Origin of the sequence: Saccharobesus litoralis (genome assembly GCF_003063625.1) — a bacterium.
In the GTDB taxonomy this organism is placed as follows: domain Bacteria; phylum Pseudomonadota; class Gammaproteobacteria; order Enterobacterales; family Alteromonadaceae; genus Saccharobesus; species Saccharobesus litoralis.
In genome coordinates, this window is record NZ_CP026604.1 from 2,249,186 (window position 1) to 2,364,528 (window position 115,343).

The 115,343-nt window shown below is 42.0% G+C and carries 84 protein-coding genes and 6 rRNA genes (2 of these 90 running past the window's edge); 43 read left to right on the forward strand and 47 right to left on the reverse strand.

All coding sequences use genetic code 11. The features are described 5' to 3' along the window. The 6 genes from C2869_RS07735 to C2869_RS07760 all read left to right on the forward strand — a co-directional run. Window positions 1-1,189, forward strand: the 3' portion of a protein-coding gene (locus C2869_RS07735) for a sulfatase family protein (RefSeq protein ID WP_159084095.1). Its footprint begins 230 nt before the window's first position; the window shows 1,189 of its 1,419 coding nt (coding positions 231-1,419); its start codon lies off the left edge, out of view; the stop codon is at window positions 1,187-1,189. Between the two features lie 15 nt (window positions 1,190-1,204). Next, a complete protein-coding gene (locus tag C2869_RS07740) occupies window positions 1,205-2,692 on the forward strand; it encodes a sulfatase family protein (protein ID WP_108601006.1) in 1,488 nt (495 codons plus the stop codon). A gap of 11 nt (window positions 2,693-2,703) precedes the next feature. After that, window positions 2,704-4,203 (forward strand): sulfatase, encoded by a 1,500-nt coding sequence (locus C2869_RS07745; protein ID WP_159083948.1) that lies wholly within the window; start codon window positions 2,704-2,706, stop codon window positions 4,201-4,203. Window positions 4,204-4,510: 307 nt separating this feature from the next. Then, complete coding sequence (locus tag C2869_RS07750; RefSeq protein ID WP_159083949.1) at window positions 4,511-5,656, forward strand: sugar ABC transporter substrate-binding protein; 1,146 nt, start codon at window positions 4,511-4,513, stop codon at window positions 5,654-5,656. Further along, a complete protein-coding gene (locus C2869_RS07755; protein WP_108601009.1) occupies window positions 5,649-7,568 on the forward strand; it encodes a sensor histidine kinase in 1,920 nt (639 codons plus the stop codon). The genes C2869_RS07750 and C2869_RS07755 overlap by 8 nt, the downstream gene beginning before the upstream one ends. Before the next feature lie 481 nt (window positions 7,569-8,049). After that, a complete protein-coding gene (locus C2869_RS07760) occupies window positions 8,050-8,268 on the forward strand; it encodes a DUF6500 family protein (protein ID WP_108604896.1) in 219 nt (72 codons plus the stop codon). Window positions 8,269-8,313: 45 nt separating this feature from the next. On the opposite strand, the gene C2869_RS07765 is transcribed toward C2869_RS07760, so the two are convergent. Together C2869_RS07765 and C2869_RS07770 are read right to left on the reverse strand one after the other, a co-directional pair. Continuing rightward, a complete protein-coding gene (locus C2869_RS07765) occupies window positions 8,314-8,580 on the reverse strand; it encodes a TfoX/Sxy family DNA transformation protein (RefSeq protein WP_108601010.1) in 267 nt (88 codons plus the stop codon). A gap of 59 nt (window positions 8,581-8,639) precedes the next feature. Beyond that, window positions 8,640-8,945, reverse strand: a complete 306-nt coding sequence (locus C2869_RS07770; protein ID WP_108602400.1) for a DUF1294 domain-containing protein — start codon at window positions 8,943-8,945, stop codon at window positions 8,640-8,642. 473 nt (window positions 8,946-9,418) lie between these two features. Here C2869_RS07770 and C2869_RS07775 point away from each other — a divergent pair, with 473 nt between their 5' ends. Further along, window positions 9,419-10,882, forward strand: a complete 1,464-nt coding sequence (locus C2869_RS07775) for a DEAD/DEAH box helicase (protein ID WP_108602401.1) — start codon at window positions 9,419-9,421, stop codon at window positions 10,880-10,882. 207 nt (window positions 10,883-11,089) lie between these two features. Here the strand turns inward: C2869_RS07775 and C2869_RS07780 are convergent, their stop codons facing one another. Then, complete coding sequence (locus C2869_RS07780; RefSeq protein ID WP_108602402.1) at window positions 11,090-12,145, reverse strand: hypothetical protein; 1,056 nt, start codon at window positions 12,143-12,145, stop codon at window positions 11,090-11,092. A gap of 501 nt (window positions 12,146-12,646) precedes the next feature. Between C2869_RS07780 and C2869_RS07785 the strand changes: the two genes are divergently transcribed. Continuing rightward, window positions 12,647-14,554, forward strand: a complete 1,908-nt coding sequence (locus C2869_RS07785) for an ATP-binding protein (protein ID WP_108602403.1) — start codon at window positions 12,647-12,649, stop codon at window positions 14,552-14,554. Window positions 14,555-14,730: 176 nt separating this feature from the next. Here the strand turns inward: C2869_RS07785 and C2869_RS07790 are convergent, their stop codons facing one another. The 7 genes from C2869_RS07790 to priA all read right to left on the reverse strand — a co-directional run bounded on the left by C2869_RS07790 (window position 14,731) and on the right by priA (window position 21,251). Next, window positions 14,731-15,240: a GNAT family N-acetyltransferase gene (locus C2869_RS07790; RefSeq protein WP_108602404.1), complete on the reverse strand. Its 510-nt coding sequence runs from the start codon at window positions 15,238-15,240 to the stop codon at window positions 14,731-14,733. A 112-nt stretch (window positions 15,241-15,352) separates the two neighbouring features. After that, complete coding sequence (hslU, locus tag C2869_RS07795; RefSeq protein WP_108602405.1) at window positions 15,353-16,681, reverse strand: HslU--HslV peptidase ATPase subunit; 1,329 nt, start codon at window positions 16,679-16,681, stop codon at window positions 15,353-15,355. 59 nt (window positions 16,682-16,740) lie between these two features. Beyond that, a complete protein-coding gene (hslV, locus tag C2869_RS07800) occupies window positions 16,741-17,259 on the reverse strand; it encodes an ATP-dependent protease subunit HslV (RefSeq protein WP_108602406.1) in 519 nt (172 codons plus the stop codon). Between the two features lie 133 nt (window positions 17,260-17,392). Further along, window positions 17,393-17,938 carry an SPOR domain-containing protein gene (locus C2869_RS07805; RefSeq protein WP_108602407.1) on the reverse strand — a complete coding sequence of 182 codons (546 nt, stop codon included), beginning with the start codon at window positions 17,936-17,938 and terminating at the stop codon, window positions 17,393-17,395. A 159-nt stretch (window positions 17,939-18,097) separates the two neighbouring features. Continuing rightward, on the reverse strand, window positions 18,098-18,739 hold the full coding sequence (locus C2869_RS07810; protein WP_108602408.1) for a DUF2959 domain-containing protein: 642 nt from the start codon (window positions 18,737-18,739) through the stop codon (window positions 18,098-18,100). Between the two features lie 12 nt (window positions 18,740-18,751). After that, window positions 18,752-18,952: a YqaE/Pmp3 family membrane protein gene (locus C2869_RS07815; RefSeq protein ID WP_108602409.1), complete on the reverse strand. Its 201-nt coding sequence runs from the start codon at window positions 18,950-18,952 to the stop codon at window positions 18,752-18,754. A 97-nt stretch (window positions 18,953-19,049) separates the two neighbouring features. Continuing rightward, the gene (priA, locus tag C2869_RS07820; RefSeq protein ID WP_108602410.1) at window positions 19,050-21,251 is read right to left on the reverse strand and encodes a primosomal protein N'; all 2,202 of its coding nucleotides are present in this window, start codon (window positions 21,249-21,251) and stop codon (window positions 19,050-19,052) included. Window positions 21,252-21,489: 238 nt separating this feature from the next. Here priA and C2869_RS07825 point away from each other — a divergent pair, with 238 nt between their 5' ends. From C2869_RS07825 to pepF, 5 genes are read left to right on the forward strand one after another with little or no spacing between them, the layout of a single operon-like run. Then, the gene (locus C2869_RS07825; RefSeq protein WP_108602411.1) at window positions 21,490-23,124 is read left to right on the forward strand and encodes an ABC transporter substrate-binding protein; all 1,635 of its coding nucleotides are present in this window, start codon (window positions 21,490-21,492) and stop codon (window positions 23,122-23,124) included. Between the two features lie 24 nt (window positions 23,125-23,148). Beyond that, window positions 23,149-24,072, forward strand: a complete 924-nt coding sequence (gene oppB / locus C2869_RS07830; RefSeq protein WP_108602412.1) for an oligopeptide ABC transporter permease OppB — start codon at window positions 23,149-23,151, stop codon at window positions 24,070-24,072. A gap of 10 nt (window positions 24,073-24,082) precedes the next feature. Then, the gene (gene oppC, locus C2869_RS07835) at window positions 24,083-24,994 is read left to right on the forward strand and encodes an oligopeptide ABC transporter permease OppC (protein ID WP_108602413.1); all 912 of its coding nucleotides are present in this window, start codon (window positions 24,083-24,085) and stop codon (window positions 24,992-24,994) included. A 15-nt stretch (window positions 24,995-25,009) separates the two neighbouring features. Continuing rightward, window positions 25,010-26,728: an ABC transporter ATP-binding protein gene (locus C2869_RS23035; RefSeq protein ID WP_108602414.1), complete on the forward strand. Its 1,719-nt coding sequence runs from the start codon at window positions 25,010-25,012 to the stop codon at window positions 26,726-26,728. A 16-nt stretch (window positions 26,729-26,744) separates the two neighbouring features. After that, the gene (gene pepF, locus C2869_RS07845; protein ID WP_108602415.1) at window positions 26,745-28,679 is read left to right on the forward strand and encodes an oligoendopeptidase F; all 1,935 of its coding nucleotides are present in this window, start codon (window positions 26,745-26,747) and stop codon (window positions 28,677-28,679) included. A gap of 97 nt (window positions 28,680-28,776) precedes the next feature. Here pepF and C2869_RS22985 read toward each other — a convergent pair whose 3' ends face one another. The 3 genes from C2869_RS22985 to C2869_RS07855 all read right to left on the reverse strand — a co-directional run bounded on the left by C2869_RS22985 (window position 28,777) and on the right by C2869_RS07855 (window position 31,731). Further along, a complete protein-coding gene (locus C2869_RS22985) occupies window positions 28,777-28,902 on the reverse strand; it encodes a hypothetical protein (protein ID WP_268958813.1) in 126 nt (41 codons plus the stop codon). A gap of 137 nt (window positions 28,903-29,039) precedes the next feature. After that, on the reverse strand, window positions 29,040-30,656 hold the full coding sequence (locus C2869_RS07850; RefSeq protein WP_159083991.1) for an IS1634 family transposase: 1,617 nt from the start codon (window positions 30,654-30,656) through the stop codon (window positions 29,040-29,042). Window positions 30,657-30,816: 160 nt separating this feature from the next. Then, window positions 30,817-31,731, reverse strand: a complete 915-nt coding sequence (locus C2869_RS07855) for a porin (protein WP_108602416.1) — start codon at window positions 31,729-31,731, stop codon at window positions 30,817-30,819. Between the two features lie 198 nt (window positions 31,732-31,929). Between C2869_RS07855 and C2869_RS07860 the strand changes: the two genes are divergently transcribed. Next, window positions 31,930-33,243, forward strand: a complete 1,314-nt coding sequence (locus tag C2869_RS07860; protein WP_108602417.1) for an HD domain-containing phosphohydrolase — start codon at window positions 31,930-31,932, stop codon at window positions 33,241-33,243. A gap of 112 nt (window positions 33,244-33,355) precedes the next feature. On the opposite strand, the gene rrf (C2869_RS07865) is transcribed toward C2869_RS07860, so the two are convergent. The 6 genes from rrf (C2869_RS07865) to C2869_RS07890 all read right to left on the reverse strand — a co-directional run bounded on the left by rrf (C2869_RS07865) (window position 33,356) and on the right by C2869_RS07890 (window position 43,718). Next, a 5S ribosomal RNA gene (gene rrf / locus C2869_RS07865) occupies window positions 33,356-33,470 on the reverse strand. Between the two features lie 187 nt (window positions 33,471-33,657). After that, window positions 33,658-36,530: ribosomal RNA gene (locus tag C2869_RS07870) — 23S ribosomal RNA — on the reverse strand. Window positions 36,531-36,826: 296 nt separating this feature from the next. Beyond that, window positions 36,827-38,356, reverse strand: a 16S ribosomal RNA gene (locus C2869_RS07875). 362 nt (window positions 38,357-38,718) lie between these two features. Then, a 5S ribosomal RNA gene (gene rrf, locus C2869_RS07880) occupies window positions 38,719-38,833 on the reverse strand. Window positions 38,834-39,020: 187 nt separating this feature from the next. Continuing rightward, window positions 39,021-41,893 (reverse strand): 23S ribosomal RNA (locus C2869_RS07885). Between the two features lie 296 nt (window positions 41,894-42,189). Continuing rightward, a 16S ribosomal RNA gene (locus C2869_RS07890) occupies window positions 42,190-43,718 on the reverse strand. Together the 16S, 23S and 5S rRNA genes form the textbook arrangement of a ribosomal RNA operon. A 528-nt stretch (window positions 43,719-44,246) precedes the next feature. Between C2869_RS07890 and C2869_RS07900 the strand changes: the two genes are divergently transcribed. Beyond that, complete coding sequence (locus C2869_RS07900; RefSeq protein ID WP_108602419.1) at window positions 44,247-44,792, forward strand: gamma carbonic anhydrase family protein; 546 nt, start codon at window positions 44,247-44,249, stop codon at window positions 44,790-44,792. A gap of 60 nt (window positions 44,793-44,852) precedes the next feature. Here C2869_RS07900 and C2869_RS07905 read toward each other — a convergent pair whose 3' ends face one another. After that, the gene (locus C2869_RS07905; RefSeq protein ID WP_108602420.1) at window positions 44,853-45,776 is read right to left on the reverse strand and encodes a LysR family transcriptional regulator; all 924 of its coding nucleotides are present in this window, start codon (window positions 45,774-45,776) and stop codon (window positions 44,853-44,855) included. Between the two features lie 495 nt (window positions 45,777-46,271). Between C2869_RS07905 and ppc the strand changes: the two genes are divergently transcribed. Continuing rightward, window positions 46,272-48,833 (forward strand): phosphoenolpyruvate carboxylase, encoded by a 2,562-nt coding sequence (gene ppc, locus C2869_RS07910; protein WP_108602421.1) that lies wholly within the window; start codon window positions 46,272-46,274, stop codon window positions 48,831-48,833. Between the two features lie 60 nt (window positions 48,834-48,893). Here ppc and C2869_RS07915 read toward each other — a convergent pair whose 3' ends face one another. Both C2869_RS07915 and aroE read right to left on the reverse strand, forming a co-directional pair. Then, entirely contained in the window at window positions 48,894-49,127 is a 234-nt protein-coding gene (locus C2869_RS07915; protein WP_108602422.1) for a hypothetical protein, read from the reverse strand. Window positions 49,128-49,139: 12 nt separating this feature from the next. Continuing rightward, window positions 49,140-49,961, reverse strand: coding sequence for a shikimate dehydrogenase (gene aroE / locus C2869_RS07920; RefSeq protein ID WP_108602423.1), 822 nt, complete (start codon window positions 49,959-49,961; stop codon window positions 49,140-49,142). A 174-nt stretch (window positions 49,962-50,135) separates the two neighbouring features. Here aroE and C2869_RS07925 point away from each other — a divergent pair, with 174 nt between their 5' ends. Further along, window positions 50,136-50,558: a group II truncated hemoglobin gene (locus tag C2869_RS07925; RefSeq protein ID WP_108602424.1), complete on the forward strand. Its 423-nt coding sequence runs from the start codon at window positions 50,136-50,138 to the stop codon at window positions 50,556-50,558. Between the two features lie 13 nt (window positions 50,559-50,571). On the opposite strand, the gene C2869_RS07930 is transcribed toward C2869_RS07925, so the two are convergent. The 4 genes from C2869_RS07930 to C2869_RS07950 form a co-directional block, all read right to left on the reverse strand. Next, a complete protein-coding gene (locus C2869_RS07930) occupies window positions 50,572-51,897 on the reverse strand; it encodes an ArsB/NhaD family transporter (RefSeq protein WP_199915639.1) in 1,326 nt (441 codons plus the stop codon). Between the two features lie 939 nt (window positions 51,898-52,836). Continuing rightward, window positions 52,837-53,586 carry a ParA family protein gene (locus C2869_RS07940; RefSeq protein ID WP_108602426.1) on the reverse strand — a complete coding sequence of 250 codons (750 nt, stop codon included), beginning with the start codon at window positions 53,584-53,586 and terminating at the stop codon, window positions 52,837-52,839. 55 nt (window positions 53,587-53,641) lie between these two features. Continuing rightward, window positions 53,642-53,824, reverse strand: coding sequence for a hypothetical protein (locus C2869_RS07945; RefSeq protein WP_108602427.1), 183 nt, complete (start codon window positions 53,822-53,824; stop codon window positions 53,642-53,644). A gap of 1,215 nt (window positions 53,825-55,039) precedes the next feature. Next, complete coding sequence (locus tag C2869_RS07950) at window positions 55,040-57,253, reverse strand: DUF6351 family protein (RefSeq protein WP_108602428.1); 2,214 nt, start codon at window positions 57,251-57,253, stop codon at window positions 55,040-55,042. Between the two features lie 365 nt (window positions 57,254-57,618). On the opposite strand from C2869_RS07950, the gene dapF reads away from it, so the two are divergent. The 8 genes from dapF (at window position 57,619) to C2869_RS07990 (ending at window position 67,160) form a co-directional block, all read left to right on the forward strand. Then, complete coding sequence (gene dapF / locus C2869_RS07955) at window positions 57,619-58,449, forward strand: diaminopimelate epimerase (protein ID WP_108602429.1); 831 nt, start codon at window positions 57,619-57,621, stop codon at window positions 58,447-58,449. Then, window positions 58,446-59,138: a DUF484 family protein gene (locus tag C2869_RS07960; protein ID WP_108602430.1), complete on the forward strand. Its 693-nt coding sequence runs from the start codon at window positions 58,446-58,448 to the stop codon at window positions 59,136-59,138. The genes dapF and C2869_RS07960 overlap by 4 nt, the downstream gene beginning before the upstream one ends. 27 nt (window positions 59,139-59,165) lie before the next feature. Then, on the forward strand, window positions 59,166-60,065 hold the full coding sequence (gene xerC / locus C2869_RS07965; protein WP_108602431.1) for a tyrosine recombinase XerC: 900 nt from the start codon (window positions 59,166-59,168) through the stop codon (window positions 60,063-60,065). A 33-nt stretch (window positions 60,066-60,098) separates the two neighbouring features. After that, window positions 60,099-60,797, forward strand: coding sequence for an HAD-IA family hydrolase (locus C2869_RS07970; RefSeq protein WP_108602432.1), 699 nt, complete (start codon window positions 60,099-60,101; stop codon window positions 60,795-60,797). Between the two features lie 133 nt (window positions 60,798-60,930). Continuing rightward, on the forward strand, window positions 60,931-63,105 hold the full coding sequence (uvrD, locus tag C2869_RS07975) for a DNA helicase II (RefSeq protein WP_108602433.1): 2,175 nt from the start codon (window positions 60,931-60,933) through the stop codon (window positions 63,103-63,105). Between the two features lie 492 nt (window positions 63,106-63,597). Continuing rightward, window positions 63,598-63,870 (forward strand): TMEM165/GDT1 family protein, encoded by a 273-nt coding sequence (locus C2869_RS07980; RefSeq protein ID WP_108605005.1) that lies wholly within the window; start codon window positions 63,598-63,600, stop codon window positions 63,868-63,870. Between the two features lie 752 nt (window positions 63,871-64,622). Continuing rightward, window positions 64,623-65,867, forward strand: coding sequence for a response regulator (locus C2869_RS07985; RefSeq protein ID WP_108602434.1), 1,245 nt, complete (start codon window positions 64,623-64,625; stop codon window positions 65,865-65,867). A 21-nt stretch (window positions 65,868-65,888) separates the two neighbouring features. After that, window positions 65,889-67,160 (forward strand): diguanylate cyclase, encoded by a 1,272-nt coding sequence (locus C2869_RS07990; RefSeq protein ID WP_108602435.1) that lies wholly within the window; start codon window positions 65,889-65,891, stop codon window positions 67,158-67,160. Here C2869_RS07990 and rarD read toward each other — a convergent pair. Further along, window positions 67,143-68,063 carry an EamA family transporter RarD gene (gene rarD / locus C2869_RS07995; RefSeq protein ID WP_108602436.1) on the reverse strand — a complete coding sequence of 307 codons (921 nt, stop codon included), beginning with the start codon at window positions 68,061-68,063 and terminating at the stop codon, window positions 67,143-67,145. The genes C2869_RS07990 and rarD overlap by 18 nt on opposite strands. 70 nt (window positions 68,064-68,133) lie before the next feature. Here rarD and recQ point away from each other — a divergent pair, with 70 nt between their 5' ends. Then, window positions 68,134-69,945, forward strand: coding sequence for a DNA helicase RecQ (recQ, locus tag C2869_RS08000; RefSeq protein WP_108602437.1), 1,812 nt, complete (start codon window positions 68,134-68,136; stop codon window positions 69,943-69,945). A gap of 46 nt (window positions 69,946-69,991) precedes the next feature. On the opposite strand, the gene C2869_RS08005 is transcribed toward recQ, so the two are convergent. The 6 genes from C2869_RS08005 to dnaA all read right to left on the reverse strand — a co-directional run bounded on the left by C2869_RS08005 (window position 69,992) and on the right by dnaA (window position 79,950). Continuing rightward, window positions 69,992-71,944 carry a sensor domain-containing protein gene (locus C2869_RS08005; protein WP_108602438.1) on the reverse strand — a complete coding sequence of 651 codons (1,953 nt, stop codon included), beginning with the start codon at window positions 71,942-71,944 and terminating at the stop codon, window positions 69,992-69,994. Continuing rightward, window positions 71,945-73,093: an FIST signal transduction protein gene (locus C2869_RS08010; protein ID WP_108602439.1), complete on the reverse strand. Its 1,149-nt coding sequence runs from the start codon at window positions 73,091-73,093 to the stop codon at window positions 71,945-71,947. Between the two features lie 727 nt (window positions 73,094-73,820). Further along, a complete protein-coding gene (gene gyrB, locus C2869_RS08015) occupies window positions 73,821-76,241 on the reverse strand; it encodes a DNA topoisomerase (ATP-hydrolyzing) subunit B (RefSeq protein ID WP_108602440.1) in 2,421 nt (806 codons plus the stop codon). A 4-nt stretch (window positions 76,242-76,245) separates the two neighbouring features. Continuing rightward, the gene (gene recF, locus C2869_RS08020) at window positions 76,246-77,352 is read right to left on the reverse strand and encodes a DNA replication/repair protein RecF (RefSeq protein ID WP_108602441.1); all 1,107 of its coding nucleotides are present in this window, start codon (window positions 77,350-77,352) and stop codon (window positions 76,246-76,248) included. Window positions 77,353-77,403: 51 nt separating this feature from the next. Further along, window positions 77,404-78,507 (reverse strand): DNA polymerase III subunit beta, encoded by a 1,104-nt coding sequence (gene dnaN, locus C2869_RS08025; protein WP_108602442.1) that lies wholly within the window; start codon window positions 78,505-78,507, stop codon window positions 77,404-77,406. Window positions 78,508-78,525: 18 nt separating this feature from the next. Beyond that, entirely contained in the window at window positions 78,526-79,950 is a 1,425-nt protein-coding gene (gene dnaA, locus C2869_RS08030; RefSeq protein WP_108605006.1) for a chromosomal replication initiator protein DnaA, read from the reverse strand. Window positions 79,951-80,469: 519 nt separating this feature from the next. On the opposite strand from dnaA, the gene rpmH reads away from it, so the two are divergent. From rpmH to mnmE, 5 genes are all read left to right on the forward strand, one after another. Continuing rightward, window positions 80,470-80,604 carry a 50S ribosomal protein L34 gene (gene rpmH / locus C2869_RS08035; RefSeq protein ID WP_067157157.1) on the forward strand — a complete coding sequence of 45 codons (135 nt, stop codon included), beginning with the start codon at window positions 80,470-80,472 and terminating at the stop codon, window positions 80,602-80,604. A gap of 6 nt (window positions 80,605-80,610) precedes the next feature. Further along, window positions 80,611-80,973, forward strand: coding sequence for a ribonuclease P protein component (rnpA, locus tag C2869_RS08040; RefSeq protein WP_108602443.1), 363 nt, complete (start codon window positions 80,611-80,613; stop codon window positions 80,971-80,973). Further along, window positions 80,937-81,203 (forward strand): membrane protein insertion efficiency factor YidD, encoded by a 267-nt coding sequence (gene yidD, locus C2869_RS08045; protein ID WP_108602444.1) that lies wholly within the window; start codon window positions 80,937-80,939, stop codon window positions 81,201-81,203. Before rnpA ends, yidD begins: the two co-directional genes overlap by 37 nt. A 5-nt stretch (window positions 81,204-81,208) precedes the next feature. Continuing rightward, window positions 81,209-82,849, forward strand: coding sequence for a membrane protein insertase YidC (gene yidC / locus C2869_RS08050; protein WP_108602445.1), 1,641 nt, complete (start codon window positions 81,209-81,211; stop codon window positions 82,847-82,849). A gap of 342 nt (window positions 82,850-83,191) precedes the next feature. Further along, the gene (gene mnmE, locus C2869_RS08055) at window positions 83,192-84,568 is read left to right on the forward strand and encodes a tRNA uridine-5-carboxymethylaminomethyl(34) synthesis GTPase MnmE (RefSeq protein WP_108602446.1); all 1,377 of its coding nucleotides are present in this window, start codon (window positions 83,192-83,194) and stop codon (window positions 84,566-84,568) included. A 239-nt stretch (window positions 84,569-84,807) separates the two neighbouring features. Here mnmE and C2869_RS08060 read toward each other — a convergent pair whose 3' ends face one another. The 4 genes from C2869_RS08060 to C2869_RS08075 all read right to left on the reverse strand — a co-directional run bounded on the left by C2869_RS08060 (window position 84,808) and on the right by C2869_RS08075 (window position 88,222). Continuing rightward, entirely contained in the window at window positions 84,808-86,124 is a 1,317-nt protein-coding gene (locus tag C2869_RS08060) for an ATP-binding protein (RefSeq protein WP_108602447.1), read from the reverse strand. 15 nt (window positions 86,125-86,139) lie between these two features. Further along, window positions 86,140-86,847 carry a response regulator gene (locus C2869_RS08065; protein ID WP_108602448.1) on the reverse strand — a complete coding sequence of 236 codons (708 nt, stop codon included), beginning with the start codon at window positions 86,845-86,847 and terminating at the stop codon, window positions 86,140-86,142. 104 nt (window positions 86,848-86,951) lie between these two features. Next, entirely contained in the window at window positions 86,952-87,371 is a 420-nt protein-coding gene (locus tag C2869_RS08070; RefSeq protein WP_108602449.1) for a DUF3019 domain-containing protein, read from the reverse strand. 2 nt (window positions 87,372-87,373) lie between these two features. After that, window positions 87,374-88,222: a MipA/OmpV family protein gene (locus C2869_RS08075; RefSeq protein ID WP_108602450.1), complete on the reverse strand. Its 849-nt coding sequence runs from the start codon at window positions 88,220-88,222 to the stop codon at window positions 87,374-87,376. 436 nt (window positions 88,223-88,658) lie between these two features. On the opposite strand from C2869_RS08075, the gene C2869_RS08080 reads away from it, so the two are divergent. Continuing rightward, window positions 88,659-90,716 carry a TonB-dependent receptor plug domain-containing protein gene (locus tag C2869_RS08080; RefSeq protein WP_199915640.1) on the forward strand — a complete coding sequence of 686 codons (2,058 nt, stop codon included), beginning with the start codon at window positions 88,659-88,661 and terminating at the stop codon, window positions 90,714-90,716. A gap of 136 nt (window positions 90,717-90,852) precedes the next feature. Further along, on the forward strand, window positions 90,853-91,188 hold the full coding sequence (locus C2869_RS08085) for a YceK/YidQ family lipoprotein (protein WP_108602451.1): 336 nt from the start codon (window positions 90,853-90,855) through the stop codon (window positions 91,186-91,188). 501 nt (window positions 91,189-91,689) lie between these two features. Here the strand turns inward: C2869_RS08085 and C2869_RS08090 are convergent. The 3 genes from C2869_RS08090 to C2869_RS08100 all read right to left on the reverse strand — a co-directional run bounded on the left by C2869_RS08090 (window position 91,690) and on the right by C2869_RS08100 (window position 95,173). Then, window positions 91,690-92,373, reverse strand: coding sequence for an ion transporter (locus C2869_RS08090; RefSeq protein WP_108602452.1), 684 nt, complete (start codon window positions 92,371-92,373; stop codon window positions 91,690-91,692). Between the two features lie 137 nt (window positions 92,374-92,510). Beyond that, window positions 92,511-94,022, reverse strand: coding sequence for an MFS transporter (locus C2869_RS08095; protein ID WP_108602453.1), 1,512 nt, complete (start codon window positions 94,020-94,022; stop codon window positions 92,511-92,513). 452 nt (window positions 94,023-94,474) lie between these two features. Then, a complete protein-coding gene (locus C2869_RS08100; protein ID WP_108602454.1) occupies window positions 94,475-95,173 on the reverse strand; it encodes a M48 family metallopeptidase in 699 nt (232 codons plus the stop codon). Window positions 95,174-95,605: 432 nt separating this feature from the next. Between C2869_RS08100 and C2869_RS08105 the strand changes: the two genes are divergently transcribed. Both C2869_RS08105 and C2869_RS08110 read left to right on the forward strand, forming a co-directional pair. After that, window positions 95,606-96,034 carry a hypothetical protein gene (locus C2869_RS08105; protein ID WP_108602455.1) on the forward strand — a complete coding sequence of 143 codons (429 nt, stop codon included), beginning with the start codon at window positions 95,606-95,608 and terminating at the stop codon, window positions 96,032-96,034. Window positions 96,035-96,103: 69 nt separating this feature from the next. Then, window positions 96,104-96,613, forward strand: a complete 510-nt coding sequence (locus C2869_RS08110; protein ID WP_108602456.1) for a hypothetical protein — start codon at window positions 96,104-96,106, stop codon at window positions 96,611-96,613. A 386-nt stretch (window positions 96,614-96,999) separates the two neighbouring features. On the opposite strand, the gene C2869_RS08120 is transcribed toward C2869_RS08110, so the two are convergent. From C2869_RS08120 to C2869_RS08140, 5 genes are all read right to left on the reverse strand, one after another. After that, complete coding sequence (locus C2869_RS08120; protein WP_108602458.1) at window positions 97,000-97,317, reverse strand: CcdB family protein; 318 nt, start codon at window positions 97,315-97,317, stop codon at window positions 97,000-97,002. Next, entirely contained in the window at window positions 97,317-97,562 is a 246-nt protein-coding gene (locus tag C2869_RS08125; protein ID WP_108602459.1) for a type II toxin-antitoxin system CcdA family antitoxin, read from the reverse strand. The genes C2869_RS08120 and C2869_RS08125 overlap by 1 nt, the downstream gene beginning before the upstream one ends. Before the next feature lie 181 nt (window positions 97,563-97,743). Continuing rightward, a complete protein-coding gene (locus C2869_RS08130) occupies window positions 97,744-99,651 on the reverse strand; it encodes a PhoX family protein (RefSeq protein WP_108602460.1) in 1,908 nt (635 codons plus the stop codon). A gap of 69 nt (window positions 99,652-99,720) precedes the next feature. Continuing rightward, window positions 99,721-101,670: a phytase gene (locus tag C2869_RS08135; RefSeq protein ID WP_159084096.1), complete on the reverse strand. Its 1,950-nt coding sequence runs from the start codon at window positions 101,668-101,670 to the stop codon at window positions 99,721-99,723. Between the two features lie 133 nt (window positions 101,671-101,803). Beyond that, window positions 101,804-104,554 (reverse strand): TonB-dependent receptor, encoded by a 2,751-nt coding sequence (locus C2869_RS08140; protein ID WP_108602462.1) that lies wholly within the window; start codon window positions 104,552-104,554, stop codon window positions 101,804-101,806. Between the two features lie 336 nt (window positions 104,555-104,890). Here C2869_RS08140 and C2869_RS08145 point away from each other — a divergent pair, with 336 nt between their 5' ends. The 7 genes from C2869_RS08145 (at window position 104,891) to C2869_RS08175 (ending at window position 114,239) form a co-directional block, all read left to right on the forward strand. Then, a complete protein-coding gene (locus tag C2869_RS08145; protein WP_108602463.1) occupies window positions 104,891-105,898 on the forward strand; it encodes a GGDEF domain-containing protein in 1,008 nt (335 codons plus the stop codon). Further along, the gene (locus C2869_RS08150) at window positions 105,895-106,905 is read left to right on the forward strand and encodes an AraC family transcriptional regulator (protein ID WP_108602464.1); all 1,011 of its coding nucleotides are present in this window, start codon (window positions 105,895-105,897) and stop codon (window positions 106,903-106,905) included. The genes C2869_RS08145 and C2869_RS08150 overlap by 4 nt, the downstream gene beginning before the upstream one ends. Before the next feature lie 222 nt (window positions 106,906-107,127). Further along, the gene (locus C2869_RS08155; RefSeq protein WP_108602465.1) at window positions 107,128-108,918 is read left to right on the forward strand and encodes an ABCB family ABC transporter ATP-binding protein/permease; all 1,791 of its coding nucleotides are present in this window, start codon (window positions 107,128-107,130) and stop codon (window positions 108,916-108,918) included. A 105-nt stretch (window positions 108,919-109,023) separates the two neighbouring features. Beyond that, window positions 109,024-110,253 carry a porin family protein gene (locus C2869_RS08160; protein ID WP_108602466.1) on the forward strand — a complete coding sequence of 410 codons (1,230 nt, stop codon included), beginning with the start codon at window positions 109,024-109,026 and terminating at the stop codon, window positions 110,251-110,253. Continuing rightward, on the forward strand, window positions 110,253-110,693 hold the full coding sequence (locus tag C2869_RS08165) for a type 2 periplasmic-binding domain-containing protein (RefSeq protein ID WP_108602467.1): 441 nt from the start codon (window positions 110,253-110,255) through the stop codon (window positions 110,691-110,693). The genes C2869_RS08160 and C2869_RS08165 overlap by 1 nt, the downstream gene beginning before the upstream one ends. Further along, a complete protein-coding gene (locus tag C2869_RS08170; protein ID WP_108602468.1) occupies window positions 110,686-112,272 on the forward strand; it encodes a sensor domain-containing diguanylate cyclase in 1,587 nt (528 codons plus the stop codon). Before C2869_RS08165 ends, C2869_RS08170 begins: the two co-directional genes overlap by 8 nt. An 8-nt stretch (window positions 112,273-112,280) precedes the next feature. Then, window positions 112,281-114,239 (forward strand): putative bifunctional diguanylate cyclase/phosphodiesterase, encoded by a 1,959-nt coding sequence (locus C2869_RS08175; RefSeq protein ID WP_108602469.1) that lies wholly within the window; start codon window positions 112,281-112,283, stop codon window positions 114,237-114,239. Here the strand turns inward: C2869_RS08175 and C2869_RS08180 are convergent. Next, complete coding sequence (locus tag C2869_RS08180) at window positions 114,211-114,672, reverse strand: hypothetical protein (RefSeq protein ID WP_159084097.1); 462 nt, start codon at window positions 114,670-114,672, stop codon at window positions 114,211-114,213. The two genes, C2869_RS08175 and C2869_RS08180, sit on opposite strands and share 29 nt — an antisense overlap. A gap of 121 nt (window positions 114,673-114,793) precedes the next feature. Here C2869_RS08180 and C2869_RS08185 point away from each other — a divergent pair, with 121 nt between their 5' ends. Next, window positions 114,794-115,153, forward strand: a complete 360-nt coding sequence (locus tag C2869_RS08185; RefSeq protein WP_108605008.1) for a RidA family protein — start codon at window positions 114,794-114,796, stop codon at window positions 115,151-115,153. On the opposite strand, the gene C2869_RS08190 is transcribed toward C2869_RS08185, so the two are convergent. Next, window positions 115,150-115,343: the 3' portion of a hypothetical protein gene (locus C2869_RS08190; protein WP_159084098.1), read on the reverse strand. It continues 130 nt past the right edge of the window; only the last 194 of its 324 coding nucleotides appear in the window; the start codon falls outside the window, past its right edge; it ends in the stop codon at window positions 115,150-115,152. The two genes, C2869_RS08185 and C2869_RS08190, sit on opposite strands and share 4 nt — an antisense overlap.

Sequence of the window (115,343 nt, forward strand, 5' to 3'; positions counted from 1 at the left end):
CGGTCAGCATGGTCATGTAAACGGTATGTATGGCCACGCGCATGGCAAGCATCATTTTTCTAGTTTTGATAATACCTTGTCGTTGCCGAATCGTTTGACGCAAGAAGGTTACCGCACTGCACGAGTGGGTAAATATCATCTCGCCCCAGCTGAGGTATATCAGTTTGATCAGGTACTATCGGGCAAAACTAAATCGGGTTTTGCCTCTGGGCGCAGCTTAGTTGAAATGGCTGATGAGGTCATGAGCTTTGTTAAAGCTGAAGGGGAAGCAGGTAAACAGCAGCCTTTCTTTTTATATATAGCGCCAAACGATCCGCATCGTGCAGCTCCACATCAATTTGATAAAGCCAATAGCTTTGGTAATCGTAAAGGCGGTTATCCCGGTGTAAAGCCATTTAGGCAAAAGCCAAGTGAAGTCGGTATTCCTAACTACTTGCCTGATTTACCGCAAATTCGTGACGAAATGGTTGAGTTTAATGAATCGATCTCGCGTATTGATCAAGGCTTTGGTCGTTTAATTCAAAATTTGAAACAGGCAGGCGTGTTTGAGAACACCATAATCTTGTTTTTATCTGACAATGGCACGCCGATGCCAAATGCCAAAACGACGCTTTACGACACCGGCATTCGTTTACCTTTATTAATGCACGTACCTGGCATTCAGCGCCAAGGCAAAATAGATGATGCCTTGGTGTCTTGGGTCGATTTAACGCCCACTTTATTGGATTTAGCGGGGGTAAAATATAAAGCCGACAGCTTTAATGGCCGCAGTTTTAAAACCGTTTTGAATGGTAAAAATACGGACGATTTTTCAGAAGTATACGCCTCACATAATTTTCATGAAATCACCATGTATTATCCAATGCGCGCAGTGCGTGATAAACGTTACAAGCTCATTTGGAATATTGCCCATCGCTTGGAATATCCAACGGGTTGGAATGTTTGGGATTCCAGTACTAATTATGCGATCCGTGAATCAGGTGTCACTCACCTAGGTCAGCGTTTAGTACAAGACTATAAATTCCGCGCCGAATACGAACTCTATGATCTGATTAATGACCCATTAGAGGTCAACAACCTAGCTTATCGAGCAAAGCATCAAACCACACTTAATAAATATAAAAATAAAATCAAACAATTTGTCACCCAAACGCAGGATCCGTGGGCGATCAAATTAATTCATGAATAACGTCTGAGGTTTTAAATGAAAGCAAGCACACGCTTTTCACGTTTTATTCAGAGTTACAATATACGACAAGGTTCTCGCTTAGGTGCTTTGGTTTCTTGTCTGTTAGTGAGTCTGAATAGTTGGGCCGATAATCGCCCCAATATCATATTAATGGTTGCCGATGATCATGGCCGTGAGGCTTTTGGTGCATATGGTAATGATAAAATACGTACACCGCATTTAGATCAATTAGCTAAAGAGGGGATTAAATTTGACCATGCCTACGCAACCAGCGCGAGCTGTAGTGCCAGTCGTTCGGTTATTTTAAGCGGTCAACATAATCATGCCAATGGTCAGTATGGCCACAACCATTCTTATCATCACTTTAATACCTTTAATACGGTAAAAAGCTTGCCGGTGCGTTTGAGTGAAGCTGGCTACCGTACTGCACAAGTCGGCAAATATCATATTGGCCCACGCGCGGTGTATAAGTTTGAGCAGTATTTAAAAGTTAAAGATCAATCTAAAGATGGTTCGCGAAATAGTGTCGGCATGGCGACAGCGGCTAAACCACTAATCAATGCCAAGTCGAAAAAGCCATTCTTTTTGTATTTAGCGACTAACGATCCCCATAGAGACCACAGTACCAATAGCACCGGCGACAATACCTTTGGTAATGCCCCCGACGACAAAGGCTTAGGTGTTAAACGCCTCGACTATGATCCAAAAGAAGTCATAGTGCCGCATTATTTGCCTGATACACCGGAAACGCGCCGCGAATTAGCCGAGTATTATCAGTCGGTATCACGGGTAGATGACACTATGGGCGAGTTAGTATCGCTGCTTAAACAAGCTGATATGTATGACAATACGGTAATTTTTTATTTGTCAGATAATGGCACGGCGATGCCGGGTGCCAAAACCACACTTTATGATCCGGGCGCAAGATTGCCATTAGTGATTAAACCCGCGGGGGCAAACGATAAACATGCCGGCACAACAACCCAAGCTATGGTGAGTTGGCCAGATCTAACGCCAACCATATTAAGTTTGGCTCAAGTTAACTATCAAGCTGAAGACTTTCACGGTAAGTCATTTACCGACGTGTTAGCAGATCCGCAAAAAACGCATGGTTTTGATCAAGTGTACGGCTCACACACCTTTCATGAGATCACTATGTACTATCCAATGCGTTCGATTCGAACCCGAGATTACAAGTTAATTTGGAATATTGCTTCTGGTTTGCAATACCCGTTTGCTTCCGATCTACAAGTGTCTAGCACTTGGCAAAGCACCATGGCCCGCAACTTAACTCACTTTGGTGCGCGTACTGTCGAAGCGTACTTACATCGACCAAAGTTCGAGCTTTACGATATGCGTCCTAAAGTCGAGCAGGGTGTTGAAGCAACCAACTTAGCCGACGATGCCGATTATCAAAAAATTAAATTTGAGCTTATTCAAAAGCTGCAAGCCTTTCAAAAATCAACCAAAGATCCTTGGGTCTACAAGTGGGATTACGAATGAGGTTAATACATATGTTGAATAAATTATTTACTAGGTCGTTAGCGTTAAGCGTAACGGCTTTGTCCTTGGTTGGTTGCCAACTAATTGCTAAAGACGAAACAGTAACGGCGAACAATACCAAGCCAGATAAACCGCTTAATGTATTAATGATCGCGATTGATGATCTTAATAATTGGGGCGGTGCTTGGGGAGGCCCGGCCATCACTCCAAACTTAGATCAACTTGCCGCGCAAAGCTCTTTTTTCCGTAATGCCTATTCAGCGGTTCCGGCATGTAACCCTTCGCGTGTTGCCGTGATGACAGGGCAACGCTCGGAAACGACAGGTGCTTATCTAAACGAAACCAATTTTAGAACCCTACCAGGTGGTCAAGATAAAGTGACCATGCCGCAGTATTTCCGTAAATTGGGTTATGAAGCGACCGCCGCCGGTAAAATCTTTCATCATCCGCGAGGTCAAAAAGCCAAACCGGCAGTGATGTCAGATGATATTTCTTGGGATTATCAAGAGGCTGGACCAACAGGAACTGGCGGTTATCAAGACTATGTCAACGAACAAGGTTGGGCCAAATGGCATGGCGGTATAGCAGAGTACGAAGGTTTGCCTATTATTCCTTATATCCGTAAGCATGGAATATGGGGGCCAATTCAACAAACCGATGAACAAACCGGTGATTATCATACTGCCAAATACTGTGCTGACTACTTGGAAAAAACACACGATAAGCCGTTCTTTTTGGCCTGTGGTATTTTTCGCCCGCATTCACCGCAATTAGCACCGCAAAAGTACTTTGATATGTATCCACTTGAGGATATTAAGCTACCAGACGTACCAGCCGATGATATGCAGGATATCCCAAATATCGCGCAACATAACTGGTCAAGCGGCTTTGCTAAATTAGTGATGAGCAGGCCAGAGGAGTGGAAGCGTGCAGTGCAAGGCTATTTAGCAAGTACAACATTCGCAGATGCCATGATAGGCCATATTCTTGAGGCGTTTAATAACAGCCAATATGCTGATAACACAGTATTGGTGTTATGGAGCGATCATGGTTTCCAGCTTGGTCATAAAAACCGTTGGGAAAAGTTTACCTTTTGGAAGCAAGGAGCAGGGGCGCCATTTATTATCAAGGCACCTGGTGTAAAGCCGGCTATTATCGATAATCCCGTGTCATTAATCGATATCTACCCAACACTAATCGAACTCATGCAAACACCGAGCAAAGATGATTTAGACGGGGTTAGCCTAGCACCATTGATGCAGCAACCCAAACAAGCTTGGCCTCATCCAGCCATCATCACTTATCAGCAAGGCAACAACGCCATATTGCTCGATAAATGGAATTACATTCAATACCGCGATGGTAGCCAAGAGCTATACAACCAACATCAAGATCCAGAGGAATATCATAATTTAGCTGCAGATCCGCAATATAAATCCGTGATCGACAAGCTAAAAACTTTTATTCCTGAAGTGGTCATTCCGCAAAAGGAATATCGACCGGGTGGGTAATAGTTAGCTTTTTAGCGGGTTTTACACCTGTTTTTGTAGGGCGGGTTTTACACCCGCTAACACAGCACCAACAAAATACTTTTCGCCAAGGTTAAGCAATAATCTTTGGTAATTCTAATATTCTTCTATACTCATTATTAACGTCAAATTGCTCATTGTCAGGCTAAATAATGAGCGGTTAGCGTGAAGGTACATTGCTGATTTGTGGATTGCTCTTCTTAGTGGAGAAGAATAGATGAATATCAAAACTTCGGTCCTACTTTCACTGTTTTCGCTGTGCATAGGGCTGTTGTGGTCTCCATGGGTAGTGAGCCAACCCAAAGTTGAACTAAATTTGTGGCACAGTCAGGGTTATACCCAAGCATTTTGGCAATCCTTGGTGGATGAATTTACTGAAAAGCAGCCAGATATTCAGATCCAAGTGTCTGTTATTCCGTGGAAAACGCTGAATCCGTCATTAACGCAAAGTGTGATGGCCGGTGATGCACCTGAAATGGTTATGTTTCAGTCAGACAACCTTGGCATAAAAGACATATTCAAGCTTTCAGCTGTGCCCAACAATTGGCTGGCTAACAGTTTATTGCCCGAGATGGAATTTTTTATTAAAAGACAGGGCAAGGCTTATGGAATTCCTCTTACGCATGGTAATCACCTTGTTTTGTATTACAACAAACAAATTATCAAACAGCCGGCTATGGATTGGCAGCAATTAACGCAACAAGCAAAAACGTTAGCTAAACAATATCAGTTTATGGCGTTTGACTACTATTCCGCCTATGGTTTTGTCAGTTTTTTAAACGCGTTTTATTCTGATTTTGCGGTAAACAATAACTTAAATCTAAATTCCCCCCACACAATTGCAGCCTTAGAATTTTTTAAAGAAAGTACACAAAATGGCGTGTTTGATCCTGAATGTGGTTTTATTTGCGCGCGTGAATCGTTTTTAACCGGTAAATATGCGTATGCCATCAATGGGGATTGGGAATATGCGCGCATGTCAGCCGAGCTGGGTGATGATTTAGGCGTTGCATTGTTACCAACCGTTGCAGGCAAGCGGATTGTCTCTATGAAATCTGCGCTATTACTTGTGTTTCCTAATCAATCCATTGCATCGTCTAAACAGCAAGCCCTGTTCAAATTTAGCCAGTTTTTGCAGTCAAAAACGGTGGCTGATCGTGTCTATCATAAAACGCAATCCATGCCGACCCATTCAGCTGCCATGCAAGATTTAATTAAGCAAGGGGGACAAAACTTTCAATGGTTTATTGAGCAATTAAGGCAAAGTAAAGCTATGCCTTCTTCTACTGAAATGGCTTCGGTTTGGGACAGCATAGAAAAAGGATTAGAGTTGTATATAACTGGAGAGTTGAGTGCTGAGCAGGCCGCTAAATACATGCAGCGTCGGGCGTTACGTGAAAAACAAAAAATAAAATCAAGGAACGACAGTGAATAATCCGAGCTTACCCAGTTTTCGCGGCGCATTAATTTTGGCAATGTTTTTATTGTCAGTGTTACCTGTGGTAATTATCAGCTTTTATTTAGTAGATGAATTTAGTCAAATTCAAGCGCAAGAACGCATGGCTAAGCTTAATGCGCAAACCACTAATATGACGCAATTGACTAGCTTTAAATTGTCGTCCTTGCACACTAAGTTTCAACAAGCTGCGCGAGACAATTTGACCAGTTTAGCTGCCCATACTGGCGCATTTGGCAATAAAGCGGGCGAAAAATTAGCATTGATTTTAGCTGAACAAGACATGATGAGCGCGATTTTGTTAGTTGATAAAGCCAATTGGACGGTCACCGCTACGCCTTTGTATGCTGAGTTATTGTCTACTGAAAAGCTTCATGGACATTACCAACAGATATACCAACAAGGATACCAAGCACAAGCGACTACTTTGATTATGCACGCGCCGTCTTTAGTGGCTGATTTAAGAAAAAAGAGCCGCAAGCCGAGTGTTTATCAAAGCGAATATTTGCTGGTATTTATGGCGCCATTATTTTTAAGTGATTTAGCTAAAGCCGACCAGTACGCTAAGCTGACAGGAATTTTGGTTGGAATGCTACCTATTGAAAACTTATTAAAAGACGTATTAACCGCGGACAACGACGCCAAGTTAGTCGCGTTAAATTTACAACAACAAAAGTTATTAAGCCAAGTGAGCAAACCAGCCAGTGATGCATTAACAGTCACGGCGCAGATCAGTATTCCCGATTATCCGCATCATTTGAATTTACACTTTGATTATGAGCGAACTCATGCGTTTAAACCTGTTCGCGAATTGACCGAGCGATTTTTGTGGTTGACCAGTCTATTTCTCATTTTACTTATGTTAGTAGCATGGTTTATTACTCAGGTATTTTTACGGCCACTCAAAGTGTTACACCATATAGTGCAAGCGTATTTTTCTGGTGATTATAAACCGCAATCGCCAGGTGTTTATTTTACCGAAGTCGAGCAAATTATTACCTTGCTAGCCACTATGGCGGAAAAAATAGAAATAGAGCATGAAAACCTTGAACGGCGAGTAAAAGAACGCACGCAAGAGCTGAGTGCCGCTAACGATGAATTGTCTGAAGCCATGAAACAACTAACCTTGGCGCAACAGCATTTAATTGAAACCGAAAAAGTGTCTTTGTTAGGAAAATTGGTCGCAGGGGTCGCTCATGAAATAAACACACCTTTAGGTATTTGTTTAACGGCGGGCACGTCATTGCACAGTGATTTAGTGGCATTAGAAAATGCCTACGCCAATGACAAAATGACGCGCAAGTTATTGGAAATATACTTTACTAAAGTGGATGAGGGCTTTGCCATTATCCTCAACAATATTAAACGAGCTTCATTATTGATCCAGCATTTCAAAGAGATTGCGGTTGATTCTACTAGTGAGCAATTACGCACTTTTAATCTTAGAGATTATATTGATGAAGTCCTGCATAGCTTGCATCCAGAAACTAAGCGTTATCAACTAAGCATAGAAATCAATGGTGCTCAGGATCTCACCTTAACTAGTTACCCAGGGGCTTACGCACAGATTATTTCAAATATGGTGATTAACTCATTGCGTCATGGCTTAACCATAGAAGAACCCGCAACCATTCGTTTTGACTACCATTGCAAAGGAGATGTGCTGCATTTTGTTTATCAAGATTCAGGTAAAGGAGTTAATAAAGATGATTTGCACAAGATTTTTGAGCCCTTTTATACCACTCTCAGAAATGAAGGCGGCTCTGGGTTAGGGTTGAATATTATTTTTAATTTAGTCACCCAAAAACTACAAGGAAAAGTCGAAGCGAAAAGCGATCTAGGGCAGGGGCTAACATTTGTGTTTGAATTACCGCTAACGCTTAAAGAGTGAAACGATTCTTTATCCAACTTGCAAAGGGTATTTATTATTTTTTCAGAAAGAAATAATCAGTTGAATCCCTTGTAGAAAGCTCGAAACTGCTGATTCGTTAAAGGCTTTAATTACACCGCACAGAATTTTGTTCCCGACAAGTCCTAAGTGCCTGCATCCATGCCGGCAGGAACCTAGTGGCTTTTGCTTAAACCAGACTATGTTTATCCAACAAAAGTCGCTGGTTCTTCGCATGCGCGAGAATGACGAGGGTATTTTCCTAAGCCTGGGTGATAAAATTTCAACCTTTTAACGTAAAAGAGCGCTTCTGAAACTTGTGATCAAGAGATATTCTCTACATCCATGTAGGTTGAAATTTACTTCAACAATAGCTGCGGAGCTGCTACAAACTTGGTTTCTTGCTACTATATTGCCTAATATTTGAAACTTTTACGCTTGAACGATGGATTTTGTACTCAAGCTGTCTATTTATCTTTCTTTTATGAACGCCGAACTTAGAACAAAAATAATTGAAGTCTGTAATTCTAAAATAGCCAAAAAGGGGGAGAATGTCGGGTTGTCATTTTATGCTTTTTTTGCCAATAAAAATGATAATCCTGAGTTGTTAATGGAAGCTGCGACTTGGTGGATCCAAATTCATCAGCTTGACCATTTTGTTAAAGCGAAACAAATTAAAGCTATGATAGAAGCTGGACTTTAATTCTCAAAACAGGGCGTACATTACAAACTATTTTCGTAAGCTAGCCTATTTAGGTGCGAGCCCCATATCATCTAATCGCATTAGAATGGCTGACTTTTGATGTTTCGCCACATCCTGCCAATGTTTGTTTTCACGCGCTCCAATAATGGCATAAATTGAGTTTAACCCTGTTCCCTTTACGGTTAGCTTTAATTGTCGATACAGCTCATAAGGGTCTATTGCCATAAAATCTTCGACAGTATGAATGTTAACTTGCGCGAGTATTTGCTCGCTTTTCGGGCCAAAGCCTTTTAGATCTCGAAGTCTTTTCATTGTTTACCGGCTATAAGTGCTGAATTGATACACCTTTTTTTCAAACATAGTTTAGCGAATTACCCGCCCCAAAATAAAGCCTTGATAACCGGTCGAAAAATATCGTTAATTTGATTTATAAAGTTGGTGATTAAACTCAGCGCACCTTGCCCTTGTTTGCTTAAAAGCCAAGCAAAGCTAGCGATATTGATAAAAACCGTTAACCAAAACACGACTTTGAACTGACGTTTAACCGATTTATGGCGTAACTGCCTTTGAGCAATATATGCGCCAGGCCATCCGCCGCATACAGCCAATATATGCAATCTTAGTTCAGGTATTCGCCAGCGCTGCTTTTTGGCGGCAGATTTATCTAATGCATACAAATAAAGGTAATTAAGCTGAGGCTAAAATAGATTGTTGGCATCATCAGGCTTGTTTTACCATTTAAGGTTAAACCCGCTAGGAGGCAGCAAAACAATAATGTAAAACCATAGCCAAACGGACTGGGCTTAGCGCGATAGGGTTTCAAATGCAATTCGTGGTGGATGAGTGATACCTGTTTTTACAATGGTTGCTGCTTATTGTCAAAAGCACGTTATAGTCTTCTCGTTCAGGCCTTATGGTTCATTGTCAGCGCTTACTCACCCCAATCACATAATAGAGCATATGCTCATGGGATTCGAAGCTTGACGGCTTCCCCTAAAACCTGATCGCTTTGACTATATTATTAAACCGCCATTTTATTTGGCAGTTTGCCAACTAATATTAGGTGTATAAGCGTCTTTCCTGTATGCTCTGCCGCCTTATTAAATCTGGCGCCATCTAGGGCAGATTGAGTTTAGTTAACGGTGTGATAATGGTTGAAGAAAACGGTAGTAATAAAACAGTGAATACAACTCCAGAGCAAACGGTGGAAACCGGTACGCCTGATACACAGTTAGCTGGATTTGAATCGTTAGGTTTGTCTACTGCTATAGTGCGCGCTGTTAGCCAAGCGGGTTATACCCAACCATCACCCATTCAAGCTGAAGCCATCCCTGTAGTATTAAAAAAACGCGATCTAATGGCTGCTGCGCAAACGGGTACAGGTAAAACAGCGGGTTTTACTCTACCTATGCTGGATTTATTGAATAAAGGAACCTTAGCTAGCCGTAACCAAGTTCGCGCATTAGTGTTAACGCCAACTCGAGAGTTAGCCGCTCAAGTAGCCGAGAGTGTTGATAAATACGGCAGTCAGTTGCCTTTAACCTCTCATGTTGTGTTTGGTGGCGTAAAAATTAACCCTCAAATGCAAAAGCTAAGAGGGGGAGCCGATGTCTTGGTGGCTACACCAGGTCGCCTTTTAGATTTATATCAACAAAATGCGATTAAATTCGACAAGTTAGAAATTTTGGTATTGGATGAAGCTGATCGCATGTTAGACATGGGATTCATTCGTGATATTCGTAAAATTTTAGATTTGTTACCGAAAAAGCGTCAAACTTTGATGTTTTCTGCGACTTTTTCACCGGATATTCGGGCGTTAGCTAAGGATATGACGCATAACCCTATTGAAGTGTCAGTAACCCCTGAAAACTCGACCAATCGTTCGGTTGATCAAAGTTTATACGTGGTTGAACGAAGCCATAAAACAGATATTTTAATTCGTTTAATTAAGCAAAACTCTTGGTTTCAAGTATTAGTTTTCACTCGCACTAAACATGGCGCTAACCGTTTGGTGCGTAAACTGGATAAAGCTAAAATTACTGCTGCGGCGATCCATGGCGACAAAAGTCAAGGTGCCAGAACCCGCGCTTTAGCCGAGTTTAAAGCGGGTGATATTGCGGTTTTAGTGGCGACTGATATTGCAGCACGCGGATTGGATATTGAGCAATTACCGCAAGTGGTTAACTTTGAACTGCCGCATGTCGCAGAAGACTATGTACATCGCATTGGCCGTACCGGACGAGCGGGCGCTACAGGTAAAGCCATCTCTTTGGTATGTAGTGAAGAAGCCAAGCAATTATCCGCGATAGAATGCGTAACCGGTGAGCTAATTGAGCGTAAATTATTAGATGGCTATGAAACTAAAGAAGTGGTACCACAAACGAAGATCAGGCCGTTAAAAGCCAAGAAACCGAAAAAGCCGAAAAGAGCCAAAGTAGAGCACAAAGACGGGCAAGGCTTTGCTAAACATAAGCCGGGTAGCTCAGCTAAAAAGTCACGCCATGCGGATTCGCCATCAAGAAAACCAGCACACAACAAAACGTCAATAGCCAAACCGCAAATAAAGAAAGAATACGGGTACATCGGGCGGGTAGGTAATGGCAAACCTAGCTAATAGTAACCGTCGCCGTAAAACGAATGTGCAATTTAAGTCGGCTAAATTCAGCAATTATTGGTGAAGCTGTATATGCAAGCACTGATGGCCTTTTTACTGTTATTTTGCCAAGTTAAGCCATCTTAGATTGGTGGGACCCATTTAATCTCTATGCTTCGCGCAGGGGTGAACCTATGCTTCAGCATCCTTTATTCACAATTTCTCTACTTAAGGTCGATAATAAGCTTCCTCTGTAATTTCATGGTCTGTGAGTAGATGAGTCATTAAATCTGCCCATGAATCAAACAAAACATACCGGATTGTGACTCTGAAGTTTTCCCATAAAAAACGCTTTGAACCGTACTCTTGCCGACACTGTTGGTACGCTCCATCTGTCAATTCAAAGATTTGATGGTAGAAAAAGGCAAGCAAGGTCAGTAGGTACATGTTGTAACTTAAATTCTCGTGGCCATGACCGTAGTTATGTTCAACTTCATACCCTTGGTTTTTAAGGCTGTTGAAGCATTCGTTTTCTATTTTCCATCGACAGCGCCCTGCTTTCGCCAACGCAATCACATTGTCTTTATTTATCTCAATGTCACTGACCCAGCTACCAAGATATGTCTGTTTACCCTTTTTGATTTGCCGATATTCTAGATAATTGACATGGATACTCTTTTCGCCACCATGAAGTGGCACATCATTTTGCCAACTAAATTGGTGAGTCACGTCTTTTTCATCTGTGTATGACTGACTAGATAGTGACTCATAAGCCGCTAACCAGTCATACAGGTACTTATGGTCATCTTTCTTTGCCATAAATAGAAAGCTAAACCCTTCTGCCAATGTCGATTCGATTAAGGGTTGTTTCGACATTAAACCGTCACCGCAAATAATAAAGGATTGACGAGGGTGAGCTTTTTTCAGCCTTTTTACAAAGCGCTTAGCCGCATTCATTTCACAGTCTTGTTTTTTCGCACCGTCTGTATTTTTTATGGCTTCAGGCATAACCGGAATAACCTGTCGCTGACTTGGATGCATAATGGCACCTTGTAATACCGCATGGTTATAGGTGATTTCGCCATTACGATGTTGCTTCGTTAGGCAGCCGTCACAGTGGACACTTTTGGAGCTGTGGTATTGAGTTCCATCAATGGCACAAAGGAGTTTACCAGGTAGCACTTCAAAGCTTTGTAAGTGATGATGACGTCTAAGTCGTTCAAAGTAATCTTTAAAAACCGGTGCAAAGCATTCACTGTCTATGGTATCCAGAATGTCTTTCATCTGGTTGTCTTTGGGCGTCTCTTTGATACGAAATAGGGTATTTAAATTACTTCGTTGATACTTTCTCTCTAGTCTTTTTTGGAATTGAACCAGCGAAGGTCTTGAAAATACATACAAGCAAACGCACTCATGACTGTATCGTGAAGGGTGTACGTGCACTTGCCTTGTTGACGAGGATCATCAAAACTTTCAATATGCGATGACATGGCTTTTCGCAACGCATCGAAACTAAGGTGCTTTTTACTTTTCGTTAAAGAATTCAAAATTATGCAAGCCAATTAATTATGGTATTAGCATGCAACACTTAAATCATTTTGTCTGTGATCTTTTTCCACACTTGTTGTGATCGATTGACCTATCTCGACAAATTTAGCGCGAAAACTTTATTTTTTAGTCCCTTGTAAACCTTGAATTCCTTGGCGTTGTGTATTTACCAATAATTGCTGCTATTTTAACGACGCTTACCGTTTTGATGAGTTACTACTGACTCGCTCAATATACATGGTATTTTGGGCAACCATCACCTTCGCGACCTTATCTAAATGGCGTTTACTAACGCTAACCCAATCCATGCTACTGTATGTTGCTGTCGGCATGTGTTATGTCCCCTATCTCAATATGATAGTCGGCGAGCGCTATGTTCAAGTGGTGCCAACAGCCTTATTTTATTTGTTTGGTATCGTTATCAGCCAACTCGGTGCCAAAATGGCATTAAAAGCAGGGCTAATCAGTTGCGTAATGCCAACCCTATTATTACTCGCTTTTGACAAATTCAATCAAGCTGAGCGTAATATTGTCTTTTTAATGTTCGTTTGGGGCATAGCCACTTGGGTCGCGAGTTTAATTTTAGAAAAAATAAATCGCCGATTGTTTTTATACGAACACGATTTAGATCAAGCCAACCGCCATAACCAAGAGTTACGCGAAAAAGAAGCGCAAGCCAACCGCTTTAAAAGTGACTTTTTAGCGCAAATGAGTCACGAAATTCGCACGCCACTGACCGCCATTTTAGGTTATGCCGAAAGTTATTTTAGTGAAGGTTTAAGCCGTGAAACCAAAGACGGCACCGTACGTACCATACGGCAAAATGGCGAACACATTCTTACCCTAGTTAACGACATTCTGGACTTATCAAAAATTGAAGCCGGTAAACTGCAAATTGAAAAACTCAATACCAACTGGTTAAATGTCATTGAACAAGTGCAACAAATGCAAGCCGAGCAAGCCTACAAAAAAGGCCTGGAGTTCAATTTAGATTATCACTACCCACTGCCAACAGAAATAATCACAGATCCAACTCGGCTCAAGCAAATTTTAATCAACCTAACCTCTAACGCCATTAAGTTCACAGCACACGGCAGCGTAAACTTAGCCGTCAGCTACAGCCGAGAGCAAAACACCCTACTATTTATTTTAAAAGATTCCGGCATTGGCATGTCGAACACCATGTTAACCGGCTTGTTTAAACCTTATCATCAAGGCGACATTAGCGTACGGCGCAATTATGGTGGCACAGGTTTAGGACTCTATATATGCAAGCAACTGGTTGAAAAACTCGGCGGCGAAATTAAAGTGCGTAGTACTGAAGGCCAAGGTTCAACCTTCACTTTTTCCATTAAAGCCGAGCAAACTGCCAGCAGTGAACTAATATATCAATCAGAAGGACAAAGCCAGAAACCAAACCACGAGGCCTCTATGGGTTTAAAAGTGCAACTAGCAGGTCATGTATTAATAGCAGAAGACAACACAGACAACCGTAAGCTAATAACGCTAAAACTTGAACAGCTCGGTTTGCAAGTCACTCAAGCAGAGCATGGCGAACAAGCGGTTGAAAAAGCCCTACTGAATGATTTTGATTTAATCCTCATGGATATTCAAATGCCTGTCATGAGCGGGGAAGAAGCGATTGAAATTATTCGCGCCAGTGATGGTGACATTCCCGTTGTCGCATTAACCGCTAATGCCATGACTCAAGACATTCAGCACTATTTAAAAATAGGCTTTAATGCCCATGTTGCTAAACCCATAGACCACGACAGTTTTGTAGAAACCATTAGTCAATATTGCCCACAGGCAAATAGCCAAGCTGACGAAAACGACGATGACGACAGTTTATTCTCAATGGACAACGCCGCATTTCGTCAGTTGGTAAAGGAATATGTCGAAAGCCTACCTTGTGAGATAGAAATGCTAAAACACGCAAAGTCGGCTCACGATTGGCAAAAACTAGCCAAGGTTTCACACAGCATTAAAGGCTCAGCCGGTAATTTTGGCTTTAAAAAAGTATCGGAAATAGCAGGAGAGTTAGAACAATTACTCAAAGCACAGCGCTATGGTGAAGTCGATACCGTGTTTAGCCAACTCATCGAACAACTGAATGATGCCTTATATTCAGGTGAAAGGATTTAGCCACAGACATACTATAGTTCGAGCGATTGGGGTTTAAGCGGCTGGTTTCTATTTCCAGACGATACCTAATAACTTGTACCCATTACTAATACCGTTAATTTAATATAGTGAATGAATAAGCTAAGCAGCCGGTATAACCCAACTGCTTAAGTGAGAAGGTAGATCAAATGAATGGGCTAACCAACCGCTTGAAACAAATTTCGCTCGCGTTTGTATTGTTTAAAGCCGCGTTTTTTATAATTGCGTTTGGCTGTCGGGTGCTCGAGTAGATCATTCGATTTAACCCACACTCGGCTAGCTTGCCATGCCCATGCTTGCTCAACAGCCGCTGTTAGTAATGCACCGCCAGCGCCTTTACCTATGTATTCAGGCATTAAACCTAAGTACATAATTTCAACTTCACCATCGGCATTTTTCTCAAGTTCAAAATAGCCAACAATAGAGCCTTGTTCCAAAGCTAACCAAGTACGCATGTTGTCGCGTTCAACATAGGATTGCCAAACTTGTGACGACCAAGGGCGCTTTTCAGTCCACTGCCACGACTCACCTACCGTCGCATATAAAAATTGATTAAGTTGTGCCTGTGGTTTCACACATTCTTTAATGGCTAACCAGTCAGGGCACAGTTTGGCATTCAATTGCTCAGGTTCCAACATTTCCAAGTAATAGGTCGTGTTTTGAGACATACTTTATTTTCCAAAGCAAACTTACCCTAATTGTAGCGCTAGAATAAAAAAAGGCCGCATTTGCGACCTTTTTATTTGAACTAGTTAGCTATTGGATAAAGAGCATAAAGCGTTACAGCACGAAACGGCTTAAATCTTCATCTTCAACCAATTCATCTAAGTACTTATTAACATATTCGGCGTTAACCGTAATAGTATCGCCTGAACGCTCTGAGGCATCGTACGAGATCTCTTCCATCAAACGTTCCATCACAGTGTGTAAACGCCGCGCACCGATGTTTTCCGTTTTTTCGTTAACCTGCCAAGCTGCATTAGCAATACGCTCTATGCCGTCTTGCGTAAATTCAACATTAACACCTTCTGTCGCCAATAAAGCCGTGTATTGTTCAGTTAACGACGCATTAGGCTCGGTTAATATACGCACAAAGTCTTCTGCGGTTAGCGCTTCTAACTCAACGCGGATCGGTAAACGGCCTTGTAATTCAGGGATCAAATCCGACGGTTTCGCCATTTGAAAAGCGCCAGAGGCAATAAACAAAATGTGGTCGGTTTTAACCATACCGTGTTTAGTGGTTACTGTACTGCCTTCAACTAAAGGTAGTAAGTCACGCTGCACCCCTTCACGCGAAACGTCTGGACCAGAGGTATCGCCGCGCTTACAAATTTTGTCGATTTCATCAATAAACACAATGCCATTTTGTTCAACTGCGTTGATGGCAGCTTCTTTCAAATCTTCAGGATTAACTAGGCGCTGTGCTTCTTCTTCAATCAAAATCTTCAAAGCATCTTTTACTTTAAGCTTGCGTGACTTTTTGTCTTTGCCGCCTAAATTTTGAAACATACTTTGCAGCTGATTAGTCATTTCTTCCATGCCTGGCGGCGCCATGATCTCAACTCCGACTTGCGGGGCTGCAACATCGATTTCAATTTCTTTGTCGTCTAACTGACCTTCGCGCAGTTTTTTACGAAAGATTTGACGGGTATTGGAATCGTCAACCTGCTCAGTTTCACCAAATGTATTAGTTGGGCGTGGTAATAATGCATCTAAAATACGCTCTTCAGCTGATTCTTCTGCGCGGTGTTTTACCTTTGCGGTTTCTAATTCTCTGGTTAACTTAACTGAAATATCCGCTAAATCACGAATAATAGTTTCGACTTCTTTACCTACATAGCCGACTTCAGTAAATTTGGTTGCTTCGACTTTTATGAACGGTGCGTTGGCGAGTTTAGCCAAGCGGCGAGCGATCTCGGTTTTACCAACCCCCGTTGGGCCAATCATTAAAATATTTTTCGGTGTAACTTCTTGACGTAGCTCTTCATTTAACTGCATACGACGCCAGCGATTACGTAAAGCGATTGCCACGGCTTTTTTAGCCGATTGCTGGCCGACAATATGGCTATTTAGTTCGTGAACAATTTCTCTTGGAGTCATTTCTGACATAGTTAAATCTCTTACTTCCAGCGCATGGGCTTAAGTTTAGCCCATCGCAAACAAATGGGTTAAAGTTCTTCTATGGTTTGATTGGTGTTGGTATACACACAAATATTGCCAGCAATCGTTAAACTTTTTTCAACGATGTCTTTGGCGCCTAGCTCTGAATTTTCGAGCAAGGCAGTCGCGGCAGCTTGAGCAAAAGGCCCACCAGATCCAATCGCAATCAAATCATGCTCTGGCTGGATCACATCGCCATTACCTGTAATGATTAATGAGGTTTCTTTGTCGGCAACCGCCAGTAATGCCTCAAGTTTACGTAACATGCGATCAGTACGCCAATCTTTAGCCAATTCAACCGCAGCACGTAACAAGTGCCCTTGATGCTGCTCTAATTTACTCTCAAATCGTTCAAACAAAGTGAATGCATCAGCCGTACCGCCAGCAAAACCAGCAATAACTTGATTATTATATAAACGACGTACTTTACGGGCATTGCCCTTCATTACGGTGTTGCCAAGTGATACTTGGCCGTCGCCACCCATGGCTACTTGGCCATTGCGACGTGCAGAAACTATAGTAGTCACACTAATTTCCTATGGAATGCGGGCGGAACATTAGAAAACAAAAACGCCCATAAAAAGGTTCTAGTTCTCTTTATGGGCGTTTTTTTTAATATTTCAAGGTTTTGTCATATTTACCACGAGCTAACTCTCGCTTTTACCAATTCCATCCCCAGACTTGGCAACCTTCAAATCCATTGCGCTGTAATTTATGTCGCACAGGCTCAGTATCTCGTTTGCTTTCAAACGGCCCTAATACTACGCGATACCAAGACTCGCCTTTACGATTTTTCACCATGGCTTCAACACCAATAAATGCCATCCGCGCTTTGGTTTCTTCTGCGGCTTGCTTGCTTTTAAACGATGCGCATTGCATTTGATAACGACGAGTCGATTTTTTGCGCTCAGGTACATCGACTATCACTTCTTTATCTTTCAGCTCATCTATATATTGCCATTTTTCCTCTGGCATTTTAGGCAATGGCTTTTCTTGTGGCGTTTGAACTTGCGTTTGTTGGTTTTTTTCTTGTTGCTCTGGCGCTTTGGCTTTGATCGCCCACAACATATAGCCAAAACCAGACGTCACCAAAAGCGTAACTATCAACACAATAACTAGCTTTATTTTACTTTTTGGCGGCGCTTGCTCTATTTGCTTTTTGCGCGGTTGAGCGCGACCACGATTTTTATAATCCCTAGGTGCCATACAACGTTATCTAACTAAAAAGGGGAGTCATACTGTTACACGAACAACAGTAGAGGAATGGTGATCAGTATACTGAATTGTAGCGCGAGACAAACCTCGCGCTTAGATCAAAAAGTTAGAGCCTGTATACAGTATGTATATGGCCCTAATTTTAAAAGATTACTGTAAGCTTTTGATAAAGCGGTTTGACTCTTCGATTGATACATTAATATCGTCAATAATTTGCGTCACTTCACGCTGAATACCGGATAGCTCGCCTTTTAATGCACCTATCGCTTTAGCGTTAAGATTGTGTTTTAAGTACAACACATTATCATTCAACGCGGCTAAAAACGGTGCCATTTTTTGCTCTGTACGACGCATGTTTTTAATCAGCTTTTGATATTGGCGCTCGGTTTTCTTTAGCTTGTCCTGACTTTGGCGTTTTAGCTTGGCACTAGAATATTGATCTAATTCATCTTGCCATTCGTCAAATAATGCATCAGCGACATCCTCGACGCTATCAATGCGCTTAGAGACATCATCAGCCGCACTTTTGGCATCATCATAAGTTGCCTTTAGGGTGTCATACTGTTTTTCTAACTCACCGCCATCCATTTCAACCACGGAACGAAACTTGTCCAACGCGGATTGAAACTCTTGCTGTACTTCTTTTTGTGATGCTTGCGCATCTTCAATACGGTCAACCATGATCTCGCGTTTATGGATCCCAACTTTTTCCATTGCGGAATAATAAGCTGTTTGGCATGCACTTAAGCTTAAACACGCTATGACTAAACAGAAAACGTTTAACTTGATCATGTTATAGGCCCCTTATTCTTTATTGCTTTTTATCGCATCGACGATTTCTTTAGTACGCTTGTCTTGTTTTTTGCTATGGACTAAAAGTACAGCGTGAATAGCGCCAGGGATCCAAAAAAACAAAGTAAGGACCAAATTCAATAAAGCTTGAATAGGGCGACCAATAAACAATACGGCAAGTGGCGGCAACAAAATGGCCAATAAATACATCATAATCTCTATTCCTTTAAAACTAGAATTAACTCTACTTTAGCCTGAAATAGAAAGATTGAAAATGAAATAAAAAGTTATATGCGGCAAAACTGTGGTTCTAGCAGATATCTTGCGGATCAATATCGAGTAACCAACGCACTTGAGACAGGCCTTTTTGCGCTTCTATTAGCTGACACAATTGTTTTAATGCGGCGTTAAGTTGGTTACGCTGCTTACTTTCAAATACCATTAAGTAACGATATTTACCCGCGCGCTTTTCTTGTGCTGCCGGAAAAGCCGGTAATAAAATCACTTGTTGATAATGATGCTGCAAGTAAGGTTTGAGTAACTCTGTGACTTGTGCACAAAATTGTTCAACCAAAGCAGGTTGATGCGCTTCTGCTCGCAATACCGCCCAAAATTGATATGGCGGCAACATCATGGCTTGACGCTCTTGCAGTAAATAACTTAACACCGCCTCGTAATTTTGTTGGCATACGAGATTGATCACACTGTGCTCTGGGTGATGACTTTGTAATACCACTTGCCCGGGTTTATCGCCTCGCCCTGCTCGCCCTGCGACTTGCACTAACAATTGAGACATGCGCTCTATCGCTCGAAAATCAGCGCTGTATAACGCATTATCCAAATTGACGATCACGGTTAAGGTTAGATTTGGAAAATGATGGCCTTTAGCCAGCATTTGCGTGCCAATTAATAACTGATGTTCACCTTGCTTAACCTCATGCAGGGTTTGTGCTAGCTGACCTTTGCCACGGATATTGTCGCGATCGACTCTTAACGGTGGCGTTTTCTCAAAGCGTTGCTTTAAAAACGCTTCTAGTTTTTCAGTACCCACTCCCCAATCAATAATCTGCGTAGATCCGCAACTATGGCATTGCCGCGGAACAGGGGTAATTTCTCCACATTGATGGCACTGCGCTTGGCGCGGCGATTGATGATAAGTAAAGTGATGATCACAGCGCTGACACTCGTATATCCAACCACATTCATGACACATCAAGGCCGGAGCAAATCCTCTGCGGTTTAAAAAGACCAATACTTGATTTCCGGCATCTAGGTGCTTGGCCATTAAGTCCAGTACGCGTGGCGCTAAGCCATCTTGTAAAGGTTGATCTTTAATATCGAGTACGACAGGTTGTGGCGGTTGGCTTTGCTGCGCACGTTGTTGCAATTTAAGATGTAAATAGCGCCCCTGTATCGCGTTGTAATAACTCTCTAACGAGGGGGTAGCTGAGCCCAATACGATAGGTACTTGTTGCAGATGTGCGCGTTTTACCGCAACATCTCTTGCGTTATAGCGCAATGAGTCCTGCTGCTTAAAGGAGATATCATGTTCTTCATCAAGAATAATTAACCCTAAGTCTGGCATCGGCGCTAATACGGCCGAACGCGTGCCAACCACGATCCGCGCCAAACCCATTTTAGCTTTAAGCCAAGCAAGATACCGCTCTGTATCATTCAGCTCAGAATGTAAAACGACAATCTCACTATCAAAACGCTCAGCGAAACGCTGTAACGTTTGCGGGGTTAAACCTATCTCGGGGACCAAGACCAAGACTTGTTGGTTTTGTTGCAACGCCTTAGCCATAGCTTGAATGTAAACTTCTGTTTTGCCACTGCCAGTAACTCCTTGCAGCAAAATGGCCTTAAACTGATTAAGCTGCGCTGTGATACGGTTTATGGCAGCTTGCTGCTCATCTAATAAAGTTAACCCCAGATCACGATAATTAACCTGCTTGCTGATTGAGCCTTCTGGTCGCAACTCGACGCGTGAAATGGCTTGGCTTTCTTGCAATTTATTGAGCAGATCACGACTAAAGCCAGCTTGTTTAACTTCAACTAAACTAACCTGCCTTTGCCCCATCCAATCTAACAAAGCTAATTGACGTTTAGCTTGATTAGTTACCAACAACTTACCATCAACATTAGCTTGCCATTTTTCAATACTCGGTAATAACGCGGGTTCTCCAGCCTTGAGTTTTTTGGGGAGCAAATTCATATAAGCTTCGCCCGGCGGCGCCATGTAGTATTCGCCAAGCCAATGCCTTATTTGCATATTAACTGTGTCAAATAACGGGCTGTCGTCTAACACATCGCTAATAGCTTTTAACTTGGCGAGTGTCCATTCTGATTGGCTAGTTACTTCAACCACTAAACCCACTTTGTGGCCACGGGCAAACGGCACGCGCACCCGCATACCCGCCTCTAATGTGGGCTGGTTTTCATTTGGGATTAGGTAATCAAATAGACGGCGTACCGGCGTTATTAACGCGACACGGGCAATATGGTTTTGCATGGCGCGATTCTAACAGGCCAAGCCAAAGCTGGAAAATACTAATCGCCACCTAAGCTAATTTTAATATTTTATGACCTAAGCCTAGGTAACTTCATAACCACTAAAGCTGGGCTTATTCAACATAACACAACAAAGCTTAATTTTGTGGTATCGCAACACTTGCCCTTCGTACGTATTTCTGCCAATACTATGGGGGTAGCGATTTCATAAAAATACGAATAAAAACAAAAGGTCAACCATGTTTGCTCAATATCCGCGTTGGTTTAAACGTTGCGTTTTGCTGTCAGTATTAAGCCTAACTTGTGTAACGAGTTTGCAAGCTGCCAATGTTCCACAAGGGGTTAAGCTTGCCGCAAAACAAGAATTGGTCAGAGGAATTGGCTCGGAAGTGCCTTCTCTCGATCCTCATAAAAGTGAGGCAATGAACGCCTCAGCTGTGATCCGCGACTTAATAGAAGGCCTAACCTCTGAAGATGAAAATGGTCAATTGATCCCCGCTGTTGCCAGTCATTGGCAAACCGACGACAACCGCACTTTTATTTTTCATTTACGTAAAGATGCTGTGTGGTCGAATGGCGATCCTGTCACCGCAGATGACTTTGTTTACAGCTGGCGACGCTTAGCTGATCCCAATACCGCATCACCTTATGGTTGGTATTTAGAAATGACCACACTAAAAAACGCCGCTGAAGTTTTAAAAGGTGATAAAAAACCTGAAACATTAGGGATCACCGCACTAGATAAACACACGCTAAAATTCGAGCTCAACGAATCTTTGCCGTATTTTCCCAAAATGCTGGTCCACACCTCAGTCAAGCCAGTGCATCAAGCCACCCTTGAAAAATTTGGCGACAAATGGACCCGCCCTGGTAATTATGTGGGTAACGGCGCATTTTTACTTAAAGAGTGGATCGTCAATGAACGCATGGTCTTGGTAAAAAATCCTAAATACATGGATGCCGATAAAGTTATTTTAGACAAAGTCGTGTATTTACCTATCGAAAACCAAGTCGCGGAAATGAATCGCTTTTTAAGCGGTGAAATTGATATTACTTACGAGTTGCCCAACGAACATTACACCCGCTTAGCCCGAGACTTTAAAGAAAGCGTAACGATAACCCCTATGCTTTGTTCCTATTATTATGGGGTACGAGTCGACAACCCACCATTTGACGACGTGCGCATTCGCAAAGCTTTATCTTATGCGCTCGACAGGGATATTATCGCCCAATATATCGTGCGTAAAGGTGTCGATCCGGCCTACTATTTTACCCCAGACAAAACCGCTGGCATGGCTGCCGATTTACCAGAGTATGCAACTTGGAGCCAAGAAAAACGCAACCAAGAAGCCAAGCGTTTGTTAAAGGAAGCCGGTTATGACAAAAACAATCCATTAAAGTTTGAACTCTTGTACAACACCAGTGAAAACCACAAAAAAATTGCCACCGCCGTGCGCCAATTATGGAAGCAAACCTTAGGTGTGCATGTGTCGCTAATTAATGAAGAGTGGAAAACCTTTTTAGACACCCGACGTTTTGGCGTTTACCAATTAACTCGCTCAGGTTGGTGTGGCGATTACAACGAGCCTTCCACTTTTTTAACCTTGTTGATGTCGAACAATTCATCCAACGATATGCGCTATAAAAGTCAGCGTTATGATGATGTTGTTAATCGAGCATTGCAATCCACTACCGAGCAAGAGCGCAGCTTAGCCTATAAAGAAGCGGAAGCGATACTAGCCGAAGACATGCCTATCATCCCTTTATATCACTATGTTAATGCAAGGCTCGTCAAACCACGAGTCGGCGGCTACCCAATGAATAATGCGTTGGATATAGCTCCCAGTAAAAGCATGTACATTAAACAAATGTAAGCCAAGCGACGAAGAATAACAGCCATGTTTAAATTTATTATTAAGCGATTACTAGAAGCCATACCCACTTTGTTGATTTTGGTCACCGCGACCTTTTTTATGATGCGAATGGCACCGGGCAACCCGTTTACCAGTGAACGCAGTTTACCGCCGCAAATCATTGAAAAAATCGAAGCAAAATACGGCTTTGATAAACCCATAGTCGAGCAGTACTTTTCATACCTTGGCAATATCCTGCAAGGCGACTTTGGCCCGTCGTTTAAGTACAAAGATTACTCAGTTAATGAATTAATCGAACAAGCCTTGCCCGTGTCAGCCACTATTGGCTTATTGGCATTTTTGTTTACCACTGTGGTTGGGGTTGGTGTTGGCACATTAGCCGCGCTCAAACAAAATACTTGGTTGGATTACACTATGATGTCCACCGCCATGCTGGGCGTGATCATGCCATCATTTGTTTTGGCGCCTGTATTGATTTTTGTCTTTGCTATTCAGCTGGGGTGGTTTCCGGCTGGTGGCTGGCAAGGCGGCAGTTGGCAATTTATTATTTTGCCCATGCTGAGTATGTCTTTACTCTATATTGCCTCGTTTGCCCGCATTACGCGTGGCTCGATGATAGAAACCTTAAATAGCAACTTTATTCGCACCGCCCTTGCCAAAGGTTTACCTTACCGAACCATTGTATTGCGCCATGCGTTACGCCCCGCCATGTTGCCAGTGCTTTCCTATATGGGGCCTGCTTTTGTCGGTATTATTACCGGTTCCGTGGTGATTGAAACCATTTTTGGTTTACCCGGCCTTGGAAAGCTATTTGTTAATGGCGCGCTTAACCGCGATTATTCTCTGGTATTAGGACTAACCATTCTAATTGGTTTTTTAACCATCACCTTCAACGCCATCGTCGATATTTTGCTAGCCGCCATCGACCCTAAAATCCGCTACGAATAGGAAGACGATCATGCTAACTCAACAAAAAAATAGCCAAGCGGTTGAAAATTTTAGTCAGCAATTACAAGTGAGTGGACGCAGTTTATGGCAAGACGTGTGGCTGCGTTTTAAACGTAACCGCGCTGCTATGATCAGCGCCTACATTTTAGGATTTATTATTTTTGCTGTGTTGTTTGGCCCTTTGTTTGGCGCCCACGGTTTTGATGTGGCCGACTGGCCCAATATTCACACCGGTCCAAGCTGGGAAAATGGCCATTATTTAGGCACAGACTCACTAGGCCGCGACTTATACATGCGAGTACTGATCGGCGGGCGTATTTCGATTCTTGTTGGTATTTTAGGTGCATTAGTTGCTGTACTAATTGGCACCTTATACGGCGCTACTTCAGGTTTTATTGGCGGCAATACTGACCGCGTTATGATGCGTGTACTGGAAATACTCGCCTCTATGCCGTTTATGTTTTTAGTTATCCTGCTAGTCACCTTTTTTGGTCGCAATATTTTTTTGATTTTCGTGGCGATTGGTTGTGTATCTTGGCTAGATGTGGCGCGTATTGTTCGCGGGCAAACGTTAAGTTTAAAAGGCAAAGCCTTCATTGAAGCCGCCCAAGTTTGCGGTGTTAGCAACTGGCATATTATTACCCGCCACATTGTGCCTAATGTTTTAGGGGTTGTCGTGGTATACGCTACGTTACTGGTACCCGGCATGATCTTATTTGAGAGCTTTTTAAGTTTCTTAGGTCTAGGAGTGCAAGAGCCAATGACATCTTGGGGCGCACTATTGCAAGAAGGCGCACAAACCATGGAGGTCGCGATATGGCAATTACTTGTGCCAGCCGGATTTATGGTGGCCACTCTGTTCTGTTTTAACTATCTAGGCGACGGGTTACGTGACGCCTTAGATCCAAAGCAAAAGCACTAGGCTAAGGAGCTAATTATGTCACTGCTCGACGTTAACGATCTGCAAGTTAAATTCACGACGCCAGAAGGTATAGTAACCGCCGTTAATAAACTCAGCTACAAGGTTAATCAAGGCGAAACCTTAGGCATTGTTGGCGAATCAGGATCAGGTAAAAGCCAATCTGTTTTTGCCCTGATGGGGTTACAAGCGCCCAATGCCATTATTCAAGGTTCGGCGCGCTTTGAACAACAAGAGTTGCTTAATCTACCTGAGCAACAATTAAATCAGATCCGCGCTAAACAAATATCCATGATCTTTCAAGATCCCATGACCTCGCTCAACCCGTACATGAAAGTCGGCGAGCAATTAATGGAAGTCTTGCGTCTGCACAAGGGGTTAAGCAAACAACAAGCCTATGCTGAATCGCTAGCCATGCTAGATGCGGTAAAAATTCCTAAAGCACAGCAACGCATGACTATGTATCCTCATGAGTTTTCTGGCGGTATGTGTCAACGCGTTATGATTGCCATGGCATTATTGTGTAAGCCTAAGTTGTTAATAGCGGATGAACCCAGCACAGCACTAGACGTGACAGTACAAGCGCAAATAATGCAGTTGTTAAAAGAGCTGCAAAAGGAATTTAATACCGCTGTTATCATGATCACCCATGACTTGGGGGTTGTAGCTGGTATTTGTGACAATGTACTGGTGATGCATAATGGCGAAAAACAAGAATATGGCAGCGCTGAAAACATATTTTATCGCCCCCAACACCCTTACACCAAAAGCTTGCTACAGGCGATCCCTAGGCTAGACAAAAACCAGCATACATTATCCACAGTCTCTGATGCGGCTACCAACACAGAGCAAGAGCCTGTTGTCAGTGCTAAAAAAGAAAAAAGCACAAGCGACACTCAACAAGCCATTCTCGATGTGCAAGATATTAAAGTGCATTTTGCAATCACCCAGAAAAACGCTTGGCCTTGGTCAAAGCCCGAAATATTAAAAGCGGTTGATGGTATTTCGTTTCAGGTTTACCCAGGAGAAACTTTAGGTATTGTTGGTGAATCCGGCAGTGGTAAATCAACATTAGCACGCGCGATCATTGGCCTAGTTAAGCCAACTGCGGGCAAAGTTATTTGGCAAGGAAAGGATTTAAGCCAATTAGATAAACAGGCTTGGCAACACGAGCGCAGCAATATTCAAATGATCTTTCAAGATCCGTTAGGCTCGTTAAATCCACGTATGACTGTCGGTGATATTGTCGCTGAACCCTTAAAAACTCACTTTCCTGAGCTATCGAAAACTGAGCGCAAACAACAAGTACAAGCCATCATGACAAAAGTCGGCTTGTCGCCGAATTTAATCAATCGCTATCCGCATGAGTTTTCAGGCGGGCAATGCCAACGCATTGGTATCGCCCGCGCTTTAATTTTAAAACCTAAACTGATTATTTGCGATGAACCCGTGTCGGCACTGGATGTGTCAATCCAAGCTCAGGTGATCAACTTATTACAAGAGTTACAGCAAGAACTCGGTTTAAGCCTGATCTTTATTGCGCATGATCTCGCCGTAGTTAAGCACATCTCGGATCGCGTCCTTGTGATGTATAAAGGCAATAAAATGGAAATGGAATCAGCGGATACCCTGTACGACAACCCGCAGCATCCTTACACACAAGCCTTGTTATCTGCAGTGCCAATTCCCGATCCTCAGATTGAAAGAAACAAAACCGTACAAGAATATTCAGAATAAAAAGGAAACAAGAATAATGAAGACTAAACTCAAAGTCCTTAGCCTTGTGATTAGCGCGGCATTATTAAATGCGTGCGGTACAACAAGTGACGCATCGGCAACCAAAGTTGGATCTAGTGCGCCACAGGCCAAAGCTGAATCAACCCAACCAAAGGTTAAACCTGTAGATGAAAAATACATTTGGGATCTAACCGATTTATACCCATCAGCCCAAGCTTGGCAAGACGCACATACCACAACGAAACAAGCCGTAGAAAAGCTAAAAGACTTACAGGGCACATTAGGCAAAAGTGCGCAAAGCTTAGCCGCAGCAAGTGAGCAAATATCATCCGTATACAAAGATGCGGTGCGCTTGTTGGTTTACGCCACTTTAAAGGCCGATGAAAATTTAAAAATTGCTGAAAATGAAGAGCGCCGACAACTCGCTAAAGCCTTGCTCAGTGATCTGGGCTCGGCCGTAAGTTGGTATAACCCTGAGGTGTTAGCAATAGGTGAAACTAAGATCCGTCGATACTTAAAGCAAGAGCCTAAGCTAGCGGTTCACAAACACGCGTTAGAAAACATTCTGCGCAATGCGCCACATACCTTAAGTGAAGAAGTCGAAGCCGTACTCGCAAAAACCAGCAAATTAACTAGTGCGCCAAATTCGATTTACTCAGTATTCGCTAACGCCAACATTCCTTGGCCAGAAATCACCCTCAGCACTGGTGAAACTCAATTACTCAATCAAGCTGGCTATTCAAAACTGCGTCAAGCTCCCTCACGTGAAGACAGACAAAAAGTCTTCGACACGTTTTGGGGAAAATGGAAAGAATATGAAGCAACGTTAGGCGGCGTACTGAATACTCACGTACAAGGTTTAGTTTTTAAAACTCAAGTACGTAACCACGATACGTCAGTGAGCCGCGCTTTGTTCGACGATGCTATGCCTGAAACTGTGTATCGCACCTTGATCAAAGAGGTTAACGATGCGCTACCCACGCTACATCGTTATTTTAAATTGCGTAAGCAAATGCTAAATATTGAAGATGATTTACGTTACTTTGATATTTACCCACCATTAGTGCAATTGGATAAAACCTATAGCATTGAAGATTCTATCGCGATTACACGCCGTGCATTATTGCCATTAGGTCAAGAGTATTTAGATGCATACGATAAAGGCGTAGAAGGGCGCTGGATGCATGTTTACCCACAAGAAGGCAAACGCTCTGGCGCATACATGTTTGGTGCTGCGTATGATGTCCACCCTTATGTATTGTTAAATCATAACGACGACTACAACAGTGCCTCGACCTTCGCTCATGAATATGGCCATGCTGTACACTCAGTACTAAGTAATAAGACTCAACCTTGGGAAACGGCTGATTACGCAACCTTTATTGCCGAAACCGCATCTATCATGAATGAGATGTTACTTGAAGATATGGTAATCAAAGAAGCCAAAACAGACCAAGAAAAACTCTACTATTTAGGTATTGGTTTAGAAGCGCTGCGCGGTACTTTCTTCCGTCAAACCATGTTTGCCGAATTCGAGCTCAAAATTAATGATGCCGCGGAAGCTGGCGAAATATTAACGGGCGCTAAATTATCCGAAATCTATTTAGATCTATTAAAACGTTACCATGGTCATGATCAAGGCGTAATGAAAATTGATGAAGCTTATGCCATGGAATGGGCATACATACCGCACTTTTACTATGATTTTTATGTATTCCAATATGCAACATCCATTGCTGCAGCGGCCGGCTTAGCAGAGAAAATAGGTAAAGGCGACACCCAAGCACGCGACGCTTTTATCAACATGCTCAAAGCGGGTGGCTCAGACTACCCGTATAATCTTATGAAACAAGCTGGGGTTGATATGGCCACAGCGGCACCATATCGAGCGTTAGTGACACGAATGAACAATATAATGGATAAAATGGAAGCGATTCCAGCCAAGCAGTAAAACAACACTTTCCCGCAATTTATACAAAGGCTACCTTACTTAAGGTGGCCTTTTTGTTTTAATCTGAAGATAAACATAACTTATCAAGCTGCGAAAACTAAAAGATATACTGAGCTCGTAAGCGCCATTCTTGTCCATCTTCTTTAGGTTGTTGCCTTTGCTCGGCCGCCATATAACTCAGCATTAAAGCCGCTTGCGGATTAATATACCCGATCTTCCGCACTTAATTATAGATACAGGATATTTTGTGTGGTTGCGGCCCTAAATTTTTAAGTAGATCTGTTTGTTCGATAAGCTTATCCTGTTTTACGCGCACGACAAATGCCACCGCATAGCAGTGTATTTTTCTTCAAGTGATGGCTAGCTCAGTTGATATATATCTAAAGCTTCTTTGCCAAATAAGCGAATGATTTTCTCTTCTCTTTCACTGATATTCGCGACCCCAATGCCTTGTGTTCCTAAATCAACATAACTTATCCCTCGCAGCATTTGAAAGACCCAGCGTAATGTAGGCGATTGCGTGGGGTGCCCTAACTGATTGGGCAAGGTTTCGTCTTCTTTTGTTAATCTCGCTCTCAATTCGTATTGACCTAAGTTGTAAACCAGCAACGATAAACTCATGACCATCAGTAATGCGTCTATCCGTTGTGGGTTTTGCAGGTAAATGCGATTGCTTTGAAAGGATTTGTCTTTCATGAACCTGAAACCATTTTCAACTTGAGATTGTTGCTTGTATTCCTTAAGCATTTGCGCGGGTGTTAAACTCGTTTTATTTGTGGCTAAGACGAATCGACCAAGTGGGTGCTTCGCTTGGGCTATGGCTTCTGCGTTTTCTACAATGTCTGCTATGACCCGGTAACCTTTGAGTTTTTTATCTTCTGGCTTCGGTCTTCCTCGTTTTTCGTATCCCCATTGAGCCTCTATTTCGCGTTCAACAACTTGGTGATACTTCGCTTTTTTAGCGGTATTTTTAAGTGCCTGTCTCGCGTCATGCTCACACGCATACAATGTCCCTGATACTTTTTTCAATGCGCGAGTTAATGCTTGATGTGCGTTATCGATTTTCTTTTCCAATGTTTTCAGTTGGCGAGCTTTACCTTGCTCAGAGCTGTATAGCACCCAGTTTTCATTCGGGCTGTCTTTGTCTTCATCGTTAATTTTGGCGTAACGATAACCGTTATCTAATTCGCACCATTCAAAAGCATCATCGCTTTTCGCACTATTTTGCTTAACTATGTTTAAGGTGGCTGGCACGCGTGTCAGCCAATTCACGTTGGCATTTTGAAGCTTATTCGTGTTGTACAGCGCTGAATCAGCTACCCATAACATGTCTTCGCTATTATTGAGTTCTTCAATGAAGTTACGCATATAAGCAATGCTGTCATGAAATATCGTTTTGTCTGCTGCATTACCGTCATAACTTTCATAATAAATCGGAAGTCCTGCTGGGCCGTTGGTAATGAGATTAACAACCACTTGTTTCAAGTCGGGGCGATGGTCTTTGGAATACCCTTGTTTAGGTATTGGGGCATGCTTCCAATCACCATTGTATTCACCGAATAAGGCTAAGCTGGTGCTATCTAAATGATGGCTGGTGCTTAATAAGCCATGCTCTTGAATAATTTCAAAAGCTAACTGACTAAATAAACGTGTCGTCCCGTGTTGATTCAGTTTATCAAGACATCGACCCAGCGCATCCTCATTCATATCATCGGCACAAAGCCCTGGCGCTATCAATGCCTCTATCGGTTTGTCTTTAAAAAAGTCTGGGGTCATATACAAAGTCGCATTGGTGAACCCAAGACCATTCAGGATTAGCGCGCAGATCCGCTGCCCATACGTAGACTTGGTTCGTTTATCCAATTTAATCGGCAGCATCAGGTCAATTCGCTGTGCAATTTTGTACTTTTTCAATAACGCAGCGACTAAACCAAGGTGATCCATAGATTGAATAGAGACTTGTTTGATTTGGGGCATTAATGGATCTGATAAATATAATGACAAGGATATTGTTATCTTAGCGAAGCTGTTTGAAATACTGTGTGATCTGTAGCGTGAATAAGGGTGATCTTTTACTTCAATGCTTGTGATCTATTTCGCACAATAAAGTGACTTGCTAAATTTTCAACATTTGAGATTAAAGTACGGAAGATGGGATATACCAATTGAGCCCAAGCGTATAGACACTCGCATCGACTGACTTACCAATGTTGACATGATTGAAGTTGCCATCCCCCTGCTCAGCTCGCATTGTTACCTGTAACACTCCGAATGCGGCATTGGTTTTTACTCGCCTAAATTTACCCTCGCGATATGGCCTTGAGGTTTGCCCATCTAAAAAGTAACCAGCCTCAACATACCAACCATTAGTATCTGTTTGCGTATCGTCTTCATAGCTTGCAACAAAATATTCAGATTGCAGATGAAGTGCTGAATAGCCATAAGCGAATTCAATGTTAGCTAAATCTTTTTCGCCAGTTAAGCCTAACCCAGAACCCAAATGATAATAATGGCTAGGTTCAACAAAGTAGGAGTAAGTTATACGTCCAATAGCTGCATTCCCTTTAAAATCATTTTTATCATAGAAACCAAGCCAATAATTAATCTTATCACCCAACTTAGCTTGATAAGTGACACCTTCCATCCGCCCATATTTATGATAATTAGCCACTCCTCCACGCTCAGTAAAAGACAGTGACGTATTGCCAGAAGCCCAGTTTAAACCGAAATGAGTTTTTTGCCGCCCGAGGATTAATTGACTTCCATTATCAAAACCGGAATAAGTAGCAACTAGATCTACAATACCATCGGCATCAAATGTTTCTGCTCTTAAATCAAAACGAGCCAGATAACCCCAATCATTTTTATCTCCATAAACACTTAACCAGACGCGGCGATAATTGGTTTCATTTATTACTTTTTTACCATTTAGCTGGGTACTGTCGTGATCAATTTGCACACGCCCTTTAACGTTAAACCAATCAGCGGCAAAAGAGTGACTTGAACAAAGTGTAAAACAAACAAGCAAAAATACATTAATAGATAAGTTCATAATCCGGTAAAAGCTTATACTGAAAGTGACAATCTAAATAATCAAATATCGTTCCAACGACAAATGCTTAATTTTCTTACTTAATTATTAAATTTGAATTAATTGTCTATGAAACCTACACAAAAAGTAGTTGCGCAAAATCAATATCGCTATTAATAATATAAATCTATTTGTGATTAATTGAGTTGCAATAGCAATATGATGAGAGACTTTTATGCTGAAAACCTTGCGCAAGTCAATCAAACAAACAGTGTGACCACTGCGCACGATATATTTAATGAAAAAGGCGTTATGGTTGTCTCTAGTGGTACATTACTAACATCTCAAACAGCCCAACGTATAGCCAAACACAAGCTAGCCCTTCCGCTTGAACATGCGATCCAACTCGATCGTTCGTGTAATGTCGAACAAGATATCCTGTTACTTCCTGAGCATCCAGAGGTACAAAAGCTACTAGAGAATGGAGTAGGCTTAGGGCTATTTCAAGCCGCAGCTAAGCAATTAAACTACTATCCGTTACTAAAACAAAAGCTCACAGTATTAAAGCAACAGTATCCCAAAATCTATAAAAAATCGGTTATGGGTGCTTACATAGCTTTACTGTTAGGCCAAGAACAAACTATTCCAAGTGAAACACTGCGCCTGATATTTTTAGCTGCTATAGCTAGGGATCTTGGTGTTCTGCATATCGACCCTAATATAGTCAACAAACAAGGCGTATTAACAAATGAAGAAAAAAAGCAACTAGAAGGTCATGTCGCAATTGGTTACCATTTTTTGAAACTGTTACCAGGGTTACCACCGAGAGTAGCTAGAGCGGTATTAGAGCATCACGAACGTACTGATGGCTTTGGCTATCCTAAATACAAAGCCCAGAATGAACTATGCCGAGAAGGCCAAATAGTGGCTTTTGCTGATAGCTTTATTGGTATTTTTTATAAATATGTATTTGGCTTGCGATACTCAGTGCAAGCGATAGCATCTATATTACAAATCAATGCGGGGATCCACGATCAACGCAATACTGATTCAGCCTTACGTTTACTCAACAAATTTATCCAACCACTACAACTACGGCATAGTAAACATGAACTTTGCGTGATCCGCGATCAAATCACTCAGCGCATGCGTCATTTAAATGAATGGTATAAACGAGCATTACAATTAAATAATAATATTCAGCAACAGTGTAATAACTTTCATACTAAGCGCACGAATAGCTTGTTTGAGCGCATAAATGAAACCTTAACGCGCTCAGGGATCAATGACCAAAGATACGTAAATTGGCTTCATAGCATAAAAGAAGATCAATTGACTAAAGAAGACAGTATAGAAATTGAACAATATGCCCTGATGCTTAACGAAGGCTCTTGGCAGTTGAACCATCTAAATATGGCGCTATCGATGACCATCCAAACCTTGGAAATCAACAAAAAGGAATTTGCGGAAGACTTGGCTATGTTCGAGGTGTTAGAGACGCTTGTGAAACACTTTAACGAGGATTTGCTTTAGAAACTAAGCGTTTTTACCAACGCTTGCAAGCATAAATGCTCGCCTACTAGTTTTGATTGGCTAAAACGCAAAAAGCCCTTAGCTAACGCTAAGGGCTTCTTTTGGAATAAGAGCCTGACAGTGTGCTACTCTCACATGGGACCTCCCACACTACCATCGCCGCAATTGCGTTTCACTTCTGAGTTCGAGATGGAGTCAGGTGGTTCCGCAATGCTATCGCCGTCAGGCATAAACTGTTATGTATTCAACTCTTGAGTTAAATACCAATTAGGCTTGTAATAAGTTCGTTCTTTATAGTTCGTTTAGTATTTATTAATAGGGTCTTTAGTGTCATTTCTCACACGACCTCCATGGATGGAGGAAGTGCAATGTAATTGTCTGGAACAATTACTGCCAAAGCCACTTCGGCGTTGTATGGTTAAGCCTCACGGGCAATTAGTACAGGTTAGCTCAAAGCCTCACAACTCTTACACACCCTGCCTATCAACGTTGTAGTCTCCAACAACCCTTTAGGGACTTAAAGTCCAGTGAGAACTCATCTCGAGGCTCGCTTCCCGCTTAGATGCTTTCAGCGGTTATCGATTCCGAACATAGCTACCCGGCAGTGCACTTGGCAATACAACCGGAACACCAGAGGTTCGTCCACTCCGGTCCTCTCGTACTAGGAGCAGCCCCTCTCAATTCTCAAACGCCCACGGCAGATAGGGACCGAACTGTCTCACGACGTTCTAAACCCAGCTCGCGTACCACTTTAAATGGCGAACAGCCATACCCTTGGGACCGACTTCAGCCCCAGGATGTGATGAGCCGACATCGAGGTGCCAAACACCGCCGTCGATATGAACTCTTGGGCGGTATCAGCCTGTTATCCCCGGAGTACCTTTTATCCGTTGAGCGATGGCCCTTCCATTCAGAACCACCGGATCACTATGACCTGCTTTCGCACCTGCTCGACGTGTCTGTCTCGCAGTTAAGCTGACTTCTGCCATTGCACTAACCGTACGATGTCCGACCGTACTTAGTCAACCTTCGTGCTCCTCCGTTACTATTTGGGAGGAGACCGCCCCAGTCAAACTACCCACCAGGCAGTGTCCCTATTCCCGATTCAGGGAACGAGGTTAGAACATCAAACATACAAGGGTGGTATTTCAAGGATGGCTCCACAATATCTGGCGACACTGCTTCAAAGCCTCCCACCTATCCTACACATGTAGGCTCAATGTTCACTGCCAAGCTGTAGTAAAGGTTCACGGGGTCTTTCCGTCTAGCCGCGGGTACACAGCATCTTCACTGCGATTTCAATTTCACTGAGTCTCGGGTGGAGACAGCGTGGCCATGATTACACCATTCGTGCAGGTCGGAACTTACCCGACAAGGAATTTCGCTACCTTAGGACCGTTATAGTTACGGCCGCCGTTTACCGGGGCTTCGATCAAGAGCTTCTCCGAAGATAACCCCATCAATTAACCTTCCGGCACCGGGCAGGTGTCACACCGTATACGTCATCTTGCGATTTTGCACAGTGCTGTGTTTTTAATAAACAGTTCCAGCCACCTGGTCACTGCGACTGTCGTTCGCTTACACCGCAAGGGCTTAACAAACAACAGCGTACCTTCTCCCGAAGTTACGGTACTATTTTGCCTAGTTCCTTCACCCGAGTTCTCTCAAGCGCCTTAGTATTCTCTACCTGACCACCTGTGTCGGTTTGGAGTACGGTTCGAATATATCTGAAGCTTAGCGGATTTTCCTGGAAGCATGGCATCATTCACTTCAACTCCGTAGAGTCTCGTCTCGTATCTCAGCCTTAGAAAACCGGATTTGCCTAGTTTTCCAGCCTACATACTTTCACGTGGACTACCAACGCCACGATGAATTAGCCTTCTCCGTCCCCACATCGCAATATATTCAAGCACGGGAATATTAACCCGTTTCCCATCGACTACGCCATTCGGCCTCGCCTTAGGGGCCGGCTTACCCTACCCTGATTAGCATGGGATAGGAAACCTTGGTCTTTCGGCGTGGAGGTTTTTCACCCCCATTATCGTTACTCATGTCAGCATTCGCACTTCTGATACCTCCAGCAAGCTTTACAACTCACCTTCAACAGCTTACAGAACGCTCCCCTACCCCACATGCAAAGCATGTAGCCGCAGCTTCGGTGCATAGTTTAGCCCCGTTACATCTTCCGCGCAGACCGACTCGACCAGTGAGCTATTACGCTTTCTTTAAAGGGTGGCTGCTTCTAAGCCAACCTCCTGGCTGTCTATGCCTTTCCACATCGTTTCCCACTTAACTATGACTTTGGGACCTTAGCTGGCGGTCTGGGTTGTTGCCCTCTTCACGGCGGACGTTAGCACCCGTCGTGTGTCTCCCGGATAGTACTCATTGGTATTCGGAGTTTGCAAAGGGTTGGTAAGTCGGGATGACCCCCTAGCCTTAACAGTGCTCTACCCCCAATGGTATTCGTCCGAGGCTCTACCTAAATAGATTTCGGGGAGAACCAGCTATCTCCCGGCTTGATTAGCCTTTCACTCCGACCCACAGGTCATCCCCTAACTTTTCAACGTTAGTGGGTTCGGTCCTCCAGTTGATGTTACTCAACCTTCAACCTGCCCATGGGTAGATCGCCGGGTTTCGGGTCTATACCCAGCAACTCAACGCGCAGTTAACACTCGCTTTCGCTACGGCTCCCCTAAACGGTTAACCTTGCTACTGAATATAAGTCGCTGACCCATTATACAAAAGGTACGCAGTCACAACACGAAGTTGCTCCCACTGCTTGTACGTACACGGTTTCAGGTTCTATTTCACTCCCCTCACAGGGGTTCTTTTCGCCTTTCCCTCACGGTACTGGTTCACTATCGGTCAGTTAGGAGTATTTAGCCTTGGAGGATGGTCCCCCCATCTTCAGTCAAGATATCACGTGTCCCGACCTACTTAATATGGATATTACACTTTTTCGCATACAGGACTATCACCTACTATGGTCAAACTTTCCAGAATGTTCTGCTGAAGTGTAATATCTCGGCTGAACCCCGTTCGCTCGCCGCTACTAAGGGTATCTCAATTGATTTCTTTTCCTCCGGGTACTTAGATGTTTCAGTTCTCCGGGTTCGCCTCTTACACCTATGTATTCAGTGCAAGATACTCCTAAGAGTGGGTTGCCCCATTCGGAAATCCTGGACTCAACGCGTTTTATCAACTCGTCCAGGCTTATCGCAGATTAACACGTCCTTCATCGCCTCTAACTGCCAAGGCATCCACCGTGTACGCTTAGTCACTTAACCATACAACCCGAAATAACCTTTCGATTATTCAAATCGTATAAATCAAAATGACACTTTCACGCGCCTATTAAATTTTGAATACTAAATTCACTATATGGATGAACTTATTACTTTTGCCTAATTGTTAAAGAACATTTGGTTGCCTACAAGGATGTAGGTATATCGAATTCGTCAGGAACGAAATTCGATGAGAAACCAAACTGATTAACTCAATTTAGATGAGTCAATGATTTGGTCTCTAACCACTTTGGTAACTGCTTATCTGTGTGAACACTCAGTAAATTTCAAGTCTTAGGTAAGGAGGTGATCCAGCCCCAGGTTCCCCTAGGGCTACCTTGTTACGACTTCACCCCAGTCATGAACCACACCGTGGTGAACGCCCATTATTAAGCTATCCACTTCTGGTGCAGCCCACTCCCATGGTGTGACGGGCGGTGTGTACAAGGCCCGGGAACGTATTCACCGCAGCATTCTGATCTGCGATTACTAGCGATTCCGACTTCATGGGGTCGAGTTGCAGACCCCAATCCGGACTACGAACGGCTTTAAGGGATTCGCTAACCATCGCTGGCTCGCCGCCCTCTGTACCGTCCATTGTAGCACGTGTGTAGCCCATCCCGTAAGGGCCATGATGACTTGACGTCGTCCCCACCTTCCTCCGGTTTGTCACCGGCAGTCTCCTTAGAGTTCCCGACCTAATCGCTGGCAACTAAGGATAAGGGTTGCGCTCGTTGCGGGACTTAACCCAACATTTCACAACACGAGCTGACGACAGCCATGCAGCACCTGTCTCTACGCTCCCGAAGGCACAAAAGCATCTCTGCTAATTTCGTAGGATGTCAAGGGATGGTAAGGTTCTTCGCGTTGCATCGAATTAAACCACATGCTCCACCGCTTGTGCGGGCCCCCGTCAATTCATTTGAGTTTTAATCTTGCGACCGTACTCCCCAGGCGGTCTACTTAGTGCGTTAGCTGCGCCACTCACGTTTCAAGAACACAAACAGCTAGTAGACATCGTTTACGGCGTGGACTACCAGGGTATCTAATCCTGTTCGCTACCCACGCTTTCGAACCTCAGCGTCAGTCACTGTCCAGGGGGCCGCCTTCGCCACTGGTATTCCTTCAGATCTCTACGCATTTCACCGCTACACCTGAAATTCTACCCCCCTCTACAGGACTCTAGCCAGACAGTTTTGAATGCACGGCCGAGGTTAAGCCCCGGTTTTTCACATCCAACTTATCTAGCCGCCTACGCTCGCTTTACGCCCAGTAATTCCGATTAACGCTCGCACCCTCCGTATTACCGCGGCTGCTGGCACGGAGTTAGCCGGTGCTTCTTCTGTTGCTAACGTCACATCATACGGGTATTAACCGCACAACTTTCCTCACAACTGAAAGTGCTTTACAACCCTAAGGCCTTCTTCACACACGCGGCATGGCTGCATCAGGGTTTCCCCCATTGTGCAATATTCCCCACTGCTGCCTCCCGTAGGAGTCTGGACCGTGTCTCAGTTCCAGTGTGGCTGATCATCCTCTCAGACCAGCTAGGGATCGTCGCCTTGGTGAGCCATTACCTCACCAACAAGCTAATCCCACTTGGGTTGATCTAAAGGCGAGAGCTAAAAGCCCCCTTTAATCCGAAGATACTATGCAGTATTAGCCATCGTTTCCAATGGTTATCCTCCACCTCAAGGCACATCCCCAAGCATTACTCACCCGTCCGCCGCTCGTCATCTTCTAGCAAGCTAGAAATGTTACCGCTCGACTTGCATGTGTTAGGCCTGCCGCCAGCGTTCAATCTGAGCCATGATCAAACTCTTCAAAAAAGTAAATCTGGGTCTCAATGAATTCTGATTTTTTACTCAACAACCAAAGTCGTTGAAGCAAGTTTTAAGACTGTATAAGTCACTCATTCTTCATCAAGTAATTTTTTATACCTGAATATTTACGAGTGCCCACACAGATAAGTAAGCTACCAAATTGTTAAAGAACTGCACTTTTTAAGTGCTTCCTTCAAGGCCAGTGCCCTGAAGTGAGGCGCGCATTCTACGCTAAACCTCTTTGATGTCAACAACAGTTTTAAACTTTTTTGACATTTTTTTGTGAAGCTCGATTATTAAAAATCATGTGCTTGCACTTATACGCAAAAAGCCCTTAGCTAACGCTAAGGGCTTCTTTTGGAATAAGAGCCTGACAGTGTGCTACTCTCACATGGGACCTCCCACACTACCATCGCCGCAATTGCGTTTCACTTCTGAGTTCGAGATGGAGTCAGGTGGTTCCGCAATGCTATCGCCGTCAGGCATAAACTGTTATGTATTCAACTCTTGAGTTAAATACCAATTAGGCTTGTAATAAGTTCGTTCTTTATAGTTCGTTTAGTATTTATTAATAGGGTCTTTAGTGTCATTTCTCACACGACCTCCATGGATGGAGGAAGTGCAATGTAATTGTCTGGAACAATTACTGCCAAAGCCACTTCGGCGTTGTATGGTTAAGCCTCACGGGCAATTAGTACAGGTTAGCTCAAAGCCTCACAACTCTTACACACCCTGCCTATCAACGTTGTAGTCTCCAACAACCCTTTAGGGACTTAAAGTCCAGTGAGAACTCATCTCGAGGCTCGCTTCCCGCTTAGATGCTTTCAGCGGTTATCGATTCCGAACATAGCTACCCGGCAGTGCACTTGGCAATACAACCGGAACACCAGAGGTTCGTCCACTCCGGTCCTCTCGTACTAGGAGCAGCCCCTCTCAATTCTCAAACGCCCACGGCAGATAGGGACCGAACTGTCTCACGACGTTCTAAACCCAGCTCGCGTACCACTTTAAATGGCGAACAGCCATACCCTTGGGACCGACTTCAGCCCCAGGATGTGATGAGCCGACATCGAGGTGCCAAACACCGCCGTCGATATGAACTCTTGGGCGGTATCAGCCTGTTATCCCCGGAGTACCTTTTATCCGTTGAGCGATGGCCCTTCCATTCAGAACCACCGGATCACTATGACCTGCTTTCGCACCTGCTCGACGTGTCTGTCTCGCAGTTAAGCTGACTTCTGCCATTGCACTAACCGTACGATGTCCGACCGTACTTAGTCAACCTTCGTGCTCCTCCGTTACTATTTGGGAGGAGACCGCCCCAGTCAAACTACCCACCAGGCAGTGTCCCTATTCCCGATTCAGGGAACGAGGTTAGAACATCAAACATACAAGGGTGGTATTTCAAGGATGGCTCCACAATATCTGGCGACACTGCTTCAAAGCCTCCCACCTATCCTACACATGTAGGCTCAATGTTCACTGCCAAGCTGTAGTAAAGGTTCACGGGGTCTTTCCGTCTAGCCGCGGGTACACAGCATCTTCACTGCGATTTCAATTTCACTGAGTCTCGGGTGGAGACAGCGTGGCCATGATTACACCATTCGTGCAGGTCGGAACTTACCCGACAAGGAATTTCGCTACCTTAGGACCGTTATAGTTACGGCCGCCGTTTACCGGGGCTTCGATCAAGAGCTTCTCCGAAGATAACCCCATCAATTAACCTTCCGGCACCGGGCAGGTGTCACACCGTATACGTCATCTTGCGATTTTGCACAGTGCTGTGTTTTTAATAAACAGTTCCAGCCACCTGGTCACTGCGACTGTCGTTCGCTTACACCGCAAGGGCTTAACAAACAACAGCGTACCTTCTCCCGAAGTTACGGTACTATTTTGCCTAGTTCCTTCACCCGAGTTCTCTCAAGCGCCTTAGTATTCTCTACCTGACCACCTGTGTCGGTTTGGAGTACGGTTCGAATATATCTGAAGCTTAGCGGATTTTCCTGGAAGCATGGCATCATTCACTTCAACTCCGTAGAGTCTCGTCTCGTATCTCAGCCTTAGAAAACCGGATTTGCCTAGTTTTCCAGCCTACATACTTTCACGTGGACTACCAACGCCACGATGAATTAGCCTTCTCCGTCCCCACATCGCAATATATTCAAGCACGGGAATATTAACCCGTTTCCCATCGACTACGCCATTCGGCCTCGCCTTAGGGGCCGGCTTACCCTACCCTGATTAGCATGGGATAGGAAACCTTGGTCTTTCGGCGTGGAGGTTTTTCACCCCCATTATCGTTACTCATGTCAGCATTCGCACTTCTGATACCTCCAGCAAGCTTTACAACTCACCTTCAACAGCTTACAGAACGCTCCCCTACCCCACATGCAAAGCATGTAGCCGCAGCTTCGGTGCATAGTTTAGCCCCGTTACATCTTCCGCGCAGACCGACTCGACCAGTGAGCTATTACGCTTTCTTTAAAGGGTGGCTGCTTCTAAGCCAACCTCCTGGCTGTCTATGCCTTTCCACATCGTTTCCCACTTAACTATGACTTTGGGACCTTAGCTGGCGGTCTGGGTTGTTGCCCTCTTCACGGCGGACGTTAGCACCCGTCGTGTGTCTCCCGGATAGTACTCATTGGTATTCGGAGTTTGCAAAGGGTTGGTAAGTCGGGATGACCCCCTAGCCTTAACAGTGCTCTACCCCCAATGGTATTCGTCCGAGGCTCTACCTAAATAGATTTCGGGGAGAACCAGCTATCTCCCGGCTTGATTAGCCTTTCACTCCGACCCACAGGTCATCCCCTAACTTTTCAACGTTAGTGGGTTCGGTCCTCCAGTTGATGTTACTCAACCTTCAACCTGCCCATGGGTAGATCGCCGGGTTTCGGGTCTATACCCAGCAACTCAACGCGCAGTTAACACTCGCTTTCGCTACGGCTCCCCTAAACGGTTAACCTTGCTACTGAATATAAGTCGCTGACCCATTATACAAAAGGTACGCAGTCACATAACAAGTATGCTCCCACTGCTTGTACGTACACGGTTTCAGGTTCTATTTCACTCCCCTCACAGGGGTTCTTTTCGCCTTTCCCTCACGGTACTGGTTCACTATCGGTCAGTTAGGAGTATTTAGCCTTGGAGGATGGTCCCCCCATCTTCAGTCAAGATATCACGTGTCCCGACCTACTTAATATGGACATTACACTTTTTCGCATACAGGACTATCACCTACTATGGTCAAACTTTCCAGAATGTTCTGCTGAAGTGTAATATCTCGGCTGAACCCCGTTCGCTCGCCGCTACTAAGGGTATCTCAATTGATTTCTTTTCCTCCGGGTACTTAGATGTTTCAGTTCTCCGGGTTCGCCTCTTACACCTATGTATTCAGTGCAAGATACTCCTAAGAGTGGGTTGCCCCATTCGGAAATCCTGGACTCAACGCGTTTTATCAACTCGTCCAGGCTTATCGCAGATTAACACGTCCTTCATCGCCTCTAACTGCCAAGGCATCCACCGTGTACGCTTAGTCACTTAACCATACAACCCGAAATAACCTTTCGATTATTCAAATCGTATAAATCAAAATGACACTTTCACGCGCCTATTAAATTTTGAATACTAAATTCACTATATGGATGAACTTATTACTTTTGCCTAATTATTAAAGAACATTTGGTTGCCTACAAGGATGTAGGTATATCGAATTCGTCAGGAACGAAATTCGATGAGAAACCAAACTGATTAACTCAATTTAGATGAGTCAATGATTTGGTCTCTAACCACTTTGGTAACTGCTTATCTGTGTGAACACTCAGTAAATTTCAAGTCTTAGGTAAGGAGGTGATCCAGCCCCAGGTTCCCCTAGGGCTACCTTGTTACGACTTCACCCCAGTCATGAACCACACCGTGGTGAACGCCCATTATTAAGCTATCCACTTCTGGTGCAGCCCACTCCCATGGTGTGACGGGCGGTGTGTACAAGGCCCGGGAACGTATTCACCGCAGCATTCTGATCTGCGATTACTAGCGATTCCGACTTCATGGGGTCGAGTTGCAGACCCCAATCCGGACTACGAACGGCTTTAAGGGATTCGCTAACCATCGCTGGCTCGCCGCCCTCTGTACCGTCCATTGTAGCACGTGTGTAGCCCATCCCGTAAGGGCCATGATGACTTGACGTCGTCCCCACCTTCCTCCGGTTTGTCACCGGCAGTCTCCTTAGAGTTCCCGACCTAATCGCTGGCAACTAAGGATAAGGGTTGCGCTCGTTGCGGGACTTAACCCAACATTTCACAACACGAGCTGACGACAGCCATGCAGCACCTGTCTCTACGCTCCCGAAGGCACAAAAGCATCTCTGCTAATTTCGTAGGATGTCAAGGGATGGTAAGGTTCTTCGCGTTGCATCGAATTAAACCACATGCTCCACCGCTTGTGCGGGCCCCCGTCAATTCATTTGAGTTTTAATCTTGCGACCGTACTCCCCAGGCGGTCTACTTAGTGCGTTAGCTGCGCCACTCACGTTTCAAGAACACAAACAGCTAGTAGACATCGTTTACGGCGTGGACTACCAGGGTATCTAATCCTGTTCGCTACCCACGCTTTCGAACCTCAGCGTCAGTCACTGTCCAGGGGGCCGCCTTCGCCACTGGTATTCCTTCAGATCTCTACGCATTTCACCGCTACACCTGAAATTCTACCCCCCTCTACAGGACTCTAGCCAGACAGTTTTGAATGCACGGCCGAGGTTAAGCCCCGGTTTTTCACATCCAACTTATCTAGCCGCCTACGCTCGCTTTACGCCCAGTAATTCCGATTAACGCTCGCACCCTCCGTATTACCGCGGCTGCTGGCACGGAGTTAGCCGGTGCTTCTTCTGTTGCTAACGTCACATCATACGGGTATTAACCGTACAACTTTCCTCACAACTGAAAGTGCTTTACAACCCTAAGGCCTTCTTCACACACGCGGCATGGCTGCATCAGGGTTTCCCCCATTGTGCAATATTCCCCACTGCTGCCTCCCGTAGGAGTCTGGACCGTGTCTCAGTTCCAGTGTGGCTGATCATCCTCTCAGACCAGCTAGGGATCGTCGCCTTGGTGAGCCGTTACCTCACCAACAAGCTAATCCCACTTGGGTTGATCCAAAGGCGAAAGCCGAAGCCTCCTTTAATCCGAAGATACTATGCAGTATTAGCCATCGTTTCCAATGGTTATCCTCCACCTTAGGGCACATCCCCAAGCATTACTCACCCGTCCGCCGCTCGTCATCTTCTAGCAAGCTAGAAATGTTACCGCTCGACTTGCATGTGTTAGGCCTGCCGCCAGCGTTCAATCTGAGCCATGATCAAACTCTTCAAAAAAGTAAATCTGGGTCTCAATGAATTCTGATTTTTACTCAACAACCAAAGTCGTTGAAGCAAGTTTTAAGACTGTATAAGTCACTCATTCTTCATCAAGTAATTTTTTATACCTGAATATTTACGAGTGCCCACACAGATAAGTAAGCTACCAAATTGTTAAAGAACTGCACTTTTAAAGTGCTCACTTCAAGACCAGTGCCCTGAAGTGAGGCGCGCATTCTACGCTAAACCTCTTTGATGTCAACACCAGTTTTAAACTTTTTTGACATCGTTTTCGACGTTTCTTTTTTAAAGCTTGGTAGCGAAACTTGGTAAAACCGTTTGTTTGCTGCCCCGTCGTTGTGTGGCGCGCATTTTAGGGAGTTTTCATTTTTGGTCAAGCACTTTTTTGAAATAAATTTGAAATAATTTGACCTTTTGTCTTTTTGCTCAAATACTGCGCTATATACGGTCAAATAAGGCCTTGATGTAAATAGCCTGTTATCAAAAGTAGGTTTTTTAAGCTTTTCAACGAATTGAGATTTAATAATGGATAATTTAAAAAGTTTTAAAGGTAACACTCCCCAGCTAGCGGCTGGCGTATTTGTCGATTTTAGTGCTGTGCTTTACGGGGAAATTGAAATTGGTGAAGATTCAAGTATCTGGCCCTTAGTTGCGGCCAGAGGTGACGTTAACTATATAAAGATCGGGGCGCGCACCAATATTCAAGATGGTTCGGTGCTTCATGTAACGCGTAAATCGGCTAACGAAGGTAAAGGCTACCCATTAATTATAGGTGATGACGTGACAGTTGGTCACAATGCAATGCTGCATGGCTGTGTATTGGGTGATCGTATATTAGTGGGTATGAGTGCCACTATAATGGATGGTGCTATAGTCGAGAACGATGTTATTGTAGCGGCCGGTAGTTTAGTCTCACCAAATAAAACATTAGAGTCGGGCTATTTATATAGAGGCAGCCCTGCCAAACAAGCGCGTAAACTAACTAAGGATGAGCTCGCGTTTTTGAAACAATCTGCAGATAACTATGTGGTTCTCAAAAATGAATATTTAGCAGAGCTAAATAACGACTAACCTTAGTTAACTAGTAGAACAATGCGAACTTGAAATCAGTACCGTGATTACTAACACGAACTAGTATCCGTTTTTGTTAGTTATGCGCCTCAAGGTTTCAATGCCATTATCTATCATGTACTTTTCAAACGCTTTTGATAGCAAACTTGGTGAACGCTTTACGTGTTTCACCAAGTACCAACTATTTTGAATTGGAAACTTTTCAACATTCAGTTTTATTAAACCTGGCACTTGCCCATAATCTAAAGTATGGCGACTGAGTATTGATAAGCCCAACCCAGCGGCAACCGCATACTTTATCGCTTCATTACTTTCAATAGTCATTTTTTCGTTGAAGGTAACGCCATGGGTTTGAAAAAACTCCTCTATACTGCGGCGCGTACCCGAGCCTTGCTCCCGCATAATAAGCGGATAGTGTGATAGACGCGCTAAGCTAATACTTTCTTGTTGGGCTAATTCATGTCGCTCGGGTGCAACCACCACAAGTTCATTATCAAGAAAAGGTTGCGTTTCAATATCAACATCTTCTGGGGTGTGGCTAAAAAAGTAAAAGTCATCTTCATTGGTATTAAGCCTTTTAATCACTTCTTTACGGTTACCTATTTTCAATTGAATATCAATTTTAGGGTGTTGCTTACAAAACGCGCCTAATAACAAAGGTAAAAAATACTTGGCTGTAGAAACTACACTTAGTTTTAACGTTCCAGAGTTAAGGCCTTTGATATCATCCAATTTGATACTCAAGTTTTTAAAGCTATTGTCGATTTCATCTGCACATTCTAATAGCGCTCTGCCCGCTTCTGTCAATTCCAGTTTTTTGCCTTTTGCTCGATACACAGGCAAACCGACGGTCTCTGTTAAGTTTTTCAGTTGAATCGATACCGAAGGTTGTGAAATGTGCAATTGCTCTGCCACTACAGAGATACGATTAAACTCATCTAATGCTTTAACTAATTGCAATTGTCTAAAAGTAGGCGCCTTCATATAAATCTTTATCTATTAAAATCATAGTTAATATATATTGGAATTAATTTAATGGCGAATTTAAACTGCTGACTAATCGATAATGCAATGTGGTGTGAACATTGCTTTTGAACTGTTTGTGATTCGATACGTAAAACCAAGCTTAGAGTTGCTTTCCCAAATATTGAAAACATAGCTCGCCAGTGACGGTTTAGAGTGTGCATTTATAGTCAAAGCGATCAGGTTTTAGGGGAAGCCGTCAAAGCTACCGCATCCGTGCTCACGCTCCTTACCTACATCCATGTAGGCAAGCTTCGAGACCCCATGAGCATATGCTCTACTATGTGATTGGGGCTGCCTAAAGGGATTTAGGTAGTAGGACGACGCAGGAGCCAAAGTCGAGAGTAAGCGCTGACAATGAACCATAAGACCTGAGCGAGAAGACTATATGTGCACCTATTGATGTAACAACTAATTCGTAAATAAGTAAGCGGTATTAACTGCTGCGGAGGAAACATGTTAGAAACGATATCCGGCAACATCAGAAAGCTAGGGGCGTCTTTAGGCCAAACGATAGCCAATGACCAAGGCGAGTATTGGGTCAATAACATTGAACAAGTACGAAAATTAGGTCGTAGTGTGACTCAAAATGAGCGCGACGCTATTGGCAAATTACAACGCATTATCAAAGGCTGCTCTGAGCAAGAACTCTTGATATATGCTCGTGCCTTTAGCCAATTTTTAAACTTGTTAAATATTGCAGAACAACAATATACCACCAGTGAGAAAGGTTTAATTGAACTCGATCTACCTCATCCTTTAGCTTCATTATCTAGCAAGCTGGAAGGCAAAAATGTCGACGATATTAAAAAAGCTTTCGACAAATTGCACATAGAGCTCGTTTTGACTGCTCACCCCACGGAAGTTAATCGCCGTACCTTCATTCATAAATATCATGAAATTGCAGAAGAGCTACCAGATGAAGAGCAAGAGTTAAGCCCGCGCGTTGAAGAATTGATCGAGCAAGCATGGCATACAAATCAAATTCGTAGTAAGCGCCCTTCTCCCCTTGATGAGTCACGTTGGGGATTAAATGCTATTGCCGATAGTTTATGGGATTCCGTGCCGCAATTTGTCAGAGAATTAGACGAACTAGCGAAAGAGCTTACCGGCGAGCCTTTACCAAAAACCTTTATGCCAATCACCATGGCAAGTTGGCAAGGTGGTGACAGAGATGGTAACCCATTTGTCACAGCTCAACTCAGTGATCGCGCGATCACTCAAGCAAGGTTAAGAGCTGCTGAACTCTATTTAGTCGACTTTGAAAAACTGTATTTAGAACTATCTATGCATAAAGCCGATAGTTTTTTAATTGAAGCTGATATTACGCAAATTGGACCTTACCGCTACTGTCTGCGTAAAGTCATTCGTAAATTACAAGACAGTATTGCGTTATTAAAAGAAGGGAAAACAGAGGGAGCAATTTGTAGTGCGGATGAATTGTTAACTCCACTATACCAATGTCGTGAAAGTTTACTAACGGTAGGCCTACACTCAGTTGCCAACTCACATATTTTGGATTTGATCAGAAAAGTTCAATGTTTTGGCATCTCACTAGTCAAATTAGATATCCGTCAACATAGTGAACGTCACGATGCAACGTTAGCAGAAATAACGCAAGCATTAGGTTTAGGTGATTACCTGCAATGGTCAGAACAAGAGCGCGTCGACTTTCTCTTAAAAGAGCTATCGAACCCTCGTCCTCTACTACCTAAAGGAGAATGGACACCGGATACACAGGAAGTTTTAGATACCTTCTATATGATTGCATCTCAACCACAAGAAGCGATGGGGATTTATATTATTTCCATGGCCAGCCAAGTAAGTGATGTACTGGTTGTTAACTTATTGATGAAGGCAACAGGGGTATCTTGGGATATGCCAATTGCACCTTTATTCGAAACGCTGGATGACTTAAATAATGCCACTCAAGTTATGGGGGAATTATTAAAAGTTGCAAGCTATGTTGAACGTTGTAAACACCAACACTATGTGATGATAGGTTATAGTGATTCAGCTAAAGATGCTGGGGTACTAGCCGCAACTTGGGCTCAGTATCAAGCACAAGAGTCCTTAGTTGCCTTATTCGAGAAAAACGACGTGGAACTAAAATTGTTCCATGGCCGTGGCGGCACAATTGGTCGAGGTGGAGGTCCAGCTCATGCGGCTGTTGCATCACAACCGCCAGGTTCGCTAGATGGTGGATTACGCGTCACTGAACAAGGTGAAACGATCCGCCACAAGTATGGTTTACCTCGTTTAGCCGTTAGAAGCTTACACCTGTACGCCAGCGCAATATTGGAAAGCTTAATTACACCGCCACCAGCACCTAAGCAAGAATGGCGTGATTTAATGGATCAAATGGCTGAACAAAGCTGTGACGTTTATCGAGACTATATTCGAGGTCAGGATGCGTTTGTACGCTATTTTAGACAAGCAACACCAGAACAAGAGCTATCATCTTTGCCACTCGGTTCTCGTCCAAGTAAGCGTAAATCTGATGGTGGAATTGAATCGTTACGGGCTATCCCATGGATATTTGCGTGGAGCCAGAACCGTTTAGTCGTACCGAGTTGGTTAGGATTAGGCCAAGCCATTGCCGATTTCTACCAAGAAAATGCGGGATTAATGCGGGAAATGCTCACTAACTGGCCTTACTTTAAAGCGCGTATTTCATTAACAGAAATGGTGTATTTAAAATCAGATTCAGATATTTCTGCTTTATATGACAGCGAATTAGTCGAGCCGGAGTTGCAAGATTTAGGCGCTAAATTACGCACTCAATTAAAACAAGACGAACAGTCCATTTTAACTCTACTTGATCAAACAGAGATCATGCAAAATGACCAATGGAATTTGAACTCGTTTAATTTACGTCAACAATACTTAGTGCCTTTACACATTATGCAAGTTGAGGCGTTAAAGCGGCTACGCGAAAAGCCTGAACACCCTGAATGTGAGCAAGTGTTAATGGTGACTATGGCGGGTGTTGCTACTGGTATGCGTAATACGGGTTAATGTTTGATAGAGCTGAGCTAGCTATATACGTTAATTGGCAGGTGTAATACCTGCCCAACATTAATCAATAGTAATCTCATTGGAGTTTGGCTCGTTTTCATCGAGCCAGTCTTCAATTAACGCTTCAATATCAAATTGCAACATTGCCTTGTCGATTTCAGGATCCGTTTCTAGCAGTAATTCTTGGGCGATATTAAAGGTCAATGTCTGACCAGACAGCATACCGGTAACTTGCCAAACTCCGGTTTCCTGATTTAGGGTTAAGTCATCATTTAAGATAAAAGCTTGATTCATTTTTTAACCTTGCTACTGAGTGAGTTGATCACGCATTTCAGTTAATACTTTGCGTACATCAGGTTTTTTACCGTGCCAGATATAAAAGCTCTCCGCTGCCTGTCCAATTAACATACCTAAACCGTCAATTGCGGTTGCAACATTATTGTCTTTCGCCCACGTGACAAAGGTCGTGTCTTGATTTTTATAAGACATGTCGTAAGCAAATGTCTGACTATTAAAAATAGTTGCGGGAACAGGAGGTAATTCAAAAGTTAAGCTAGATGAGCTTGAATTAATAACCAAATCGTACCCTTGAGTTTCCAACTCATCAGCTTGTAAAGCGACTACATTACCAAACTGGCTAAACTTTTCAGCCAAAGCTTGCGCACGACTATGGGTTCGATTACACACAACAACTTGCTGTGGCTGACAATCTAATAAAGGTTTTAATACACCGCGAGCGGCACCGCCAGCACCAATTAATAAAATACGCGCGCCTTTTATCGGGGCTTTATGAATTGTCAGATCTAACACCAAACCTGGACCGTCTGTTGTATCACCATTGATAGTGCCATCGTCATTTAAGGTCAAGGTATTAACTGCCTCTGAAAGCTTGGCAAGCTCAGTAAGATTGTCAGCCATATCAAAAGCATCGCCTTTAAAGGGAGCTGTTACATTGGCACCTTTACCACCTTGACTGCGTAGCCGATCAACTGCGGCTTTAAACTCACCTATCTCAGCTAAACGCTTGTCATAATCAAGCTGCATATCAAATTGCGCAGCAAAAGCTTGATGAATTTGCGGAGATTTGGATTGCTCAATAGGGTTACCAAAAACAGTGTATTTATTCATAACTCACGAAAAGGCCAATAAAAATTTGCGGCTATTATACTCAATGCGATCCATGGCGCTGTACTTTTTTAAAACGAGTGTGCAAACGCGGCTATAAATGACGCTATTCATTTCATACAAGGTCGGTAAATCGATATAATAATTGTCAACGAATAATTAATTGATGGGTCCGCCATGCTGGGACTAAATAAGATTTTTGCAAAACGCCAAGATCCCACTTACCGCGCAACTTTGTATTTTAAAATTGGTGAAGAACAAGGCACACGAGCATTAGCAAACCGTTTCTACGATATTATGTTAACAGCGCCTGAAGCCGCAGAATTGTTAGCCATTCACCCTCAACCTATGGACTCTATTCGTGAACGTTTTTTTGAATTTTTATCAGGCTGGCTAGGCGGGCCGCCGTTATTTGAACAAAAATATGGCCACCCCAGACTAAGAGCGCGCCACCTTCCATTTGAGGTCAATCAAAGCATGATTGACCAATGGTTGTTCTGTATGAATAAAGCATTAGAAAAAGAAGTGAAAGACCTGCGGGCGCGCAAGGCAATCAAACAGGCAATCACTCCGTTAGCACAACATATGCTCAATTGTTAAACGGTTAAGTCAACTAAAGGTCAATAAACAAATAATCGTAGCCGAGCCATAAAAACAAGCTGCATATAATCAGGGTAATAAGCATGGCTGGAGTGCCTTTCTTTACCCATAACCCTGGCGTGATAGCAAGCTCGGGTTGCCCCTTGTTGCGCGCCAACCTTTCTGAGATAGTGACTATATAAACATTGGCGGTAGAGCCGATATGCGAGCCATTGCCGCCCATGCCTACACCCATTGCAAGCGCCCACCACATCACACTGACATTTACCCCTTCTTGTTGCAGCCCTGCAAGCACAGGGATCATAGCTGCAGTAAAAGGAATATTATCAATCAACGCTGATAGAATTGCCGCTACCCATAACAATATTAGTGCTGCGATTAATGGTTGCTCGACAATAATAGGCTTAAATTGCTGGCCTAATACCTGCAATAAACCTGAATGTTCAACCCCACCGATAACAATGAAAAGTGAAATAAAAAACATCAGCAAAGGGGTTTCTAAATGCTGAGTAACACCTTCAAGTTCAATATGCTTTGACATAAAAAGCAACAGAGTTAAACAAGCTGCCGCAACTAGCCAAGGTTGCCAACCAATATGGTGATGAAAAATAAACAACACCACCATAACAAACAGTACAAACAAGCACTTATGCCACAGTCTCTTGTTAGTAAAATGTACATCCTTTTGCTCAACAACAGCCGCAGTTTGGCTAAGCTCCTTAGCAAACAAAGATTTCATTGCTAATAAAATCCCCAGCCAAGCTAATAAAACAGGAGGCCCCATATGGATAATAAAAGTATTAAAATCAATACCCGCGACTGAACCTATCATCAAGTTAGGCGGATCACCAACCAAAGTTGCAACGCCTCCTGTATCAGACAATAATGCAGAAGCAAGTAAATAAGGAATAGGCGACACTTTCATACGTTGGCAAATCAAAATGATTAGTGGACCAAAAATAATCACAGTGGTGACATTATCCAACAACAAAGAAATAACCGTAACGGCCGTGCCTAATAGGACCAAAAGTTTAAATTGATGACCCCCACTGATGTTGGCCAGTGTATTTGCAAGGTGCTCAAAGCCTCCCGTACTGATCATAATTGATACTATGATCATCATAATGCCAAGTAAAAATACAACGTTCCAATCAATAGCGTCTATCGCTAAAGAAGGGGAATAAAAACCATAGATTTGACCCGCTACTATAATCGCTCCAGCGCCAGCCATAGCAAACTTAGCGCGATCAATACCGTGAAAATGTTCTGTAAAAATACCTAAAAAGGTGAAAATTAAAATTAACCCAGCAACGTACATGGGTTGTGTAAGTTCTAGCACAATTTTTTCCAAATTAAATACGGCAAATCACCCATCTTGTTATAACCGATGTTTTGTATTGCCTAAATGATCCATAGCAAACGAAATGTTTATTTCGCCTGCCTATTTTCTAACTAACCTAAACTCTGGTTAAGAATTGCGACGATGTTAATTTTTTATCATTAGTTTCAGTTAGTTAATGAGTTTTTGTAGCTAACATTCGTTATTTTATATTTCTGGAGAGAAGTTTGGGTCAAGGACAAAGATAATTGCTCCATGCATTATCTCCTTACCCTCCATCCATGGAGAGCAAGGCAAGTTTACGCGTCAATAGCTAGCCTATTGCAAGTAAACTTAACACCCAATTTTTTGCAATAGCTTGGCTCAAAGAGCCTCCAGAAAAGGATTTATTATCCAGAGTTGAGGTTAACTAATTTAGAGTAAGAGGTGGTGCGCGTATTAGCTGTTCAGCATCAACAGCACAAGAAAAAAGTGGAGAGTAAAATGAGGGAAAGTCGAAATAACTAGCTGAATGAAAAACAAGAAAATGTGCGTTTTTAGGCGCATCAGCGTCTTCGTAATCAGTATTGAATTCACTAATTGCATATTCATAAGCGCTTTCAACAGATACATTATCTATCGCCGTAAAAGCAAAAAGATTTACCAGTATAAGTAGAAGTGCTGCGAACTGACTAAACAAAATTTATCGATATACACACAGTGCTGAATACGTGCAGCATGCCACAATCGTGTTTAGCGGTAAATAGCTTTAAAATGAAGTTTGTGTAAACGCTCGAAGTCCTCTCTCTTTCGCTTAGATTCGCCCAGATTAGATTTGCTTAGAATAGTACGAACGTTACGAGCGAAGGGGATCTTGATTAACACGGCATGCTATCTCCGCCACCAAAGCAGAGGTTAAAATCAAAGACCTTCAATCTTAGATTTAACTATAACCGCTCATTAGCTTCCCTCAAGCAGATCGAAAACCTCGCGCCATAAACTACGATAGTGAATAAACGCGGATTTGTTAGAGGCAAATTCACCCAAGGGTAAACAATGTAGTCCCATTTTTTCTACATCTGAAGAAAATGGAATTGCGGCTTTGAGTAACCTTTTTTGAGTGTCTCGAAGGCGTGTCGATGAATCCTTATGCATAGCTTTAGCCCGCTGCACCATAGATAAATACGGCACGATATTTTTAACTGGTAATTCATGTTCTTGGAAAAATGAATTTAATTGTTCAAGCGTGCGTTCTGACAAAGTAGTCGGTATGACAGGAACCAAGATCATATCCGCAGCGTTAAACACGTTTTCAGACAACAGGCTAATTGTCGGAGGGCAATCAAGTATTATCAGGTCGTAATTTTTCTTAAAGCCTTTTAACACACGTTGCAGTCGTGTTTGGGCTTTTTTCATTCCGCTCAGGTTGATATCAAAAGATCGAAATGAAAGGTGGGCAGCTAATATATCAAGATTTTCAAACTCGGTAGATTTTACGTTTTTTAGTAAATTTTCGTATGCTTGAAAAAATCGCTCATCCCAAGCTTTCTTTTTTTGTTTAGCGCGAAAGTAAAATGTTGAAGCCCCTTGAGGATCCATATCGATCAACAAGGTCTTGACTCCCGCCTGAGCTGCAAACCAAGCCATATTGACAGAAGTAGCAGTTTTGCCAACACCGCCTTTCATGCTGTAGCACGCTAATATTTTCATACTTTATTCACCGCTAATTTATGTTGTAGCTCTTTTTAGGAAACGATACCAATCGTTATTCATTCAACTCAATTTCACCCGCAATAAACCTTTCAACCAATTGCTCAAGGATCTTTTGCACCGAAGTATCTTCTTCAATCGCTCTGATCTTTAACTGTTTTAATGTTTTGCTACGCAGTCGAAGCGAGGTATTTTTCTTACCGTCACCTACTTTTGTCCGCGCTTTCTCTTTAGGCATTACCCACCAGTCTCATTTATGACGTCATGAATTCACAATGAAAAGGTAGCAGCACTTTAATGAAATTCAAGTACAGCCAACTACCAACGAAATAAATCAAATATCAACGCTTATTAATAAAGAAAAAATAATAGAAAAACAAAAGATCAATCCTCAAAAATGGAAAAGTATTTTTAACAAAAACTCAATTTTAAGCATTAAAAAACAGAATATAGTTCGAACAAAAAACAATCTAACAAAAGAAGAAAACATGCTGAAAATAAACTAAAATAAAACTTTAAACATTTGAAAAAAAAGAAAATAATATAAAAATCATAATAAAATAAATAGTTCTAATTATGAGCAAAATAAAAATATTCACGATGAGAAATAAATACAATAAACAGTATTAAAAATACAAGTAAAATAATACGATCCTAAATTAAACAATCAACAACATACTTTATACAAAAATAAAAAACACCATATAAACACAATTTAGTTAAAAGTATACATATAACAATAAACAACACATGATGCGGGATATATAGGTTTTAAAAAAGTATGGCTACTGGGTTTAGTCAGCATATTCAAATGACTAGTACTGTTTCGATTTAATTTGGATTACCCGAAACACGGCTAGCTATTTTTGTAGGTCGACGCTCGCTTCAGGCGCCTACTTTTGGTGCCAGCAAGATAGATAGCAGGTACTTAGAATTTGCGAGGAACAAAATTCTGTAGTCTTGTTCTTTTGGGTAGAAAAGTTTGCAGGCTCAGCAAGCATAAATGCTCGCCCACAATAAGCAGAGCCTGTTGCAAGTTGCAAGTTGCAAGTTGCAACCAATCAAACAAACATTACGCCAACCTCAAAGAACGAAATTTACCCTTGTAGGTTCGAATAACACCGAAATGTCCGATTACGCGGATTTAACCACCGCCAGCGATGGTTAAATGATAATGGTTTGCAGGTGCTGAAAGCATAAATACTCGCCCATAAAAACTTGATACTTTAAAGCTGCTTATTTCACAAAAGTCATTAGATAGTCTTCTCGCTCAGGTCTTATGGTTCATTGTCGGCGCTTACTCGCCCCAATCACATAATAGAGCATATGCTCATGGGGTCTCGAAGCTTGACGGCTTCCCCTAAAACCTGATCGCTTTGACTAGATTAATGAAAAGGCTATATAGTTAGTTCACCAACCCATCCATACAGCACCTTTCACATTTTTAAGCCTATCAATTATTAACCGTTTGATTATCTACAAGCTCTAACATAGATAAGTTTAAGTCTCGCGGTTTAGCTTGATCACCTTGGGTAAAGTCACACACACCTAACGGGAATAGCGCTTTAAGTTGTGGCAATAAAGCTTGCACATCAAGCTCGCCATAAATGCCTTGTTGAACCGCCTGCTCTAGTGGGATCCTAGCACAATCAAACGTATTACCAGCCCAACGTCCTCCTGCTTGAATACGACTGGTTTTGTATACTTGATACGCTTGCTGGCATTGGCCTTTAGGTTTGGCGTTCCATTCACCATCCCAAACTTCATGACCACTGGCAATCACCTTACCCTGCTTATCAAAGCAAGTATCAACCGCTAGCTTAGGTTTGGCTTCGATTACCGACTGGCCAGCAAGTACGCCTTGCATCCATTCATCCATAACGGCAAAGCTAAGATCAATTGGGTCGTAATCTTCATCAGCAACCCATATCACTTGATGATGGCTATCACCTTGCCAATCTTGAATGCGTTGCCGAGATTGAAAACTTGCCGAAACGTGGTGCATATCGAGATCATTTTCTAAGTAATGGCGTACATCAAGAATAGGAATGTCCGCCATGCCAAGATATATTTGCCCATATCGATAAGCTTTTTCTACTGCGACATAATCAGTAGGGTGGCGAGACGAAGCGTGTTGTGGTTGTAACTCTGGCGTTACGTTGTGGTTGCCCCATAATGATAACCAAAATGGTTTATCCCAAATCGGGATACGAGCAATACGCTCTTTTTCCATCTCGTGTACAGGCTTCCAACTACCAATTTTTTGGTTAATATCAACAAATTGTTCAAAACTAATCTGATTTTTCTTCCAAGCTTCTAATCCATATTGGATCCCCTGGTTGCCCCAAACATGCCTTGCAAAACCTTGCTCATTTTCACCATATATATTGATAAGATCTTGCCAGTGATTCCAGTGATGGTTATCGACCACATCAGGCGAAAAATATTCACGTAACCAACCTTGTTTGGGGTTGTGAATAAACGCATACAAGCCAAACCAACCATTAATACATTCACTGTTACCATCAGGCAAGTTTGGCCACTGACCATTTAATATTTGATTAATAGGCTGAAAAATCGCACTGGGGTGTGGATCACCATTTTTAGCGACAAGACCATCAAGTAATGCTCGATTGTCCATGTTTTGCCAAGTGCTAGTGTCATCGGCACGGAAAGTGTAATAAGTATTGAGCAAGTCACAATCCATGGCATATAAGGTTTGCGATACCATATCTGGGTAAGAATAAAGTGGTAAAGCAGCATCAATCAGCCCAGGGGCGTTTTGCATCATTAAATATTGAGCTAATCCTCCACCCGAGCCGCCTATTCCTACGGTATATTCAGGTTTGCCGTATAAACTAATAAAGTTTCTTTTAACTCGACGAGCTGTATCTTCAGCCAATAACATATTATAAGTGTAAGACGTTCTATTGCCGCTCGAACTAATAACCGCATAACCTTGAGCCAATTGATCATTAAGACGTTCAAACATTTGATACTCTTTTAAACGCCCTTGACGAAAACCAATACCTGCACCGCCGCCAAACTGATAAATAAGTTTTTTATTCCATTGACTTTGAGCAAGCCGATCACCAATTTCTTCGGCTTTTATCGGCATCAAAATACCGTAAATAAAGCGATTGATCGTGCCGTATTCCAAACGCACTAAAAACTCTCCTGCCGCTAACGGTTGATCAAAACCGGCACTAATTTCTTGATAATTTTGCTGATTATCAACTTTGTAATAACGTAGGTTGGTTTTAATTAAGCAATCTTTGCTGTAGCCAATAATATCGGCTCGTGTTCGGCTCTCGCGCCCCAGCCCTTTAGGATATACAGGCGTTCCGTAACCTTGCAGATTATCAATTTCAGGTTGGCCAAAGCCTGATTCTTCGGTAAAACAAATAAATGGGTATTGTGCTTTACCTGAAAACAAACTCTGTACAGGACCTATCTCGCCTAAAGGTATAGGAAAAGCATAAGTTTCTTCAGGACGTGGGGTCAGGCGAATATGCTGTCGAGGTTTGAGTAAAAAGTTATCTTGTGCTGTCGCAACTTTATCAATACGTAAAGGATTACTGGGTTTAGTCGACATAAATGCCGAAATAAACACAATTGCAACTAAGGCAAAAATGGTTACTTTAAAACTACGGATAGCTGCCCGCATATAGCACCTCGCCAGTTATTTCAAATCAAGTTGAAAACTCGCTTCAGTCGGGCTGCTTTTAGAGTTTTAGTTATTGGCCACACCTAACTTGGGCTAGGTATTCAACACTTATATGGCTAATATTAGTTTAATTTTTATAAGTAATTTCAAAGAGTTGGCATCATACCAGTTAAGTTAATGATTTTTCTATTTTAAATTTTTTGGACTAAACAACAACTGGTTAGACCAGAATGAAATTAAAGCACATAAAACATAGCGCTTATTGACAAAGACAATAGTTAAAAAATTAATCCAAGCAAGCGATACACAAGCGCCAGAGATACGGGTACACTAGCTGCATTGATATACCCAGCTTATAGTGAACGATGCAGTTTACATTTTCAAAAATGCACGGTTTAGGTAATGATTTTGTCGTTTTAGACAATGTCAGCCAGTCTGTGTTTTTGTCACCAGAGCAAGTGACTAAACTTGCTGATCGTAATTTTGGTGTTGGCTTTGATCAATTATTGATTGTAGAGCCACCTTATTCACCTGATCTTGATTTTCACTACCGTATCTATAATTCGGATGGCAGTGAAGTCGAGCAATGTGGAAATGGCGCCCGCTGTTTTGCCCGTTTTGTCCGCTTAAAAGGCTTAACAAACAAAAACAAAATCAAGGTCAGTACCGCTAGCGGCAATATTATTTTGCATGTAGAACATGACGGTCGTATTACCGTTAACATGGGCGTACCTGAGCTTAACCCAGATAAAATACCATTCAAAGCGAACAAGGCTGAGAAAACTTATATTCTGCAGGCTGATGAACGTAACATTCTGTGCGGCGCAGTTTCTATGGGCAACCCACACTGTGTATTAACGGTTGACGATGTTGATAGCGCAGATGTCGAAAGCCTAGGCCCTATACTAGAAAGTCATGAGCGTTTTCCCAATAAAGCCAATATCGGTTTTATGCAGGTGGTTAATCCTGACCATATTCGCCTTAGAGTATTTGAGCGCGGAGCTGGAGAAACCTTAGCTTGTGGAACTGGCGCTTGTGCCGCAGTTGTCGTCGGCATATTACAAGGCAAATTGAACAACAATGTTAAGGTAGATCTACCTGGCGGCGAATTAACGATAAGATGGGCGGGTGAAGGACAACCTGTAAAAATGACAGGGCCAGCCCAACATGTATTCGATGGACAAATTAATATATGAGCGAGCAGCAACCAGAACTTCTCAAGCTAAATGAAGAAGACGTTTTACATTATTTAAAACAAAACCCGAATCTATTTGAACGTCACCCCGATGCGCTAGCAGAAATAAAAATACCTCATGCGCACAAAGGGTCTATTTCATTAATGGAGCGCCAGCAAGAAGTTCTTCGCCACAAAAACCAAGACATGGAAAAGCAGATCAAAGATCTGCTCAGTACAGCGAAACAAAACGAAAAAATTTACCGCGCGTTTGTCAATTTATACATGGCATTGTTGGAATGTCCTGATAGTCAAAAGTTACTTTACTTACTGCGCGCCATGCTACTCGATCAAATCGAGTTAGACGGTATTAAGCTCTGCTTATTCATAACAACCACTGATGAAAAAGCGCAAGACTTTGTTGAGCCACGCTCAAAGTTTTTAGACGTACTAGACGATCGTTTATCACGCGACACCTATTACTTTGGTCGATTAAAACAGCAAGAAATGGATCTGTTTTTTGAACCCGAAAAAGCCATAGGTTCAGTGTGTTTAATTCGACTAGGAGAACAAAAAGACTTAGGGATTTTAGCCTTTGGTAGTTGTGATGATAATCACTTCAGTCCAGATATGGACACAGTTTTTCTTGATCCCATGGTTAAACTCATCAATCGCTTTTTATTTGATTTTCAATCTGGTGAGCGCAGTTAACGCTCACCTTAAACCAACTAAACTCGCATGCCGTCCTTAGAAGAATTGCTCAACAATTACTGGCAATACTTACAAGCCGAAAGACGCTTATCAGTCCAAACTCTCAAAGCATATCAGAGCCAACTCGCGGCAATATTTAGCAAACAACCGATCAGGGATATAGCAGAAATCGATAATGGTTATGTACGAAAAGTGCTAGCCAATAGTAAAGCTTCAGGCTTAAGTCATTCAAGTATTCATTTACGCCTATCTGCCTTACGCTCTTTTTGTCAGTATTTAGTGAGACAAGACTTAATTGACCACAATCCAGCAAAAACAGTTAACGCCCCCAAGCAAGGTCGAAAGTTACCTAAAAACCTAGATATAGATGAAATTAATCAACTTCTCGAAACTGATGATGAACAACAAATATCGCAAAGAGATATTTGCATGATGGAGTTAATGTATGCCAGCGGTCTACGTATTAGCGAATTGATCAATCTAAATATTTCAGATGTCGATTTCAATACAACCCTGCTCAGGGTGACAGGTAAAGGTAACAAACAGCGCATAGTGCCATTTGGCAGCAAAGCAAAACAAGCAATGCAAGCTTGGCTAAAAGTACGCTTTGAAAGCAGTCAATCACCAAACAATGCCTTGTTTACGTCAATACATGGTAATCGCCTAAGCGTAAGACAATGCCGCGCACGAATGAAATTATGGGGACAAAAACAAGGTTTAAGCAAACACCTTAACCCACATAAGCTGCGCCATTCATTTGCTACGCACATGTTAGAAGGTAGCCAAGATTTAAGGGCCGTACAAGAACTTTTAGGCCACGAGAACCTTGCAACAACTCAGGTATATACCCATTTGGATTTTGAGCATCTTAGCAAAGTTTATGATCAAGCTCATCCTCGCGCTCGTAAATTACCAACGAAAAAGTAACAAGCAATATCTTAATAGCAAAACTAGGTTTTTATGATTTTCTACCGTTCGCCTAAGCCAATTAAAGCCATCAGTTTCGATCTTGATGATACACTTTACAACAACTACCCAACTATTATGGCCGCAGAGCAGGCGCTAATAATTCATTTACAGTCAGTCCACCCCAACCTCAAAAACATCACAAAAAGAGATATAGAATTAGTTAGAGAGCAAGTTTTATTAGAACAACCTAAACTTAGCTCGGATGTTACTTTACTGCGTAGACATTGGTTAGCTAAGCTTTTCAATAACCACAAAATACCAAATAGCGATAATCATATTGGGCCGACTTTTAGCACTTTTATGTTAGCTCGAAATCGAATCTCAATATCGCAAAAAACAATAACCTTTTTATCAAAACTAAAAAGTCGCGTTCCGCTTATTGCTATTTCAAATGGTAATCTTGATATTGAAACTACACCTTTGGCCAATTACTTCACTCTAAAGATGTTCGCAAATAGCGATAACAAGGCAAAGCCAGATCCGGCAATGTTTCTTTTGGCCAGCCAAAAATTAAGCATTCCTTGCGAGCATATTTTACATATTGGTGATCAGTTAAATACCGATGTATTAGGCGCCAAAAGAGCAGGATGCCAAGCGGCGTGGTTTGATCCTTATTCTGCTGTCAAACCCTATCCTGTGTTAGCCGATTTACAATTGCAGAGTTTGGATGAGTTACTCAATCTCGTTTAGCCTAAACTATACAATCATTATACAACTCGCTAGGCGTATATAACCTATAGCAAGGCAATGTTAGTCTTTACTGGCTCAATTGTCGTAAAACATGTATATTTAGCCAGTTATTTTTATTGACTCACGGTTTGCAATGGACGTTTCTTATTTAATCGACTCTCTTAACGACAAACAGCGCGATGCGGTTGCGGCACCTCAGCAATCAATGCTGGTACTGGCTGGTGCCGGTAGTGGTAAAACACGGGTTCTAGTGCATCGAATTGCTTGGTTAATGCAAGTCGAGAAAATCTCACCTTATGCCATTATGGCTGTCACCTTTACCAATAAGGCCGCAAATGAAATGCGTGGCCGTATTGAGTCGTTATTGCAAACCTCAGTCAACCATATGTGGATTGGTACTTTTCATGGTTTAGCCCATCGATTATTACGCTTGCATCATCAAGATGCGGGACTGCCTGAAGGCTTTCAAATTCTCGATGCTGATGATCAATTGCGTATGTTAAAGCGCATTATCAAAGCCATGGAGCTGGACGACAAAAAATGGCCTGCCAAAGAAGCAATGTGGTATATCAATGGTAAAAAAGACGAAGGATTACGCCCTAGTCACATTGAAACCTATAACGATCCTGTTGATAAAGTTTGGCTACAAATATACAAAAATTATCAAGATACCTGTGACCGAGGCGGATTAGTTGATTTTGCCGAGCTACTACTGCGAGCGCATGAGCTTTTCTTACGTCATCCACATTTACTGCGTCACTACCAAAACCGTTTTCAACATATCTTGGTTGACGAATTTCAAGATACCAACCGAATTCAGTATGCTTGGCTGCGGATCTTAGCGGCCAACCCTAACAGTAACATGATGATAGTCGGTGACGATGACCAATCCATTTACGGTTGGCGTGGCGCTAAAGTCGAAAACTTACAACACTTTTTACGTGATTTTCCTGAAGCCGAAACGATCCGCCTTGAACAAAATTATCGCTCGACAGGTACTATTCTCAAGGCGTCAAACCATCTAATTGCCCACAACACAGATCGTATGGGCAAGCAATTATGGACGGAAGCAGCCGAAGGCGAAAAAATCGGTTTGTATGCAGCTTTTAATGAATTAGATGAAGCCCGTTTTATTGTTGGCCGGATCAAAGAAGCCTTTGCCTCTGGCACCTCGTTAGCTCAACACGCCATATTGTACCGCTCTAACGCCCAGTCACGTGTATTGGAAGAAGCCTTAATCAGCGAACAAATTCCCTATAAAATTTACGGCGGCCTGCGCTTCTATGAGCGCCAAGAGATTAAAGATGCACTTGCCTACTTACGCTTAATTAACAATGCTCAAGATGATGCGGCGTTCGAACGGATCGTCAATACGCCAGCGCGTGGCATAGGCGAAAAGTCACTCGCTCAATTGCGTAGTTTTGCTCGTCAGGCCAGTGTCCCTTTATGGCATGCCGCCAAACAAATGTTAGATCAAGGGTTACTAAAAGGTCGCGCCGCAACTACGGTATCAGGCTTTATCAATTTAGTTGATAGTATTGCAGACGATATTAGCAATGTACCTTTGCATCGCCAGGCCGAAATCACCATCAAACAGTCTGGTTTAGAAAACATGTATCGAGCTGAAAAAGGCGAAAAAGCCCAAGCACGCCTAGAAAACTTAGGCGAATTAATTACGGCTTGTCGCAACTTTGAAAGCCCTGACGAAGCCTTATCAGAACTTAGCGCTTTCTTGTCACACGCGGCGTTGGAATCAGGTGAAAACCAAGCCACCAAAGATCAAGATGCCGTGCAAATGATGACCTTACATACCGCAAAGGGGTTAGAATTTGATACCGTATTTATGACGGGTGTCGAAGAAGGTATGTTCCCAAGCCAGCAATCCACGGAAGAATCAGGCCGCATGGAAGAAGAACGTCGCCTATGTTATGTTGGTATTACTCGTGCCATGCGTAAACTTTATATTAGTTATGCTGAATCTCGACGTTTATACGGCCGTGAAAATTACCATTCACCCAGTCGCTTTATTCGCGAGATCCCTGATGATTGTGTAGAAGAGATCCGCTTGCAAGCCAAGGTGACTAAACCTATGAGTCAAAACAGTCGCTTTAGTCACGCCAAAATCGAATCCGCTTTTGAAGAAACAGGCTTGTACGTTGGACAGCGAGTTGAGCATAGTAAGTTTGGTGAAGGCAATGTGCTTAATTACGAAGGCAGTGGTGCTCAATCTCGCGTGCAAGTCGCATTTGACGACGGGCAAACTAAATGGCTAGTCGCCGCTTATGCGCGATTGACGCCGCTAAACTAGTACTGTTTCCAGAAAGAAATGATCAGTTGAATCACTCGCATAATTTACTATCACTAGTGATGTTTTTAGCCATATTTAGATTAAATAAACAACTTCAGGCTGAGCTTGTCGAAGTCTTATTACTTTCTAATTTACCGACACTTCGACTGCTTCGCGCTCAGTGTGAAAGTGATCACCAATGTTTTCAACTAATCAAAATTAAATTGAAAAGGTACTAGTAGCTTAACTCAAAAGTTTTGAACTGTTGAATTTATGACCATTTGCTAAATTGTAGGGTCGATTTTACATCGACAAACCTTGTGTTAGCCGAAATAAATTCGTCCCTACAATGACCGGTCGCTTTTCTTGTTAGATTGCTAATAAAAACGGGCTCAACATGTCATAACTTTTGTGTCGCAGTACTATTACTTTTTCAACCTTTCGGCTTATTGGTTCGGGTCTACTGGCGAGAAGCAAAATTATTTTTCATTATCAATTTTTACGAGTCGTTTTATGGACTGGAAAATCTTCCTAACAATTTTTGTGTCTGTTTTTATTGCTGAGCTTGGCGATAAAACTCAACTTGCAACCATGCTTTTTGCCGCAGATAAAGAAGTGAGTAAATACACTGTTTTTCTGGCGGCAAGCGCCGCTTTAATCGCGGCAACAGCTATTGGCGTATTGGCTGGCTCTTTACTGTCTAACTATATTAATGAAAAAGTACTGCACATTATCGCAGGGCTTGGCTTTATTGTGATTGGTATCGTGACCTTAATTAAAGCCTAAGCTGGAAAACTATAGTCAAAGCGATCAGGTTTTAGGGGCAGCTTCCGCATCCTGCTCACGCTAAGTACTTACATCCAAATAAGCGACTCCATGAGCATATGCTCTACTAAGTAATTGGGGCTGCCGCTCTTAATGGAAGAAAGTGGATTTAGGTAGTAGGACGACGCAGGAGCCACAGGTTTCCTGTTCCAGACGAAACCTAAGTACTTACATCCCTGTCTCTTGATCACAAGTTTCAGAAGCGCTTTTTTCGGTCAATGGAGGTGAAGTTTTACCACCTAGGCTTAGGAAAATACCCTCGTCATCCTCGCACATGCGGGGATCCAGCGACTTTTGTTGGATAAACATAGTAAGGTTAAAGCAAAAGACACTGGGTTCCTGCCTGCATGGATGCAGGTACTTAGCGATAGCATGGATGCGGTAGCTGTGCCTTCGCAGGAAAGACGATACTTTTTTAAGTACTGAGTACTACCGCCTAGTAAAGTTTTTCTATCTACTTTTGGTCAATTTGTACTAATTAATATTTGTGTAGAAGAGACAGACTTACATCCATGTAAGCAAAGTCGAGAATAAGCGCTGACAATGAACCATAAGACCTGAGCGAGAAGACTATATATCAAATAGAATCAATTTCTATCTATTGTGCCAGCTAAGATTCTAAGTAATTTGTTGCTGTCTTCTATCTTAGTTGGCTATATTGACCTATAGCCATCGAAAGGTGAATTTCATTTACAAGTAAAAGAATTTTCAACGTGACAAATAAAAGACTACTGGCTGTAGAAGATAGCCGCCCCGTACTTAAACTTATCAAACATGTCGCCAAACGCGCTGGCTACGAAGTAGACGTTGCCGAAACATTAGCTCAAACAAAAGCCCTCATCAGTTCTGGCCAACAATATGAAATTGCCACCGTTGATTATGCCTTACCCGATGCGCCTGCTGGTGAAGCATTAACTTTCACGCTAGAGAGTGGCATTCCAAGTATTGTCATGACTGGCTCTATGTCTGATGAAGTACGAGATAAATTACTATCCCAGCCGATAGTCGATTATATTCCTAAAGAAACAACACAAGCACTCAACTACTTAGGCAAGTTACTTGTAAGATTACAACGAAACAAAAGTATAAAAGTGCTATTAGTAGACGATAGCAAGTCAGTTAGGACTTACTTATCAAGTTTGTTAGCTCGCCATAATTTTATAATATTAGAAGCTGAAAACGGAGTTGAAGGGTTAAGCGTACTGGAGCAGCATTCAGATGTTAAATTGATTATCTCAGACCATCAAATGCCGCACATGGGTGGCATTCGCTTTACTGCCGAGGTTAGACGAAAGTTTAGCAAAGATGAAATAGCCATCATTGGCTTGTCAGGCTCTGACGCGGGTTCTCTTTCTGCTCGTTTTATAAAAAATGGCGCAAATGACTTTTTAAAGAAACCCTTTTGTCACGAAGAGTTTTATTGTCGTGTTATTCAAAACATTGAACACTTAGAATACGTCGAAGATATCCAACGCGCGGCCAATACTGATTACTTAACAGGGTTATTTAATCGTCGCTACTTTTTTGCCAAAATTCCAGCTTACATTAAAAAACTCGAAACGACAGCTCATCCATGCAGTGTCGCTATGTTGGATATTGATCACTTTAAGCGCATTAATGATGGTTACGGTCATGATGTCGGCGACAAAGTTATTTTAGATTTGGCCGATAAGCTTAAAGCCCACTTTAATGATTGTGTAATTGCCCGTTTTGGCGGCGAGGAATTTTGTGTATTCATGCCAGACTTCGACTATCAACATGCCGCTAATGAACTCGATGCATTCCGCATAGAAATTAGTGAATCAAGTATTCAACACGAAGACCATGATATTGACTACACTGTAAGTATTGGGTTTGTTTCTACAATAGATCACCTAGCAGCCATGGTATCAAGAGCTGATGAAGGTCTGTACCAAGCTAAGGAACAAGGACGAAATCGCTTGATTAGTATCGAGTAATAGAAAACAACAAGAGAGCAAATGGTCGCGTCAAAAGTATTAATTGTTGATGATAGTCGTGCTATCACTAAGCTAGTTTCTAGTATTGCCCAGCAAGCGGGGTTTACCCCCGTTGTGGCGAGTTGTGCACGCGACATTGAACATGTATTAGATGATCCTACGCATTTTCTTTGCGCCTGCGTGGATTACAATTTACCCGATGCACCTAACGGCGAAGCTATCGATTTTGTACTAGGCCAAGCCATTCCAACCTTTGTGTTAACTGGCCACCTAAGTGAAACTATTCGCGATACCATATTAAGTAAACCCGTCATCGATTATGTTCCAAAAGAAACCGTACAATCTTTTGATTATGTGGGTCGCTTATTAGTTCGCTTACGCGATAATCGAAACGTTAAAATTTTATTGGTCGATGACGCTAAATCGTCCCGCACGTTTATGTTGGCATTACTCGCGCGACATAATTTTAATGTACTTGAAGCTGACAATGGTAAAACCGCACTCAAAGTTATTCAGCAGCATCCCGATATCAAAGTGGTAGTAACCGATAATGAAATGCCCGAAATGAATGGCATCAATTTAGTGTCTGAAATTCGCAAATCTTACTCCAGCGACCAAATGGCTATTATTGGTATATCTGGCACTAACGCTCTATCACTATCCGCGCGTTTTTTAAAAAATGGTGCAAATGACTATTTAACTAAGCCCTTTAGTCACGAAGAATTTTTTACCCGTATTTTTCGTAATTTGGAATTTATTGAAAATGTCGATAAAGCAAAATATGCGGCTAATCACGATTTTCTGACTGATTTAACCAATAGACGGGCTTTTTTCGAGTTAGCGCCGGCATTAGCCCAACAAGCGTTTACACAAGATCAGTCCTGCTGCATTGCCATTATGGATTTAGATAAATTCAAATCGATAAATGATACTTATGGTCACGATACTGGCGACGAAGTATTAGTTGAGATGGCTAAGCGCTTAAAATCACATTTTAGAGAGCAAACGATCATTACAAGCCGCTTTGGTGGCGAAGAGTTCTGTGTATTTTTTAGTAATGTGAGTAAAGATGAAGCTGCAGGACGGTTAGAGTTTTTTCGCCATCACTTAGAAACCTTTGCCTTTGAGTTATCAAATGGCCAACCGTTAGCCGTTACAACCAGTATAGGTTTATCGGCTATTAAGCCCGATAGTGACAATACACAGCTAGTGATCGACCAAGCCATTAGTCAAGCTGACCAAGCTCTTTATCAAGCTAAACATCAAGGGCGTAATTTACTCGTTGAGTTTTAACTCTTTCAACCTCTTTCCTCTGAGCTTCATTAAATATTGCCAACTATAAATAATCAATGCTCCCCAAATCAATACAAACGACATGAGTTTAACTGCGGCTAATGGCTCCTGATAATACACCACAGCTAACAGAAACATTAAACTCGGGGCAATGTACTGACACATACCTAATGTGCTTAAATTAATACGCTGTGCTGCGGCACCAAATAAAACAAGCGGGATTGTGGTCACCGCCCCCAATGAGATTAGAATAATGGCTTGCTGAAAATCATCAAAAGCCAGCAGTTCAGTTAGCTGACGATGACTTAGGATTAAGTAGCCAATCAATACGGGTAACATGAGCACCGTCTCAATAAAAAGGCCAAGCACAGCATTCATTTTGATTTGCTTTTTAATCCATCCATAAATACCAAAACTAAAAGCTAAGGCTAGTGCAATCCAAGGCACTTCATCTAACAATAACACTTGTAAAGAAACCGCTAAAACCACCAATAAAATTGCGACTAGCTGATTCTGACTTAAGCGCTCTTTTAGAAAAATTAAGCCAATGACGACACTAACAATAGGGTTAATAAAATAGCCGAAACTCGCCTCAAGCACTCTATCTTCTATCACGGCCCAAATAAATAATAGCCAATTAACAGCCAACATAAATGCAGCAGCTAACAGTAGCGTTACCATTTTTTTGTTTTTGATTTGCGGTAAGATTGGTTGATGCTTCTTACCCACGACAAAAAATACCAAAAGCAGGCTTGCCAGAAACATAACAGACCAAAGCACACGGTGGGCTAAAATATCAACCGCAGTCATACTCGCCAGTAATTTAAAATATAAAGGGAACAATCCCCACAAGCTGTACGCCCCAATCGCTAATAGCAGACCAAGTTTAGTTTCTTTATTCAAACAACAGCCCCGTTAATTACTTTCGATGAACATAGGTATATAATCGGCTCCGCATTCGGAGGTACTCTTTTTGACAGCAAACGCAGCAGATATTTTAACCCAAGTATTTGGTTATGACGCATTTCGTCCAGGCCAAGATAAAGTGATCGATCATGTTCTGCAAGGACAGGACGTGCTGTGTATCATGCCAACTGGCAGTGGAAAATCACTTTGTTATCAAGTCCCTGCTCTGTGCTTACCTCATTATACAATTGTTATTTCCCCATTAATTGCTTTAATGCAAGATCAAGTAGAACAACTTAAAGCGTTAGGCGTGCAAGCCGCTTTTTTAAATTCTAGTTTAGAGTCAGCTCAACAGAAGCAAGTGCTGCACGACATAAGCGCCGGACAAATTAAACTTGTCTATATAGCGCCAGAAAAGCTACTAACACGCACTGTTATTGAATTTATGCAGTTCAATCCACCTAGCCTTTTCGCTATTGATGAAGCGCATTGTATATCACAATGGGGACATGACTTTCGCCCTGACTACACAGCGCTAGGTCAAATAAAGCTCAATTTCCCAACTGTGCCCGTACTTGCACTAACAGCAACCGCAGATAGAGCAACTCGTACTGATATAAAAAATCAGCTGCAAATGCAGAATGGCTTTGAATACATCGGCAGTTTTGATCGACCCAATATTCGCTATAACCAAATAGAAAAGTTTAAACCTCTACAACAAATATTAAGATTTTTAAAAGATAAGAATAATGAGTCAGGCATAGTTTATTGCAGCACAAGAAAGAAGTGCGAAGAAGTATGTGACTTTCTCGTAAGGCAAGGCGTAAAGTCAAGCTTATATCATGCCGGTTTAACTTTAGAAGAGCGTAGCCAAAATCAATCTGCTTGGCTGCGAGACGATGTACAAATTATTGTTGCAACGGTCGCGTTTGGTATGGGTATTAATAAACCAGATGTACGTTTTGTCATTCATTACAATATCCCCCGCTCCATTGAAAGCTATTATCAAGAAGCCGGTCGAGCAGGTCGTGACGGCTTAGAAGCCGAAGCACTTTTACTGTATGACCATGCCGATGGAGATACTATCCGCTGGTTCATCGAACAAAGTGATAGCGAAGAGCGTAAGCAAATAGAAACACAAAAATTTGATGCCATGACGGCACTGGCCGAAAGTGAAACCTGTCGTCGCCAAGTCTTACTTAATTACTTTGGTGAGTCGACACAAAGCGCTTGTGGCAACTGTGATATTTGCTTAGATCCTCCACAAAAGTTTGATGGAACTTTGGCCGCGCAAAAGGCGCTATCAGCGGTTTACCGCTCAGGTCAATCAGCCGGTATTAATTATATCGTCGATATATTACGCGGTGCTAATACCCAGCGTATCAGAGACAATCAGCATGAACAGCTAAAAGTGTACGGCTTAGGCAAAGAGCACAACGCAGATTACTGGCATAGTGTTTTTAAACAACTGATCCATCACGGTCTATTGTTTCAAGATATAGCAGAAAGCAACCATTTGAAATTAACAGAGGCTGCGCGACCTGTTTTAAGAGCGGAAACAAAACTAGAATTAGCACAGCCAAGAAGCACAACAACGCCCCAGCAAAAAGCATCCAATAGTAAAACAACTAGCGTGCGCTCTAACTATGACAAGCGACTGTTTATTCGTTTAAAACAATTACGTAAATTTATTGCCGATGAGCAAGAAGTTCCGCCCTATATCATTTTTAATGACGCGACCTTAGCGGATATGGCCAGTCGCTTACCTACCAGTTTAGAGGAAATGCTGAAGGTTTCTGGAGTGGGTGAAACCAAACTAGGGCGTTATGGCCAAAAATTTATTAATGAAATTTCAGATTATTTAGCGCGCTTCGATTAATTCTTCAAGTTTTACTTCGGTGGCAAAAATCAATCTTATTGGAACTTTATTTATTATTTACTGCTCTTTCATTAGCTTGATTAATTAACTTTGATTGACATAAAACAAAGTTTAGTAATTGCACTTTATTTAACGGCTTAGCATATTGATAGCCTTGACCAATATCACACTTCATCGATTTAAGTAGTAACTCTTCTTTTTCCGTTTCTACGCCTTCCGCTACTACATTTAAATTCAGGTTATGCGCTAAGGCAATGATACTTTGCACTATGGCTTCACTGGTTTTATTTTCAATAAAATCTTCGATAAAACTCTTATCAATTTTAAGTGTATTAATAGCGAGATCTTTCAGGTAAGCAAAAGAAGAATAGCCAGTGCCAAAATCATCAATAGCAATGCCGATTGAATGCGCTTGTAGGCGCGACAAAACTTGTTTAACGTAATCAACATCTTTAAATATAGCGGTTTCTGTTAGCTCGATTTTCAGCAACTCTGGAGTAATGTTTGCTTTTTTAATATAGTCAAACACACCATCAATAAACGTTTTGTCATCAAAATCTAAAGCGGACATGTTAATCGCGACAGGAATATTGCTAAGCACGGTTTCAGATTGCTGCCATTGCTTTATATCTGTGATGACTTTTTCTAACACTATCAAGGTAATTTGACTTATTACTCCTAGCTCCTCAGCCAGTGAGATAAACGAATCTGGGTATAGTAATGTGCCCTGCTCTGTACGCCAGCGAACTAAAGCTTCAAGGCCAACAATATTTTTTGTCTCCATACAAAACTGAGGTTGGTAATGCATAACAAAACTTTTTTGTTCAATCGCCTTTCTCAGTTTGTTCTCTTGGTAAAGTTTAAATTGAATGTCCTTTTCCAATTTTTCATCAAAATAACTTAGACTGTTTTTCCCATTATGTTTAGCTTGATACATAGCTATATCTGCTTTAGAAATAAGCTCATCAGCGTCTTTACCATCCTTAGGATATACAGCAATACCTATACTAGACGTAACCCGATACTCATGCCCTTTTATAAAAAACGAGTTTTCTGTTGTACTCAATAAGCGTTTTGCTACTTTATCAAAATTATTTAGGTCGTCGGTTTGTTCCAGCAGCACTAAGAACTCATCACCACCCAAGCGGCCAATTAAATCTTCTTCTCTTAAGGTTTGTTTAAAGCGATTAGCAACCGTAATTAAAAACTTATCGCCTTCTGCATGACTCAATGTATCGTTAATTTTTTTAAAATCATCAAGGTCAATAAACATTACAGCGATGTGCTTACCCGATCGCCTAGCTCGGTTAACTGCCTGTTTAATACTTTCAATTAGCAGCGCCCGATTTGGTAAATTAGTTAAGTTATCATGGTAGGCTTTATGCTTAAGTAAATTTTGCTGTTCCCGTATTTCCGTTACATCGCGACAACACCAAACTCGGCCAAGGTACTTTTTAGTCTCATTGGCTATTTCAGGGATGCAGTAAAATTCAAAAATACGCTTATTTTTCGTCTTAAAAAAGCCATGCAGTTTTGAAAATTTGTCCATAAACATGGCATTAATATCATTGATAAATACATCAGGCTCTTCTAGTTTGCTTAAAGCTAATAAAAGAACCTGTTCACCATCTAGCTTAAATAGGTCTTCTCGTGTTTTATCAAAAAATTGGCAACCCGCAATATTGATATCCGTTATCTGCCCTTCTCGATTAAAACTAAACACAGCTTCGGGGCTAGCATCAACTAACGCTTGCTGACGCGCTAAAGTAGCGATAGTCTGTTCTTGATATAAGTGAGTCTGCTTTAGTTGATGCTTAAGCTGAGAATTTATTTCATTAAGTTCATCTGATACTAACTGCAAACTATGCTCAAGCATCGCCCTATCAGTATCACATTGCTCAAAAGCCTTTGATATTTCATCAAGTACTTGCGCCGTTTCCGGCGTTACTTTAATACCATTACCTTTTTTTCTTAGAATTCTGGACAGTAAGCGATGCATTTAAGACTCATAAATTAGCGTTATAGTCATGGTTTGATTGTGCAGGCGAGTGTGAGACGAATGATTATTCGGTGCTAATTCACCATACGAATAAAAGCCTAAGTAATTAAAACTTGGACCTAAAATATCATAAGCGACTTCCAGTTCCTCCTCAGTACGCTGATTTAAAACCAGTCGCCTGCCAACACAGCTCACCATAAATACTAATCCATTACACATATCATGGCTTATCGCTTTAGAGGCAGATTCAGCAGCAATTTCCGAAGCATCAATTAGTCGTTCAAAGTTTGCTTTCATTAATGTCGCGGTGCTACCTCTGGGAATATCACCAGCGAAAGTCATCGAACGCTTTTGCTTATCAACATCCAGAATTGTTCGAATAACAGGTTTACACTTTTGTTTTGCGTCATTGGTGTCTGACCTTGGGTATCTGACTAATAAAGGAAAACGTAAAGCGGCAGCGGGTAATTCATTAGCATGCTCACCTAAGTATTTTTCATATAATGCCAAAGCCGGTTTATCATCAAGCGTATAGAGTACATTTTTGTCAGACTCAGTAACGATCCTTTCAGGCCCAAACGGATCCCACCCTCCTTCACTACCAAATCCAACATGTAAATTGGCACCATAAAAACCACAAACCAAGACAACTCCTTCATAACATATGTCATTGTGCCAAACATAAGTTTGTTTAAAGTCAGTGCCATCGGCGGCTAAGCCCCCCGTACATATAACCTCAGTCGGTAATGCAATATTCAAACACCTTGCTAGCTCAGAGCCATTAACAACATGACCATCACTTAACACCATCACGTACTTCAAATCGTCATCTGGCAATGCACAAGCGAGTTTATCTGCTGCAGATGCTATGTCTTGCTCTGTAATAGATTCAGTAGCGATGCGTACTCTCGAGCTGTCAAGATTGACGACAGTAATAGCAAGTACGTCGTCTAAGATTTCCGTATTTTGGATTACCCCCGCAGTTGTACAACCAATAATTTCTGCGTTAGGAAATGCCTCTTTTAGTTGCCTTTTAACACCACAATACAAAGCAACACTACCAATAGCGAACACTAATCTAGCATCGAGATCGCATATTATGGGCTTATCCCATTCATCATTTTCAAAGCAGTACTGAGTGGTTTTCATAAGCAAATACTTGTTAAATAAGCTGTAAGAAGAGTATTGCAGGCACTATTTAAAAGTAGCAGATAAACTGGAAAAGTGTATAAGGAGAGATAGTTAATATTCTGCTTTTAGATGGAGAGGGAAATTAGTGAAATACAGTTAATGTTGATTAACTATCTACACACTATAGTTAAAACAACTTGTAATAATACTGCCTTTTCAAACAAGGATTGGCGATAGCATTTTTCATTTACTAATGTAGTTCTAATACCCTTTCCAACTAATTTTGATTAGTTGAAATCTTATTTGTAGAGATTTGCTTAAGGCGCTTACTTTTGAAACCTACTGAAAAGCAGGTACTTAGGATTTGTCAGGAGTGAAATACTGTACCAAGATAAAGAAACGATGTTTGGCAATATTACGTCTAAAAGCTAAGTCTTTAGCATCTCACCTATTATTGTCGAAATAAATTTCGACCTACATGGAAGTAGGGAATGCAGTTAAGCGTCAGGAACAGCGCACTGCGACCTACATGTAAGTTGGGAATGCAGTTAAGCGTCACGAGCAACGCATAGCGGCCGACATTAATTTAGTTTGTATTTCAACCTCGGTGCTTTCAACTGATCAATTTATTTTGAAAGTAGTACTAAATTGAATTGCTAGGGCTTGCTTTCAGTTTACTAACTTTAAAAACAAAAAACCGAGGCTAGCTCGGTTTTTTTAGATTATGCATTCAAACCCAAATTAATTAAACATCTAGGTTCGTTACCTCTAACGCATTGGTTTCAATAAACTCACGTCTTGGTTCAACTTGATCACCCATTAATGTCGCGAATAATTGATCCGCCGCAATAGCGTCTTCAATTGTCACTTGTAACATACGACGCGTTTCTGGGTCCATGGTAGTTTCCCACAGCTGGTCTGGATTCATCTCACCTAGACCTTTGTAGCGCTGTATGTAGATACCTTTACTCGACTCGGCAATAAGCCAATCATAACCTTCTGCAAAGTTATCAACGACTTTAATCTTTTCACCACGTTTAATATAAGCACCATCTTCCATCAATGAGCTAATCGTAGCACCAGCTTTAGTTACTGTTTTGTAATCAGCAGTATTAATAAAGTTGTGGTCAATGATATAAACATAGTCAACACCATGGGTACGAATATTAAATTGCGGTAGGTATTGTTGGCGCTCTATATCGAATTTAACTTCAGCAGCATATATTGATTCACTGCCTTCTTCTTTATTTAAATCGGCAAGTACTGAGTCAACCCAAGCTTGAATCGCGTCTTTATCTTTCAATTTATCATCAGTTAACATGTCAGCAAACTGAATGACATTAATCAGTGACGAGTTCCAATTACGAGCAAGTCTAGTTTTAATTTTGTTGGCCGTTTGATAATCGGTAACAATTGTTTCTAGCGCTTCGCCTGTGATTGCAGGCGCACTTTCGTTTACATGGAATGATGCATTTTCTAACGCCAAGTTAGTTAAGTAGCTTTCTAATGCATCTTCATCTTTAATGTATCTTTCTTGCTTACCTTTTTTAACCTTGTATAAAGGTGGTTGAGCAATAAAAATATGACCTCGTTCAACAATTTCAGGGAGTTGACGATAGAAGAAAGTAAGAAGTAATGTACGAATATGGGAACCATCGACATCAGCATCGGTCATGATAATGATTGAATGATAGCGAAGTTTTTCAATATCGTATTCATCTTTACCAATACCACAGCCTAATGCTGTAATTAGCGTACCAACTTCAGCAGAAGACAGCATCTTATCAAATCGAGCTTTTTCAACATTGAGGATCTTACCTTTCAGCGGCAAGATAGCCTGGTTTTTACGGTTACGACCTTGCTTAGCTGAACCACCCGCAGAATCACCCTCCACTATATAGAGTTCAGAGTGAGCTGGATCTTTTTCTTGGCAATCCGCTAGTTTACCTGGCAAACCTGCAATATCTAATGCACCTTTGCGGCGTGTCATTTCACGAGCCTTACGAGCCGCTTCACGCGCTCTTGCGGCATCCATGATTTTACTCACAACCGATTTAACATCACCTGGGTTTTCTAATAAAAACTCATTTAGCTTTTCTGCCATGGCTTGTTCAACAGCAGACTTAACTTCACTAGATACTAATTTATCTTTGGTTTGCGATGAGAATTTCGGATCAGGCACTTTAACTGAAATAACTGCAGTTAAACCTTCACGCGCATCATCACCTGTTGTTGAGACTTTTTGTTTTTTATTTAAGCCTTCTTTTTCAATAAAGCTATTTAGTGTACGCGTTAATGCCGCTCTAAAACCGGCTAAATGCGTACCGCCATCTCGCTGCGGAATATTGTTTGTGAAACAGAAAATATTTTCTTGGAAACCATCATTCCACTGCATAGATACTTCAACGCCAATACCATCTTCTTCACGTTGGCTAATAAAGCTAAACGCATTTGGATGTACAGGGGTTTTATTTTGATTTAGATATTCAACAAACGCTTTGATACCACCCTCATATTTAAAGTGGTCACGACGATCATCTCTTTCATCTTGTAGAATAATAGAAACACCAGAGTTTAAAAAGCTCAACTCTCTAAGTCGTTTAGCTAAAATGTCGTAGTGGAATTTTGTATCACTAAATGTTTCTTTTGAAGGCCAAAACTGTATTGTCGTACCGGTTTTTTCAGTATCACCAATCACAGCAAGAGGCGCATCAGGTTCACCATGAGTGTATGTTTGTTCGTGAATTTTACCTTCACGACGTATGGTAAGCGCCAGTTTAATTGAAAGAGCATTAACTACCGAGACACCAACGCCATGCAATCCACCTGAAACTTTGTAGGAGTTATCATCAAACTTACCGCCCGCATGTAAGACAGTCATAATAACTTCCGCGGCAGACACACCCTCTTCAGGGTGAATTGCTGTTGGTATACCACGACCATCGTCAGATACGCTAACAGAGCCATCAGAATGGATGGTTACAACAATGTCACGACAGTGTCCTGCTAAGGCTTCATCAATACTATTATCTACAACCTCAAAAACCATATGGTGTAGACCCGTGCCATCATCCGTATCACCAATGTACATACCCGGTCTTTTACGTACTGCATCAAGACCTTTTAGTACTTTAATCGATGACGAGTCATAAGTTTGTTCTGACATTTACTTACCTTTCATCTATTAACACTTGAGTTCCATGTTCCACGTGGAACACTTGGTATTCTCTATCTATTAATTGTTGTATTAGGGTTAAATCTTTTTTGATACTAGTAATAATGACTTGGCGTTCCAAATTAACTAAATACTTAATTAGTTTAGTTAAGGTGGTTTCATCAAGTTCAGCTACGACATCATCAATTAACCATATACATTTTTTGCTCGAGTTTTTTTCTATAAATTGACTCGCTGCTAATAGCATGCAAATCAACAATATTTTTTGTTCACCACGTGACAAGATGTTTTTAGCTGGCGTATCATCAATTTTAAATACCAGCTCATCTTTATGTACTCCATACTGAGTAGAGCCACGTTTAAGATCTAATTCAATACTTGAATTTAATATATCACCAATGTCCTCAGCTTCTTTCCAACCTCTTTTATATTCAACTTTTAGTTGACGTTGTGCGAGCAAGTTTTGTTGCCCTAACAATGAAAAAGTATCCAATAAAATTGGTGAAAATTGTTCTACGACATTGGCTCTGAGCTTAGATATTTGATTGTTAAGCTCAACTAATTTTGGTTGCCATGTTTGAGCAAGTCGTCTGTCACCAAATTTCAATGACTTATTTCTTTGCTCAATACTGCGATCATACTCTCGATATACTTGAGAAATAGTTTCATGTTCCACGTGAAACACTAACCAATCTAAAAATCGCCGTCTAACTAATGGGCCATCTTCAAGTAAGCTTGTACTAAGAGGTGAACAATTTACTATTGGAAAAAAACTAGATAACTCACTTTGCTTACGTACAGGTTTACCGTCTATACGTATTTCACTTTTACCATTTAGCGTTTTTCTAATACCAAACCGATTAACCAACTCATCGCAATGACCGCGTACTGATACGGTTAAATTATCTGTGCCTTTTTTAACTAAATCTTGAGTTTTATGGGTTCGAAAAGATCGACCAAAGCCAAGTAAATTAATGGCCTCGAGAATACTAGTTTTACCACTACCATTATTGCCAACAATAAGATTACAGCCCGGTTTTAGATCGAACTCCAATTTTTCAATATTTCTAATATTGCTTAAAACCAGCTTTTCTATGTACATAAACAAATAAGCCCCGGCGACTTGGCCAGGGCTTTATTTTACAATCTAAATTTATAGGCGCATCGGCATTACAACGTAAAGCGATGAGTCATCTAAGTTATCTTCAATTAACGCACTGCTGTTTGCATCGCCTAAGGTAATTTTGACTTCATTAGATTCAATCGCATTTAGGATATCAATCACATAAGCTACGTTAAAACCAATTTCTAACGAGTCACCTTGGTAATTAACGTCAACCACTTCTTCTGCAACTTCTTGCTCTGGGTTGTTAGCTGTAATGGTTAGTTCGCCACTGGCTAGGTTTAACCGAACCCCACGAAATTTTTCATTTGATAAAATGGCAGCTCGAGAAAAAGCTTGTTTTAAATAATCTTTTTCACCAATAACCGTTTTATCACCACCTTTAGGTAATACACGACGATAGTCAGGAAAACGGCCATCAACCAACTTACTAGTAAACGTAAAATTCTCGGTATTTAAGCGGATATGATTTGAGCCAACCGATACGTAGATGTTGTCCTCTGTATCTTCGATCAATCTGAGTATTTCCGTAACACCCTTACGAGGAACAATAACCTGACTTTCTTGTAATCGCTCGTTGGCGAGTTCATGCTGGGTTAAAGCTAAGCGGTGTCCATCAGTGGTAACACAACGGATCATGTTCTCTTGTGTTTCTAATGACATACCATTCAGGTAATAACGTACATCTTGCACAGCCATCGAAAACGATGTTTTCTCAATTAAGTTTTTAAGTACTTTTTGACTAACCGCAAAATTAATTTCACTTTGCCAATCTTCAAGATTAGGAAAGTCTTTTGCGGACAGTGTAGATAGTGAGTACTTACTTCTTCCACACTTAATGATTAATTTGGATTCGTCGAGCACAAATTCAATTAACGATTGCTCGCTTAAACCTTTACAGATATCAAACAGCTTTTTAGCCGGTACTGTAATCTGCCCATCTTCAGAAGCTTGTACCAACTCAACAGAAGCGACTAGCTCCACTTCTAAGTCGGTACCGGTAATGGATAAAACACCATCGCTAATATCGAGTAAAACATTGGACAAGATTGGCAGGGTATGACGACGTTCCACGGTTCCAGTTGCTAGTTGCAACGGTTTAAGGATGTCTTCACGGCTTATAGCAAATTTCATTTTTATTATATCCGTTGGTTACGACGATAACGTTCGAATTAAGTTAAGGTAGTCTTCTTTAATATCGAGGTTTTCTTCTCGAAGCTCTTTAATTTTTCGGCATGCATGCAAAACAGTTGTATGGTCTCTACCACCAAATGCATCGCCAATCTCGGGCAAACTATGACTGGTTAACTCTTTAGCTAAAGCCATAGCTACTTGCCTTGGTCGAGCAACACTCCTGCTACGACGCTTAGACAAAATATCAGCAACCTTAATTTTATAGTATTCGGCTACTGTGCGCTGAATGTTGTCTATTGTAACGAGTTTTTCCTGTAATGCGAGTAGGTCTCGTAACGCTTCCTTAACAAATTCTATTGTAATGGGTTTTCCGGTAAAATTAGCATGCGCAACAACGCGATTTAGTGCCCCTTCAAGTTCACGCACATGTGACCTTAAACGCTTAGCAATAAAGAATGCAACTTCATGCGGCAAGTTAACTTTGGCTTCTTGCGCTTTTTTCATCAATATTGCGACGCGCGTTTCTAATTCTGGCGGTTCAATCGCTATGGTTAATCCCCAGCCAAAACGCGATTTCAATCTGTCTTCTACCCCTTCAATTTCTTTCGGGTAGCGATCACTTGTCATGATGATTTGCTGGTTCCCTTCCAATAACGCATTAAATGTATGGAAGAACTCTTCTTGCGAACGCTCTTTTTTGGCAAAAAACTGAATGTCATCAATAAGCAAAGCATTGACTGAGCGATAGTGCTTTTTGAAACTTTCAATCGCATTATTTTGTAAGGCCTTTACCATATCTTGCACAAAACGTTCCGAGTGCATATAAATAACTTTAGCATCGGGATTACGATTTAAAATTTCATTACCAACCGCATGAAGAAGATGAGTTTTACCTAAACCAACCCCACCGTATAAAAACAAAGGGTTATACGAAACACCTGGGTTATCTGCGACTTGGCACGCAGCAGCACGCGCTAACTGGTTAGACTTACCTTCAACAAAATTATCAAACGTATAGTTTTCACGAATGTTTGACTTTAACTGCAAGCCCGCTTCGTTACGAGGCTGAACATTAGCCTTAGGAACATGCACGGCAGGTGCTGGGCTAAATGCAGGCGGTTTAATATCAGGAATACTATTTAACTTGTTACCTATTTCTAGTTTAGGTGCAGCTTGCTGCGCGACTCGACTATCTGTTGGCTTAGTGCCAACTTCAACTCTTAAACTAGGCAACTGACCACTATTAATCTGAGTTAAGTGCTGGTTAATAGTATCGGCATATTTATCGAGTACCCAATCACGCACAAATTTATTGGGCGCAAATAAAGTGACAACTCCACCTTCTTCGAGGCTTTGCAACGGTCTTATCCAAGTATTAAATTCTTGAGCAGGCAGATCTTGTTGCATGACATTTTGGCAATTTTGCCAGAGCGAGTTGGCCAAAGGATACTCCATTAATTAAGCAGGGGGTGCATTCAATCAAATTGTATCCACAAGTGCAACCATGCCTAGTTAACTTATTTCACAAGGCTAAAAAAACAAGTGTATCCTATTGTTTTTTAATAAAATATTCCTTAATTATTTTTGGTTATAAACCTCCATTTTTTACACCATTAAGATCTCGATTTTTTCTTGACTAATTCACTCTGTGGATAACTCGAGCATATATTAGCCAAACAACCAGAGTTATCCCAATTTAGATCAATTAATAGACAATTTTTGCTCAGAGTTAGTGCTAACTAGCGATAAATGAGCTAATCAATATTACAGCGAGATCCGATCAAACAAGGACTGGATCAAGATCCAGCATAGTTATCAACAATCAAAATTATTTTGCATTAGCTGAAGGATCAGCTTGATCTATTTATGACCACTAATATATAATTCGCGCCCTTCTAAAAGGCATGGCCGCCCTTTTAGTCTTACATTTGGCCACCAATTTGCAAATTTGGAAGTAATATTATGAAACGTACTTTTCAACCAAGTAACTTAAAGCGTAAGCGTACTCACGGTTTCCGTGCTCGCATGGCTACTAAAAACGGTCGTAAAGTTTTAGCACGTCGTCGCGCTAAAGGACGTAAAGTTTTAAGCGCATAATATCGCGTGAAAACTTATGCCTATGGTCGGGAGTTGAGACTCTTAACTCCCGAGCACTTCCAACAAGTCTTTAACTCTTCCCCGCGCAAGTTCGCGTGTCGTCTCTATACAATTCTTATTTGTAAAAATAATCTTGATAACCCAAGATTAGGCTTCACCATTTCCAAAAAGAAAGCAAAAAAAGCAGTCGACCGTAACCGAATTAAACGGGTAGCGAGGGAGCAATTTCGATTGCATGCCGCTGATTTACCTAATATCGATATGGTATTCATCGCTAGACAAGGTATTGCAGAGCAATCTAGCGCCGAAATTGCACGCGAGTTAAATATCACATGGCAAAAGATAAGAAAATTTTCCAAAAAATTCTGATTGCCATTATCCGTGGTTATCAAATTTTAATAAGTCCGTTGCTCGGACAAAACTGCCGCTTCCACCCAACCTGCTCTCGTTATGCAATAGAAGCAATTGAGCTACATGGACCCTTAAAAGGGACTTGGTTAGCAGGCAAACGCATATTAAAATGTCACCCATTTAATTCTGGGGGCAACGACCCTGTCCCTAGACGCCAGAAAACGAATTCGATATCTAAAGAGAACTAACTTAAATGGAATCACAAAAAAATTTCCTGATCATTGGTCTGGTATTGCTAAGCTTTATGATTTGGCAACAATGGCAAGTTGATTACAACACGCCTCAAGCACCAGCCGAAGCGACGACTAATGTTGCTAATCCATCGCAGTCTGTACAAAGCAATAGCCAAGGCGGGACATCAGATGTACCAACATCTGACTTACACCCTACGCCAGTTCTGGATAACGCTTCTTCGTTTATTACAATTGAAACAGACGTGATTTCAGCAAAAATTAGTTTGAATGGCGGAGATGTAACCGAGCTTAAATTATTGGCCTACCCAACAGAGAAAGATGGCGATACGCCTTACTCACTGTTTAAACCTGTGTCGGCTATTTTATATCAAGCGCAAAGTGGCCTTTCAGGCGTTGACACTCGTGCAGGACGTGCCGTTTACCAAGCAGATAAAGAAAACTTTGTCATGCAGGGTGACGAACTAAAAGTCCCAATGACCCACATCACTGCTAGCGGTCTGCAAGTCACTAAAGTTTTCACGTTTAAAGCCGGTAGTTACACGGTTGACGTTGACTACTTAATCAACAACCAATCTGCCACGGTATTGTCTACCCAAATGTGGGCGCAATTAAAACAAAGTACTTCGGTTCGTGGTGGCTCAATGATGATGCCAACTTATCGTGGTGCCGCTTATTCTGCGAACGATGATACCTATGAAAAAATCGACCTAGACGAGTTCACCGACAAAAAGCTTAATGAATCAACGCAAGCAGGTTGGGTTGCGATGATCGAACACTACTTCGTTAGTGCTTGGGTGCCAAATCAACAAGACAACAACCAAATTTACAGCCGCGATTCTGGCAATGGTAGTTACGCGTTAATTGGCTTTAAAGGCCCACAAATCGATGTTCTACCAGGTTCTGTAGAAACGCTATCAGCAAAATTATATGCCGGTCCTAAAGACCAAGATGCGTTACGCAACTTAGCTGATTACTTAGACCTTTCTGTCGACTACGGTATGTTATGGTTTATCTCTCAACCACTATTTGATTTGCTTAAAATATTCTACGGCTTAGTGGGTAACTGGGGTGTCGCCATTATCTTGATCACACTAGCCGTAAAAGGCGCCATGTTCTGGTTAACTAAAAAGCAATACACCTCAATGGCTAAATTGCGTCAGTTACAACCTAAAATGCAAGAACTAAAATCGCGCTACGGTGAAGACAGACAAAAAATGTCGATGGCGATGATGGAGTTATACAAAAAGGAAAAAGTTAACCCTATGGGTGGCTGTTTACCTATGTTGATCCAAATGCCTATTTTCTTAGCGCTTTACTGGGTGTTTGTTGAAAGTGTTGAATTACGCCATGCTGATTTTGCATTATGGATCAACGACTTATCACAGCAAGATCCATACTACATTCTACCTATCTTAATGGGTGCTAGTATGTTCTTAATGCAAAAATTACAACCAACACCAATGACAGATCCGGTACAACAAAAAATCTTCCAATACATGCCGGTTATGTTCACTGTGTTCTTCTTATGGTTCCCAGCGGGTTTAGTACTTTACTGGTTAGTCAGTAACCTAATTTCAATTGCGCAAATGCTAGTCATTAACCGCTCAATTGAAAAACAAGGATTAGGCGTTAAAAAGTAACATATAGTCAAAGCGATCAGGTTTTAGGGGCAGGTTTCCAGTTCCAGACGAAACCTAAGTACCTACATCCATGTAGGCAAAGCCGTCAAGCTTCGAGACCCCATGAGCATATGCTCTATTATGTGATTGGGGCTGCCTAAAGGGACTTAGGTAGTAGGACGACGCAGGAGCCAAAGTCGAGAGTAAGCGCTGACAATGAACCATAAGACCTGAGCGAGAAGACTATAGCGTTACGGCAGCCAAAATAGTTTGAAAAGGCCTACATTGTTAGGCCTTTTGTTTTTCAATGCTTAAAAGCATTCTATAATCCCACTCATCACCAGCCTTAAAGCAAAAAATAACATGTTAGATAACCAAGACACCATTGCAGCAATTGCCACCGCTCCAGGGCGCGGCGGCGTCGGTATTATTCGCGTATCAGGCCAACAAGCCGAACAAGTTGCTCAACAGATACTAGGCAAGGTACCCAAGACGCGGCTGGCTGAGTACTTAAAGTTTTATGACGAACAGGGCTCGGTTATTGACCAAGGCATTGCCATCTTCTTTAAAAACCCTAACTCGTTCACTGGTGAAGACGTACTCGAATTGCAAGGGCATGGCGGTCCCGTCATTCTCGATATGCTACTACGCTGTATTTTAAACATGCCTGGTATTCGCATGGCTAACCCAGGCGAGTTCTCAGAGCGTGCTTTTTTAAATGACAAATTAGATTTAGCCCAAGCCGAGGCCATCGCCGACTTAATTGAATCATCATCTGAACACGCAGCGCGCAGTGCATTACAAACCTTACAAGGCGAATTTTCCAAGTATGTACACGAGTTAACTGAAGACATTATCCACCTACGTATATACGTAGAAGCCGCCATCGATTTTCCTGAAGAAGAAGTCGACTTTTTATCTGACGGTAAAATACTTAGTGATCTATTGGCCGTTATCGATAACACCCAAACCGTGTTAGCCAAAGCCCAGCAAGGCGCCATACTAAAAGAAGGTATGCGAGTGGTAATTGCCGGTCGGCCGAACGCCGGAAAGTCGAGCCTACTCAATGCGCTGTCTGGTCGCGATTCTGCAATAGTCACTGATATTGCAGGAACAACTCGCGATGTGCTATCTGAACAGATCAACATTGACGGTATGCCATTGCACATTATCGACACCGCCGGTTTACGCGAAAGTCCAGATAAAGTCGAACAAATAGGCATTGAGCGTGCTTGGCAAGAAATCGCTAATGCGGATAGAGTTTTATTAGTTGTCGATGCAACCGACACTGAACACAGCCCTGAAGATTTTTGGCCTGAATTTTTTGCTAAATTACCGAAAGATCTTGGTGTAACGCTGGTGCGCAACAAGCTTGATGAGCTCGCTGCAGATCAGCAAGAACAAGTTGGGTTTAGCCAAGAGCAACCCTATCCCGTGGTGCGTTTGTCAGCCAAAACTCAACAAGGTTTGGATGATTTAAAAGAGCATTTAAAATCCATTATGGGTTACCAAAGCTCAACCGAAGGCCAATTTATGGCGCGTCGCCGTCACATAGACGCCTTAAACCGAGCATTAGAGCAACTTGAAAACGGTAAGGCTCAACTGGAAGGCCCTGCCGCCGGTGAACTGCTAGCCGAAGATTTGCGCGTTGCCCAGCAACACCTAAACGAAATAACCGGCGAGTTTACCAGCGACGACCTACTCGGCCGTATATTTGGTAGTTTTTGTATTGGGAAGTAACGATATAAACAAAATCCGTAAAGGTTAACCTTTTTCGACTGTATTTATTGTCTGGTTCCGTTTTTCTTTTTTTAGCAAAAACACTAAAACCAGCTTGTAGCCCTTTACCAATGAGGCATTGGTTTTCAAAACCAATGCCTCAAATCTAAAAACAAGGATTGTTTGCCAACATACTTATTCCTGTCCTTGTTAATTTAGCCAGTCGATTTACCCCATCAATTTAACCTGTAAAAGATACGCTACTCTATAGGAATAACTAAGCGCACCGCTAAGCCACCAAGTTGATGCGAGCGGCTAAGCTGTAAATCAATTTTGTGCCACTCGGCAATACGCGACACAATAGCTAGCCCCATACCATGACCTTTAGCTAACTTTGTGACAGGCGGCGTCATTTTTTGACTCGGCACATCTTCATGGTCGGCAATGCGATAAAATGGCAATAGCACCTTGTCAAACTCGTCTTTATCCATGCCTTTGCCATCGTCTTCTATCGTTAATATTAAAGCCGATTTTTGCTTAGTTAGACTAATTTTTATCTGAGTTTTGGCGTAGCGCACAGCATTATTAATTAAATTATTCAACAACATAGACATGTAATGTTTGTCCAGTTGTGCAGTAAACGCCTGATCCTGCGGCCAATCTAAAATAATATGGTTTTGAGTTTGTAGCGGTTTAAGCAATTCGCCTAATAAAGCGTTAAGTTCAACGGCTTGTAAACTTAAACTCACCTTGGCTTTCTCTAATTTGGCGTAATGTAATAATGATTCAACTAGCGACTCCATGGCGTCCAAGTCACGATCGAGCTGCTCAAAATATTGATTTTTGCTAGTGTCGGTATTGGTTTCTTGCAGCATATCAATACCAAATCGCAAACGGGCTATCGGTGTACGTAAATCGTGAGACACAGCTCGACTCAATAGCTTGTTATCGGCGATCAAACTGGTAATACGCTGCGCCATCTGGTTAAAACCCAGTTCAATATTGTGTAAATAGCTAAATTTCGATAACGGGATCCGTCTGTCTAATTGCCCTTCACCAAACTGCACCATAGCGCGGTTTACTAGCAATAAACGTCGGATCAAAGGTGTTAACCACAGGGCAATAAAAACAATAATGCCAAGATAGAACAACAAGGTCAGTAATAGCGGATCCGCTGTTTCTGGTTCAGTTGGCTCGGTTGTATTGGCAAATTGAAAACTAACCACGGTTTGACTTGCAGCTTGAAAGCTATGCAATGACACGCCCGATTGGCTATTTAAGACTAAAGGCTCACCACTGACAAATTGTTCGAATAGGGGCGTGGGTAATGGAAAATCATCAAGCCGAGCAAAACTGACTGACAAGCCTTGTGCAGTAAATTCTGACGCTAGTTCTGGCTGTTGCGCCAATACACGGGCTGATTGCAAGGCAAGCACCTGCCATTGTTTAGGTTCGATCAAGGGTGCATAGTCTTCATTGGCTTGAGATTGTGATTGATAGTACCAGTCCAATAACCAGCCTAGGCCTATCGCCGCCGTCAAGGTAACCGCGATCAAGGATAAGGTTAATCTACGCATTAACAAATAACGCCATTATGACCACGCATTCGCGACAAACAAATAACCTTTGGCGCGAATGGTTTTAATTTTTTCAGAAGGACTGGCTGTATCGCCCAGTTTTTTACGTAAACGCGACACCGCTATATCAATCGAACGGTCAAACCCGTCATACTCAATACCACGGCGAGTTTTTAATAACTGTTCGCGCGACACTATTTCCCCTGCCTGAGAAGCTAGACACCAGAGTAAATCGAATTCTGTCGGCGTCACACTGACAATATTCTGTTGCAGCGTTACCGCTTTACTAGTGGCATCCAATGTCAGACAGCCAAATTGCAATACGTTGGTTTGCCCAACATCTGAAGTAGCAACTTGCTGGCGCGCGTGGCGTTTTAATAAAGATTGGATCCGTGCTAATAATATTTTCGGGCGTACTGGCTTAGCAACAAAATCCGTTACTCCTAGCTCAAAGCCTTTCAGCTCATCGTTTTCTTCGTTACAAGCGGTTAGCATTAAAATCGGCCCTTGATAAAATGCTCGCGCTTGCTGACAAATATCAAAACCATTTACATTGGGTAGCATCACATCTAACAATATAATATCAGGGGTAAAGTCCTTAATGGTTTGCACAGCCAGCGCACCATCCGCAACATGCTTAATAACAAAGTCGTGATGCAACAAGTATGCGGCGATCCAATCTGCCAACGAACTATCGTCTTCAACCAACAACACTTTATGCATCACAAATCATCTCCATTATTAGCACAACCATGACAAGGCAAACGATTAACACTGCACATTATCCCTTACCCTTACCCTATGTCGTATGGCTTCTCAGATAGCAGCTAAAATAAGCGCCAACTAGACTGCCTATGCTTGCGATTACCATAAACCCAAGCAACTTCAACCTGCGTTTGACTAATATAGCGACCATCACCATCAACCAAGGCGAACTCTTGGTTAACCTTACCTTGCACTTCAAACTCTAGCTTGCCTTGGCTGGCTGCCTCCCAACAATAAAGGGCGCGCCGCTTAGTTAATGATACCAAACAATAATCATCCGCCTGTTTTGCCTGCCAAGCGAACATCACTGTTTGATAGCACATTTGCCCTTCTTTCAGCGCAATACAGCGCTGCGGCTCCACCGCCAAGTAGTCCTTTTGTTCAGCCATTGCTACTGATAAGCCAATTAACCCCAACATCCCGGCTAGTAACAAATGGCCGAAGCTCAGCCCCTTGCGGTTCCATTCGAATAAACGTTTCATCTTTAGAATACGTAACTCAGTGAGGTTAATAAAATATGCGCATCATCGCGCACGGTTAACGGACTATCAGCAACAGCATCAGCCAAACTCAGGTAACGGTAATTACTACGAAATACCCAATCTTCACTGATTGGATAAGCAACACCAATCTCAAAAGTGAAATCCACCCCAGCACCTGCTTGGTAAGCGGTTAAATCACTATTATTGGCCGCTTCTTGTTCGCTGACCCCTAAAAAGTGATTATAAACGGCAGCACTGGTATAAGTGGCGCCAAGTAACGCATGATAATTCCAATTACGTTTTTGCCAAGAGCGACCAACGAACAAACTGGCGCTTTCACCGTAATGTTGACCGGAAATATCGCTAAGTAATCTCACTTGAAAAATATTAGCGTTGCGGTAATAACTCAACCTAACACCGGCAGCAAAATCCCCTTCGCGTTCGCGTAAGTTTTGCCAATCATCACTATCGTCTTTGCCAAGATAACCAAATATAGGACTTAGGATCGCTTCTGCTGCCCAAGACTCATCATTCAATAGCCGATAACCTAAATTAAAACCACTTACCGACTCTGAAAAGGCTTCAACAAAGAAGTCTTTATATTGATAGCGGCCATTAATGTTGAGGTAAGCGCCCGTTTGCGTAAGTAAATTACCGGCTCGGTTGCCTTCGGGATAGCCGTAAATAGGATTGCGGTAAATACCTATACCCAGTCCAACATCCAAAAAGCCACCTTGCTCACTATCAGCCGATCTTACCCCTTGGGTAATAGACTGATTAATATCATTACTCTGGGCCGTTAAACTGGCTAACGCCAAACACAAACCAAACCATTTAATAAAGGCTGTCATACGCCTCTCCTACTTATGCCAAGTTGATACTCAACAAACAACACACATCGCGTTATCAAACTCAAGACAACGCCTCTGCGCCAAGTGACGCACAGCCACCTAACAATAGCCCCACCGCCACAGCCAATACTGCCAAAAGCAATTTAGCCACAACCTAACTCCTCATCATCTTTGCAAGTCAGGTTATTGTGGCAATAAAGTTCCCAATCAAGTGTAACGCTTTGTAACCTAAGCCAAGCGAAACCAAGATAACACCAAGCAAAATACCAGTAAAAGCGATGAATATCATACATTTAAGGCTTATACAGCAAAAGCCAATATGGCCAATTGTTACACTTGGTTACAAAAGGAAATTTTTGGTTACGTAAATCACAACTTAAATCCGCTACAGTCAATGGCATTCAAGCGAGATATAAAACACATAAGGAAATCCAACATGACTCAATCAGCAACGCTGCTAGCTATGTCGATAACTAGCGCGCTACTTAGCACGTTTAGTGTCAAAGCCAACGATAACCCAGCACAGGCCAGTAACGAAGATAAAACCGAAAAAATAGAAGTGGTTGGCAGCCGCCAGTCGTATTACACAGAAATAACCGAAGACACCAAAAAGCTCATCGAGCTACCTGGCACCTTAGGTGATCCGATTGCCGCAATATCTACTTTGCCGGGTGTGATTATCCCCGTGGCAGGCAACGAGCCAGCGGTGCGTGGCTCATCACCGGCAGACAATAAATACTATATTGATGGTTTGCCCGCCGGTTATATCTTTCACGAATTTAATACGTCGATATTCGATCGCAACACAGTACAAAACTTTCAACTGTATTCTGCTGGGTTTGGCGCTGAATATGCAGGTGCCACCGGCGCGGTGTTTGATGTGCGACTGCGCGATCCCAAAAAGCAAGATATCAAAACCACCATTGATGCCTCTTTACTGCGAGGAGGTATCTTTATGGAAGGCACTGTCACCGAAGATTCAGCATTTTACTTATCAGCCCGTAAAGGCTTAATTCAGTATTTTATGCCAGAAGAAGATGAAGACGAGGACGACGACGGCGTACGCATTAAAACGCCACCAGAAGACAACGACTATCTAGCCAAGTATGTCTGGGACATTAATGCTAACAATCAACTAACCATTAATTTAGTCGGTGCCGGTGACTTTGCCGAAGCGGATTTTGATGAAAAGTCAGACATGGCGGCACTTAATCCTGATTTTGCTGGCGAAGCCATGCTAAAAGACAGGTTTGATAGCCAAGGCATCACTTGGCGGCACCAATTTGCAACGGGCGCAGAACTCACCTTAAGCGCAGCCCATTACAAAAACCGCAGTAAAGTTACCTGGGGCGACAATTACTTTGAAAATGTCACCTTTGAAGACACCTTAGTCAAAGGCCAATTAAAAACCCCACTAAACGAAAGCCACACCTTAACATTAGGTGGTGAACTGGATAAAACAGACTTTAACTATCAAGCCCGCTCAGTGCTATTTGTTTGCACCGAGTTTGATGTTGAATGTCAAAATAATCGCCGTGAAGTCTTCACCCAAGACCGAAGTATCAAAGCACGAGAACAAACCGCCTATCTGATTGACTTTTGGCAAATTAACGCCAACTTAACTTTAGAATCAGGCCTACAATACACCCACAACGACTACCTAGACCAAACGCAAGTAAACCCAAGAATGGCCGTAACTTGGTATTTTCTTGATAACGTCGCATTGACCAGTTCAGCCGGACGTTACAATCGTTTTCCAGACATAGAAACGGTTCTGCCGGAAATAGGTAACCCCAAACTAAAAGCGCCAACCGCACAACACTACACGTTAGGCTTAAAGGGAGAAGTCGCTGACAACTGGAATTGGAATATTGAAACCTACTACAAAAAGCTGAAAAACTTACCACTCGGCCTCAGTGAACAAGAAAGCGACGCCGAGCAACTCTACGCTAATGATGTTACAGGCACCGCCAAAGGGGTTGATCTTATCGTCAATCGTGCCCTTGCCGACGGTTGGTATGGCTGGCTATCACTTAGCTATGCGAAAAGCGATAGAACCAATGAGCGCACCAATGAAACCCGCGATTACCGATTTGACACTCCCGTAGTATTGAATCTAGTCGGTAATTATCAGATCAACAATTCATGGACCGCCGGTTTTCGTTTTATTGCCAAAAGCGGTGAAGCAACAACCAAGATCAGCGGAATTGAACCCAACCCTGTTTTCCCAGATAAATATATAGCGACCTATGATCAACCATTTAACGATCGGCTACCAACCTATGCGCGTTTAGACTTACGTTTACAAAAAGATTTCCAAATGCTGGGCAATGACGCTAAGTTTTATATTGATGTGATCAACGCACTTAACCGCGAAAACATCGTTGAACGGGACCTTGACCACGAAAAAGTCAATCAAACTGGCCAACTATTTATGGAAGAAGAGGCTGACCTAGGGATCTTCCCATCTATAGGTATTTCATTTAGTTTTTAAGTTGTTTTTATATTTTAGGCATTGGTTTTGAAAACCAATGCCTCATTAATAAAGGCCTACAGAGGTTTTTCACATTAATTGGTTATTTTTAACAAACAAGACCAAACCCATTTAACGCTAAAAAGGACGATAAAAAATGCATAAACTTAAGGTTGGCTTAGCTATTTTACCTCTTGTACTGCTCGCAAGCTGTGCGACCGTTAAAACCATTAACCCACCACAAAACCAGGTACGCATTGAACACTATGGTAGCAAAAGTTATTGCAAATCCATTCCTCGAGTTTATAGCGGCCTCGCCTATAACGTATGCTTAATGTATGGCGAGCCCAATATTAAAGGCCATACGGGTAGTGCACTCAATGGCGTACCCTTTTTCATCATTGACTCAGCCTTTTCTTTAGTCGCCGATACTGTGGTTATACCCTACACCGCCAGCCAACAAGCAATTAAAGGCAATATACGCGTCAACTAAACTCAATACTGTTAACAACAAATGATCTCGATAGAGTATCGAGATCTGTGGGCGGCAAACCATCTGGAAACTTGCAAATATTAAGTCTTTTTAGAACAGAAAGGTTTGCTGGCTCACTTAAAAAACTTTTTAATAGATCCAAATCTCACCTAACAAATAGCGCTTTTTAAATTTTGCTTTGTAACTATTCAGCGTGTTTTGTAAATAGAGAGAAATTTCTACCGCAGGTATAAAAAATTACCGTCATACCTGAGTATTCAGGTATCCAGTGCCTTTAATAAAGTCACTAGATTACCGCATTCGAGCCAAAGGCGAGGTAATTAGCAACTCCAAGGCGCGTAAAACATATTACGCTGAGTAGTTACTTTAAATCTTTATTAGTACTAGTTTTTAAAATGGAGCGTTAGTTTTGAAACATATGTCTCATTAGTAAATGACGTGGAGATAAAAACCAAATCTAACCTTGTAAATACTTATCTCACGTATAAAAGTCTCGTTTAGTTAACTTGCCTCTTCATTTACAACAACGTCTTGATTTTTCACCTGCTGCTGCTTTTGAACGACTAACCACGCTATTAACATTGAATTAAAATAAGCAAAAAGTATTAACCCAACTTTATTTAGAATTGTCGTCATAAATACACCTTCCGCACTTAATGCCTGATTAATAGACGCTTTAGCATTCATAATATTTAAAAAAGCCCACCACAAAGCAGCCTCTGCTGTATCTATAGAGGAGTCATAGTGACGCTCAAACTCCAAAATAAACGCTGAAGACAAAGTGAAACTGACAAATACAATCAAGAAAATACATAGAGATAAAGTTTCATACTTGCTGGCATGTAAACTAGAGATGAGAATTTTGATTGATTTAATCGCTCTTAAATACCTTATGATTCTAACCAATTTAGATATTCTCCCCCATCGAAGTGGATCTATTGCTGGTATAGAGGACACAAAATCTATCCAGCCCCATTTTAGGTAACGCTTTTTAGATTCTGCTTTTAATAGGCAATAGAAAAAGTCAGATAGGAAAATGACACAGACAATTAAGTCAATAAATTGAAGTACCCTCTTAACTTCAGGATCAGAAATAAAAAAAGATTCAACAACCAATGCACTTAAAACGTAAATACTGAGAAATACTAAAACAAGATTATATAAAGGAGAGCGCGATTCATTCATTTGAAGAGTCCTTTCTAGCCACTGCCACAATCTTATGCAGGGGAATATAATAAGTAAATAACTTTTTATGGATAAAAAAAGCCCAGTTTAGTCACCTAAACTGGGCTTTAATCTTTGTATTATTTCGAATAAGTCAGTTAATTACAGGTATCTACCAACTTACGGCTTGTATCGGTTGGTTCTGGTACCGACTCTGTCGCATCATCTTTAACAAACACGACAGATATTGCCCCTAATATCATAGCAGCGCCAGCTAGCATGATTATATAAATGGCATTATTGTCGAACACTGAGCTTAAAATCCAACCTGCAAACAAACCCGATACAATTTGTGGTGCTGCAATCGTAAAGTTGAATATGCCCATATAAACACCGGTTTTTTCTGGTGGTAATGAGCCTGCCAAAATGGCGTAAGGCATAGCTAAAATTGCCGCCCAAGCAATACCAATACCTATCATAGGGATCACTAAGTTTAACGCGCCGGTTGGAATTTCTACCGTGGTGATTAATAGGTTAGCTTGAACAGGTGTAGGGTCATTAAACAAAATAAAGCTCATGTAACCAATACCACCTGCCAATAACGACAATGAGTAAGTCAGTTTACGCCCAATTTTATTGGCGATTTTTGTTAAAAACACCGAAAATATCGCCGCGAATAATGAGTAAGCCGCAAATAAAATACCAACCCAATCGCCAGCTGCACCTTTAGCTTCACCAACAAAGGCCGGTACAACATCTAGTGATTCTAAATAATGTGAGTCAAACCATTTAGCTTCTAAGCCCCATGCATTTTGCGTGATCGCCGGCATGGTATATACCCACATAATAAACAAAGCAAACCAAGAGAAGAACTGCACAACGGCCAATTGCTTCATGGTGGTTGGCATAGATTTCATTAAACCAAAGAAACCTTTAATTTTGTCGCCCACACTGAGTTTTTTCTCTGCGGCTAATTGCTTTTGCACTTCTTTTGGATCTAAGCCTTTGTAGGCATAGTATTCTTCAGGCGGATATTCACGGGTTTTATAGACTGTCCATAAAACGGTACCTAGCATAATAGTGGCGCCAATATAAAAAGCGATAGTCACTGAAGGTGCCACTTCACCGGCTTTGGCTGCATTCTCTAAGCCGACGACATTAGTCAGAACAAAAGGTAAAATCGAACCTATGATCGCCCCAACATTAATTAATAAAGATTGTACCGAGTAACCTTGGTTACGTTGCTCTGCCGGCACCATGTCCGAAACCAAAGAGCGAAATGGTTGAAAGGCTACATTAAATGAAGCATCCATTAACGCCAGCATGACAGCGCCAAAGATCATGGGCGACATCAGTTGCACAAACAATGGCGCATTGGGCATCATACACATAGCCACAGCCGCAGCAGCCGCACCGCCTAAAATATAAGGATTACGTCGACCGACACCATTCCAAGTGTGATCCGAAGCGGAGCCAACAATAGGTTGAATTATTAACCCCATAATGGGTGCGACTAACCAAAACAGAGAGAGTGAGTGCAGATCAGCACCTAAGTCTGACAAAATACGACTGACATTAGCGTTTTGCAGTGCAAAACCAAATTGCACGCCTAAAAAGCCAAAGCTAACGTTCCAAATTTGCCAAAATGAAAGTTTAGGTTGTTGTTTCATTTAACGATTCCCAGATTTATACCGTCATACAATCCGCTTGATTTAGCCAAAGCCAATTAAACTGTACAAAAAATTAACAAATTTTATTACAGCATGTTTTATGGCGATCCGCGAGAAACAAATCAATACATACGTATGCCATAAAATTTTCTTGCGATTTCAGCCGTTTGATCTTGGAGCCGCAATGTCGAACCCAGTTGTGAAAACGACTTGGTGGGTGTAATCCAATTAAAGGGAATATGCGGCAATATTGCAGGAAGTATTAGCGGGCTAATTCGATTGATTCATTCTTGAATATAAACCTCAGCTTTTTATCCAAATACACAAGTCAGGAGAACAAAACTGATTTGTTTTAACTCTAGTTTTAAGCTGTTTTTATATTTTAGGCATTGGTTTTGAAAAACAATGCCTCATTCCTAAAGGGCTAGAGAGCTATTTTGTTATATTTGGCTTTATGGACAAAACACAGTTAAATCTTTTAACGCTTGTTTATGTTGTTTGTATTGCGGATCGAAACGGCTCACTAAGCGCCAAAATTGGCGACTGTGATCAAGGTGTTTAAGATGGGCTAATTCATGAATAATTACCGAATCAACCACAGGCTCGGGCATAGCAGCCAAGCGCCAATTAAATGCCAGTTCTTGGCGGCTATTACAACTGCCCCATTTAGCTTTGTAGTTTTTAACCTGCCAACTGCGATAACTCAGCGCCATTTGCGCGGCAAGTTCAGGTAAGCGGCTAGTCAAATAACTACTGAGTTGTTGACTGTAAAAGTCTTGTAATAGCTTTTGCAAATAAGCTTGTTGATTATCAATATTGACTCGCGATGAAACAAATAACGCCAAAACATTATCTTGTGTTGCAAAACAAAACTCAGTTTTACTGTGTAAGCTAACCTCTAGTTTAATAGGTTCGCCAAACAGTAAAAATTGGCTATCGCGACTTATCACTTCGTTGTGCGCTTGCTCAGCCAAAATATCACTTTGCTCGGCGAGTTTACTTTCGATCCACGCTTGTTTGCTGTGTACCATATCGCGAATATCGGCCTCGGGTAACCAAGTCGGCACAAGTACCCTAACCTGTCCTTTTTGCACGATCACAGAAATGGTTTTACGGCGCGCAGAGTGCTTGATTAAATAATCGAAAGGCATGAAATAAAAAGCGAGCTATACGGTTACAATGCCAGCAGTATAACCCGCATAGCCTAAGAACTTAACTCTAGTCACTCATATCTGATAGGTTTATGTCGGGTGGCGTGGCTTCGCCACTTAACCGACCTACAAAACAACGTAGGTCGGATAAGCCGCAGGCGCATCCGACGTTAATGGATAACTCAAGCCCCTGTTGCAGGTTGAAACCTAGCAAATAAACATTACGACAAACCAGAAAAAGCGTAATGCACGATTGGGTCGTTATGCCCTCCGATGAGTTAACTAAGAACTTAAATAAGCTTTTACTGGTAACGATTTAGGTAATTTGCTAAAAAAGACAAAAGTATAAAAGTACGTAAGTGTTTTGATAGAAAAACGTGTGCATTGCGTACTGTTGAATTGTTATACAAATCGAGTAACTAGCGAGTAAACATGGATATAAAAGTTATCGTAGCCCTAATCGGATTGCTTGGTGTCTTAGCAAGCGCTTTAGTTCAGTATTTCCTTGGACGGCAGGCTGAGACACGTAAAAAACTTATAGAAATTCGGGCTCAGGCCTACTTAGATCTTGTAAACATCGTTTCAGAAATAGCGAGTTCATCCAAACACAGTGTTTCGCGTCAGCCGAATCAACTCAAGTCACTCACTCAAGCTAAAACTAGAGCCGTGCTTGTTGGTAGTGATGAAGTTGTAGAGGCTATAGAAAATTTCTGGAATAAGTTTGGAATATTAGCTACCGATGAGTCTTTTTCTGCTTTCACTTTAATTGTTCTAGCAATGCGTAAAGATTTAACCGGTAATAATAAAGTTTCAGAAAGCAATTTAAATTCTGCATTATTTGGGAGCAAAGGCAGTGCATAACAAAGTGCTTAGTTTGACCTCCACTGCGGCAAATTAGCACGTCGTTATAAACACTAGTTGAATCATCTTATGGAAGCTGAATTTTTCTACCTTCAAGAAGCTAAGTCTCAAGCTGAATTAGCTGTTTATTCATACCATGAATACGAAAAATACCTTAAGAGTCGTGATACAGAAAAACTGTTTTATTACTTGCATCATTTCGCCTTACATTCGACGAATATTGATAAATTACTTTTTCCTATTCCTAGTAAGCGAAATAATTTTAAATTTCGGCTTGAAATTTTAGAAACGATTCAACAAAAAGTTCAATTTAACTCTACAGAGGTGCGTAAACTGAGAAACCACTTAGAGCATTTTGACGAGCGACTTGATAAATATGTGAAAAATTATAACGGCCAGCCATTTTTTGATAACAATATTTTCACTGGTGTAAAAGGCCTTCCCTTAAACAAAATTACTTATTTAAGAGCCATTGATGGTGATAACTACCTCTTTTACGGTGAGCAATTTAATATAAAGCAAATATATAAAAGTGTTAGCTTAATTTTAAAGGCTTTAAACGCGTACCTTAATGAGTAGTATGTTTAACAAATTAGGGTATGTGGCGCGAAGCCGACACATCATCCCTGTGTTGGACAAACACCTAACTTTGTGGTTTGGATTTCGGTCGGGTGGCGTGGCTTCGCCACTTAACCGACCTACAAAACAACGTAGATCGGATAAGCCGCAGGCGCATCCGACGTTAATGGATAGCTCAAGAGCTGCCAGAATTGTAAACTCCCACCTTTTCAATCATGCCCGCTGGAAACGATTTATTTTAATTTCTGTTTGCAGGGTGTAACAACTGCAACAAAGTCGTGTCGCGATTCGCTGCGCTCATGGCAACCTACGGAGTATTTTTTCTATCTATGTTAAGCTTCAGTGTAATTTTGATTAGTTGAGTTTTATTGCCTCTGATTGCGAGATTATATACCCGTAAATAAAAAGTCGAGTGCTGCGATAATCTCATTTCGAAAAGCACTCAAGTCATTAACTTCTTCCTTTAGTATCTTAGTTGGAACACTAGTGGCCTGTTGAGTGAGAATAACAAAGTCACCCTCTTCAAGGTGAATGATTGGGCACAAATGGCTTGGGGCTGCCCCTTCAAGAAGTTCCAATGGCGTCAATGGAATAACAATTCTTGTATCCAAATTACTCAGAAGATCAGATTGAACATCGACAAAATAAGGGTAAGCTCTCGTTGTAGCCTTATCTTTGTTCTTATAGAGTGAAAATTGCGGCATTAAAACTTCCTATAAGAATCTGAGAATAAGCCATGCTCTTCAGTAAACTTATTGCAAGATTCAACTGCTTCAGTATTTTGGTTAATCCACTCATCACGTAACTTAGCCTTAACTTCTCTCGCTAGCGCTTTTTCCATCGTTGCAGATAAGTTTATGTTTAACCTTTTCGCTTCAGCCAATAGTTCACTGTTTAGGCTAAGGTTTGTTGCTTTCTTAGCGGGTTGTGTAGAACGTACATTTCTCATGGTTTCCACCAATGCGCATACTCAATACGCATAATCTTAGTGAAAAATCGGGCATATAACAAGCCAATAAAAACGGACAAAAATTAACACGTAACAGGGGGGTTAATGTGGCTTGGGTTTATGTCGGGTGGCGTGGCTTCGCCACTTAACCGACCTACATGGATGTTTACGTCGCACAGTATCAACTACCAACCACACCGCCATCGTCTTTCCATATTGCCACCAAAGCCGGACGACAAGGCATATCGTCAGCAAAATCTGGCCAACGGGTGTCTGGTTTATCAAAGGTGCTGTCACCGCCAGGGTGCTGAATAGCGCAAAATAGTGTGGTGTTATCTGGGGTAAAAAACGGCCCGCATAGTTCTGCACCAATCGGACAACGCAAAAAGCGTTTGCTCAAGCCGTGCAATGGGTTATCTACCGGCATGGCCCATAAACCATCGGCAACCCCGTGATCTTCCGCACCGTCGGTCGAAAGCCACAAGTGACCCAAATTATCAAATGCACAATTGTCCGGACACGCTAACCAACCATTGTCGCTGGTGGCGGTGTGATAATTGGTGATGGTTTGCTTGGGGTTACCGGCGAGCAGGGTTAAATCCCATTTAAACACACTGGCGCTGTGATCGCCTTGCGGCGCAATTAATTCAACCACTTGCCCAGCTTTGTTATAAGCGCGCGGGTTAGGTGCATTAAGCTGATCCGGTTTGCGGCTATCATTTTTGGTTAGCATGACATAAACCTTGCCGTTCACCGGATTAACTTCGACATCTTCGGGTCTGTCCATTGGAGTTGCCGCCAGTAAATCGGCTGCTTTGCGCGTATCTAAAGCGATATCGGCTTGCGAGTGAAAACCGTTGGCTGGCGTTAATGGCCCTTGACCATACACCAAAGGTTGCCAGTGCAGGCTGCCGTCTTCACTAAACTGGGCAACCGACAATTCGCCATTGTCTAATAAGGTTAAATTAAAGGCACGATCGGCCGCTGTGTTGCCGGCGCGATAGGTATCACGGCTGATAAAGCGATAGACATATTCAAATTTTTGGTCGTCCCCCATGTAGGCGACAACACGGCCATCGGTATTGATGTGAACATTACAACCTTCGTGTTTAAAGCGGCCTAAACTGGTGAGTTTGCGCGGTTTCGATTGCGCATCAAAAGGATCGATCTCAACTATCCAACCGGCGTGTAAACCCTCTTGTGGATTTTTATCTAAATCCCAACGGTCAAAGTGCAGTCCCCAACTTTTGCGAACATCGCCTTTAAAGCCAAAGCGGCGGTAATTTTCTTGCTCTGGGCAATTGTCGAGATCACCTTTAAAGTATTTATTGATGTTTTCTTCGGCGGTTAGTACGGTGCCCCAAGGCGTCACCCCACCCGCACAATTACCATACGTGCCCCAAGTGTCGACACCATTTTTGCTGTACAAGGTTTTCATGCGTTGATGACCGCGCGCCCACCCCGACAATTGCATAGGCGTTTCGGCTGTAATACGGCGGTTATAACGCGATGCTTTAACAAGCTGCCATTCACCATTGGCTTGGCGCTTAACTTCCACCACAGACAAACCGTGTGCGGCAAGGTCTATTTTGGTTTGCTCCAAGCTTAGGTCAGCATCCTTTGGAGAACCCGGATGCATTAAATGCGCTTTGGTATGTTCGTGGTTTACCACTAGCAAACCGTGCTGCGAATTTTGGCTGCCAAGCGGTAACGGGATAAAACCGACAAAATCGTTGTTAAAACCAAACTGTAAATTTTGATTTTTCGCGCTCTGCTGCTGTGGATCAAACTCGGCCACTTGCTGAAAAATAGGATCACCCCAGCGCAATAGCACTTGATGAGAATAACCTTGCGGTACGTGTAAGTGCTGATCCAAACCTTGTGCCACTTCGTTAAACGTTAAGCGCAAAGGGCTGGCGACACGGGTTGGTTGGCTAAACACGCTGCTGCCACAAGCGGGTAATAAAGGCACCGTCGCGGCACTGGCCACTATGCCAGCGCCTTTTAAAAATTGGCGGCGTGATAAACGATCACGCACGACCTGCGCAAATATAGGCTTACTGTTGTATTTTAAATTGGGATCTGTCATTTTTTTACTCAGTCGTCATGCCTTGTTAAGGGTGACAATCGTTGATCTAAACCTAATAAGCCTAAGCGTTTAAGGAGCCTTGGCCGGCAAACCAAGCTGTTTTAATATGCTTGAAAATGCCACGTACTTAAAGTTTTGCGGCTGTACAGGCATTACGTTGCGGCCGTCTTGTACCACTAGCATTCCTTGACTAAATTCACCGCCAAAATTAGCGCTAGAAACGTCTAAGCCGTCGGTTTCAGAAGCACCATCTATGCCTTGGTATAAATTGGCTGTTACTCTAAACGAACCCAAATAAGAATAAGGTTGGCTGGCTTTAAATAAGGCATACGAGTCATTGCCTTGGCTCGACACCACTAAGTAACTGTTGTCGCCATTTTGATAAACCGCCAAACCTTCAATATCATCTTTCAGCCATTTGGCCGCCAAGCTCTTGTCGGTTAACTGAAATACTGAACGCAAAGGCATGGCGCGTTGCGGATCGATATGCGTTACCCATATGCCCATATCTTCCACCCCAACAAAGAGTTCACCTGTGGCTTGGTTAACATCACAACCTTCTGGCTGATCCGCCAATTTAAACTCGCGTACCAATTGGCCTTGCAAACCAGTTGAATCTTGGCTGATCGCATACTGTTGGTAGCGCCCGTCTTTATCATTAATTAATACGTAAGTTTGCTGTTGATACTGCGCCATACACAAACCGTAAACTTCGGGTAAATTGGTGGGTACCTGATCAAGTTCTGTTACTTGCTGACTGCGTTTATCAATGGCATACAAAGCAATGCTGTTGTGATCGCGCTGACTGGCACTCGCCAGTGCCACGTCTTGGCCATTTAGGGTAAAGCTGTCAACCAAATCAACATTGTTAATGCGGCCACTGGCAATAAACTGTAACTCTTGGCCTTGTAGATCGTATACACCTAAACCCGCTTGCTTATCTGTGCCTAGCACTAGGCTTTTTTGTGGCTGTTTAGGGTTAAACCAAATGGCGGGGTCGTCGGCCGCATCACCTAACTTAGCCACAGGCGTGGTTTCGACAAGCGCGGGGACTACTGCAAATTGGCGTAATTTAGCCGGTGTTTGCGCTTGACTGGTTTGCTGAATTAACTGTAAGCCAATGTCTTCGCCATAGTAGCCCAATTGCAATGTATCTTGTTGCCAAATACCGTCTAAAGCTTCAACTTCTGCACTGTTCAATGTTATGTGCTCAATGGCAGGTAAGCCTGACACTAACTTGTGTTGAGTTTTGACTCGCACAGCTTGCTTAGTGCCGGTTTGACTGACCAACACACTGCCATCGTCTAGCACGCTAATTTGCTCTATTTCTTGGCTTAATCGGCCAAAAGGCTGTAATAAACTCAAAGGCTGGCGATCGGGTTCGGCTTCGGCATGGGTCGAAAATTGCCAAATACCCACTAAAGCTTCAGCAATATAAATGGCTTGCTGGTTGTCATCTACGGCACAACTGGTAATGCCGTGGCTAATGGGTAACTCGCGGATCACTTTTTGTTGCGGTGCCAATGTGGCGGTGTCTAATACCCAACGTTGCTCAACAGGCATATCGGCTTTAATCAAAAAAGCATATAGGGCATTTTCACTGGTATTATGCTTTAAACACACGCCGTCCAAACCCGCTTGGCTTATCTTTTGACGACTCAATAAGCTAAATGTCTGACTTTGCCAATGAAAGCGATACAAGTCGAGTGCATTTTGTGCTTTGTTAACCGCCGCCACCACGCTAATACGCCCTTGGTCAGTTTGCCAAGTGCGCGCATCAATTTGCTCAAACTTACCCTTAACCTGTGCTATTGCCTGTTGCTGCTGATTGATAAGGTTAAGCCCTTGTGCCTCAGAACTAACCAGCCAGTGTTGATTGTCTAGCGCTTTCACGCTTTCAATATTACTTAGTGTAATAGGGGCTTTGGGGGCGCTACTGCCAGCGTAAGCCAGCGTGCTTGCACTTAAACTTAAGGATAATAAGCAAGCGATAGAAGAAAGTTTGCAAGATAAAGGCATTAGGATCATTCAACCTCAGTTAATCAGTCAGAAAAAACAGTGCGAAGCTGTCAAGGGTCAGCTTATTAAGCTAGTAATAAAGATGGCTCAGGCCGACGCCTAAACCATCGAATTAACAACTCAATAAAGCCGATTAAAATGAGTTATAGGTAAAGCCTAACTCGAACGTACTACCATAGGTTTCATACTGGTAGTTATACTGGCTCGCACCGTGATAGAAGTAATAAGGCTCATCCGTAATGTTGATAGCATTGAAGTAAACTAGGCTCGATTCACTCAGGTAAACCTTAAAGTTGAAGTCCAATTGCTGATGCGTATCTTCGTAAACATTCGCGTCGTTATCTTCTTCAACAAAGGCTTCTGATTTATGGCTTAACGTTAAACGCGTGCTGATAGTGTTGTTCTCGTAACCTAATGTGAAGTTAGCAACTGTGTCAGACTGACTTGGAATTTGCTCATCAGCATCGGTAAATGTGGCGTTTGCCGCTACCAATAATCCCAAGTCAAACTCTTTCGCCCAAGCAAGCTCGACACCACTAATAGAGGCTGAACCGCCATTAACTGGCTGGGTAACTTCTTCAAATTGATCCCATTGGCCGTTGTCTTCTACTTCGGCGGCTAAAATAAAGTTATCAATGTCTTTAATAAAGTAACCCGCCGATAACACGCCAATATGCCCTGGGTAGTATTCAACCGAGAAATCAATATTGGTTGATTCAAACGGATCTAAATTTGGATTACCCACTTCTGCAATCAATTCACCGTCATCATTTTCAATAATTTGGAATGCGGCTGAATCGCTAAAGCTAGGGCGAGCAATGGTTTTGGTATAGGCAAAACGCGTAACTAATTTATCGCTAACGTCGTAGCGAATATTTAGGCTTGGCAATAAGTGGCTGTATTCTTTGTCTACAACCCATGGTAAGGCCACAATATCTTCAACATCACCATCGCTGTCTGAATCTGTATAATCTGCCCCCACTTTGTTACCTTGGGTACTAAACTCGGTAGATTCGTAACGCAAACCAGCCACAACCTGCCATTGGTCAATATCCATTGTCACCATGGCATAGCTCGCAAAAATGTCTTCGTCACTGGCGTAAGACTGGCCTTTACTTTCAATTAATGAATCTTCAGCCGTTAAGTGAGTGGTGTTGATATTGCTGTTATAGAACTGACGAATCGCTTCGCGCGACAAACCAGGGCCAAAATTGCCTAAGCTCCAAGTTGGGGCAACCGCTGCAAACTGCTCAGCGCTAACCTCAGGTAAATCTTCTTCGTAAATATTCACAGCCACATCATAAAACTTGCTGCGCTGACGCAATTTACCCCCAAATTTAAACTCGCCATTGTAATTGTTAAATATAAAGTCGCGGCTTAAATCAACTTTAACGCTAAACTCTTTGTCTTCTGATTCACCGTCTGTCGTTTCAAAACCGTCTAACACAAAGTTGCTCAAGTCGTGACCATTAGCCGACTGAGTTAATACAGGAACTTGACCGGCTTGGTAGGTCATGTCGATATCTTCACCTTCGAATGATGTGTCGATACGGCCTGGTTCTTTTTCGGTTGATAGTGAGTAACCCAAGTTATATTCAACTAGCCAGTTGTCTAGTTGGTTTTCACCGCCGAAGACAACAGAGTTGATTTCTTGCTCTTCAAGTCTGTCTTTAACATCGCGATCCATAGTCGCAGCTGTAACTGAGGCCGAGGTCGCATCGGCATTGACTAAAGTTCCATCTTCAAATTTATACTCGTTGCGCAAACGGAACTCATCATCAGAAAAACGGCTAAATAAAGTACGTAAGTAATATTTGTCGGTTGCGCTGGTGTGTAAATCAAGATTAAGTGCTAAACCCGCGCGCTCACGCGTAACACGGTAAGAGCGTTGTTCAATTTCAGCAGCACCAAAGGCTTCGTCTTCATTTTCGCCAAACTCGGTATCAGCCCAGCCGCCATCGGTTTCCATGTTGTGCGAACCAAAGTCACGCTTAAACCAGCTAGCCGCAGCAGCAACCCCTAATTGGCTATCGCCTAAGTCAATAATGTCGGTAAAACTGCCCGATAACTTAGGGCTGCTTTGTTCTGTTTGCTCGTTATAGCTGGTTTGTACTGTGGCGCTAAAGCTTTGCCCTTCGCGATCAAAACCGCTTAAGCTTTTAACATCAATAGAGCCGCCAATCGCATCGGCATCCATATCCGGTGTTACGGTTTTGCTAACTTCCAAACCTTCAATTAATTCACTTGGGATCACATCCATTGCTACGCTGCGCACACCGGCTTCTGGCGATGGGATATTGGCACCGTTAATGGTTAGGTTATTGAGATTAGGATCAATACCGCGAATACCAACAAAGCGACCTTCACCTTGGTCGCGCTGAACAAACATACCCGGTAAGCGTTGTAACGCTTCCGCTACGTTTTGATCAGGAAATTGGCCAACAGAATCAGCAGACACAATCGTTTTTAAATTGCTGGCATTCTTTTGGCGGTTTAATGCATTCGCTTGACTAGCCGCCATACCTAATACCAACACTTCTTCCATGGCTTCTTCGCGACTACCGATGGTAAATGTCCGGCTAGTAAACTGGTCATTTTTAACTGAAACCGAGTATTCTTGAGGCTCTGTGCCTAAGTAAGTAATCACTAAGGTGTAATCGCCATCGGCCACATTATTAAAGCGGAATGAACCGTCGCGCTGCGATACTTGCTTGCGCTGTAACTCTTTTAATTCGACCAACGCGCCTTCAAAATAAACCTTGTTGTTAACATCGGTAATGCGGCCTTGAACTTCGGCAGACAGTGTTGGGGCTGACAACATAGCCAGCCCACATGCTGCAGCAATGGGTGCAATTTTAAATTTTAATTGGTGATTGCCTAACATAAATTGTGTCCTATCATTTTTTGTTGGTACCGAGCCAGACTTTTCATTCCGCCTCGGGTGTTTGGCGCGCACATTAAAAACGATATATGACAAAACGATTGCAGTATTTCACCTCAACTCCAGATAAATCACCCATTTTCAGTTTATGTTCAGGTTTTCTTGCCTGAAATGAGCTAAATTGACACCCAGGTTTAACCATTAAGAAAAACCAAAATAAAACAATAAATATCAACAACTTAAATAAAACTATTACTCCATACTACCGAGTAGCAACATTAACAAGACAGCACGACATAGCAAAAAGCCGACTTATTTTTGTCAAATCCGTGAGCTAATATGACCCTGCCTTTTAGATATACGTTTTTTTATACTGTCGCCACTCAAAACAGCCTAGCTGGCGGCTCGCTCAATACCATGAATTTTGAATTACTGAGACACCACAACAAACTAATTTCGGCGGTTATTGCCATGATTGCCATGACACTAACCATAACCTTACTGCAAGGCGAACCTAAGCTAAAATCGGAAATCGAATGGCTAGATATAGTGGGTGAAGGAGGCATTGCCTTAATCAGCTTAATGTGGATATTCTTTATTTTGATCAGCCGCCCTGCCGGTATGGTCACGACTATGCTGGTTACCGGCTTACTATTTGTGCACTGTTCTTTACTATTAGATTTAATCGACGAGTTTTTGCACTACCCTCATCGCCAGTTTTGGCTGTTAGCTTATGAGTCGTTACCCGCGCCTATTGGCATGATTTTAATGACTTTTGGTTTATACCATTGGCATAAAGAGCAGCTTGAGGTTAATCAACAGTTACGCCGCCGCGAGCGCGTTTACCGCGAGCATGGCCTAATTGATTACATTACCGGTTTATACAGTGCCGATTATATGATGGCGCAAGTGCAGCAAGAGTTAAGGCAACTAACTGAATATTCCACCCGCAATTTTAGTTTGCTAATGCTAGATATCGACGCGTTTGATACGTTTGTCCGGCAACATGGTGATGTGCAAGCTGATCGTTTTTTACGTGAAGTCAGCGAGTTGATCTTAATTAATATTCGCACTAGTGATCTGGCCTGTCGCTATGCTGGCGATCGCTTTATCGTATTACTGCCGCAAACCTCATTAACCGATGCGCAACAAATTGCTCAACAACTACAACAGGCCATTGCGCACTTTGCCTTTAAGCCTGAAAAGTCGGCGCGGGCTGTCTATCAAAACATGAGTGTTAGCGTTGCGCCAGCCGATGCGAATAGCTCTCTCGATTCGCTCATGGCCGAGCTTAATCAACAAATGGAAAACATCAAGCTCGCTGTTAAAAACAAGTCTGTGGCATGAAGCGTTCTTGGTTTGAAATCGACGATAAAATACTCGACAGCCATCAATTGGCGGTGAGTTTAATTGACTTAGCCCGTCATCGTGGCGTGGAGCCCGATCGCCTATTACGTGGCACGCGTGTTTTTTATCAAGATCTACAACAATCACATTGGCTAAGTTGTGACCAATTGTTTAAATTAATTCACAACGCCGAAAAGCTGGTATCGAGTCAGGATTTAAGCTTTTTATTGGGACGACGTTTATTACAAAACCCCAACCAACCCATTAATCAAGTATTGATGAATGGCCATACATTACGCGATAGTTTTAGAGTAGCCAGTTGCTATCAAATGCAGTTATTGCCGCTGGTTAGTATGCAAATTCGCCAATACCAAAGCCAAAGCTATATTTTAATAGACACCGCCATTAGCGAAGCGGCTCCGCAACAATTTATCGCCGAATTAGTCGCCACCGCCATTAATACCTTTTGTAAATGGCGTTTGGGCCGACAAGTTCCGTTGCATTTTTACTTTCCTTTTGCCCGTCCGCGTAATATTTATCAATACGAAGAAAACTTAGGCCATCGCCTACACTTTAACCAACAACTGTTTATGGTGGCGTTGGACAGCCATTGGTTAGACCAAGCATTACTAGATAACTCTTCGATTGTACGCCGACAACAACGTGTATTGTGCCAACAGCGCCGCCAGCAACTCAATATGCACTGTGGTTTGCTCCAATATATTTGCCAATATTTACAACAACAACCCAACGCTAGCTTAGATGATTGTGCAAACTTTATGGCGATCAGCCACGCCACTTTAAAACGTAAACTTAAGCAACACGCAACCAGCTTTCAAAAACTGCAAGATAAAGTGCGTAAACAACAGGCGGTGTTTGATTTACAAGTCTGTGGCCATGGCAATGAGCAAGTGGCTCACAAGCTGCAATTTAATGATTTACCCAATTTTCGCCGCGCAATCAAACGTTGGACAGGCATGACCCCGAGTGAATTACGTAATAATTAGATCCATTTATTATTGACCAGATTCTCCAAATATAATCCAATCATTTAAATTTTAGGGGCAAAGTACTTATATCCATGTAAGCAAAGTCGAGAGTAAGCACTGATAATGAACCATAAGACCTGAGCGAGAGACTATAAGAAGCAAATCATTGTCGATAACAAATACTCAACTATTTGATTAATGGCTATGGTAATCTTTAGAAAACTCTATTTTTATTTCTCTATGCGCCGCTCTCATTCCCAAGATATGCCAACTGGCCCGATTAACTGGCAGGTCATTAAACAGGTCATTCCCTATTTATTTGAATTTCGCGCGCGGATCAGTCTAGCTATAGTCTGTTTAGTACTGGCCAAGCTCGCCAGTATTGGCTTGCCGTTTTTATTAAAACACACAGTAGATTATTTAGATGATCCCGCCAAACAAGCGTTAGCTGTGCCGATTGCCTTAGTATTAGCATATGGTGCGCTGCGGTTTTTAAATACATTACTTGGTGAAATTCGCGATACCTTATTTGGTCGTGTCACTGAGCGCGCGATGCGACGCTTGGGCTTAACCGTGTTCGAACACCTACACAAATTGGAACTGGCTTTTCACTTAGAGCGTAAAACTGGCGGTGTCTCGCGTGATATTGAACGCGGAGTTTCAGGCATTAGTTTTGTGATGCGCTTTATGGTGTTTAATATCATTCCGACTCTATTAGAAATAGCCTTAGTGATCGCCATTTTCTTTAGTGAATACGGATTCGAATTTGCCGCCATAACCCTATTAGCCATTGTCGCTTATGTTGCTTTTTCTGTGATCGCCACTGAAAAGCGCACGCAATTTGTCCGTGAAGCCGCCAAAGCGGATTCAACCTCCAATACCACAGCGATCGACAGCTTGCTCAATTTTGAAACAGTTAAATACTTTAATAATGAAGCCTACGAAGCTAAGCGCTATGACGAAGCATTAGCCAATTGGGAGCAAGCGAAACGTAAAAACCGTTTGTCGTTATTTGTACTTAACGGCGGCCAAGCTTTTATTATTGCTGGCGCGATGACCGGCATGATGGCTCTAGCGGCCGTACAAACTCACGCCGGTAAAATGACCCTGGGTGATTTTGTATTAATTAATGCTTTTATGATGCAGCTATTTTTACCGCTCAACTTTTTAGGTTTCGTTTATCGAGAAATTCGTGGCTCACTGGCCAATATTGAACGACTGTTTGAATTACTCGGTAAAACACCAAACGTTAAAGACGCTGACAACGCAAGCACGTTAACCGTATCACAAGGTAAAATTACGTTTAATCAAGTCAGTTTTCATTACGCTGCTGAACGCCCTATTTTAAACAATATTAGTTTTTCTATCACTCCAGGCCAAAAAGTAGCCGTGGTCGGGGAAAGTGGCTCAGGCAAATCAACACTAGTTAAGCTATTGTTCCGTTTTTACGACGTTAATAGTGGCGCAATAAAAATTGATGAGTTGGCGATCAACCAAGTTGAACAAGCCAGCTTACGACAAGCTATCGCTATTGTGCCGCAAGATACCGTACTATTTAACGCCAGTTTATTCGACAATATTCAATATGGTCGTCCTGATGCTAGTGAACAAGAAATACAACGAGCGATTGATCTCGCCCATTTACGTCAATTTATTAATAGCCTGCCAGAAGGCTTAAATACGCAAGTTGGCGAGCGCGGGTTAAAGCTGTCTGGCGGTGAAAAGCAACGGGTTGCTATTGCTCGCGCTATTCTTAAAAAAGCGCCAATTATGGTGTTCGATGAAGCCACATCGAGTTTAGATAGTCACTCTGAGCAATCCATATTACAAGCATTAAAAGAAGTTGCTAAGGATCATACCAGCTTAGTCATTGCCCATCGCTTATCTACCATTATTGATGCTGATAATATTATTGTTATGAGCCAAGGCCAAATAGCAGAACAAGGAACACATCAGCATTTACTTGAGCAAAAAGGCTTGTATGCAAAAATGTGGTTACTACAACAACAAGAAAAAATGAACCAGCACTAGCCTTATTGCAAAATAAGACAATCTATTGCTAATCAACACCTTGCATTGTCCAAGTCCTTTTCTATAGTTAACAGTATCTTGCTTCACCTCAGGATACTGCTCTGCGTGAGATTATTAATTGGTTTAATTTGTTTAACATGTCTACCTGTGCTTGCCGAAGACTTGAGAGTCAGTGGCTTTGGCACGTTGGGCTTTACTGTTCATGACTCAGAACACTACGGCTTACGTAATGATATTTCTGCGGCTGACGGATCATTTAAAGACGAAGTTGACTTTGCCAGCAACAGTATTTTAGGTTTACAGCTTGATTATGATTTTAATGCCAACTTAAGTGCTGTCAGCCAATTTACTTATCATAATCAAAATAGCTTCTCGCTAGACAACTATATTAGCCAAGCCTACTTGCGCTATAAACCCACTGCCAATTGGACAATTCGCGTAGGCAGAACCCCTCTCGATTTATTTCTATTAACAGAATATAGAGACATTGGCTTTGCATACCCTTGGGCACATGTACCGAGTGAAGTTTATGGGATCTTGCCTTTTCGCTATGTTGATGGGGCTGATGTCAGTTACACCATACCAGTGGGTCAACTCAATTTTACGGCAAAGATTTTTACTGGTAGTTCCGAGTCTGAATTTTCCAACTATCAATTTCCTGAACGAGTCAAAACTACGTCTCTCAGCGGATTATCCCTGGAACTTAATGATTACGACTGGCTGATAACGATTAAACACTCACAAGGTAAATTCGATGACAATATCGCCAGTGTTGACGAATTAATTGCTGGTTTTGATTTTATTCCCATTAGCTTATGGCCAAATAAACAAGACTTTATTCCTCAACTCAATTTAGTAGACTCAAAATCTAGCTATACCTCTATCGGTGGCCGTTATGATGCGACCCCAATAACCTTAATGGCAGAATTCGCGAAAGTTAACGGTGACCGTATAATGGTACGTGACTTGCTAAATGGCTATTTAAGTTTGGCCTATGAATGGAGTCAGCACTTGGTATTTAGCTATTTTGCCTTTACTAACGCCGACCGCTACGACATTGCAAACTCTGGCCTGCAAACCGCGTTATTACCCGCAGAGTTAAGCCCACTAGCATCGGCATTAGATGCAGCAATAAACTACTTTGCCTCTAATCAAGACACAACAGCCATAGGCTGGCGCTACCATTTAAATGAAAGAACCGCTTTAAAAATACAGTGGGACCACACCAAAATTGATGAAAATGGTGCAACACTTTGGATCAACAAGACCCGTTTTTCCTCTGTGCCTGCAGATACCATAAATACATTATCGGCCAACTTGAGTTTCACATTCTGATGACTAAGTGGTTATTTATTATCGCCTTACTAACAACAAGCGCTTCAGCTAGCTTGGTCTCGGCTAGTAGTTCGTCACCCATTGTTATTGTGGTTGGGCAAGACAACCCAACTCCTGAACTTTCACGCATGCAAGTTATCGATATGTATATGGGTAAATACGTTGCCTTTCCTAATGGCGAAATAGCAATCCCAATTGATATTAACGATGACTCTTTGCTGCGCAGCGACTTTTATCAAGCCTTGGTTGGTATGTCATTGGCGAGAGTTAATTCATATTGGTCACGGATAAAATTTACGGGGCGTGCCAAACCTCCCATCGAAAAATCGAATGAACAAGCCATTATTGATTACATCGCTAATACACCGAATGCCATTGGCTACATTCGAAAAGAAAACTTAACCAATAACCTAAAGGTTATTTATCAATTCAATGAATAAAACGGGTTTATTAGTTCGCCTAGCTGTTGTCATTATTTTTGCTTCGCTTGCCGTAGGCTTTATTTCTGCGCAAATTTTTTACCGTTTTACCTATCTCAGTGAAGTTGAGGTGGCAGAAAAAGAAATAGCTCAACTATATGAAACCGTATCTGCTACTGCATCCATTGCAGCTTACCTAGGAGATAGTGAGCTAGCAAAAGAAGTGGTTAATGGGCTTGCCACCAATGATATTGTTGACTTTGCCATGATATCAGCCGGTGATATTCAAGTGTCCTCAGCATTTACCGAAGAAGATCGCATAAACCAATCGCGTTTTGATATTTATTCACCCTTTATTAAAGACCAAGTCGTTGGTCAGCTAACTATTATTCATGACATTAATTATATCAGCCGTAATGCGAAAGACTTAGGTGCAATCAATGCCACCGCGTTAGTCGCCCAATCTATTGTTGTCACTTTAGTTGCGATTATCATTGCTTATCTTCTGATCACTCAGCCAATGATAAGCATAGCTAAAGCCCTACATAAAATTACGCCTGGTGGGTCAAAAAGAATACCTGTACCCAGTTTTCACAATAGCAGCGAACTTGGAAAGTTAGTGAGAGATGTCAATAACTTACTTGATAAAGCTGAGCGGCAAATAAGCCAAGAACGCACGTTACGCCAAGAAATAGAATTGCTCGAAAAACGCTTTCGTATGTTGTTTGAAAACTCGGTATCACCCATAGTATTAATGGAACCCAGAGGCAGCATTTTACTGTACAACGGCGCTTTTTCAGTACTCTTAACTAAGCTGGGGCTGCACTTTAAGAAAAATTTTGGTCCTATGCTGGAAGAATTGTTTGATGAGCCAGAATTACTCCATAAAGCGGTACAAATGTCATTTGCTAATGACGAGATAGCCACAGGGGAATATAAATTAACCGCTAATAAACTTGACGACAATGTTTGGGTACAAGTAGTTGTAACATCCATCACCTCGGATAATATGAAAGAATATTATCAAATCACCTTGCACGATATTTCAAAACGGAAAAAAGAATTAGAGTTACTCAATCAACGCGCGCATTTTGATCAACTCACCCAATTGCTAAACCGTCACGCAACTGAAAAGTCCTTGTTCGATATGATGGTTCGTCGCCAAGATTTTGCGTTTATCTTGATGGATTTAAATGGTTTTAAACAAATCAATGATATTTATGGCCATGAATCTGGCGATGAAATTTTAGTTTTTGTCGCTAATCAGTTAAAAAAAGTATTACGCCAAGACGATATCGCTTGTCGGTGGGGAGGGGATGAATTTGTTGTAGTGCTGCCACACGCAGACGATATGAGTGTCAAAATGGTCGCTGAAAAAATTCATACACGGATCACTAAGCAGCATTACTTAATTAATCACGATAAACATGTCTCGGTAGGTGCCAGTATGGGGGTCTCTTTTTATCCAAAAGATAGCCACCAATTACCTCAAGTTATAAAACTAGCTGATGTGGCTATGTATGAAGTTAAAAAGTTCAAAGACACAGATCCTAGTCGCTACTTGCAATTTAGCTATGAAATGAATGTTAAGCAGGGGTAAACAAACCTATGTTTACTAAGCCTAAATTAGCAAGCAAAACATTAGGAGATGAGCAACCTCTAGTCGAAGAAGACGCTAATTTAATGTTGGCTCAAGAGCCAAAGCATCGCTTAAAAAGACTAAAAAGCATCATCAAAATTGTCGCCCTTGTGCTATTTATCATCATGATAAATAGTCTAACTTTTTCTCCTGAAAAAGCGATTACACCCTACCTAACCGCCATCAGTATCTTGCTTTTACTTTATAAATTTATGGCTGAAGATACCACCAATATAGTTGCAGGTATGTTGCTTTGGTTAGTCACTATATTAGCGAGTTATTTTGCTTGGAAGCACCATGGCTTGTTTGACACCGCCATATTAGTGTTTCCTTGTATTTTAATTTACGCAGCCATGTTAGGTAGTCGCAGCTTTACTCTACCAATCCTACTATTCATGATTTTAATTGTTTACGCTTTTGCGTGGGCTAGCAGCACAGGTTTTTTAGAAGGCCAAGTCCCCTTCACCGAAGGGTTATGGGGTAAGGCTAATCAAGTCGCCGTCATTTTAGCTTTGTATACCTTTAGTATTGGCTTATTAATGGGCGACATCAAAATACTTATGCAAAAACTATTAGGCGAGAATAAAAAAGTCAGCAGTGCGCAAAAACAAGCTGAAATTCTCTCGCATTTTAATCGTCTAACCCGCCTACCCAATGAGCAAGTCTGTAAAGAGCAACTCAGTTTTATTTTGGATAATACCGAGAGTCGTGACGATATTGTTGCTCTATTAACCTTAGATTTAGATAAGTTCCAATGGATTAACTCATCATTAGGTCATGAGGTAGGTGATAAGTTTTTAATCGATTTAGCACAACGCTTAGTCAGTTTTAACAACGAAAATATTGATATTTATCATGTTAACGGCAATGTTTTTTTAGCAACAATAGAGGCTAAAGATTACGAAGAAATATCTGAGTTTGCTCATCAATTATTACATGCCACCTATCGTACTTTTTATATAGATGATTACGAACTAGAAGTAACCGCTTCTATTGGTATTGCCACAGCGCCATTTGATGGTGACAATTTTGATACGCTGCGTCATCGCTCTGAAATTGCGTTAAGTCACGCCAAAAAGCAAGAAAACAACTCATTCCGCTATTTTGATTTACAAATGGAAAAAGACATCAATGCTCGCATGAGCATGGTGCAAGATTTAAAGCGAGCTATCGAAAACAAAGAGTTTGAAATTTATTATCAACCCAAAGTTGAACTCACTAGCGAAAAAATGATCGGCGCAGAAGCATTGATCCGCTGGCACCGCCCAGAACACGGTATTGTTTCTCCTGCTGACTTTATTCCGGTTGCTGAATCATCAGGGTTAATTAGTGAAATAGGTAAATGGTTACTCTACGAAGCCTGCCAACATTGTAAAACTTGGCATACATTGGGCTTTCATGATTTTAGTATTGCGGTTAATTTATCGCCTATTCAATTTAGACGTGGCAACCTGCCAAGTATTGTATCTAAAGCCCTTAAACATGCCGATTTAAGTGCCAACTATTTAGAATTAGAAATCACAGAATCACTATTTATTGACGATACAGAACATGTCAAAGAACAAATTCATGCCATAACCGCAAAAGGTGTCAGTATGGCAATTGATGACTTTGGCACTGGCTACTCTAATTTAAATTATTTAACTAATTTTAACGCTTCCACTTTAAAAATTGATCGCTCGTTTATTAAAGATTTACTGACTTCGGCTCAACATTTACATATTGTTAATGCGATTATTCAAATGAGCCAAGTAATGGAAATAGATTGTATTGCTGAGGGCATCGAAGACACCGCAACTTGGGATATACTAAAAAGCTTAGGCTGCCAATATGGCCAAGGCTATTATTGGTCTGAGCCTTTGCCATACAAAGAGTTTTGTCGATTAGCGCAAAACCATATTAAACATCACCAGTCTGCGCCAGCATAAAACCAACAGTAAACGTTTGCTTACTTTCTTTTAAACGAGGAATGATATTAGTTAATATTAGGTCCTGTTTATCAATCACCATATCCGCCGACTGATAGCGCAAACCATATTCTTCAATCGAACCAAGATAATAATCAGGTAAATAGTGATTAGACTGTTCTTTCATTGTGTTATGTAATGCAACCCCTTGACGTAAAATACGACTTTGCACAGGCTCAGAACACTGAGAAATATGAATAATCTCATTAGCAATATGATTAGGAACTAGCACAGGTTCATTACAACTTAATACGACTATTTGATCTTGAAACGGCCAAATATCTAACGCCATCAATCGATTAAACACCACCTTGCTTAATACAATGATATCCGCCCCAGAAATATCCCAACCATATTGATGTTCCGTCATGCTCGATGAGTAGTAATTCTCCATTTTTTATTCTTCCTTATTAGGTAATTACAGTCTAAATAACTGTCTTCTTATTATTTTTTAACGCATATTTTCTATATCGGTTAGAATGCGCGCAACTTTATTGACTAATACCTTATCAGTTATGACAACAATAGAAAGAATCGAAACTAAACCTCGTATGAGTCGCATCGTTAAACACAATGGTACAATTTACCTTTGTGGACAAGTATGTGCAGATGCCACAAAAGGCATTACAGAACAAACACAAACCATGTTAGATAAAGTTGAAACTTTATTAAAGCAAGCCGGTAGCGATAAAAAGCACATGTTATCAGCGACTATTTACCTAAAAGACATGCAATATTTTGCAGAAATGAACGCTGTTTGGGACGCTTGGGTACCTGAAGGTTACGCTCCAGCAAGAGCCTGTGTAACAGCCAATATGGCGCGTGAAGCATTGTTGGTTGAAATATCAGTTGTCGCAGCTGAGATTAATGCCTAAACCGTATTTGTAAAAATATAATTAGCGGCTGGTTTTTCATTATTTGCCGGACTAGCTGCTATATTAAGGGATATTACTTCGATTAACTCATCAACCGAGCTAATAAAATAATATTGGCTTAAGTTACTATTAAGATAAATATAAATGTCTTGATAATATAACTGCGCACATTTATCCAGCTTATCTGCAT

Bases quoted from the DNA above. Each gene is read 5' to 3' on its own strand.
- C2869_RS07960 (WP_108602430.1), top strand. From the start codon at position 58,446: ATGAGCGAGCAGCAACCAGAACTTCTCAAGCTAAATGAAGAAGACGTT.
- C2869_RS08155 (WP_108602465.1), top strand. From the start codon at position 107,128: ATGCGCCGCTCTCATTCCCAAGATATGCCAACTGGCCCGATTAACTGG.
- C2869_RS08075 (WP_108602450.1), bottom strand. From the start codon at position 88,222: ATGACAGCCTTTATTAAATGGTTTGGTTTGTGTTTGGCGTTAGCCAGT.
- C2869_RS07950 (WP_108602428.1), bottom strand. From the start codon at position 57,253: ATGCGGGCAGCTATCCGTAGTTTTAAAGTAACCATTTTTGCCTTAGTT.
- C2869_RS07760 (WP_108604896.1), top strand. From the start codon at position 8,050: ATGAACGCCGAACTTAGAACAAAAATAATTGAAGTCTGTAATTCTAAA.
- pepF (WP_108602415.1), top strand. From the start codon at position 26,745: ATGAAGACTAAACTCAAAGTCCTTAGCCTTGTGATTAGCGCGGCATTA.
- C2869_RS07855 (WP_108602416.1), bottom strand. From the start codon at position 31,731: ATGAACTTATCTATTAATGTATTTTTGCTTGTTTGTTTTACACTTTGT.
- C2869_RS07945 (WP_108602427.1), bottom strand. From the start codon at position 53,824: ATGCCTAAAGAGAAAGCGCGGACAAAAGTAGGTGACGGTAAGAAAAAT.
- C2869_RS08080 (WP_199915640.1), top strand. From the start codon at position 88,659: ATGACTCAATCAGCAACGCTGCTAGCTATGTCGATAACTAGCGCGCTA.
- C2869_RS08130 (WP_108602460.1), bottom strand. From the start codon at position 99,651: ATGACAGATCCCAATTTAAAATACAACAGTAAGCCTATATTTGCGCAG.
- mnmE (WP_108602446.1), top strand. From the start codon at position 83,192: ATGTTAGATAACCAAGACACCATTGCAGCAATTGCCACCGCTCCAGGG.
- C2869_RS08060 (WP_108602447.1), bottom strand. From the start codon at position 86,124: ATGCGTAGATTAACCTTATCCTTGATCGCGGTTACCTTGACGGCGGCG.
- C2869_RS07805 (WP_108602407.1), bottom strand. From the start codon at position 17,938: ATGGCACCTAGGGATTATAAAAATCGTGGTCGCGCTCAACCGCGCAAA.
- C2869_RS07765 (WP_108601010.1), bottom strand. From the start codon at position 8,580: ATGAAAAGACTTCGAGATCTAAAAGGCTTTGGCCCGAAAAGCGAGCAA.
- dapF (WP_108602429.1), top strand. From the start codon at position 57,619: ATGCAGTTTACATTTTCAAAAATGCACGGTTTAGGTAATGATTTTGTC.
- C2869_RS08125 (WP_108602459.1), bottom strand. From the start codon at position 97,562: ATGAGAAATGTACGTTCTACACAACCCGCTAAGAAAGCAACAAACCTT.
- C2869_RS07900 (WP_108602419.1), top strand. From the start codon at position 44,247: ATGGATAATTTAAAAAGTTTTAAAGGTAACACTCCCCAGCTAGCGGCT.
- uvrD (WP_108602433.1), top strand. From the start codon at position 60,931: ATGGACGTTTCTTATTTAATCGACTCTCTTAACGACAAACAGCGCGAT.
- C2869_RS07860 (WP_108602417.1), top strand. From the start codon at position 31,930: ATGATGAGAGACTTTTATGCTGAAAACCTTGCGCAAGTCAATCAAACA.
- C2869_RS07925 (WP_108602424.1), top strand. From the start codon at position 50,136: ATGCTGGGACTAAATAAGATTTTTGCAAAACGCCAAGATCCCACTTAC.
- C2869_RS08010 (WP_108602439.1), bottom strand. From the start codon at position 73,093: ATGAAAACCACTCAGTACTGCTTTGAAAATGATGAATGGGATAAGCCC.
- C2869_RS08070 (WP_108602449.1), bottom strand. From the start codon at position 87,371: ATGAAACGTTTATTCGAATGGAACCGCAAGGGGCTGAGCTTCGGCCAT.
- rpmH (WP_067157157.1), top strand. From the start codon at position 80,470: ATGAAACGTACTTTTCAACCAAGTAACTTAAAGCGTAAGCGTACTCAC.
- C2869_RS07785 (WP_108602403.1), top strand. From the start codon at position 12,647: ATGGTATTTTGGGCAACCATCACCTTCGCGACCTTATCTAAATGGCGT.
- C2869_RS08095 (WP_108602453.1), bottom strand. From the start codon at position 94,022: ATGAAACAACAACCTAAACTTTCATTTTGGCAAATTTGGAACGTTAGC.
- hslU (WP_108602405.1), bottom strand. From the start codon at position 16,681: ATGTCAGAAATGACTCCAAGAGAAATTGTTCACGAACTAAATAGCCAT.
- aroE (WP_108602423.1), bottom strand. From the start codon at position 49,961: ATGAATAAATACACTGTTTTTGGTAACCCTATTGAGCAATCCAAATCT.
- C2869_RS07915 (WP_108602422.1), bottom strand. From the start codon at position 49,127: ATGAATCAAGCTTTTATCTTAAATGATGACTTAACCCTAAATCAGGAA.
- C2869_RS07990 (WP_108602435.1), top strand. From the start codon at position 65,889: ATGGTCGCGTCAAAAGTATTAATTGTTGATGATAGTCGTGCTATCACT.
- recF (WP_108602441.1), bottom strand. From the start codon at position 77,352: ATGTACATAGAAAAGCTGGTTTTAAGCAATATTAGAAATATTGAAAAA.
- C2869_RS08135 (WP_159084096.1), bottom strand. From the start codon at position 101,670: ATGCCTTTATCTTGCAAACTTTCTTCTATCGCTTGCTTATTATCCTTA.
- C2869_RS08140 (WP_108602462.1), bottom strand. From the start codon at position 104,554: ATGTTAGGCAATCACCAATTAAAATTTAAAATTGCACCCATTGCTGCA.
- C2869_RS08175 (WP_108602469.1), top strand. From the start codon at position 112,281: ATGTTTACTAAGCCTAAATTAGCAAGCAAAACATTAGGAGATGAGCAA.
- C2869_RS07740 (WP_108601006.1), top strand. From the start codon at position 1,205: ATGAAAGCAAGCACACGCTTTTCACGTTTTATTCAGAGTTACAATATA.
- C2869_RS07775 (WP_108602401.1), top strand. From the start codon at position 9,419: ATGGTTGAAGAAAACGGTAGTAATAAAACAGTGAATACAACTCCAGAG.
- C2869_RS07970 (WP_108602432.1), top strand. From the start codon at position 60,099: ATGATTTTCTACCGTTCGCCTAAGCCAATTAAAGCCATCAGTTTCGAT.
- C2869_RS07810 (WP_108602408.1), bottom strand. From the start codon at position 18,739: ATGATCAAGTTAAACGTTTTCTGTTTAGTCATAGCGTGTTTAAGCTTA.
- C2869_RS07825 (WP_108602411.1), top strand. From the start codon at position 21,490: ATGTTTGCTCAATATCCGCGTTGGTTTAAACGTTGCGTTTTGCTGTCA.
- yidD (WP_108602444.1), top strand. From the start codon at position 80,937: ATGGCAAAAGATAAGAAAATTTTCCAAAAAATTCTGATTGCCATTATC.
- C2869_RS07905 (WP_108602420.1), bottom strand. From the start codon at position 45,776: ATGAAGGCGCCTACTTTTAGACAATTGCAATTAGTTAAAGCATTAGAT.
- dnaN (WP_108602442.1), bottom strand. From the start codon at position 78,507: ATGAAATTTGCTATAAGCCGTGAAGACATCCTTAAACCGTTGCAACTA.
- C2869_RS07745 (WP_159083948.1), top strand. From the start codon at position 2,704: ATGTTGAATAAATTATTTACTAGGTCGTTAGCGTTAAGCGTAACGGCT.
- C2869_RS07780 (WP_108602402.1), bottom strand. From the start codon at position 12,145: ATGAAAGACATTCTGGATACCATAGACAGTGAATGCTTTGCACCGGTT.
- C2869_RS08090 (WP_108602452.1), bottom strand. From the start codon at position 92,373: ATGAATGAATCGCGCTCTCCTTTATATAATCTTGTTTTAGTATTTCTC.
- C2869_RS08065 (WP_108602448.1), bottom strand. From the start codon at position 86,847: ATGCATAAAGTGTTGTTGGTTGAAGACGATAGTTCGTTGGCAGATTGG.
- C2869_RS08165 (WP_108602467.1), top strand. From the start codon at position 110,253: ATGACTAAGTGGTTATTTATTATCGCCTTACTAACAACAAGCGCTTCA.
- C2869_RS08185 (WP_108605008.1), top strand. From the start codon at position 114,794: ATGACAACAATAGAAAGAATCGAAACTAAACCTCGTATGAGTCGCATC.
- C2869_RS08170 (WP_108602468.1), top strand. From the start codon at position 110,686: ATGAATAAAACGGGTTTATTAGTTCGCCTAGCTGTTGTCATTATTTTT.
- priA (WP_108602410.1), bottom strand. From the start codon at position 21,251: ATGCAAAACCATATTGCCCGTGTCGCGTTAATAACGCCGGTACGCCGT.
- C2869_RS08105 (WP_108602455.1), top strand. From the start codon at position 95,606: ATGGATATAAAAGTTATCGTAGCCCTAATCGGATTGCTTGGTGTCTTA.
- yidC (WP_108602445.1), top strand. From the start codon at position 81,209: ATGGAATCACAAAAAAATTTCCTGATCATTGGTCTGGTATTGCTAAGC.
- C2869_RS08145 (WP_108602463.1), top strand. From the start codon at position 104,891: ATGACCCTGCCTTTTAGATATACGTTTTTTTATACTGTCGCCACTCAA.
- oppC (WP_108602413.1), top strand. From the start codon at position 24,083: ATGCTAACTCAACAAAAAAATAGCCAAGCGGTTGAAAATTTTAGTCAG.
- C2869_RS07815 (WP_108602409.1), bottom strand. From the start codon at position 18,952: ATGATGTATTTATTGGCCATTTTGTTGCCGCCACTTGCCGTATTGTTT.
- C2869_RS08005 (WP_108602438.1), bottom strand. From the start codon at position 71,944: ATGCATCGCTTACTGTCCAGAATTCTAAGAAAAAAAGGTAATGGTATT.
- C2869_RS08180 (WP_159084097.1), bottom strand. From the start codon at position 114,672: ATGGAGAATTACTACTCATCGAGCATGACGGAACATCAATATGGTTGG.
- C2869_RS23035 (WP_108602414.1), top strand. From the start codon at position 25,010: ATGTCACTGCTCGACGTTAACGATCTGCAAGTTAAATTCACGACGCCA.
- C2869_RS08110 (WP_108602456.1), top strand. From the start codon at position 96,104: ATGGAAGCTGAATTTTTCTACCTTCAAGAAGCTAAGTCTCAAGCTGAA.
- C2869_RS07850 (WP_159083991.1), bottom strand. From the start codon at position 30,656: ATGCCCCAAATCAAACAAGTCTCTATTCAATCTATGGATCACCTTGGT.
- C2869_RS08085 (WP_108602451.1), top strand. From the start codon at position 90,853: ATGCATAAACTTAAGGTTGGCTTAGCTATTTTACCTCTTGTACTGCTC.
- ppc (WP_108602421.1), top strand. From the start codon at position 46,272: ATGTTAGAAACGATATCCGGCAACATCAGAAAGCTAGGGGCGTCTTTA.
- C2869_RS07980 (WP_108605005.1), top strand. From the start codon at position 63,598: ATGGACTGGAAAATCTTCCTAACAATTTTTGTGTCTGTTTTTATTGCT.
- C2869_RS08100 (WP_108602454.1), bottom strand. From the start codon at position 95,173: ATGCCTTTCGATTATTTAATCAAGCACTCTGCGCGCCGTAAAACCATT.
- C2869_RS08150 (WP_108602464.1), top strand. From the start codon at position 105,895: ATGAAGCGTTCTTGGTTTGAAATCGACGATAAAATACTCGACAGCCAT.
- xerC (WP_108602431.1), top strand. From the start codon at position 59,166: ATGCCGTCCTTAGAAGAATTGCTCAACAATTACTGGCAATACTTACAA.
- C2869_RS07790 (WP_108602404.1), bottom strand. From the start codon at position 15,240: ATGTCTCAAAACACGACCTATTACTTGGAAATGTTGGAACCTGAGCAA.
- C2869_RS07940 (WP_108602426.1), bottom strand. From the start codon at position 53,586: ATGAAAATATTAGCGTGCTACAGCATGAAAGGCGGTGTTGGCAAAACT.
- C2869_RS08120 (WP_108602458.1), bottom strand. From the start codon at position 97,317: ATGCCGCAATTTTCACTCTATAAGAACAAAGATAAGGCTACAACGAGA.
- gyrB (WP_108602440.1), bottom strand. From the start codon at position 76,241: ATGTCAGAACAAACTTATGACTCGTCATCGATTAAAGTACTAAAAGGT.
- oppB (WP_108602412.1), top strand. From the start codon at position 23,149: ATGTTTAAATTTATTATTAAGCGATTACTAGAAGCCATACCCACTTTG.